93 protein-coding genes, 1 pseudogene and 2 riboswitches (2 of these 96 only partly in view) are annotated in these 115,343 nt (G+C 72.6%); of the genes and pseudogenes, 54 read left to right on the forward strand and 40 right to left on the reverse strand.

All coding sequences use genetic code 11. The features are described from left to right. The 6 genes from ACFYWG_RS01950 to ACFYWG_RS01975 form a co-directional block, all read left to right on the forward strand. Positions 1–25 carry the 3' portion of an AAWKG family protein gene (locus ACFYWG_RS01950; protein WP_389198684.1) on the forward strand. The gene continues 3,689 nt to the left of window position 1, outside the view, so 25 of the gene's 3,714 nt are visible here — the last part of the coding sequence; its start codon lies off the left edge, out of view; the stop codon is at positions 23–25. A gap of 160 nt (positions 26–185) precedes the next feature. After that, positions 186–638, forward strand: a complete 453-nt coding sequence (locus tag ACFYWG_RS01955; RefSeq protein ID WP_389198686.1) for a YbaB/EbfC family nucleoid-associated protein — start codon at positions 186–188, stop codon at positions 636–638. Between the two features lie 2 nt (positions 639–640). Then, entirely contained in the window at positions 641–1,018 is a 378-nt protein-coding gene (locus ACFYWG_RS01960) for a hypothetical protein (protein WP_376327698.1), read from the forward strand. A gap of 81 nt (positions 1,019–1,099) precedes the next feature. Next, positions 1,100–20,611, forward strand: a complete 19,512-nt coding sequence (locus ACFYWG_RS01965) for a hypothetical protein (protein ID WP_389198688.1) — start codon at positions 1,100–1,102, stop codon at positions 20,609–20,611. Between the two features lie 127 nt (positions 20,612–20,738). After that, positions 20,739–21,032 (forward strand): helix-turn-helix transcriptional regulator, encoded by a 294-nt coding sequence (locus ACFYWG_RS01970; protein WP_376327702.1) that lies wholly within the window; start codon positions 20,739–20,741, stop codon positions 21,030–21,032. Positions 21,033–21,306: 274 nt separating this feature from the next. Next, complete coding sequence (locus tag ACFYWG_RS01975) at positions 21,307–23,097, forward strand: S8 family serine peptidase (RefSeq protein ID WP_389199432.1); 1,791 nt, start codon at positions 21,307–21,309, stop codon at positions 23,095–23,097. Between the two features lie 159 nt (positions 23,098–23,256). Here ACFYWG_RS01975 and ACFYWG_RS01980 read toward each other — a convergent pair whose 3' ends face one another. The 4 genes from ACFYWG_RS01980 to ACFYWG_RS01995 form a co-directional block, all read right to left on the reverse strand. Beyond that, positions 23,257–24,696: a GH1 family beta-glucosidase gene (locus ACFYWG_RS01980; protein WP_385413707.1), complete on the reverse strand. Its 1,440-nt coding sequence runs from the start codon at positions 24,694–24,696 to the stop codon at positions 23,257–23,259. A 108-nt stretch (positions 24,697–24,804) separates the two neighbouring features. Then, on the reverse strand, positions 24,805–25,731 hold the full coding sequence (locus ACFYWG_RS01985; RefSeq protein WP_383511234.1) for a carbohydrate ABC transporter permease: 927 nt from the start codon (positions 25,729–25,731) through the stop codon (positions 24,805–24,807). Positions 25,732–25,743: 12 nt separating this feature from the next. Beyond that, positions 25,744–26,730, reverse strand: a complete 987-nt coding sequence (locus tag ACFYWG_RS01990) for a carbohydrate ABC transporter permease (RefSeq protein ID WP_383511238.1) — start codon at positions 26,728–26,730, stop codon at positions 25,744–25,746. An 88-nt stretch (positions 26,731–26,818) separates the two neighbouring features. After that, positions 26,819–28,129, reverse strand: coding sequence for an ABC transporter substrate-binding protein (locus tag ACFYWG_RS01995; RefSeq protein WP_376327708.1), 1,311 nt, complete (start codon positions 28,127–28,129; stop codon positions 26,819–26,821). A 327-nt stretch (positions 28,130–28,456) separates the two neighbouring features. Between ACFYWG_RS01995 and ACFYWG_RS02000 the strand changes: the two genes are divergently transcribed. Next, complete coding sequence (locus ACFYWG_RS02000) at positions 28,457–29,470, forward strand: LacI family DNA-binding transcriptional regulator (RefSeq protein WP_383511896.1); 1,014 nt, start codon at positions 28,457–28,459, stop codon at positions 29,468–29,470. Between the two features lie 345 nt (positions 29,471–29,815). Here ACFYWG_RS02000 and ACFYWG_RS02005 read toward each other — a convergent pair whose 3' ends face one another. The 3 genes from ACFYWG_RS02005 to ACFYWG_RS02015 all read right to left on the reverse strand — a co-directional run bounded on the left by ACFYWG_RS02005 (position 29,816) and on the right by ACFYWG_RS02015 (position 31,451). Next, positions 29,816–30,232: a YkvA family protein gene (locus tag ACFYWG_RS02005; protein ID WP_383511894.1), complete on the reverse strand. Its 417-nt coding sequence runs from the start codon at positions 30,230–30,232 to the stop codon at positions 29,816–29,818. After that, positions 30,229–30,864 carry a Chromate resistance protein ChrB gene (locus ACFYWG_RS02010; RefSeq protein ID WP_383686345.1) on the reverse strand — a complete coding sequence of 212 codons (636 nt, stop codon included), beginning with the start codon at positions 30,862–30,864 and terminating at the stop codon, positions 30,229–30,231. The genes ACFYWG_RS02005 and ACFYWG_RS02010 overlap by 4 nt, the downstream gene beginning before the upstream one ends. Positions 30,865–31,103: 239 nt before the next feature. After that, on the reverse strand, positions 31,104–31,451 hold the full coding sequence (locus ACFYWG_RS02015; RefSeq protein ID WP_389198694.1) for an STAS domain-containing protein: 348 nt from the start codon (positions 31,449–31,451) through the stop codon (positions 31,104–31,106). 344 nt (positions 31,452–31,795) lie between these two features. Here ACFYWG_RS02015 and ACFYWG_RS02020 point away from each other — a divergent pair, with 344 nt between their 5' ends. Next, entirely contained in the window at positions 31,796–32,371 is a 576-nt protein-coding gene (locus ACFYWG_RS02020; RefSeq protein ID WP_389198696.1) for an SMI1/KNR4 family protein, read from the forward strand. 299 nt (positions 32,372–32,670) lie between these two features. On the opposite strand, the gene ACFYWG_RS02025 is transcribed toward ACFYWG_RS02020, so the two are convergent. Next, positions 32,671–34,002, reverse strand: a complete 1,332-nt coding sequence (locus ACFYWG_RS02025) for an MFS transporter (protein WP_389198698.1) — start codon at positions 34,000–34,002, stop codon at positions 32,671–32,673. Between the two features lie 139 nt (positions 34,003–34,141). Here ACFYWG_RS02025 and ACFYWG_RS02030 point away from each other — a divergent pair, with 139 nt between their 5' ends. Next, positions 34,142–34,501 carry an ArsR/SmtB family transcription factor gene (locus tag ACFYWG_RS02030; RefSeq protein ID WP_389198700.1) on the forward strand — a complete coding sequence of 120 codons (360 nt, stop codon included), beginning with the start codon at positions 34,142–34,144 and terminating at the stop codon, positions 34,499–34,501. Positions 34,502–34,570: 69 nt separating this feature from the next. On the opposite strand, the gene ACFYWG_RS02035 is transcribed toward ACFYWG_RS02030, so the two are convergent. After that, positions 34,571–34,774 (reverse strand): cold-shock protein, encoded by a 204-nt coding sequence (locus ACFYWG_RS02035; protein WP_376327720.1) that lies wholly within the window; start codon positions 34,772–34,774, stop codon positions 34,571–34,573. 331 nt (positions 34,775–35,105) lie between these two features. On the opposite strand from ACFYWG_RS02035, the gene ACFYWG_RS02040 reads away from it, so the two are divergent. Continuing rightward, positions 35,106–37,088, forward strand: a complete 1,983-nt coding sequence (locus tag ACFYWG_RS02040; protein WP_385413727.1) for an amino acid transporter — start codon at positions 35,106–35,108, stop codon at positions 37,086–37,088. A gap of 343 nt (positions 37,089–37,431) precedes the next feature. On the opposite strand, the gene ACFYWG_RS02045 is transcribed toward ACFYWG_RS02040, so the two are convergent. Continuing rightward, entirely contained in the window at positions 37,432–38,043 is a 612-nt protein-coding gene (locus tag ACFYWG_RS02045; protein WP_383510163.1) for a flavodoxin family protein, read from the reverse strand. Between the two features lie 417 nt (positions 38,044–38,460). Here ACFYWG_RS02045 and ACFYWG_RS02050 point away from each other — a divergent pair, with 417 nt between their 5' ends. After that, positions 38,461–39,357 (forward strand): hypothetical protein, encoded by an 897-nt coding sequence (locus tag ACFYWG_RS02050; RefSeq protein ID WP_383510160.1) that lies wholly within the window; start codon positions 38,461–38,463, stop codon positions 39,355–39,357. A 117-nt stretch (positions 39,358–39,474) separates the two neighbouring features. On the opposite strand, the gene ACFYWG_RS02055 is transcribed toward ACFYWG_RS02050, so the two are convergent. Then, a complete protein-coding gene (locus ACFYWG_RS02055; RefSeq protein ID WP_389198705.1) occupies positions 39,475–40,437 on the reverse strand; it encodes an SDR family NAD(P)-dependent oxidoreductase in 963 nt (320 codons plus the stop codon). A 136-nt stretch (positions 40,438–40,573) separates the two neighbouring features. Between ACFYWG_RS02055 and ACFYWG_RS02060 the strand changes: the two genes are divergently transcribed. Then, positions 40,574–41,173: a TetR/AcrR family transcriptional regulator gene (locus ACFYWG_RS02060; protein WP_383510154.1), complete on the forward strand. Its 600-nt coding sequence runs from the start codon at positions 40,574–40,576 to the stop codon at positions 41,171–41,173. 119 nt (positions 41,174–41,292) lie between these two features. On the opposite strand, the gene ACFYWG_RS02065 is transcribed toward ACFYWG_RS02060, so the two are convergent. Together ACFYWG_RS02065 and ACFYWG_RS02070 are read right to left on the reverse strand one after the other, a co-directional pair. After that, positions 41,293–41,487 (reverse strand): antitoxin, encoded by a 195-nt coding sequence (locus tag ACFYWG_RS02065; protein ID WP_376327729.1) that lies wholly within the window; start codon positions 41,485–41,487, stop codon positions 41,293–41,295. Between the two features lie 158 nt (positions 41,488–41,645). Then, positions 41,646–42,842, reverse strand: a complete 1,197-nt coding sequence (locus ACFYWG_RS02070) for a cytochrome P450 (protein ID WP_389198707.1) — start codon at positions 42,840–42,842, stop codon at positions 41,646–41,648. A gap of 154 nt (positions 42,843–42,996) precedes the next feature. Between ACFYWG_RS02070 and ACFYWG_RS02075 the strand changes: the two genes are divergently transcribed. The 5 genes from ACFYWG_RS02075 to ACFYWG_RS02095 all read left to right on the forward strand — a co-directional run bounded on the left by ACFYWG_RS02075 (position 42,997) and on the right by ACFYWG_RS02095 (position 48,318). Further along, the gene (locus ACFYWG_RS02075; RefSeq protein ID WP_389198709.1) at positions 42,997–44,493 is read left to right on the forward strand and encodes an FAD-dependent oxidoreductase; all 1,497 of its coding nucleotides are present in this window, start codon (positions 42,997–42,999) and stop codon (positions 44,491–44,493) included. Positions 44,494–44,627: 134 nt separating this feature from the next. Further along, positions 44,628–45,311: an adenosylcobinamide amidohydrolase gene (locus ACFYWG_RS02080; protein WP_385413746.1), complete on the forward strand. Its 684-nt coding sequence runs from the start codon at positions 44,628–44,630 to the stop codon at positions 45,309–45,311. Positions 45,312–45,388: 77 nt separating this feature from the next. Beyond that, a complete protein-coding gene (locus ACFYWG_RS02085) occupies positions 45,389–45,898 on the forward strand; it encodes a GNAT family N-acetyltransferase (RefSeq protein WP_389198711.1) in 510 nt (169 codons plus the stop codon). A gap of 196 nt (positions 45,899–46,094) precedes the next feature. Continuing rightward, positions 46,095–47,198 carry a nitrous oxide reductase family maturation protein NosD gene (locus tag ACFYWG_RS02090; RefSeq protein WP_383510138.1) on the forward strand — a complete coding sequence of 368 codons (1,104 nt, stop codon included), beginning with the start codon at positions 46,095–46,097 and terminating at the stop codon, positions 47,196–47,198. Positions 47,199–47,289: 91 nt separating this feature from the next. Beyond that, positions 47,290–48,318 (forward strand): methyltransferase, encoded by a 1,029-nt coding sequence (locus tag ACFYWG_RS02095; protein WP_383510135.1) that lies wholly within the window; start codon positions 47,290–47,292, stop codon positions 48,316–48,318. A 115-nt stretch (positions 48,319–48,433) separates the two neighbouring features. Here ACFYWG_RS02095 and ACFYWG_RS02100 read toward each other — a convergent pair whose 3' ends face one another. The 8 genes from ACFYWG_RS02100 to ACFYWG_RS02135 all read right to left on the reverse strand — a co-directional run bounded on the left by ACFYWG_RS02100 (position 48,434) and on the right by ACFYWG_RS02135 (position 55,740). After that, positions 48,434–48,766: a TcmI family type II polyketide cyclase gene (locus ACFYWG_RS02100; protein ID WP_376327742.1), complete on the reverse strand. Its 333-nt coding sequence runs from the start codon at positions 48,764–48,766 to the stop codon at positions 48,434–48,436. A 20-nt stretch (positions 48,767–48,786) separates the two neighbouring features. Further along, a complete protein-coding gene (locus tag ACFYWG_RS02105; RefSeq protein ID WP_383499774.1) occupies positions 48,787–49,266 on the reverse strand; it encodes an SRPBCC family protein in 480 nt (159 codons plus the stop codon). Between the two features lies 1 nt (position 49,267). Further along, positions 49,268–49,522 (reverse strand): acyl carrier protein, encoded by a 255-nt coding sequence (locus tag ACFYWG_RS02110; protein WP_383499771.1) that lies wholly within the window; start codon positions 49,520–49,522, stop codon positions 49,268–49,270. 33 nt (positions 49,523–49,555) lie between these two features. Further along, entirely contained in the window at positions 49,556–50,809 is a 1,254-nt protein-coding gene (locus ACFYWG_RS02115; protein ID WP_383499768.1) for a ketosynthase chain-length factor, read from the reverse strand. Then, on the reverse strand, positions 50,806–52,074 hold the full coding sequence (locus tag ACFYWG_RS02120) for a beta-ketoacyl-[acyl-carrier-protein] synthase family protein (protein ID WP_383499765.1): 1,269 nt from the start codon (positions 52,072–52,074) through the stop codon (positions 50,806–50,808). The genes ACFYWG_RS02115 and ACFYWG_RS02120 overlap by 4 nt, the downstream gene beginning before the upstream one ends. Further along, the gene (locus ACFYWG_RS02125; protein ID WP_376327749.1) at positions 52,071–52,514 is read right to left on the reverse strand and encodes a cupin domain-containing protein; all 444 of its coding nucleotides are present in this window, start codon (positions 52,512–52,514) and stop codon (positions 52,071–52,073) included. Before ACFYWG_RS02125 ends, ACFYWG_RS02120 begins: the two co-directional genes overlap by 4 nt. A 67-nt stretch (positions 52,515–52,581) precedes the next feature. Beyond that, positions 52,582–53,745 (reverse strand): SchA/CurD-like domain-containing protein, encoded by a 1,164-nt coding sequence (locus ACFYWG_RS02130; protein ID WP_389198716.1) that lies wholly within the window; start codon positions 53,743–53,745, stop codon positions 52,582–52,584. Between the two features lie 336 nt (positions 53,746–54,081). After that, positions 54,082–55,740, reverse strand: a complete 1,659-nt coding sequence (locus tag ACFYWG_RS02135; RefSeq protein WP_389199434.1) for an FAD-dependent oxidoreductase — start codon at positions 55,738–55,740, stop codon at positions 54,082–54,084. A gap of 350 nt (positions 55,741–56,090) precedes the next feature. Here ACFYWG_RS02135 and ACFYWG_RS02140 point away from each other — a divergent pair, with 350 nt between their 5' ends. The 4 genes from ACFYWG_RS02140 (at position 56,091) to ACFYWG_RS02155 (ending at position 60,921) form a co-directional block, all read left to right on the forward strand. After that, positions 56,091–57,035 carry an RNA polymerase sigma-70 factor gene (locus tag ACFYWG_RS02140; RefSeq protein WP_383499758.1) on the forward strand — a complete coding sequence of 315 codons (945 nt, stop codon included), beginning with the start codon at positions 56,091–56,093 and terminating at the stop codon, positions 57,033–57,035. Positions 57,036–57,136: 101 nt separating this feature from the next. Beyond that, positions 57,137–58,339, forward strand: a complete 1,203-nt coding sequence (locus tag ACFYWG_RS02145; RefSeq protein WP_389198718.1) for an NAD(P)/FAD-dependent oxidoreductase — start codon at positions 57,137–57,139, stop codon at positions 58,337–58,339. A 390-nt stretch (positions 58,340–58,729) separates the two neighbouring features. After that, positions 58,730–59,419 (forward strand): polyprenyl diphosphate synthase, encoded by a 690-nt coding sequence (gene uppS, locus ACFYWG_RS02150; protein WP_376327930.1) that lies wholly within the window; start codon positions 58,730–58,732, stop codon positions 59,417–59,419. Positions 59,420–59,505: 86 nt separating this feature from the next. Beyond that, positions 59,506–60,921, forward strand: coding sequence for an oxygenase MpaB family protein (locus tag ACFYWG_RS02155; RefSeq protein ID WP_383499797.1), 1,416 nt, complete (start codon positions 59,506–59,508; stop codon positions 60,919–60,921). A 9-nt stretch (positions 60,922–60,930) separates the two neighbouring features. Here ACFYWG_RS02155 and ACFYWG_RS02160 read toward each other — a convergent pair whose 3' ends face one another. Further along, the gene (locus ACFYWG_RS02160; RefSeq protein ID WP_383499752.1) at positions 60,931–61,083 is read right to left on the reverse strand and encodes a hypothetical protein; all 153 of its coding nucleotides are present in this window, start codon (positions 61,081–61,083) and stop codon (positions 60,931–60,933) included. A gap of 437 nt (positions 61,084–61,520) precedes the next feature. Here ACFYWG_RS02160 and ACFYWG_RS02165 point away from each other — a divergent pair, with 437 nt between their 5' ends. Further along, on the forward strand, positions 61,521–61,895 hold the full coding sequence (locus ACFYWG_RS02165) for a response regulator transcription factor (protein WP_383499749.1): 375 nt from the start codon (positions 61,521–61,523) through the stop codon (positions 61,893–61,895). Positions 61,896–61,914: 19 nt separating this feature from the next. On the opposite strand, the gene ACFYWG_RS02170 is transcribed toward ACFYWG_RS02165, so the two are convergent. After that, the gene (locus ACFYWG_RS02170) at positions 61,915–63,156 is read right to left on the reverse strand and encodes an ATP-binding protein (RefSeq protein ID WP_389198721.1); all 1,242 of its coding nucleotides are present in this window, start codon (positions 63,154–63,156) and stop codon (positions 61,915–61,917) included. Between the two features lie 261 nt (positions 63,157–63,417). On the opposite strand from ACFYWG_RS02170, the gene ACFYWG_RS02175 reads away from it, so the two are divergent. The 3 genes from ACFYWG_RS02175 to ACFYWG_RS02185 all read left to right on the forward strand — a co-directional run bounded on the left by ACFYWG_RS02175 (position 63,418) and on the right by ACFYWG_RS02185 (position 66,524). Then, positions 63,418–64,494 (forward strand): HEAT repeat domain-containing protein, encoded by a 1,077-nt coding sequence (locus ACFYWG_RS02175; protein ID WP_389198723.1) that lies wholly within the window; start codon positions 63,418–63,420, stop codon positions 64,492–64,494. Then, positions 64,491–66,020, forward strand: coding sequence for a glycosyltransferase (locus ACFYWG_RS02180; RefSeq protein ID WP_389198725.1), 1,530 nt, complete (start codon positions 64,491–64,493; stop codon positions 66,018–66,020). The genes ACFYWG_RS02175 and ACFYWG_RS02180 overlap by 4 nt, the downstream gene beginning before the upstream one ends. A 69-nt stretch (positions 66,021–66,089) precedes the next feature. After that, positions 66,090–66,524, forward strand: a complete 435-nt coding sequence (locus ACFYWG_RS02185) for a VOC family protein (protein ID WP_389198727.1) — start codon at positions 66,090–66,092, stop codon at positions 66,522–66,524. Positions 66,525–66,734: 210 nt separating this feature from the next. On the opposite strand, the gene ACFYWG_RS02190 is transcribed toward ACFYWG_RS02185, so the two are convergent. The 5 genes from ACFYWG_RS02190 to ACFYWG_RS02210 all read right to left on the reverse strand — a co-directional run bounded on the left by ACFYWG_RS02190 (position 66,735) and on the right by ACFYWG_RS02210 (position 73,060). Beyond that, on the reverse strand, positions 66,735–68,168 hold the full coding sequence (locus ACFYWG_RS02190; protein ID WP_389198729.1) for a cellulose binding domain-containing protein: 1,434 nt from the start codon (positions 68,166–68,168) through the stop codon (positions 66,735–66,737). A 111-nt stretch (positions 68,169–68,279) separates the two neighbouring features. Beyond that, positions 68,280–69,779, reverse strand: a complete 1,500-nt coding sequence (locus ACFYWG_RS02195; protein WP_389198731.1) for a beta-N-acetylhexosaminidase — start codon at positions 69,777–69,779, stop codon at positions 68,280–68,282. Positions 69,780–69,850: 71 nt separating this feature from the next. Continuing rightward, positions 69,851–70,738 (reverse strand): carbohydrate ABC transporter permease, encoded by an 888-nt coding sequence (locus tag ACFYWG_RS02200; protein ID WP_383499728.1) that lies wholly within the window; start codon positions 70,736–70,738, stop codon positions 69,851–69,853. Then, positions 70,735–71,721 (reverse strand): carbohydrate ABC transporter permease, encoded by a 987-nt coding sequence (locus ACFYWG_RS02205; RefSeq protein ID WP_385413792.1) that lies wholly within the window; start codon positions 71,719–71,721, stop codon positions 70,735–70,737. Before ACFYWG_RS02205 ends, ACFYWG_RS02200 begins: the two co-directional genes overlap by 4 nt. An 85-nt stretch (positions 71,722–71,806) precedes the next feature. Continuing rightward, positions 71,807–73,060 (reverse strand): extracellular solute-binding protein, encoded by a 1,254-nt coding sequence (locus ACFYWG_RS02210; protein ID WP_389198734.1) that lies wholly within the window; start codon positions 73,058–73,060, stop codon positions 71,807–71,809. A 270-nt stretch (positions 73,061–73,330) separates the two neighbouring features. Here ACFYWG_RS02210 and ACFYWG_RS02215 point away from each other — a divergent pair, with 270 nt between their 5' ends. Both ACFYWG_RS02215 and ACFYWG_RS02220 read left to right on the forward strand, forming a co-directional pair. After that, positions 73,331–74,185, forward strand: coding sequence for a GntR family transcriptional regulator (locus ACFYWG_RS02215; protein WP_376327775.1), 855 nt, complete (start codon positions 73,331–73,333; stop codon positions 74,183–74,185). A 206-nt stretch (positions 74,186–74,391) separates the two neighbouring features. Next, a complete protein-coding gene (locus ACFYWG_RS02220) occupies positions 74,392–75,165 on the forward strand; it encodes a polysaccharide deacetylase family protein (RefSeq protein WP_389198736.1) in 774 nt (257 codons plus the stop codon). Between the two features lie 13 nt (positions 75,166–75,178). On the opposite strand, the gene ACFYWG_RS02225 is transcribed toward ACFYWG_RS02220, so the two are convergent. The 4 genes from ACFYWG_RS02225 to ACFYWG_RS02240 all read right to left on the reverse strand — a co-directional run bounded on the left by ACFYWG_RS02225 (position 75,179) and on the right by ACFYWG_RS02240 (position 77,991). Beyond that, entirely contained in the window at positions 75,179–75,781 is a 603-nt protein-coding gene (locus ACFYWG_RS02225; RefSeq protein WP_385413801.1) for a hypothetical protein, read from the reverse strand. Between the two features lie 226 nt (positions 75,782–76,007). Further along, on the reverse strand, positions 76,008–76,361 hold the full coding sequence (locus ACFYWG_RS02230) for a hypothetical protein (RefSeq protein ID WP_383499710.1): 354 nt from the start codon (positions 76,359–76,361) through the stop codon (positions 76,008–76,010). A gap of 99 nt (positions 76,362–76,460) precedes the next feature. Beyond that, complete coding sequence (locus tag ACFYWG_RS02235; RefSeq protein WP_389198739.1) at positions 76,461–76,979, reverse strand: GNAT family N-acetyltransferase; 519 nt, start codon at positions 76,977–76,979, stop codon at positions 76,461–76,463. A gap of 187 nt (positions 76,980–77,166) precedes the next feature. Next, complete coding sequence (locus ACFYWG_RS02240) at positions 77,167–77,991, reverse strand: FAD binding domain-containing protein (protein ID WP_389198741.1); 825 nt, start codon at positions 77,989–77,991, stop codon at positions 77,167–77,169. Positions 77,992–78,459: 468 nt separating this feature from the next. Between ACFYWG_RS02240 and ACFYWG_RS02245 the strand changes: the two genes are divergently transcribed. The 14 genes from ACFYWG_RS02245 (at position 78,460) to ACFYWG_RS02310 (ending at position 93,134) form a co-directional block, all read left to right on the forward strand. Continuing rightward, positions 78,460–79,170: a FadR/GntR family transcriptional regulator gene (locus tag ACFYWG_RS02245; protein ID WP_385413809.1), complete on the forward strand. Its 711-nt coding sequence runs from the start codon at positions 78,460–78,462 to the stop codon at positions 79,168–79,170. A gap of 269 nt (positions 79,171–79,439) precedes the next feature. Beyond that, complete coding sequence (locus ACFYWG_RS02250; protein ID WP_389198743.1) at positions 79,440–80,873, forward strand: hypothetical protein; 1,434 nt, start codon at positions 79,440–79,442, stop codon at positions 80,871–80,873. Then, the gene (locus ACFYWG_RS02255) at positions 80,870–82,729 is read left to right on the forward strand and encodes a GMC family oxidoreductase N-terminal domain-containing protein (RefSeq protein WP_389198746.1); all 1,860 of its coding nucleotides are present in this window, start codon (positions 80,870–80,872) and stop codon (positions 82,727–82,729) included. Before ACFYWG_RS02250 ends, ACFYWG_RS02255 begins: the two co-directional genes overlap by 4 nt. 149 nt (positions 82,730–82,878) lie before the next feature. After that, complete coding sequence (locus ACFYWG_RS02260) at positions 82,879–83,154, forward strand: SHOCT domain-containing protein (protein ID WP_389198748.1); 276 nt, start codon at positions 82,879–82,881, stop codon at positions 83,152–83,154. Between the two features lie 134 nt (positions 83,155–83,288). Continuing rightward, a complete protein-coding gene (locus tag ACFYWG_RS02265) occupies positions 83,289–84,119 on the forward strand; it encodes a hypothetical protein (RefSeq protein WP_383499692.1) in 831 nt (276 codons plus the stop codon). Between the two features lie 299 nt (positions 84,120–84,418). Further along, positions 84,419–85,591: an ATP-binding protein gene (locus tag ACFYWG_RS02270; protein WP_376327791.1), complete on the forward strand. Its 1,173-nt coding sequence runs from the start codon at positions 84,419–84,421 to the stop codon at positions 85,589–85,591. A 20-nt stretch (positions 85,592–85,611) separates the two neighbouring features. Next, positions 85,612–86,439: a roadblock/LC7 domain-containing protein gene (locus tag ACFYWG_RS02275; RefSeq protein ID WP_385414181.1), complete on the forward strand. Its 828-nt coding sequence runs from the start codon at positions 85,612–85,614 to the stop codon at positions 86,437–86,439. Then, positions 86,432–86,818 carry a DUF742 domain-containing protein gene (locus ACFYWG_RS02280; protein ID WP_376327793.1) on the forward strand — a complete coding sequence of 129 codons (387 nt, stop codon included), beginning with the start codon at positions 86,432–86,434 and terminating at the stop codon, positions 86,816–86,818. The genes ACFYWG_RS02275 and ACFYWG_RS02280 overlap by 8 nt, the downstream gene beginning before the upstream one ends. A 5-nt stretch (positions 86,819–86,823) precedes the next feature. After that, a complete protein-coding gene (locus ACFYWG_RS02285) occupies positions 86,824–87,384 on the forward strand; it encodes an ATP/GTP-binding protein (RefSeq protein WP_389198751.1) in 561 nt (186 codons plus the stop codon). Between the two features lie 11 nt (positions 87,385–87,395). Next, entirely contained in the window at positions 87,396–88,769 is a 1,374-nt protein-coding gene (locus tag ACFYWG_RS02290) for a cytochrome P450 (RefSeq protein ID WP_389198753.1), read from the forward strand. An 89-nt stretch (positions 88,770–88,858) separates the two neighbouring features. Continuing rightward, on the forward strand, positions 88,859–90,106 hold the full coding sequence (locus ACFYWG_RS02295) for a cytochrome P450 (protein ID WP_389198755.1): 1,248 nt from the start codon (positions 88,859–88,861) through the stop codon (positions 90,104–90,106). Then, complete coding sequence (locus tag ACFYWG_RS02300; protein ID WP_389198756.1) at positions 90,103–90,918, forward strand: enoyl-CoA hydratase/isomerase family protein; 816 nt, start codon at positions 90,103–90,105, stop codon at positions 90,916–90,918. Before ACFYWG_RS02295 ends, ACFYWG_RS02300 begins: the two co-directional genes overlap by 4 nt. 200 nt (positions 90,919–91,118) lie before the next feature. Next, positions 91,119–92,357 (forward strand): serine hydrolase domain-containing protein, encoded by a 1,239-nt coding sequence (locus tag ACFYWG_RS02305; protein ID WP_389198758.1) that lies wholly within the window; start codon positions 91,119–91,121, stop codon positions 92,355–92,357. Positions 92,358–92,906: 549 nt separating this feature from the next. Next, positions 92,907–93,134 carry a hypothetical protein gene (locus tag ACFYWG_RS02310; protein ID WP_389198760.1) on the forward strand — a complete coding sequence of 76 codons (228 nt, stop codon included), beginning with the start codon at positions 92,907–92,909 and terminating at the stop codon, positions 93,132–93,134. Positions 93,135–93,499: 365 nt separating this feature from the next. Here ACFYWG_RS02310 and ACFYWG_RS02315 read toward each other — a convergent pair whose 3' ends face one another. Beyond that, positions 93,500–93,826, reverse strand: a complete 327-nt coding sequence (locus ACFYWG_RS02315) for a hypothetical protein (RefSeq protein WP_376327936.1) — start codon at positions 93,824–93,826, stop codon at positions 93,500–93,502. 137 nt (positions 93,827–93,963) lie between these two features. Further along, a riboswitch (cobalamin riboswitch) is annotated at positions 93,964–94,090 on the reverse strand. Positions 94,091–94,290: 200 nt separating this feature from the next. After that, a riboswitch (cobalamin riboswitch) is annotated at positions 94,291–94,416 on the forward strand. A 50-nt stretch (positions 94,417–94,466) separates the two neighbouring features. Between ACFYWG_RS02315 and ACFYWG_RS02320 the strand changes: the two genes are divergently transcribed. The 4 genes and pseudogenes from ACFYWG_RS02320 to ACFYWG_RS02335 form a co-directional block, all read left to right on the forward strand. Continuing rightward, positions 94,467–95,507 carry an ABC transporter substrate-binding protein gene (locus tag ACFYWG_RS02320; RefSeq protein ID WP_389198762.1) on the forward strand — a complete coding sequence of 347 codons (1,041 nt, stop codon included), beginning with the start codon at positions 94,467–94,469 and terminating at the stop codon, positions 95,505–95,507. Then, positions 95,504–96,622 (forward strand): FecCD family ABC transporter permease, encoded by a 1,119-nt coding sequence (locus ACFYWG_RS02325; protein WP_389198764.1) that lies wholly within the window; start codon positions 95,504–95,506, stop codon positions 96,620–96,622. The genes ACFYWG_RS02320 and ACFYWG_RS02325 overlap by 4 nt, the downstream gene beginning before the upstream one ends. Next, positions 96,619–97,458, forward strand: a complete 840-nt coding sequence (locus ACFYWG_RS02330) for an ABC transporter ATP-binding protein (RefSeq protein WP_389198766.1) — start codon at positions 96,619–96,621, stop codon at positions 97,456–97,458. The genes ACFYWG_RS02325 and ACFYWG_RS02330 overlap by 4 nt, the downstream gene beginning before the upstream one ends. An 84-nt stretch (positions 97,459–97,542) precedes the next feature. Beyond that, a pseudogene (locus ACFYWG_RS02335) lies at positions 97,543–97,755 on the forward strand (DUF6368 family protein); the annotation flags it as partial. Between the two features lie 97 nt (positions 97,756–97,852). Here ACFYWG_RS02335 and ACFYWG_RS02340 read toward each other — a convergent pair. The 5 genes from ACFYWG_RS02340 to ACFYWG_RS02360 are packed head-to-tail and all read right to left on the reverse strand — an operon-like array spanning position 97,853 to position 102,532. Next, complete coding sequence (locus ACFYWG_RS02340) at positions 97,853–98,485, reverse strand: potassium-transporting ATPase subunit C (protein WP_389198768.1); 633 nt, start codon at positions 98,483–98,485, stop codon at positions 97,853–97,855. Between the two features lie 5 nt (positions 98,486–98,490). Next, positions 98,491–100,599 carry a potassium-transporting ATPase subunit KdpB gene (gene kdpB, locus ACFYWG_RS02345; protein ID WP_389198770.1) on the reverse strand — a complete coding sequence of 703 codons (2,109 nt, stop codon included), beginning with the start codon at positions 100,597–100,599 and terminating at the stop codon, positions 98,491–98,493. Beyond that, complete coding sequence (kdpA, locus tag ACFYWG_RS02350) at positions 100,596–102,272, reverse strand: potassium-transporting ATPase subunit KdpA (RefSeq protein WP_389198772.1); 1,677 nt, start codon at positions 102,270–102,272, stop codon at positions 100,596–100,598. The genes kdpB and kdpA overlap by 4 nt, the downstream gene beginning before the upstream one ends. Then, positions 102,273–102,362 carry a K(+)-transporting ATPase subunit F gene (kdpF, locus tag ACFYWG_RS02355; RefSeq protein ID WP_016434100.1) on the reverse strand — a complete coding sequence of 30 codons (90 nt, stop codon included), beginning with the start codon at positions 102,360–102,362 and terminating at the stop codon, positions 102,273–102,275. Further along, on the reverse strand, positions 102,359–102,532 hold the full coding sequence (locus tag ACFYWG_RS02360; protein WP_376327815.1) for a hypothetical protein: 174 nt from the start codon (positions 102,530–102,532) through the stop codon (positions 102,359–102,361). Before ACFYWG_RS02360 ends, kdpF begins: the two co-directional genes overlap by 4 nt. A gap of 60 nt (positions 102,533–102,592) precedes the next feature. Between ACFYWG_RS02360 and ACFYWG_RS02365 the strand changes: the two genes are divergently transcribed. Continuing rightward, a complete protein-coding gene (locus tag ACFYWG_RS02365; protein ID WP_389198774.1) occupies positions 102,593–103,063 on the forward strand; it encodes a TetR-like C-terminal domain-containing protein in 471 nt (156 codons plus the stop codon). Next, positions 103,060–103,320: a hypothetical protein gene (locus tag ACFYWG_RS02370; protein WP_389198776.1), complete on the forward strand. Its 261-nt coding sequence runs from the start codon at positions 103,060–103,062 to the stop codon at positions 103,318–103,320. Before ACFYWG_RS02365 ends, ACFYWG_RS02370 begins: the two co-directional genes overlap by 4 nt. Before the next feature lie 75 nt (positions 103,321–103,395). Here the strand turns inward: ACFYWG_RS02370 and ACFYWG_RS02375 are convergent, their stop codons facing one another. Continuing rightward, positions 103,396–105,273 (reverse strand): AMP-dependent synthetase/ligase, encoded by a 1,878-nt coding sequence (locus ACFYWG_RS02375; RefSeq protein ID WP_385413843.1) that lies wholly within the window; start codon positions 105,271–105,273, stop codon positions 103,396–103,398. Between the two features lie 424 nt (positions 105,274–105,697). Here ACFYWG_RS02375 and ACFYWG_RS02380 point away from each other — a divergent pair, with 424 nt between their 5' ends. From ACFYWG_RS02380 to ACFYWG_RS02410, 7 genes are all read left to right on the forward strand, one after another. Next, a complete protein-coding gene (locus ACFYWG_RS02380; RefSeq protein WP_389198778.1) occupies positions 105,698–107,686 on the forward strand; it encodes a protein-arginine deiminase domain-containing protein in 1,989 nt (662 codons plus the stop codon). Positions 107,687–107,975: 289 nt separating this feature from the next. Continuing rightward, positions 107,976–108,215: a hypothetical protein gene (locus tag ACFYWG_RS02385; RefSeq protein WP_383499648.1), complete on the forward strand. Its 240-nt coding sequence runs from the start codon at positions 107,976–107,978 to the stop codon at positions 108,213–108,215. A gap of 195 nt (positions 108,216–108,410) precedes the next feature. Beyond that, positions 108,411–108,857 (forward strand): DUF6325 family protein, encoded by a 447-nt coding sequence (locus tag ACFYWG_RS02390; RefSeq protein ID WP_376327825.1) that lies wholly within the window; start codon positions 108,411–108,413, stop codon positions 108,855–108,857. 74 nt (positions 108,858–108,931) lie between these two features. Beyond that, complete coding sequence (locus ACFYWG_RS02395) at positions 108,932–109,237, forward strand: SHOCT domain-containing protein (protein WP_376327827.1); 306 nt, start codon at positions 108,932–108,934, stop codon at positions 109,235–109,237. Positions 109,238–109,526: 289 nt separating this feature from the next. Then, positions 109,527–110,762: a chloride channel protein gene (locus ACFYWG_RS02400; protein WP_389199438.1), complete on the forward strand. Its 1,236-nt coding sequence runs from the start codon at positions 109,527–109,529 to the stop codon at positions 110,760–110,762. Between the two features lie 173 nt (positions 110,763–110,935). Beyond that, a complete protein-coding gene (locus ACFYWG_RS02405; protein WP_389198781.1) occupies positions 110,936–111,775 on the forward strand; it encodes an SDR family oxidoreductase in 840 nt (279 codons plus the stop codon). A 15-nt stretch (positions 111,776–111,790) separates the two neighbouring features. After that, positions 111,791–113,557: a cation:proton antiporter gene (locus ACFYWG_RS02410; protein WP_389198783.1), complete on the forward strand. Its 1,767-nt coding sequence runs from the start codon at positions 111,791–111,793 to the stop codon at positions 113,555–113,557. Positions 113,558–113,569: 12 nt separating this feature from the next. Here ACFYWG_RS02410 and ACFYWG_RS02415 read toward each other — a convergent pair whose 3' ends face one another. Then, positions 113,570–115,343, reverse strand: the 3' portion of a protein-coding gene (locus tag ACFYWG_RS02415) for a glycoside hydrolase family 15 protein (protein WP_383499638.1). Its footprint extends 65 nt past the window's final position; 1,774 of the gene's 1,839 nt are visible here — the last part of the coding sequence; its start codon lies off the right edge, out of view — the gene reads right to left on this strand; the stop codon is at positions 113,570–113,572.

The raw sequence follows: 115,343 nt of genomic DNA on the forward strand, positions 1-115,343 counted from the left end.
CACACCGGCCGTCATCGGCCGATGACCGGCGCCGAGCCGACGTGCTGCCGGAGGGGCCCGGTTTTGCACCGGCACCGCCACCGGGCAAGATCGTCGACACAGTCGAGACACCGGAGCGCCGAACGGGCACGCCGCCGCACACCCGGCCGCCCGCGCGGCACCCACGGAGGAAGGGAGGGGCGACCGTGACGGAACCGCTGGAGAAACGCCTCGAACAGGCGATGGCCGAACTGCACGCCGCCCAGGAGGCGTTGGCACGCACCGAACGCGAGCTGCGTGAGACGTCCTTCGCGGTCCTCTCCTCCGACCGCGCGGTCCGGGCGACCGTCGGACCGCAGGGCGAGCTGACCGGGATCGAGTTCCTGGAGAACAAGTACCGCGACATGTCGCCGCAGGAGCTGGCCGCGAGTGTGCTGGAAGCGGCGGGCGCGGCGCGTGTGCGGATGAACCGGCACGTGATGAAGGCGATGGCTCCCTTCACGGAGCCCAGCAGCAACCTGCCGGAGCTGAAGGGCTTCGAGGTCGACTGGGAGCGGATCTTCGGAACCGAGGTGCTGCGCGACGACGAGGAGCCGGCCCGCGGTGGCGAGCCGGGCCCCGCCTGGCGGGACGCACTCGACGAGGACGGGGAGGACTGAGCGTGGGACAGCGGTACTACGTCGACCCGCACCGCATCGAGGCCCTGGCCGGGCAGCTGGAGGAGATCGGCTCCCTCGCCCGGAGCATGACGGAGGAGTTCCTCGACGAGCTGGCGCCCACGGTGTCCTGGCCCGGCACGGACGGGGAGTTCGCCGAGAAGGCCAGGCCGCAGGAGCAGAAGGAGCGGCAGACGACCAAGGACACGATGATGTCCGTCCGGGACGCCCTGGTGGGCATCACCGACGCCACGGTCAGCCAGGTCCGGATGATGAAGGACACCCGCGACCGCAACATCGAGGACATCGAGCAGCGCAACAGCCGGATCGAGACCGACGGACTGGGCGGGGACGGAGGCCACGGCGGGCATGGACGCCGCTGACCTCGGCATCACCGGCCGCGGCCGCACCCCTGCGGGAACGGCCGGCGCGCGCCGCCCCCGCACCTGCCGGGGCGGCCGTCGATGAGCCTCCAGGCGTCACCCGAGGTCAACGCGATGATCTTCATCCTCACCGGGGAGAAGCTCATCGACGCCGACGAGGACCTCGCCTACGACAGCCGCAAGCCCTACTCCGGCCTGGGCCGCAAGCTCGACAGGCTCTCCTCGCTGATCGACAAGTCGATCCACGACATCGCCGAGTCCATGCCGGACGACCTGTCCAAGTCGTACGCCAAGGCGATGGGCCTGCTCATCGACGACGGCGGCAGGAACTACCTGCGCGAGTTCGCCGAACAGCTCGACAAGATCGCCGAGGGCCGGCGCAAGACCTCCATGGACATCATGGAGTCCAAGTGGCAGGTCATCGCCGAGGTCATCCGGCTGCTCATCGAGATCGCCCTCTACCTGGCGATGTCCTTCTTCACCGGAGGCGCCTCGGCCAGCCAGATCATGATGGCCAAGCTGCGCAGCCGGTTCATGATCCTCACCACGCTCAGCCACCTGCTGCAGCGGCTGCACCTCGCGCCGTCCCTGACGGAGGCCTTCGCCGAGGCGTTCACCACCTTCGCGGTGCGGCTGGCGATGATGAACTTCGCCCCCGACGGCCGCCGCCCTGACGGCTTCGACTGGAACGACATCCTCAAGTCGGCCGCGTTCGGGGCCGCGGCCGGTTTCCTCACCGGCGTCTTCGACGACTGGGCGCGGAGCATCGTCAGGAGCTACGACAACAACTTCCTCAAGAACGGCCCCGACCTCGACTTCAAGAACAACCCCGGCCTGCGCGACCGCCCGGACATCGACACCAGGTCGGGTCCGGGACCCCACCGGGACGACAGCCCGAACGACCGCCCCGGCCCTGGTCCGTCCCCGGACGGCCCGGCCCCGCACCGCGACCTTCCGACGACCTTCCGCAACGATCCGCTGTCCTTCCGCAACAACCTCGACCTGTGGCGCAACAACCAGCTCCTGCGCCACAACGCCGACCGGCCCGGCGCGCTGGCCGGTCACTACGGCCTGAAAGGTGCCGCCGACTTCCTCGCCGCCGGTTCCGGTGAGGCCCTCGCGGAGATCCTGATCAAGGGCGCGTTCGACGGCGACTGGTCCACGAGCTGGTCCACCTTCGTCGGCGCGGGCATCAGCAGCCAGGTCGAGGCCACGCTCACGGACACGGCGCTCAACAGCGGCGCGGAACTGCGCCACGCCATCGACAAGTTGCGGCTCGGACCGTCCACTGTGTCCGGCGGGGAGAGTACTTCCGGGGACCGCGACTCCGCGGGCTCCTCACGCTCCCGGAGCGGCGACGGCACGGACCGCACCGGTGACCGTTCGGGTGAGGGCGCGGGCGGTGCCGCCGATGTCCCTTCCTCGTCCACCGACTTCGCCGGAGGTTCACCACCGCCGTACAGCCTCTCAACCCCGCCGCCGCACACGATCTCGGACCCGCCGCCGTACACGATCGCGGACCCGCCGCCCTACGCCCCCGGCCCGCTGCCGGTGACGGCCGCGGAGAACGCGCTGTGGCAGCAGGTGCACAGCGGCGCGCCCGAGACCCGCGAGCAGGCACTGCGCGACCTCGCCGCCGTACGCGGCTCTCAGCCCCCGGGCAGCACCGAGATCGGGGTCCGCGACGCGCTGCACAGCGATCTGTCGCAGCGCCCGGAGGTGCGGGTGGTGCCCACCGGGAACAGCCCCGCCGCGCAGATCGACACCGACAGCGTCCGCCGCGCCCTCGACTCCTTCGGCGTACCGGTCACGGTGGGACCGCCCCTGACCGGTGACGCCCCGGGCCCGGCGGACGCGTCCGACAGCAGGTCGACCGGCGCCCGAGCGGACGCGGTCCGGGGGCAGGAGGCGACCGGCCCGGGTGGCGGCACCGGTTCCGCCGTCCCCGCCGCGCCCGGAACGAGCACGGGCGGCACCTCCGGCCCCGGCAGCCCCGGCGCCGGGCCGGGTGGCGTGCCGACGGGGGGCAGCTCGGCAGCACCACCGTCGTCCGTCTCCGCCCAGGGCGGCCTCCGTACGTCCGGCGGATCGCCTGATTCCCTCGGCGGGACGACCTCGCCGCACGCCACGCAGACGTCGGACGGAGACGCTCTCGACGAGCGGGGCGTCCGCGACGAGGCGGACGGTGCTGCCGAGGGGAAGCCCGACGCTGTCAGCGGCGTGACCGGCGACCCCACCCGGGCGGCGCCGCTCACCGTCGTCGTGTCGGACACGCCGCCTCCCGCACCGGGGTCGCCCGAGGCCGCCGCGCTTCTGGACGGGGCCGGCACCGACCGTGCCGTCGTCCTCGGGCCTCCGGCTCCGGCGAACGGGACGGGGAACTCCGTGCGCACCGCCGTCGAGCTGACCCGTGAAGGGCCCGGTCGGCCCGTCGATGTGCGGCCCCTCACCGGCCCGGCCACCACATCGCCGGACGACGTCACCACCGCGGCCGACTCCACGTTCCCCGGATCCGACGTGCTGCTCCCCCTCGCGGACGCCGTCGGCCCGCCCGCCCCCGCCGGCCGCGCCGCCCGGCCCGCCACCGAGAGCGGCACCTCCGTCGACGCCCCGGCCGCCGAGGACGGCAGCACGCTCCCGGCGTCACCGGACGACTCCCGGAAGGCGTCCCCGTTCAGCGAGAAGCCGGTCAGGACCGAGTCGGCTCCCTCGGCTCCCTCGACCGCGGACCCGTCCTCCACGAAGGTGCTGCCCGATGCGCCGCCCCCGGCCCGCGGCGACGTGCCGCGGTCGGAGACGCCTTCCACCGTTCCGCCCGCCGCCAAGCTCGCCACCCTGTCCCGGCCGTGGGCCGAACCGGCCACCGGACTGCACCTGGAGTCGGGCCACGGGAACACCTCCGCCGAAGGCACGGCCGACGGGGAAACCGGCGACGGGACCGGCACTCCGGCTCCGCCCGCACCGGCCCCCGCGTCTGCGCCCCCGTCCACACCGGCACCCCCGCCCGCGCCCGCATCCGTCACCTCGAACGTCCCGTCCCCGACGCCGTCCGCCGCGCCCCCGCGGCAGGGCCGCGTCGTCGTGCGGCCCGCGGACGGCACGGACGACGTCGGGCCCGGCCCGGCTCGTGACCGGGGGCAGCCGGCCGTGACGACGCTGACCGGCCACACCGTGCCGGTGGCCCAACTGCGGCACTGGGGGCCCGAATCCACCGGGCAGCAACAACCCGGCCGGGCCGTGCGGACGTTGACCATCTCGCAGAGCGTTGCGGAGGACGACACAGCCCACAGTGAGGGGCGCCGGGCGCTGCTCGGGCAGGACACGTACCGCGGGGTGCGCACCGTGTCCGGTCCGGGGACCGACGGCGTGCCCTCGGCACCGCCCAGGACCGTGTTCACCGGTCCGCCGGCCCCTCTGCCGGGCTCGGGTACGGACGTGGGCGCCGACTACTTCGCCGGTCACGGCACCTCCCGCACCGTCACGCTCGGCACCGACGGCACCGCGCACCCCAGCGTGAAGGTGAGCGGCGTGCAGTTCGGCGAGGTACTCAAGGCGTGGTCCGAGGACGGCGATCAGGACCGGCCGATCGTGCTGTTCTCCTGCGAGACCGGACGGCAGCCGGAGGTCGCGGGCCTGCCGGTCGCCCAGCACGTGGCGAACCGCACCGGGCGGCGGGTGCACGCGCCGACCACCGAGGTGGGTACGGCCCGGGACCGCGACGGCAACGTCCGTGCGGTGCTCACCGAAGGGCCGGACGGGCCCGGCAGCTGGCGGCTGTTCACCCCGGAGCCCGGGGGCGCCGACCTCGACGACCTGGCGCGTGTCGCCGGTCTGCACGCGGGCCCCGAGCCGGCGGACGCCTTCACCCGCGCCCGTACGCTCCAGCAGATCCGCACCCTGCGCGGCACGTTCGGCACCGATGCCGAACAGAACCCCGAGAACCACGAGTTGCTCGCGGGTCTCGCCCTCGCCGACAACCTGCGCTGGCTGAGTCCGAGCACCGCGGCCCGCTACGGCGACGGCCGGATGACCGCCGAGCTGCTGCGCCGCATGGTCACCGACTGGGTCAGCGCCGGGCACGGCACGGCCGGCCCGGCAGCCGGTCCCGGTCCCGGTCCCGGTCCTGAGCAGTATGCGGGCTTCCTGCGTGCCGCGGCCGCGCTGCGTCCCACCGCGGGCGCCGACGTCACGCTGGAGACCCTGCTGCCCCCTCCGCCCCCCGCACTCCCGCCAAGCACCATGGTGTCGCCGCAGGACGTGCGCGGGCTGACGTACGCACCCTCCGCGCAGGTCACGTGGTCGCTGTCCGACACTCCGCTGCCGCTCTCCGAGCTGGCCCTGAGCCCGGAGGACAGCGCGGAACTCGCCCGCCGCCGGCCCGACCTGGTCCCGGGGTCCGGCCGGCCGGACAGTCCCGTCGAGGATCTGGCCCTGCTCAGCAGGAGCAGCACCACGCCCGCCGGCCCGGAAACGGTGCACGCGGACGGCCGTGCCTTCACGCGGCTCGACACCCCGGGCGGCGGCAACTGCCTGTTCCGGGCGCTGCTCGACAGCGCCCGCAGCCAGGCGGTGCCCCCCGCGTGGGCCGCGCGGAACGTCGCCGGCCTGCGCGGACTGCTGCGCGACCGGATCCGGGGCACCGAACTGAGCACCGCGGCGGCGACGGCGATACCCGACCCCGTGTACGCCGTCGTCGACGACCTCCGGGTGCGGGCCCTCGCGGGCGCCCGCGACGCGGAGGAGAGCGCGCGGATCACCGGCGAGTGGAACCGGATCGCGCGGGAGGTCGTCACCGACGGCGATCCCGGCCGGTGGCGGCAGCTCCTCCGGGACAGCGACTACCCGCACCTCGCCGATGTGGCCCCCACGCCCGCCGAGGCGCGGCGGCTCGGCTCGGGCGCCCTGGTCGCCGCTGCCGCCGAGCGCCCCGGGCTGTGGGCGTCCCCCTTCGCCGACCTGCTCCCGGAGGCCCTGGCCCACACCCTGGACCTGGACCTGCGCCTCGTACGGCCGCATCCGCAGTCACCCGGCGGTGCGCTCATCACCTCGCTGCACCCCGGAGGCCGGGGCGGCACCCTGTACCTCGCCTACAACGGCACCGATCACTACGACGCCCTGGTCCCGGCGTCGGCCCCGCTCACCCCCGTGCCGGACCCGGTCGGCACGGAGGACACCGTCGCCGAGGGCTCCGTCACTCCGACTGCTCCCGCACCGGACTCCGTCGTCCAGGACCCCGCGACACAGGACCCGGCCGCACCGAACCCGGCGGCACAGGACTCGGACGCACCGGACCCGGCCGCACAGGACACGGACGTCGTCCCGGAGTCCGACACGGCCGACCGGGGCGACCCGGTGCCGCTGGAGACCCAGCTCGAACGGCACCGCCCGGCACGCGTGCTGACCGGGCAGGACGCGCCCGCACCGGGGCCCGCGCCGCGTACCGTCGACTTCGAGGACGGCAGCCGGCTGCCCACGGTCCTGATCAGCCCCGATGCCGACCCCGATGCCGACCCCGGGGACGGCACGCCGGGCGGCCGGGCGCCGCGCACGCCCTCGACCGGCCTCTTCACCGGCCCCGGCGTCATCACGCTGCGCTCGCCCGAGGCGGTCGCACAGGAGATCCTGGGAAGGTTGCCCAGGAGCGTGCAGGCCCGGTTCGACGGGACCGAGCTGCTGAGGATGCTGACGGACCATCCCGGCGCCTTCACCGCCCCGCGCGGTGCGCGGTTCGTGGGGCGGGAGAAGTCCGGCGTCGGACTCGAGATGACGGTCGAAGCCGTCCCGTACCACCGCTGGGAGCGCTTCGCCGACGTCGACGGCGGCACCACGCGCGTCGACACCATGCGGCGCGGCCAGGCGGGTACGGGCGGCGGGCGCAGCGTCGGTTTCGGGCGCCGGATCGCGGGTGCGCTGAGCATGGGCCCTCCGCTCAACTGGCTGCTGAAGATCGGTGTCTCACTGGGCTGGACCCGCCGGACCGACTACGCCCAGGGCACGCAGGCGTACAACCAGACCGAGTGGCGCGCGCACGAAGGCTCGCACCTGCACCTGGACGACGTGTACTACCGGGTGCGGGTGGACCGCGTCACCGAGGCGCCGAGGACCGAGACGCCGAAGGCGGACGCGCCGGTGGGTGGGGGCGGTCGGGTCGCAGGGTCCACGGCACCCGGCGACCCGGGCACCGTACGGCCCGGCTGGCGGCGCACGCCGGTGCACGCGGCGGACTTCGCCGTGCGGGACGGGCTGAGCTGGCGGCTGCCGGACGACCTCACCGTGCCGTTCCAGGGCCCTCGGCGCGCGCCCCGGACCCTCACCTTCCCGGACGGGACGGAGCCGCGGGTCACCGACATCACCGGCCTGCACCTGGTGGACCCGCCGGAGGACGTGGCGCTGGCCATCTCCGGTGCCAGACCCGGGAGTTCCGCCCACCGCACGGTCGTGTCGTACGTCCGGCCGACGCGGCTGCTCGGCCTGTTCGGGCGGATGGCGGGCCCGGTCACCGGGCCCGAGCTGACCCGGGGCAGCGGCCAGCACCCCTTGGGGCACCTGATCGTGGAGCGGTCGGTGCCGCACCGGGCCACTCTGGTCACCGAGTCGGTCAAGGCGGAGGTGCGCGACCTGACCCAGACCACCTACCAGAACGAACGCGGTCACGTCCGGGACACCCGCTTCGGCATCCAGGTCACCGCCGGGCCGAACCACACCCTCGTCGGCCCGGAGACGGACGTGCGCCTCCAGGGCGGTCCGCTGGTGCGCGCCGACCTCACCAGCGGGCGCGGCCACTACCTGGGTGCCGACGCGGCGCGGAAGACCACGGGGCGTGTTCGCAACCACCCCATGGCGCTGTACCGGGTCGAGCGCACCCTGATGGTCCGCAAGCCCGGCGAGCCGGCGTCCGCGGCACGTCCGGTCCGGGTGGTCAGCCTCGACTGGATGTCCACGCAGGACGCGCGGCGGCTCGCGGGCTGGGACAGCCGCACGCCCGGCCGGACGGGCCCGGACCCGGACGTCGAGCCGCCGGTGCCGTGGTACTTGACGCGTGAGGACCCGGTCCACCTCGGTGGCCAGGTCCGGGCCGAGGGCTTCCGCCCCGACCGGCCGCAGAGCGACCCGCTCCGGAGCGACGACCCGCTCCGGGGCGAGGACCGGACGCGCAGAGGCGGCGACCGGCCTCGGGACGACCGGCCGCGGAACGACCGCCCGCAGAACGACCGGCTTCGGAGCGACCGCCCGCAGAGCGATCGGCCCGGTGCTCAGGGCCGGATGCCGAACCCGGCCCCGCAGCCCGCGCCGCAGGACCCCCTGCGGGTCTTCACGGACGCCGTCCTCGACACCCTGCACCGGTCCTACCCGTCCCTGTTCGTCCCGCCGTTGATGCTGCGCCACCCGCGGCTGGCCAAGTTCTGGTACGGCGACGGGCGGATGCGGACCGCGCTGCACAACGACCGCCAGGTGCGGGAGGCGCTCAACCGGCCGAGTCTGGCGCAGAGTCTGGACGATCTGACCACCACCGGAGTGCCGGTCACCCTCACCGAGGACGGCAAGGTCCGGCGCGGCCACCACACCCTCGTCCTCCGGGCCCGGCTGAGCGACCGGCGGTTCGAGACCACCATGAGTGAACGCTCGCTGCGCAACGCGGTAGTCGGCACCGAGATCTCCGGCCAGGGGCAGCAGGCGTCCGTCACGCTCTCCGGCGGTGTGGAGCTGGGCATTTCACCGCGCGACCACGACAAGGTGCCCGAGGTCGGGCTGCCGCGCCAGACCGGCAACGTCACCCTCGGGGTCCGCTACGCCAAGACCGACCAGAAGGCCACCCGCACCACGGCCGCGGTCACGCACGACCACCTCACCTTCCAGAACGGCGCCGACCTGTACAGCTACCGGGTCGAGCTGGGCGCGACCTTCGAGGGGCATCGCCGTCCGCGGGGCTGGGCGCGGCTCGCCTCGGTGGGCCTGCTCGGCGCGGGCGTCTTCGTCAGCAAGGTCGAGGAGCGGCCGCTGTTCACCCGGGGGTCCGAGACCGTGGGCCGGGTGGAGCTGGCGGTGCCCGCCGCGCACGGCTCCGAACGGCACGCCCCCGCGGACCCACCGGCCGGCCGGACCCCCGTCCCGGATCCCGTGACCGCTCCGCGACGGCTCTCCTCCGCCGAGGCGGACCAGCTGCTGGACGGCACCCGTCCGCCGCACCGGGTCGACCCGTCCGACCGGCGGCTCACCGAGCGGCTGCTGAGCGCGCCGCACGTGGTGCTCAGCACCGAGGGCGGCCCGCAGCGCCAACGGCTGGTGCAGGACGTGGCGGATCGGGCCACGGGCTCGTCCTGGCACGTCGGCGCGCCCGGCGCACCCGTCCGCACCGCTCTGCGCCGGGCCGTGGCCAACCTCGGCCTGGCCGGTCAACTCGGGCAGTACCTCGGGCCGTTCGGCTCCCGCATCACCGGCCTGTCGGGCGCGGGTCCGCTCCAAACGCACTACCTCAAGGCCGCGATCCGCGGCGAGCTGTACAACCTGCGCGTCAAGAGCGACCCCAAGCCGGCCAGTCTGGAAGCCACCATCGGCAACGAGCAGCGGGTCGTCGGCAGCGCGAGCACCGTCTCGCACGCGACACTCGGCGTCCAGGGCGCGGACATGCCGCTCCAGCAGGGCCCCGGCCGCGAGGCCGTGACGGGCACCTACTCGACCGCCCTGCAGTACGCCTGGGGGCGGGGCCGCAGCGTCTCGCAGACCCTCACCCGGGGCCGCAACACCACCCTCACCTTCGCCGGGCGCATGTACCTGGTGGTCGCCGACGCCGCCGAGACCGTCGCGGTGCGGGACCGCTGGACGGCCGCGATGGGCATGGCGGGGACCCGCGCCGGGTCCCGGATCAGCGCGGCGGCCGGGCGCCTGTCGGAGCACCTCGGCCGCCGTCTCGCACCCCGCCGGGCCGCCGCCGCGCTGCATCGGGTCCGCGACGCGGTGATGTTCCACCTGCCGATGCAGGACGCCATCGAGGCGGGGCTCGCCCCGGACGGCCTGGGTGACGCCACCCCGCGCAACCTCGGCGGCGGCTACCGGGTGCCCGGCTTCCTGCGCGGCCGGCGTTTCCCCACCCACCCCAGCGGCCGGCTCGACGCGAGCCGTGCCGCGCACCGGCTGCTGCGGCAGCTGGAGAAGACGGGGATGCCTTCGCACGACCGGGAGCAGGTCCTGCAGCGTCTCTCGCCCGACTTCCTGCGCGCCCACCTGCACGAGCTGACCACCGACGGGATGACCCTGCCGGTCCGTCACCGCGCCTGGGCGCGGCCCCACCACCTGCCGGTCGGCGGCAGCCCGGCTCAGCTGCACTTCCGGCTCACCCCGGTCACCACGACGGTGGAGAGGCTGCGCACCGGGTTCGAGCTGGAGGACTACCGCACCATCGCCCGTGACGACGCCGTCGCCTCCTCCCAGGACCGCGGTGCCGACGTGACGCTCGGCGTCAGCGAGCGCGCGGCGGCCGGAAGCGGCGGTGTCCTCACGGCCAGTCCGTCGCTGCAGGGCACGGCCGCCAAGCAGCGGTCGAGTGTCCGGACCGAGACGAACGGCAGCACCGCGATGCCGAACATCGCCACCACGCAGGCGCACGCCGAGATCGTCACCGACTACGTGCTCACCGTGTCGATGACCGACGCGACCGGCGCACCGCTCGCCCCCCGGGTCGGTGCCTCGGTCGGCACCCTCCGCGAGATGCTCCCGGTCAGTCTGCTCACCCCGGACGGTGACGGCGCGGACGGCGCCGTGACCGAGCAGGACGTGCCCGAGCCGGAACGGGCGGTCCGGCTGCTCACCGCGGAGCAGGCCCGGCCCGAGGGCATCGCCGCATGGCGCACGTCCGGCGGCGATGCCCCGGGGCCCGCACACCCGGAGAAGCCGGGCTCCGGGACCCGCGGTGCGGACACGCAGAACTCGGACACCCAGGCCCCGGGCACCCGGTCCCAGGGCACCCCGACCTCGGGCACCCGGTCCTGGGGCACCCGGCTCCCGGAGACCGCCGACTCCGACGTCCTGCCCTTCGACGACCGGATCGGCTCCGGGATCCTCGCCGTGGACATCGTCGGCGCCGCCAACGTGCGGGACGGCCTCACGCTCGCCACCGCCCGCGCGGACGGTTTCGGCGACAGCGACCTCGGCCGCCGGCACACCGGCGCCATCCTCGCCGAGCGGGTGCGCATGGCCCGGCTCACCCCGCTCACGGGCCTCGGCACCGCCCCCGGCCAGGCGCAGCAGGAGGCGACGTCCCAGGGCGGTCTGACCGCCGGGTTCCGGGAGGCGCTCGGCCCGAACGGCTCGGTGCTGCCCAGGCAGTCCTCGGCCCGCCTCTTCGGGCAGTCCCACACCGCCGACTCACGCCTCTACGCGAAGATGCACCGCACCGGGGCCCGGCTGCTGGCGGTGGAGAACAAGCCGCGCATGGAGGCCATGCAGCGCCGGAAGACGTCCGACGCGCTCGAAGCCGGCATCACCGACAACGTCGAAGGCACGGTGGGCACCTCGCCCCTGGCGGGCAACAGCAACGCCGGCGTGACCAACCCCGGCGCGACCGTCCCGATCGGGGGCGCCAACGACAGCACCGCTCTCAAGGGCGCCACGGACACCACGCTCGGCACCCACCTCAAGGTCGTCACCGACCGCAGCATGCTCTTCGCGCTGCCGGTGAGCTGGCTGTCGGTCGCCGAGGTGCACCACCAGTTCACCGACAGCCGGCCCCTGCACGCCCTCGGCAAGGCCAGGCGCGGACCGCGCGCCGCGGAGGCCCGGACGACCGCCCTGGTCTGGCTGCGCGAGGACATCGCCCGGGACTACGGCCTCCTCGACGACACCACCTTCCCCGACGAGGCCGCCGCCGCCTGGGACGACCTGGCGAAGGCCACGGCCGACCTCGCCACGGCCGAGCAGCGCTACTACGACGCCCGGGCGCGCGCCCGCGACACCTGGCTGGACCTGACCCCGCAGGAGCAGAAGGAACTCGGGTCCCCCACCGCGGAGCCGGGAGCGGTGCCCGGCTCACCGGCCGTGCGGGCGTGGCAGGCCGCCCGCACGGAGGTCCGGCTGTGGGAGCAGCGCACGGACGCCGCCGCCGCGGACCACCACCGCCTGCACCTGGCCGCCACGCGTCTGACCGCCCACCACCGCGCCCCCTCCGCCGTCCCGGCAGCGGACCCGCGGCTGCGGTACACCGCGCCCGCGTGGCGCTCCGAAGCGCCCCAGCCGTACACCGTCACCGACTCCGGCGGCTCCGGCCCGCGCACCCTCACCTCTCCCGACGGTGCCACCGTGCGCGACATCCACGACGTGCCGCACGACGGAGCCTCGTTCTTCCACGCCCTGCTCGCCGTCGCCCAGGACCGGGGCAGGCTGCCCCACCTGCTCGGCACCGACCTCGCCGGGCGCTTCACGGCCGCCCCCGGCGACCCGGCCGTCACCGCCGAGGCCGTCGGCGCCGCCCGCGACCGGCTGGCCTGGGAACTGGGCGAGGACAGCAACGCGGACCTGCTCGAATCGCTCGCACCGGACGCGGCGGACACGTTCACGCGGGACGAACTCGACGCGGCGGGCGTCCGGCTCACCCCGGCCCAGCAGGCCGAGTTCGACGCCTTCGGTCGGCTTCCGCAGACCTACTGGCCGACGCCCGAGCAGCGGGTGGCGCTGGCCGTCACCGCCCTGGCCCGGCCGTTCGCGAGCGAACCCCGCCGGGACGCGGCCGCGTCCCCGGACGGCGACCCGGCCCGCCCGGAGCGTCGCGCCGGTGACCACGGTGGCGCCGACCTCCTGCCGGCCCTCGCCGCGCGGGTCATGGGCACCCCGCTGACCGTGGTCACCGGCGAGGGCCGCAGCCAGCTCTTCCTCCCGCACGGCGGCGACCCTGCCGCCGTGCGGCCGGCCACCGACCCGGTCCTCCTCGCCGCCGGAGGCTTCTTCCACGCCACGCTCCCCGCGGGGACCCCGGCGCCGGTCAGCACCCCGCTCCCGCCCCCCGGCGCCCCCACGACGGCCGCAGACGCCAGGGGCACGGGGACGACCGCGCACGGCACCGGTGTGTCCGGCCGGCAGCCCGCGCGCCGCAGTCACACCACCCCGCCCTGGATGCCCCCCACGGGCAGCAGCGGACCGCGCTACCGGCTCGACCGCAGCGGCGTCCTCACCGCACCCGACGGCGCCACCTACACGCAGGGCACGCCGGCCGGTCGCGGCAACGGCTTCTTCGCCGCGCTGTCCACCGCCCTGCGGGAGGCTGCCGCACAGCCCGGACTGCACCACCGCGAGGCGGCGCGCCTGCGCACCCGCGCCGGGGTCACGCCCGCGCAGTTGATGCGGCTGAACGGCCTTCCGGGCCGGGCGGCCGAACGCGACGCCCTCTTCGCGCCGCCGCCCTTCCGCATCCGGCCGGGCGCGCCCGCGCCGAGCCGGGAGGCCCTGGACGGGCATCTGCGCCGTCATCTCGCCGAGGCACCGTGGGGGCCGGAGGCCGACCGTGCGGTGGCCGAATGGGCCGCCGCCGCGACGGGGGCCACGGTCACCCTGGTCGAGGAGAACGGCACCGCGCACACCTACGCGGGTCCCTCCTCCGACGGCCCCCACCTGCGGCTGCGGCGCCGAGGCGGCGACTTCGTCCCCCTCCTGCCCCGCTCCCCGGCTCCCGCGCGCCCGCCCGGTGGCGAGCCGCCGCACCGTGCGGACGAGGACGAGGCGTACGAGCTGAGCACCCTGTCGGGCAACGACGCGGGCCCGGACGCCACCGCGCCCACGGGCACGCAGCCGGCCGCCCCGCAGCCGGTCCTGCGCCCCTTCAAGCTGGGCGCCTTCGAGTTCACCAACCTGAACCAGACGGACGACTACCTCGACAAGGCCGTCCGGATCATCGAACTGCTCGACGAACACGCCACCATCAAGGACTACATCGGCGACCGCACCGTCCGCATCACCCTGCACCTGCGCACCACCGAGACACCAGCCGACGTCGTCGACCGCGGCGACGACGGCGTCGACATCAACCTCGCCAGCTACTACTTCGAGAAGTACGACACCGGCTACATCATGGGCATGCTCGCCCACGAGATCGGCCTGCACCCCCTCGCCTCCCGCGACAGCAGCATCCCCGACGAAGAAGCCATGTTCCAGGGCGTCCCCCTGACCGTCCCCGGACTGAGCGACCTCAAGACCCCGCGCACCATGAACACCGAAGGCGCCGGCCAGGCCGACCACATCATGGCCGCCTTCCCCAGCAGCACCCGGCACCGCATCTACCGCGACATCGTCATCGACATGGCCCGGGTCCTCGCACACCGGGCACGGGTGGGCGTGCCGGGCGCCAAGTCGCAGGACGTCACGGACCTGTTCGACACGTATCTGATGGACCTCGCCTCCATCGCCGTCACCGGCGACCACCGGCTGAACGCGGTCAGGGAACCCAACTACACGGCCAGGGCGTACAACGCCTACAAGGACCTGCTCCGCGCCCAGTTGGGCGACGACGCGGCCCTTCGCGACCTGCTGCCGTCGAACAAGACCCTGTTCGGCGTCGCCCGGTCGTTCACCCAACTCGCCACCAGCATCGCGACGAACAACCGCGGTGACAGCATCCAGCAGCCCGCCGTCCCGGTGCACACCACGGTCCCGGACACCGGCGAGGCGCGCCCGCGCCTGCCCGGGAACCACCGCGACCCGGCGCCGCCGCCCCACTCCCCCGGCGCTCCGCAGGTACGGGGCACCCTCGACCGCCGGCCCCGGTTCGTCGTCCGCTCGGGCTTCGACGCACGGCGGTTCACCTACGACGGCGAGCCGGTCACCGACCTGACCGTGCGCGTCGCCCTGCGCGGCACCATGGAGCAGACGCAGCACGTCTTCGGGCAACTCCACAGTGGAGTCGAAGAGTTCCTCAACGCTCCCGGCTACCGACTGCCCAACGGCGACCTGCTGCACGTGACCGTGGAGCTCGTGGACGCCTCGGACGCGGGCACGGACACCGACGCCCCCGTCCCGCACCTGACCGTGGACCTGACGGGCCGGGACCGGGCGATGGACCAGGTCACCTGGTGGACCGATGCCGCTCCGGTGCAACTGGTGCACGAGCTCACCCACCAGCTCGGCCTGCGCGACGAGTACCGCGACGCGGGCACCCCGCACCGCCCCCACGTCCTCGGCAGCCTGCTCGGCGGTCTGGACGAGGCTCCCGAGGATTCCTCACTCGCCCCCGCCGGCCTGCGCGAGCGGCACCTGGCCCTCCTCGGCGCCCTCATCGGGGAGGTGACCCCGGCCGCGCGTCCGCACGACGGCGAACCGGCCGGCCGGGACTGGGCGGCGGCCCGCCGTGCGGCCACTCCGCAACCGCGTGAGTCCGTGTGGGTGGACCCGGTCTCGCTGCCCCGGTCCACCGGCAGCACCGCACGGGCGGACGTCGCCGCCCCCATGCCGCAGGACGCGGACCCGCAGCCCGCCGTCACCGGACCGGTCCCCTTCAAGCTGGGCGCCTTCGAGTTCACCAACCTGAACCAGACGGACGACTACCTCGACAAGGCCGTCCGGATCATCGAACTGCTCGACGAACACGCCACCATCAAGGACTACATCGGCGACCGCACCGTCCGCATCACCCTGCACCTGCGCACCACCGAGACACCAGCCGACGTCGTCGACCGCGGCGACGACGGCGTCGACATCAACCTCGCCAGCTACTACTTCGAGAAGTACGACACCGGCTACATCATGGGCATGCTCGCCCACGAGATCGGCCTGCACCCCCTCGCCTCCCGCAACGACCGGATCCCCGAGGAGGAGGAGCTCTATCGGGGCATGCCCCTGCTGGTACCGGGACTGGAGACCCTCAGGACCCCGCGCTTCATGAACACCGAGGGAGCCGGCCAGGAGGACCACGTCATGGCCGCCTTCCCGCACACCCTCCGCCACGGCATCTACCGGGACATCGTCCTGGAGATGGCCCGGGTGCTCGCACGGCGCGCACAGGTGGGCGTACCGGGAGCGAAGGCGAAGGACGTCACGGACCTGATCGACACGTACCTCATGGACCTCGCCTCCATCGCGGTGACGAACGACCATCGGGCGAAGGCGATCCTGGACCCCGGCTACACGGCCCGGGTCTACAACGCCTACAAGCAGCAACTGCTCCAGCACCTGCCGCAGAACAGCCCCGTCCGTCCTCTGCTGCCGGCGGACAAGGGCAGGTTCGGCGTCCTCGGTGACTTCGCCCAACTCGCCACCGCCGTCGGCACCAACAACCGGGGCGACAGCATCCAGCGGCCCGCGCAGCAGCCCCAGGCCCCGGTGCACGCCGCCGAGGAACGTCCGCGACTGCCTCACGCCGCCGGCGAGACGGCCCCCAGCGTCCCGCCGCGCATGCCGCAGACCTCCGGCCCCACGCCTCCGGCCCCGGCCCCGGTCCTCGTCCCCTTCACGTCGGGGAACTTCGAGTTCACCAACCTCAAGCACACGAACGAGAAGTACCGCGACAAGGCCACCCGCATCATCGAGCTGCTGCGCAGGCACACCACGATCCGGGACTACGTCGGTGACCGCACCGTCCGCATCACGCTTCACCTGCGCACGACCGAGACACCAGCCGACGTCGTCGACCGCGGCGACGACGGCGTCGACATCAACCTCGCCAGCTACTACTTCGAGAAGTACGACACCGGCTACATCATGGGCATGCTCGCCCACGAGATCGGCCTGCACCCCCTCGCCTCCCGCGACAGCAGCATCCCCGACGAAGAAGCCATGTTCCAGGGCGTCCCCCTGACCGTCCCCGGACTGAGCGACCTCAAGACCCCGCGCACCATGAACACCGAAGGCGCCGGCCAGGCCGACCACATCATGGCCGCCTTCCCCAGCAGCACCCGGCACCGCATCTACCGCGACATCGTCATCGACATGGCCGCCCTCCTCGCCGAGGACGCGCAGGCAGGGGAGGAAGGCGCCAGGGCCCAGGACGTCACGGACCTCGTCGACACCTACCTGATGGACCTCGCCACGATCGCCGTCACCAACGACCGGCGCAAGGACGCGGCCTGGGAGCCGCGTTACACGGCGAGGGTCTACAACGCCTACAAGGAGCAGTTCGCCGCGCGGCTCGCGGACGACAGCCCGGTACGGGGGATGCTGCCGCCCGACAAGAGCTGGTACAACGTCACCAACAACTTCCTCGGTCTCGGCGCCAGCTTCGCCTTCAACAACCAGGGCGACAGCATCCAGACTCCTCCGCCGGGACCGGCCACCGGCACCACGGGCGAGACCCGGCCCCGGCTTCCCGGCACCGGCCGCGACGTCACCGAGCCATCCCCTGGGTCTCCGCGGGCCCGCAGGCCACGGGACCGGCGCCCCCGGTTCGTCGTCCGCTCGGGCTTCGACGCACGGCGGTTCACCTACGACGGCGAGCCGGTCACCGACCTGACCGTGCGCGTCGCCCTGCGCGGTACGGCCGAGGAGAGGTCGCGGGTCCTGGAGCGCCTCCAGGCGGGTGTGCACGCGTTCCTCAACTCGCCCGGTCATCTCCTGCCCGGCGGTGACCGGCTGCACGTCACCGTGGAACCCGCCGATCCGGCCGACGAGGGCGCGAAGGCCCCCCACCTGACCGTGGACCTGGTCGGCCGGGACCGCGCCATGGACCAGAACACCTGGTGGGCGGATGCCGAACCCGTCCAGCTGGTGCACGAGCTCACCCACCAACTCGGCCTGCGCGACGAGTACCGCGACACCGACACCCCGCACCGCCCCCACATCCCCGGCAGCCTCCTCGGCGCCCTGGACGAGACCCCGGAGGACTCCTCCCTCCCCGCCGCCGGCCTCCGCGGCCGTCACCTCGCCCTGCTGCAGGCCCTGATCGGCGATGTGACGCCGGAGTCCCGGCAGGGTGAGGAGGACACCGATCGGACGTGGGCGGAGGCACGCACCGGCACCCCGCCGGTCCCGCGCACCTCCGTCTGGGTGGACCCGGTCTCCCTGCCCGGTGCGGATCCCACCACCGGGGGCACGCCCGCCACCGAGGTCCCGGCCCCCATGCCGCAGAGCGCGGCCCCGGCAGCGGCCGACACGCAGCCGGCCCTCACACCCTTCAGGTCGGGGACTTTCGAGTTCACCAACCTGAAGCACACGAACGAGAAGTACCGCGACAAGGCGGTCCGGATCATCGAACTGCTCGGTGACCACCCGACGATCCGGTCGTACGTCGGTGACCGCCCCGTGCGGATCACCCTGCACCTGCGCACGACCGAAACCCCGGCCGACGTGCGCAACCTCGGTGCCGAAGGCGTGCAGATCAACCTGGCCAGCTACTACTTCGAGAAGTACGGCATCGGCTACATCATGGGCATGCTCGCCCACGAGATCGGCCTGCACCCGCTCGCCTCCCGCAACGCGGAGATCGCCGAACAGGAGGAGGCGTACCGGGGCATGCCCCTGACCGTGCCGGGACTGACCGATCTGCGGCCCCCGCGCACGATGAACACCGACAGCGCGGGGCAGGCCGACCACATCATGGCCGCCTACCCGCGCACCCTCCGGTACGGCATCTACCGCGACATCGTGCTGGAGATGGCCGACCTGCTCGCCGAGGCCGCGCGCGCCGGCGTGGAGGGAGCCAGGCCGGGGGACGTCACCGACCTGATCGACACCTACCTGATGGACCTGGCCTCCATCGCGATCACCAGCGACTACCGGATGAACGCGGCGAGGGAACCCGGCAACACCGCCAAGGTCTACAACGCCTACAAGGCCCTGCTCGTCGAGCACATGGCACAGGACAGCCCGGCCCGTGCCCTGCTGCCGCCGGACAAGGGGATGTTCGGCGTGATCCGGGACTTCGCGCAGCTCGCCACGAGCATCGCGGCCAACAACCGCGGGGACAGCATCCAGCAGCCCGTCGGGCCGGAGGAGGCGCGCCCGCGGCTGCCGCAGGGTGACGGAGTCCGGCACTCGGTCGAGCGAGCTCCGCACCAGCCGGTTCCGATGGCGCCCCCGCCGAGCGGCCCGCGGGACGACCGGCCCCGCTTCGTGGTGCGTTCCGGCTTCGACGCGCGGCGGTTCGTCCATGACGGCGAGCCGGTCACCGACCTCACCGTCCGCGTCGCCCTGCGCGGCTCCGAGAAGCAGGGTTCCGAGGAGCAGGTGTCCCAGGTGTTCCACCGACTCCGCGGCGGGGTGGACGACTTCCTGAACACTCCCCCCTACCGCTTGCCGAACGGTGACCGGCTGCACGTCACCGTGGAACCCGCCGATCCGGCCGGCACGGGTGCGAAGGCCCCCCACCTGACCGTGGACCTGGTCGGCCGGGACCGCGCCATGGACCAGAACACCTGGTGGGCGGATGCCGAACCCGTCCAGCTGGTGCACGAGCTCACCCACCAACTCGGCCTGCGCGACGAGTACCGCGACACCGGCACCCCGCACCGCCCCCACATCCCCGGCAGCCTCCTCGGCGCCCTGCACGAGACCCCCGAAGACACCTCGCTGCCCACCGCCGGCCTCCGCGACCGGCACCTGCACCTGCTGGACGCCCTGATCGGTGAGGTCACTCCCGAGGCGAGCCGGGCAGCCGGCACGAGCTGGGAAGCGGCGCGGCTGGGCGCCACGCCCGCGCCCCGGGCCTCCGTCTGGATCGATCCGGTGTCCCTTCCCACGCCCCACGGGAAGCAGGACGACAGCGGAACGATCACCGGAGCCGATGGGGACAACGGGGCGCCGACCGCGGTTCCCGCCCGGATGATGACGGACACGGCACCCTCCGCCCCGCCCGTCGTCGTCCCGTTCACGTCGGGCGCCTTCGAGTTCACCAATCTGAAGCACACGGACCCGAGGTACCGGGACAAGGCGGTCCGGATCATCGAACTGCTCGGTGACCACCCGACGATCCGGTCGTACGTCGGTGACCGCCCCGTGCGGATCACCCTGCACCTGCGCACGACCGAAACCCCGGCCGACGTGCGCGACCTCGGTGCCGAAGGCGTGCAGATCAACCTGGCCAGCTACTACTTCGAGAAGTACGGCATCGGCTACATCATGGGCATGCTCGCCCACGAGATCGGCCTGCACCCGCTCGCCTCCCGCGACACGGGCATCCCCGACGAGGAGTCGATGTTCCAGGACATTCCGCTGCCGGTGCCGGGCCTGGCGGATCTGGCCGAGCCGCGCACGATGAACACCCGGGGCGCCGGACAGGCCGACCACGTCATGGCGGCCTTCCCCAGCAGCACCCGGCACCGCATCTACCGCGAGATCGTGGTCGAGATGGCCGAGATCCTCGCCCGGCAGGCGCAGTCGGGGGAAGAGGGCGTACGGGCCGCGGACGTGACGGACCTGTTCGACTGCTTCCTGATGGACCTCGCCTCCATCGCGGTCACGAACGACTACCGGATGAACGCGGCGAAGGAGCCCAACTACACGGCGAAGGTCTACAACGCCTACAAGGACATGCTGAGGACACGCCTGTCGGACAAGGCGCCCCTGCAGGCGCTCCTGCCGACGAACAAGACGCTCTTCGGCGTGATCAACGACTTCCGCCGGATCGGGACGTACCTGGCGATCAACAACCGGGGCGACAGCATCCAGGCGGCCCACGCCACCTGAGGGGCCGCACGACACGGTCGCGGACTCCCCGCCCCGTTCCGGTCGGTGCATCCGAGCGGAACGGTCCGGCGGAAGAGGGGAACGCCGGCCCCCGGGGGTGCCGCTGTCCCGGGTCGAGGAGGGTGCGGTGAGCAGGCGCGCGGGCTGGTCCTTCGTGACCACGCATGCCCGGGTTCTGGCAGCCGTCGCCGACATGCCCGCCGCGCGCATCCGGGACATCGCCCTCACCACCGGCATCACCGAGCGCGCCGCCCACCGCATCCTCGCCGATCTCGAGCGGGCCGGTTTCCTCACCCGGCGGCGCGTCGGGCGGCGCAATCACTACACCGTTCACCCGGAGCGGGGCCGGAGCCACCCGGCCGAGACCGGGCTGCCGGTGCCGGCGTTGCTCGCCCTCATCCGGCGCACGACCCGGCCGTAGGGAGCCGGCGGACGGGGCAGGGCGGCAGGGCGCCCCGGCGCCCGAGCAGCCGATGTCCGCCCCGCCTCCGGCCCGCGATCCGGAGCCGCGTCCCCTACTTGTCCCCTCGCGACGATCAATGCGCCGTAGGCCCTTCCCTTGTCATGCCCTCATCTGAAATCTTGCGTCGACCCATTCGACCCACGGCCCGGCCGGCACCACCCTTCGCCCCGGGCTCCCGGAGGATGCTGTGACAACCCCCCGCATATCACCGCGCCGTCTCAGACGGCCGCTGCTGTCCGTCGCCGCCGTGGGAGCGGCGCTCGCCCTCGCCACGCCCGCCGGTGCCGCCGGCACGGACACCGGCCTCCCGCCGGGGCCCGCCGCGGCCGGTGCCGGCTCCCGCGCCGAGTCCCGCACCGCCACCACCGCTCAGGCCGCCGCCGGCTGGGTCGCCGGGACCAGGTCGTATCTGGTCATCAGCGCTCCCGGCGACACCTCGGCCGCCCGCAACGCCGTCGCCGCCAACGGCGGTTCGGTGTTCGCGTCGTACGACGCGATCGGCGTCGTGGTCGCCCACTCCGCCTCGGCCGGCTTCGCCACCGCCCTGCGCTCCGCGGCGGGCGTGCAGAAGGTGGGCGCGACCCGCACCTCGGACGTCCCCGCCGACGCCTACTCCCCCACCCTGCCGACCGCTCCCTCGCAGTCGTCGACCACCCTGACCGAATCCGCCCGGTGGGACATGACGAGGATCAACGCCGACAAGGCGTGGGCCGTCAACCCCGGTTCGCCGTCCGTCAAGGTCGGTGTCCTGGACACCGGTGTGGACGACCGGCACCAGGACCTCGCGCCCAACTTCAACGCCGCCGACTCGGTCTCGTGCGCCTACGGCAAGGCCGACACCCGCTCCGGGGCCTGGCGTGACGTCGGCACCCACGGCACACACGTGGCGGGCACCATCGCCGCCGCGAAGAACGGCAAGGGCGTGGTCGGCGTCGCGCCGGGCGTGAGCATCGCCTCCGTGCGCATCGCGGAGCCGACCACCAGCATGTTCTTCGCCGAGAACACCGTCTGCGGCTTCATGTGGGCCGGTGACCACGGCTTCGACGTCACCAACAACAGCTATTACACCGACCCGTGGATGTTCAACTGCCCCGACGACCCGGACCAGGCGGCCATCATCGAGGGTGTGCGCCGGGCCCAGGAGTACGCGGAGGGCAAGGGCTCCCTCCAGGTCGCCGCGGCCGGCAACTCCAACTACGACCTGGCCGACAAGCGGTCGGACAACTCCAGCCCGAACGACTCGACCCCGGTCAACCGCACCATCACCAACGCCTGCGTCGACATCCCGACGGAGCTGCCGGGTGTCGTGACCGTCGCGGCGATGGGCAACGGGAACATCAAGGCGTCCTACTCCAACTACGGCCGGGACGTCATCGACGTCGCGGCGCCGGGCGGCGACGGGGCCTACGGCGTCTACTCCACCCTGCCGGGCGGCAAGTACGGCAACATGAACGGCACGTCGATGGCCTCGCCGCACGTCGCCGGCGTCGCCGCGCTGCTGAAGAGCACCGACCCGTCCGCCACCCCGGCGCAGCTGCGTGAGCGGCTGGGCACCCAGGCCACGGACACGGCGTGCCCGTCGGACAGCCGGTGCACCGGCACGACGGCGAAGAACGCCTTCTTCGGGGAGGGCCAGGTCGACGCGCTGAAGGCCGTCGGCGGGACGACGCCGCAGCCGGGCCGGTACTTCGAGAACACCGCCGACGTCGCCGTCGCGGACAACGCCACCGTGGAGTCGCCGATCGCGGTGACCGGGCTCGCGGGCAACGCCCCGGCCGCGCTGAAGGTCGGCGTGGACATCGAGCACACGTACCGCGGCGACCTGGTGGTGTCACTGGTCGCCCCCGACGGGACCGTCTACCTTCTGGAGGACTTCGCCGACGGTGACAGCGGGGACGACGTGGTGAAGACCTACACGGTCGACGCCTCCTCGGAGACCGCCTCCGGCACGTGGAAGCTCCGCGTCCGCGACATCGCGACCCGGGACACCGGACGCGTCGACGCCTGGAACCTGACCTTCTAGCCGGCGCCTCCCCGCGCCGTGGGCATCCGCCCCGCGGCGGGGCCGCCGCACCGTCCGGTGTCACGCGCGCCCCGCCCCCGGTTCCCGCGGTCGCGGGGAGCGGGGGCGGGGCGCCGGGTGCGGCCTCACGCGGGGACGGGTGCGTGCCGCACCGGTCCGTCAGACGCCGGGGAGCACTCCGGTGCGGGCCACCTCGGAGTACCAGCGGGCGCTGGCCTTGGGGATGCGGGTGCCGGTCGGGTAGTCGACGTACACCGCGCCGAACCGCTTGCTGTAACCGTGCGCCCACTCGAAGTTGTCCAGCAGCGACCACAGGAAGTAGCCGCGTACGTCCGAGCCGTCCAGGATCGCCTGGTGGACGGCGGCCAGGTGGCCGCGCAGGTAGGCGATCCGGGCGGGGTCGTTGACCCGGCCCTCGGGATCGGCGTAGTCGTCGAAGGCGGCGCCGTTCTCGGTGATGACCAGCGGCAGGCGCGGGAAGTCGGCGGTCAGCCGGCGCAGCAGGTCGTACAGGCCGCTGGGGTCGACGGCCCAGCCCATGGCGGTGGTGTCACCGGGCGGCTGGTGGAAGGCGACGCGGTCGGCACCCGGCCAGGGGCTGTGGGCGCTGTTGCCGTGTCCGTCGGAGGTGTGGGTGCCGCTGCCGTCGGCCTCGGACACCACGGTCGGCGTGTAGTAGTTGACGCCGAGGAAGTCCAGCGGCTGGTGGATCCGCGCGAGGTCGCCGTCCTGGACGAAGGACCAGTCGGTCAGTCCGGCGGTGTCCTTGAACAGGTCCTCGGGGTAGGCGCCGTTCAGCATCGGGCCGGTGAACACCCGGTTGGCGAGGGCGTCGATCCGGCGGACCGCGTCCGCGTCGCCGTCCGACCCGGTGAGCGGGCGGACGTGGTGGATGTTGAGGGTGACCGAGACCCGGGCGTCGGCGCGCAGGCGGTCGCGCAGCGCCTGGACGGCCAGGCCGTGGGCCAGGTTGAGGTGGTGCGCCGCGCGCAGGGCGGCGACCGGGTCGGTGCGGCCGGGGGCGTGGACACCGGAGCCGTAGCCGAGGAAGGCACTGCACCAGGGCTCGTTGAGCGTGGTCCAGGTCTTCACCCGGTCACCGAGGGCGTCCGCCGCGAAGGCCGCGTACTCGGCGAACCGTTCGGCCGTGGCCCGCTCGGGCCAGCCGCCGGCGTCCTCCAGCTCCTGCGGGAGGTCCCAGTGGTACAGGGTGGCGACGGGCTGGATGCCCTTGTCGAGCAGGTCGTCGGCGAGGCGCCGGTAGAAGTCCAGGCCCTTCTGCACGGCGGGCCCGCGGCCGGTGGGCTGGATCCGGGGCCAGGCGAGCGAGAAGCGGTAGGCGCCCAGGCCGAGTTCGGCCATGAGGGCGACGTCCTCGCGCCAGCGGTGGTAGTGGTCGGTGGCGGTGTCGCCCGTGTCGCCGTTGCGGACGCGGCCCGGGGTGCGGGCGTAGGTGTCCCAGATGGACGGCGTCCTGCCGTCCTCGGCGGCGGCTCCCTCGATCTGGTAGGAGGCGGTGGCGGAGCCCCAGAGGAAGCCCTTGGGGAAGGTGCGGGCGGCGTCCGGGGCGGACGCGGTCTGCTGTGCTGCGGTGACCACGTAAGTCCTTTCGAGGTGGTGGTGTGCGACGGGCGCGGGGAGCCGGGTGGTGGCGGCTCGATGCGCGAACCGGGCATGTGTGACAGTGGCTTGCCGTGGGGACGGCGGTCAGCCCTTGACGGCGCCCGCCATGATGCCGCTGACGATCTGGCGGCCGAAGACGATGAACATCGCCAGCAGCGGCAGTGTGCCGAGCAGGGCGCCGGCCATGATGAGCGACTGGTCGCGGACGTACCCCGCGCTGAGCTGGGTGAGGGCGACGGGGACCGTCGGGTTGGTCATGTCGAGGACCACGAAGGGCCAGAAGAAGTCGTTCCAGGCGTGCACGAACGTGATCATGAACAGGACGGCCATCGCGGGGCGGGCGACGGGCAGCACGATGCTCCAGAAGATGCGCAGCGAGTGCGCCCCGTCCACGCGTCCGGCCTCGACGAGTTCGTCGGGCAGGGCCTCGGAGAGGTACTGCCGCATGAAGAACACGCCCACCGCGCTCACCAGCGTGGGGAAGATGACGGCGGGCAGCTGCTGGGACCAGCCGAGCTCGGCCATCATCATGAACAGCGGTACGACGCCGAGCTGCGGCGGCACGAGCATGGTGCCGATGACCAGCATGAGCAGGGCGTTGCGCCCCTTGAACCGCAGTTTGGCGAAGGCGAATCCGGCGAGCGTCGCGAACAGCACCGTGGACAGGGCGATCACACCGGCCACGATGAGGCTGTTGATCATCGCTTGGCCCATCGCCGCCTCGTCCCAGGCGCGGGCGAGGTTGCTGAACAGGTTCGGGCCGGGCAGGAACGGCGGCGGGGTCTGGCTGACCCGGGTGTTGTCGGTCGAGGCGGCCACCATCGTCCAGTACAGCGGGAAGATGGACAGCACCGCCATGACGCCGAGCAGGACGTAGGTGAGGGGCCCGGCGTGGTGCTGGCGGCCCGCGCGCTGGCGCAGCAGCCGGCGGCCGCCCCGGCGGGCCGTCTTCTCGGGTGAGGCCGGGCCCGCGGTGGTGCCGGTCCGGGCCGGGAGACTGTGCAGGGTCATGGTGACTCCGGGTCAGGACGTACGGGAGCGGGCGCGCTGGATGACGCGCTGCACGAGGAAGACGAGCAGGAGCAGCAGGAACATGGCCCAGGCGACGGTCGCCGAGCGGCCCATCTGGTAGTTCTTCCAGCCCTCTTCGTACAGCAGCAGTCCCAGCGTCTGGTACTGGTTGTCCGCGCCGCCGCTCACACCGTTGGGCCCCTGCCCGAAGATCAGCGGCTCACCGAACAACTGGGTGGCGCCGATCGTGGAGAGCACGATGGTGAAGACGATCGTGGAGCGGATCCCCGGGATGGTGACGTGGGTGAACTGCTGCCACCGGGAGGCGCCGTCCAGCGAGGCGGCCTCGTAGCGGTCGGCGGGGATGGCCTGCATGGCGGCGAGGTAGAGCAGCGCGTTGTAACCCGTCCAGCGCCAGATCACGATGGTGGAGATGGCCACCTGGGCGGGCCACTTGTCGGCCTCCCAGTCCACGGGGTCCATGCCGACCGCACCGAGCGCCCAGTTGATCATGCCGAAGTCGCGCTCGAAGATCATGGTGAAGACGAGGGCGGCGGCGGCGACCGAGGTGGCGTAGGGCACCAGCGAGGCGACGCGGAAGAACAGCGAGCCGCGCATGCGGTAGTTGAGCAGGTGCGCCAGTCCGAGGGCCATCAGCAGCTGCGGCACGGTGGAGATGACGCCGATGGTGATCGTGTTCTGCAGCGCGTTCCAGAACCGGGAGTCTCCCCACAGCTCGACGTAGTTGTCGAACGCCACCCACTCCATCACGTCGAGGGTGGCCAGTTCGACGTCGTGCAGGGAGATCCACGACGTGTAGACGAGGGGGTAGAAGCTGAACGCGGCGAACACCACGAAGAACGGCGCGACGAAGACGTACGGGGCGCCCTTGATGTCGAGCCGGTGCAGGAGCGCGCCGCGCCGCCGGGCGGTGCCTTCTTCCGGGGGCGGCCCGGCGGGCTCGTCCCCGGTCAGGGCCTTGGTGGTGGAGATGGCCACCGGAGTTCCTTCCTGAGAGCGGATGAGGGAGCCGGCCGTCCGGGCCCGGCCGCGGCGGGGCGGGCCCGGACGGCCGCGGGGTCAGAGGTCAGCCGACCGCCTTCTCGATGCGCTCCGCGGTGGTCTCCCACGCCTTGTCCCGCGCCGTGCCCTGCTGCTCGATCAGCGTCAGGCCCTGGGAGAAGGTGTCCTTGATCGTGCCGTCCTTGCGGCCGAGGACCTGCTTGTCGGGGATCTCCTGGGCCGCGGCGCCGAAGATCTGCCCGATGGGCGCGCCGCTGAAGTACTCCGACTCGGCGTTCTTGACCTCGGGGCTGTCCAGCGCCTGGCGCGAGGACGGGATGTTGCCGATCTCCTTGAAGATGTGCGCCTGCTGCGCGGGGGCGGTCAGCCAGGCGACGAGCTTCTTGGCCTCCTCCTTGACCGGGCTCTGCTCGACGACACCCAGGAAGGACCCGCCCCAGTTGGCGCCCTTGGGGGCCTTGGCCACGTCCCACTTGCCCTTGTTCGCCGGTCCGGCCTTCTCGCTGATGTGGCTCAGCATCCAGGCGGGGCACACGGCCGTGGCGAAAGTGCCGTTGGCCAGACCCGGGTCCCAACCCGGCTGGAACTGGCGGAGCTTGGCCGTCAGGCCGTCCTCCGCCGCGTCGGCGGCAAGGCCCCAGGCGTCCTTGACGACCGGGTTGCTGTCGTAGATCAGCTCACCCTTCTCGTCGTAGAACTGCTCGGAGTTGCCGTAGATCATGGCGTTGAACAGGCCGCTGGCCGCGTCCATGTAGGCGACGCGGTCACCCTTGAAGTCCTTCTTGAAGGTGCGGCCGACCTCGACGTACTTCTTCCAGTCGCCCTCCCAGAGCTTCGCGACTTCCTCGCGGTCGGTGGGCAGGCCGGCCTTCTCGAAGTAGTCCTTGCGGTAGCAGACCGCCATCGGCCCGATGTCCGTGCCGAGGCCGAGCACCTTGCCGTCGGCGGTGCTGATCTGCGACTGCTTCCACGGCAGGAAGTGGTCGGTGCCCGACATGTCGCCGAAGTCGGCGAACTTGTCCGACTGGGTGTCGGTGATCTCCTTCGCCCGGCCGATCTCGATGCCCTGGATGTCCTTCAGGCCCTTGCCGGCGGCGAGCCGGGTCTGCAGGGCGGTGTAGTACGTCTGCTCGTCGCCGGCGATCTCGGCCTTGATGTCGACGTCGGGGTTCTCCTTCTCGTACTGCTCGAGAAGGCCCGTCTCCTTGAGGCCCATCACCCCGTACAGGCCCATGGTGATGGTGACCTTGCCGTTCTTCTTGCCGCCGCCGGTGGCGGAGTCGTCGCTGCCGCCGCAGCCGACCACGAGCGCCAGCGCGCCGGCGGTCGCGGCCGCCGCCACCGCCTTTCTGCGCAACGAACCGGAAGTGCTCATGGGTCTCCTCCTAGCGACGGCGCCGAACCGTCGACGGCGACGGATCCGCGCAGGCCACGGCAGAGCCGTGGGTGATGAGTTTTGGGATGCTTTGCAGGAGTGGGAACGTGCCCACTTCTGGGTGGGCACGTTCCCACCGGCGCAACGAAGACTCGTAGGAGCGGACCGATCTGTCAATGACTTGAACACGAACTCGTCGATTCGCCGGGGGGAGGTGCGGCCCGGACCCCATTGATCGGGCAGGGCCACAGCGACGGCCGGATCTGCAAGAATTGCGCAGGTCACCTCCGCGGCAGGGCCTGCCGCCGCGGCGCGAGGGGGGAGCACATGACCGGCAACCGCCGTCCCACGATCAAAACGGTCGCCGCCCGCGCCGGCGTGGGCCGCACGACGGTCTCCCGTGTCGTCAACGGCTCGGACCTGGTCAGTGCCGATGCGCGCGCCCGGGTACTCGCGGCGATCAAGGAACTGAACTACGTCCCCAACTCCGTCGCCCGGGGCCTGGTGACCAACCGCACCGACGCCGTGGCCCTGGTGATCCCCGAGTCCGAGAGCCGGCTCGGCTCGGAGCCGTTCTTCGCCGCGATCATCCGCGGCGTCAGCGGCGCCTGCGCGGAGAGCCGCACCCAGCTGCAGCTGATGCTCGTCCGCGACGAGGCGGAACGCGACCAGCTGACCGAGTCGGTGGCGACCCGCCGCGTGGACGGTGTGCTGCTGGTGTCCGTGCACTCCGGGGACCGGCTGCCGGGCATGCTGGAGGAGATGGGCCTGCCCACCGTCCTGGCCGGACGCCGGGACGCGGGTGAGCAGTTGAGCTACGTCAACGCCGACAACGCGGGCGGCGCCGCCGTCGCCGTGCGGCATCTGCTGGACCGCGGACGGCGCCGGGTGGCCACGATCACCGGTCCCCTGGACATGGACGTCGGCCGCAGCCGGCTCGCAGGCTGGCGCGACGCCCACCGCGAGGCAGGGGTCGCCCCGTCCGAGTTCCTCGTCGAGAAGGGCGACTTCACTGAGGAGGGGGGTGCTGTCGCCATGCGTTCGCTTCTTGAACGCGCCCCCGACCTGGACGCCGTCTTCGTGGCCTCCGACCTCATGGCGGTCGGCGCTCTGGCCGAACTGCGCCGCTGGAAGAGACGGGTGCCGGAGGACGTCGCGGTCGTCGGGTTCGAGGACTCCGTGCTCGCCCGTCACACCAACCCGCCACTGACGACGGTGCGTCAACCCGTGGAGGAACTGGGCCGGACGATGGCCCGCATCCTGACCGACATCACGCAGCACGGTGCGGACCGGCAGCAGATCACGCTGCCGACGGAACTGGTGGTGCGCGAGTCGTCCTGACGCCTCGACTCGTCCTGCAGGGCCTCGACTTCATGCCGTCCGCAGGTCCGCGCGACGGTCGGTCTGTGCCGCCTGAGCGCACACGGGCGCCGCGGACCGGCATACCGTCCTCCAAGGCCCCCGTGCGCTGCCGGGGTCGAGTCCGCGGTGCTCCACTTCTGCACCCCGCGGGACCCGGCAGCCATCGCCGCCGGCCGTCCAGTCCTCCTCGATGCCGGGGGCCGCTGGAACCAAGGGCCACCGTGATCACCGATAGCAGCGCCCCGCCCCTGGACCACGCCGCCGGCGCGGCGGTGCCGAACACGGCGACGGTCGCCTTCGGGGGCGTCCTGCGAGCCGTGTTCCTCAGGTGGGGGCGGCCGCCAGGCCGGCAAGGCGGCGTACGGCGGTGAGCCCGTCATCGGTGCCGGGCCAGTGCCGCGCCAGGGCTTCGGGCCCGGCGTGGCGGACGACGGAGCGCAGGACGGCGGCGACCATGATGGCGTCGTCCGCGTAGCCGAGGACGGGGACGAAGTCGGGCACGAGGTCGATCGGCATGGCCAGGTAGCCGAGCAGCAGCCACAGCCGGAGGCGCACGCCGCGCGGCAGGGCCTGGTCGCGGGCCAGGCGGTGGACGAGCCGCAGCAGGTCGGGCAGCAGCCGGATCGCCTCGGTCAGCAGGTTCCCGCGCGGGCGGACGACGGCGAGGGCTGCGAGGGCGAGCAGCCAGAGCAGCAGCAGCCCGCCGACCACGGCGAGAGCCGTGGACCACCAGATGTTCACGACCCGTGTCCTTCGCCGGTGACGGCGCGCAGCCGGACTCGGCCGCGCGCCGTGCTGCTGTCGTCGGTGTCGGCGGCGAGGGCAGCGGCCTCGAACGCCTTCATCGCGGTACGGGCACGCTCCAGCTCGGCGCGGACCTCGGAGCCGATCGGCGCGGCGAAGTAGTCACGGACCGCGATCTTGGCGACCCACGCCTCGAAGCGTGCCAGGTCCGCCTCGGACTCCTCGACCTCGGCGAAGGTGGTGCGGCCCTTGGCCGTCTCGGCTTCGATCTCGGCGAAGAACGCCGGGAGGCGTTCCAGGACCTCGGCGTACTCGGCGGTGACGGAGGCGCGGAATGCGCCGATCAGCTCGCCGCGTTCGACCGGGTCGGTCAGGGTCAGGTGCAGCAGGCGGGCGGTACCGCCCTCGGTGCGGACCTTCTCCACCAGTCTGCGCACGGCGCCCGCGACCGGTGGACGGTCGGGCAGCAGGCAGACCGACTGCTGCATGTACACCGCTCCGAGTCCGCGCAGCTTGCGCCACACATGCACCCGCAGGGAGTCGGCCGCCCCTGCGGTGCTCACCGCCACCATCAGCCAGGCGTCCTCGGCCCGCGCCGAGACCGGCTCGTTCACCTCGCCATCACTCACAGAGGAATGATACGCCCGTAACAATCGAGTCGACGACACCCGGCCGCCCTGCTCCCCGGGGGCCCACCTGAGGTCCTCGGTTTCGGGGTCACTAGTGGCACGCGGAGGGTGTTACGGATGTAACTGGAAACAGGCACTCCAGCAAGAGGCCGGGACCGCCGGTGCACTCTGGTGTAAGCCGTACGCATGACCGGGCGAACGCGCGCTGGTGGCTTGGTCCGGCCGGGCCGAGGGGGGGTTCAGGCGGTCGCGGGCCGGAAGCCGGGCGGAGGGACGTCGGGCAGCAGCCGGGACAGGTCGAAAGTGGCCGGGTCCGCGTCGGCGGCCCTGAGCAGCAGCCACAGCGGCTGGGGGCGCAGTCCCGTTACGGTGGTGCGGCAGTCGGGGCTGTTAGCGGTGGCGCGGAAGAGCAGGTGCAGGCCGGCGACGTCCATGAAGGCGGTGCCGGTCAGATCCCACTGCAGGTCCCTGATGTGCGGCGGCAGGGCGGCGGCCGCGGCGCGCAGTGGGGGCAGGGTGTCGAAGTCGATGTCCCCGTGGGCGGCGATCGTTGCGCTGGTCCCGTCGATGGTGGTGGTGATGTTCATGCAGGATGCCCCCTTTCCGGGGGTCGTGAGCCCATCGGCGACACCCCCTGTGGGGTGTGCGGCGAGGGCGGGGGCCGGGTGCCCGGGATGGGGGCAACGCCCGACTCAGCCCGAAGGACCGGGTGCCCGGTCAGTCTCGCTGTCTGTTCACCGTCGCACAGCAGCGCCGGGCACCACGACTGCTCACCCGGGGGAGGTCTTGTGAAGCCCAGCACAGCCCGACGGGCACCACCGGCCGGCCCAGCGTTCCTCACGACCTGCCTGGTAGGGGCACGGTGGTCTCCGCCACAGGCCGGACGGCATCAGTGGCGTTGATGTCAGACAGGTCTGGCACGCTGCACGCCATGACGGACGATCTGATCGGCACACAGAGACCGATGCGCCGCATCACAGAGCCGGAAGAGGCGATCGCGGCACTGGAACGTGCTGTGCCTGGACTGGCCGAGCACCGCCGATCAGAGCCCGCGGTCCTCGACTGGGCCTTGCTCGAAGACGGCCTGGGCACCGCGCTACCCGCCGACTACAAGCGCCTCGCCGAGTGGTACCCGACCTTCGCCCTCGGAGACTTCCTCCTCGTCGGCCTGCCTGAACCGGGCGGAGAGCACCACCAGCTCCGCGGTATCCGCTCCGACCTCGAAGGGGTCATCCACGCGTGGTGGCAGGCCGACATGTCCATCGGCCTGCGCCCCCATCCGGCAACGGGCGGCCTCCTGCCATGGGCGGAGTCCAACGAGGGCGACAAGTTCCTGTGGAGTACGACTGGGAACACCCCGCAGCAGTGGCTCGTCACCATCGCCTCTCGCAACGGCGGCTGGTGGCATTACGAGGGTGGTGCCGTCCAGTTCCTCGCCGAACTCTGCGACGGCTCGCTGGAATCCTGGGCGCTGCCCCCGCTCGACCCCGAAGTCACCCCCTGCTGAGCGATGTGCAGGCCGTCGTCAGCCAGACGGAAACGACGTCCAAGGTGCGCCTGAGGGTTCTTCGTCGGCCTCCCGGGCCGACGAAGAACCCGAGAGGCTGTCTGTCCAACCCCTCACCACACCGAGTCGCCCCCGATCGACCGTTTACCCACCTTTCCGGGTGATTGTTGGTCCGTGGCCACGTCGGTGTGCTCGACTGTCGCCTCCCTGCTGTGCGCGCCGGCGTCTTCTCAGGGATATCCCTTCAGGGCATGCCCCTGCTGGATGCCGCGGCCTTCAGACAGTCAGGGTGACTGTTCTCAGAGGTGAAGCCCGTCGGCCGGCAGGTGGTGGCTGTGCCGCCACCCTCCCGGTGTGCGCAGGGCGCCCACGACGTGCGGATGGCCGGCGTGCAGGTCGTTGTGCTCGTGCTCCACGGCGCCCGGCTCCCGGGACGGCCAGAGGCGTACGGCCAGGAGTGCGGCGGTGAGAGCCGTCAGGCCGAGGGCGATGACGGCAGTCTGCAGGCCGGCTACGGCTCCGAGCCAACCGGCCGTGGGATAGGTCAGCAGCCAGCAGCTGTGCGAGAGGGAGAACTGCGCGGCGAACACGGCGGTGCGCTTCTCGGGTGGTGCGGAGCGGCGAAGGAGGCGGCCGGTCGGAGTGAGCACCATCGAACTGGCGGCACCGAAGGCTGCCCAGATCGACAGGAGGGCGGGCCAGCGCCACGTGCCACTGCCGGTTGCGGTCAGGACGGCAAGTGCCGTGAAGAGGGGGGTGAGCAGCAGTGCGCTGCACAGCATCACCGTGCGGTCGGAGATCCGGTCGAGAGCGCGGGGAAGCAGGAGAGCGAGGGCCGTCGAGCCTGCGCCGTATGCGCCGAGGGCGAGTGACACGTCGGCCGTGCTGCGGTTGAGTTCGTCCCGGACGAGTACGACGGTGTTGACGGTGACCATGGCGCCCGCTGCTGCGACGGCGAGGTCGAGGGCCAGCAGGGCGCGCAAGCGGGGGGTGGCGAGGAACTGGCCTATGCCTGCGGTGGCTTTGGCGTGTGCGCCCGTGTCGTTCGGCTCCGGGCTTACGTGCTTGGGCAGCATGGCGGACAGGACGAGAGTCGCCGAGGCCAGGAAGCCTGCGACGGTTCCCAGGAACAGCCAGTTGTAGGTCATCAGCGACAGCAGCGCGGCGGCCAGGGCCGGGCTGAACAGGCTCTCGGTGTCGTAGGCGAGGCGAGAGAGCGACAGCGCCCGCGTGTAGTCGCGCTCATCGGGCAGGACGTCCGGGATGACGGCCTGGAACGTCGGTGTGAACAAGGCCGAGGCCGACTGCAGCAGGAAGATCAGGACGTAGACCTGCCATACCTGGGTCACGAACGGCAGAGTCAGGGCCACCGCGGCCCGGGTGAGGTCCGTGCCGACCATCAGTGTGCGGCGGGGCAGCCGGTCGGCGACCGCTCCGGCGGCAGGGGCGATGGCCACGTAGGCCACCATCTTGAGGGCGAGGGCGGTGCCGAGGACGGAGCCGGCGTCGGCGCCGGCGATGTCGTAGGCCAGCAGGCCGAGCGCGATGGTGGCCAAGCCGGTGCCGACCAGGGCGATCACCTGGGCGGTGAACAGGTGCCGGTAGGTGCGGTTGCGCAGGACGGACAGCATGCGGCAATCCCTGGGCAGGTCGGGGAGGCAGGCAACTGCCCTTCACTGTATCCATACGTGCGCACGCGCGCACATGTCGCGCGCGGAGGCTGGGCGCCGTGTGGCTGTGAGGGCGCGTCCAGGCCTCTACGCTGTGGGCATGGCTGCTCGCGAGTCCCTGCCGACTGCTCCGGGTGCGCATCTACGACCGCCCGACAGCGCACGTCTCGCAGAGGCGACCGCAGTGTTCGCGATGCTTGCCGACGCCACCCGCCTGCATCTGCTCTGGCTGATCGCGCAGGGCGAGTCCGACGTCGGGTCCCTGACCGAACGCTGCCAGGCATCCCGGACAGCGGTGAGCCAGCACCTGGCGAAGTTGCGGCTCGCGGGCCTGGTCGAGAGCCGGCGCGAAGGGCGGCACGTCTACTACAGCCTGCGCGACGGCCACCTTCGGCGGCTGGTGGTGGAGGCGCTCAGTCACGCGGACCACCGAGTGAGCGGACAGGCCCCGCACGACTGAGACGGCCGCCGCCGTGAGCGAGGCGGCTGCCGGGTGGGACAGCCACCTCGCTCTCCTTTGTGCAGCCGGTCAGCCTCGGACGATGTTCTGGGCCTGAGGGCCCTTCTGGCCCTGGCCGATGTCGAAGGTGACGTGTTCGCCTTCGGTCAGCTCGCGGAATCCACCGCCCTGGATCTCGGAGTAATGCGCGAAGACGTCGGGGCCTCCGCCGTCCTGCTCGATGAAGCCGAAGCCCTTTTCTGCGTTGAACCACTTCACGGTGCCGCTGGCCATACTGATCGATCCTTCGTCCATACCCGGGAGCAGCCCTCCGTCCGGGCATGCTCCGGCTCGGTGCACGCGCACCAGCCACAACCGTTGTACCCCGCGACGCCGCGCCCACCCGGCTGACGACACGACCACTCGTCCCGGGGGACCTGCGCGCGCTGCGGCGACAGCTTGCTTGTTCCAGCGAGTGATCGCCTGAGGCAACCCGCTGATCGAGGGCACCCCGGGTACTTAGTGGCGTGATCGCAAGGACGCATACTCGGTGATCGTTGCGGCGGCGTCCAGCGACGGCTTCCGCGACGCATCCGATGGACAGGCAGGGAAGGGCGTGGGGGACATGGGCAGTGCAGATCAGTCGGTGATACCGGAGGTGGTGGACAGCCCCGCTTTGCGGGCGCAGCCGACGGGCAAGGCGGCGCGATGGCTGTTGCGGCATCAGGTCCAGCCCGTGGGGCCGGCGGCCGGTGAGAGTCATGCCGAGCCCCATGCCTGGTGGAAGGTGATGTGCCTGACCGGCGTCGACTACTTCTCCAGCCTGGCCTACGTGCCGGCGATCGCCGCGCTGGCGGCGGGGGCGGTGTCGCCGCTGGCGACGCTGCTGATCGTGGCGTTGACGCTGCTGGGGATGCTGCCGATGTACCGCAAGGTGGCCAGACAGAGCCCGCACGGGGCCGGGTCGGTGGCGATGCTCGAAGACTTGTTGCCGTTCTGGTGGGGCAAGCTGTTCGTGCTGGTCCTGCTCGGGTTCGTCGCCACCTCCTGGATCATCACCATCACCCTGTCGACGGCGGATGCCTCGGTGCACGTCGTGGAGAACCCCTTCTTCCCCGCCGCGCTGCACGGGCACGAGGTCGCCTTGACCGTGGCGCTCCTGCTGGTTCTGGGTGGTGTCTTCCTGCTGGGGTTCAGCGAGGCCGTCAGCGTGGCCATCCCGCTGGTCGCCGTGTTCCTGGTGCTGAACGCCGTCGTCATCGCCATCGGCATGGCCCACGTGTTCACCACCGACGGCGCGCTGTCGGCCTGGACCGACGCGCTCGCCGACGGCGGGGGCGGCTTCGGTGACATTGCCGGCCCGGCACTGCTGGCTTTCCCGCTGCTGGTGCTGGGCCTGTCCGGTTTCGAGACCGGCGTGTCCATGATGCCGCTGATCGCGGCCAAGGGCACCGACGACGAACAGCGCCTGCGTGTGCGGATCCGCAACGCCCGCCGGCTGCTGACCACCGCTGCGCTGATCATGAGCGTCTACCTGCTGTCCGCCAGCTTCGTCACCACCGTGCTCATCCCCCACGACGAGTTCGAGCCGGGCGGCGCGGCCAACGGCCGCGCGCTGGCGTGGCTGGCCCACGAGCACGTCGGAGAAGCGTTCGGCACGGTCTACGACATCAGCACCATCCTCATTCTGTGGTTCGCCGGTGCGTCCGCGATGGCCGGATTGATCAACATCGTTCCCCGCTATCTGCCCGGATACGGCATGGCCCCCGAGTGGGGACGCGCCGTGCGCCCGGTCGTCCTCGTCTACACCGCGCTGTGCGTGGTGATCACCATCGGGTTCGATGCCGACGTCGATGCCCAGGCCGGTGCCTACGCCACCGGGATCCTGGCCATGATGGTCTCCGGGGCCTTCGCCGTGACCGTCTTCGTCGCCCGCAGCCGGCGGCGCGCGGCCACCGTAGGCTTCGGCCTGCTCACCGCCGTGCTCCTCTACGCCCTGGGCGCCAACATCATCGACAAGCCGGACGGCATCGCCATCTCAGGCTTCTTCATCCTCGGCATCGTCATCGTCTCGCTGATCTCCCGTGTCGCACGCACCACCGAGCTGCGCGCCGACCGCCTGGTCTTCGACGAGACCGCACGCCGGTTCATCGCCGACACCCTCGCCCACGACCGGTCCATCAACATCGTCGCCAACCGCCGCCAGGCCGGGGACGAAGCCGAATACGCCGCCAAGGAACGCGAGCAGCGCGGCACCAATCCGGTCCCCGGCTTCGCCGACGTGCTCTTCCTGGAGATCGACGTGGTCGACCCGTCCGACTTCAGCGAGACCCTCACCGTCCACGGCGTCGAAGTCGGCGGCCACCGCATCCTGCGCGCCCAGGCGCCGGCCGCGCCCAATGCCATCGCCGCGATCCTGCTCGCCCTGCGCGACGCCACCGGGGTGCGACCGCACTGCTACTTCGCCTGGGCCGAAGGAAGCCCGCTGAAGCACATGTTCCGCTACTTCCTCCTCGGCCGCGGCGACACCGCCCCCGTCACCCGCGAGATCATCCGCAGCCACGAACCCGACCCCGACCGCCGCCCCGGCATCCACGTCGGCGGCTGAAGTCGTGCCACCGCCCCGGCAAAGCACTTCGCCGGCGCCGGGGCAACGCCGGTGTGGAGCCAGGTGGCAGGTGGATCACTTGCGTGCGTCGGCGTGCCTGCTCGCCACTCGCGCCCATTCCTTGCACTCCTCGGCGAACACGAGGCCGCGGCGGCCTCCTCCCGCGAGGCCGCCCGCCGCACGACCAGCGCTCCGGAGCGCCGTCATCTCAGCGCCTGCGCCCATCGCCTGGAGTCCCGTGTGTAACGCTCCCCCGTGACAGTCGCCTCCCAGCGGCACGACCCGGGCCAGCCCTGCCAGCAAAAGCAGGGCGGCGCAGTGCGACCAGGCCCGTGCCGGACGATCACTGCGGTGGCGCCCCCACAGGGTGCGCGGCCAGGGCCCGTGCGGTGCCGTACAGGTTGGCCGCCATGGCCCGGCCGGTCTTGTGCGCCCACTCGTGGCCGCGGTCGTCGTCGAGGTAGTCCGGGCCCGGGCCGGGGCCGAGGTGCCAGTACGTCCACGACTGGCCCGGGATGGTGTAGCCGATGTCGCACAGCGCACCGTTGATCTCGCTGATCACGTGGTGGGCGCCGTCCTCGTTGCCGGTGACGACCACACCCGCGACCCGGTTGTAGGCGACGGGACGGCCCTCGTCGTCCCTCTCGGACAGCATCGCGTCCATCCGTTCCAGGACGCGCTGGGCCACCGACGAAGGCCGCCCCAGCCAGGTCGGGGACGCGATCACCAGGATCTGCGCCTGCAGCAGCTTGGCGTGGACGGCCGGCCACTGATCGCCCTCGGCCACCGCCTCACTCACCACAGCGGGGTGCAGGTCGAGATCGACAGCGCGAAGGTGCTCCACCTCCACACCCCCGTTGTCCTCAAGCCACTTCCCGACCACCTCGGCCAGCGCGGCGGTGTTGGAGGCATCGGGCGACTTCTTGAGCGTGCAGTTGATCACCAGTGCTTTCATGACAAGTGGCCTACCCCTCCCGGCCCCGGCCACGTCGGCGTGCCCTCACTCAGACGATCGCAAGTCCCCTGACCGGGCCATCGACAGCGACAGCGACAGCGACAGCGACAGCGACAGCGACAGCGACAGGGCGAGCAATCACCGGGCGCGGCCTGGCGGCCGGCCCGGCCGCCAGGCGGGCGCTGGACGACGGCGGGCGCGAGCGCGGCTCCGGAGTGGTGTGCTTGAACTGGCGTCGCCGCAGCCAGCGGCGTGCGGTTGCCGGGACGGCCCACGGCTCAGCGCGCAGGCAGCGCCTCGCCGAACCGGCACGGAAGCGCACCGAGGCAGGGACGATTCATGCCGCACAGGGCGAGAACCAGAACGGGAGGTTCCCGGAAGGAGCCCTCCCCTGAGCGCTCGCTGCTGGCGTCGGTCGTGAGCGATCCCGGGCACCTCCCCGAGGTCCTCGCCGACTTCGCGGTCCGCCGTGTCGGTCCGGCCGTGTCCGAATCCGTCGCCGCACTCCGGCGGAATCACCCCACCGCCACCGAGGCGGAGCTGCGGGCCCGGGTGATCACCCGCGGCCGCCGGGCCGTCGTGTCGGAGGGAGCCCTCGTGGGCGGCCCGTTCCTCGTGCTCATCCCCGTCGCGTTCTGCGCGGCGCTGCTCCGCCAGGCGCGTACGGTCCTGGAGTTGGCCGCGCTGGACGGCCGCGACCCCACGGCGGGCCCGCGCGCCGCCGAGCTCCTCGTACTCCAGGGCGTCTACGAGGACACCCGGCAGGCGCAGCACGCGCTCACCCGCACCGGAAGCGTCACCGGCGCACCCGCCCGCTGGAAGCGATGGGTGACCCTGTGGAACGTGACCCTGCGCATGGCCCGCCTGCTCGGGATCCTCACGCCGGACGACGGGAGTCGTGATGCGGACCGGTCCGTGGGCCGGGTGGGCCGGATCGCCGTTCAGGCTTGGCGGTGGTCACTCCTCTGCGTGGTCCTTCTGGTGGGGATGGTCGCTCCTCTCGTCTGGCTTCCGTACATGGCGGCGACCTACCACCGCGCCGACACCCGACTGGCAGAGCGCGCCCTCGCCTACTACTTCGCCGACACCCCGCAACGCCCCCGCCGGCGGACCCCCCGCCTCGAACCGGACGTCATCGCGGCCACGCTCCGCGCGGTCCTCTCGCTCCTCGTCCCGGTCGCCCTGATCGCCATGACCTTCCTGACCGGCCTGCGCATCGCCGACAGCCGCTGGCCGGTCCTGGGCATCACCCTGGCCGCCGCGTCCGCGACGGTCGGCGCCCTCTGGTACCGAGGACGCCACCGGCACAGTTGACAGGCTGTGGCAGCCGGTAGCCGGGCCGGTGAGGTAGACCGGGTCGCCGATTGCAAGGGCACTCGCTCGGGGTGTGGGTGTCTCGCGACAGTCCCTCCCCGTCGCACCCCCAGGCGGTCAGTCGTGCGTGCCCAGGGCTTCCCGGGACACCTGCCAGAGCCGGGCGGCCGCCTCCGGGTCGAGCGCGTGGTCCGCCACACCGTTGCGGGCGCCCAGCTCTCCGCGGACCGCCTCGTTGCAGTCCTCGAAGTAGCGGCCGCTGACACCGTCCAGCAGCGGCGAGGCGGCCAGCAGCACGGAGGTCGCCGCACCCTGCTCCGTCGTCTTCCAGCGCAGCTCCGCGCCCCCTGCCGCCCGGGCGCGGAGCCGGGCCAGTTCCGCCTCGGAGACGTGGCGCTGGAGGTTGGTGCGGATCCCGCCGGGCATCAGCGCGTTGACGGTGATGCCGTCCGCCGCCCAGCGCTGAGCGGCCTCGACCGCGAACAGGACGTTCGCCGTCTTCGACTGACCGTAGGCCGACCAGGGTTCGTAGGGGCGTTCGTGGAAGTGGATGTCCTCGAAGACGACGCCGGAGCGGTGGTGGGCGCTGGAGCTGACGGCCACGACGCGGGCCCCGCCGTCCCGGGCGAGGGCCGGGTGCAGGCCGGTGGCCAGGGCGAAGTGCCCGAGGTGGTTGGTGGCGAACTGGAGCTCCCAGCCCTCCGGCGTGCGCAGCTCCGGTGAGGCCATCACGCCGGCGTTGTTGACCAGGATGTGCAGGGGTCCGTCCCAGGCGGCGACGAACGCGGCGACCGAGGCCTGGTCGGCCAGGTCCAGGGCTGCGACGTGAATGTCCTTGTTGCCGGTGGTGGCGGTGACGTCCTGCGCGGTGCGCTGTCCGGCGCCGGTGTCCCGGACGGCGAGCGTGACCTGCGCACCCGCGGAGGCGAGGGCGCGTACGGTCTCGACGCCGATGCCGGAAGCGCCACCGGTGACGACGGCGCGGCGGCCGGTGAGGTCGACGCCCTCGACGACCTCTGCGGCGGTGCTCTCCGCTCCGAACGGCGTGGTGAGACGTGCGGGGGAAGTGCTGGAGTTCATGGTGGTTCCCGTCTGGCTGCATGCCTGATGAGGGCGCGAAGGCCGGCACGGCCGGTAGAGTAGAAACCGGAGGAGCCTCCGCATACCTGAAGACTAAGCGGAGGATGCTCCGTTTGCAACCAGAGGAGGACGAGTCGTGACCGCCGACCCCCGGCCGCTGCGCGCGGACGCGCGCCGCAACCGCGACCGACTGATCGAGGTGGCCGCACGGGCCTTCGCCCAGGACGGGACGAACGTGACGCTCGGAGCCGTGGCCAAGGAGGCGGGGGTGGGCATCGGCACGCTGTACCGCCACTTCGCCACCCGGGAGGAGCTCGTCGAGGCGGTCTACCGCACCGAGCTGGAGAAACTGTGCGCCTCCGCCTCGGAGCTCCTGCGCACCCAGGCGCCCGACGCCGCGCTGCGGGCCTGGATGGACGGCTTCGTCCGCTACATGACCACCAAGCGCGGGATGTCGGAGGCACTGCGCGCCCTGATCGCCGGCGGCGGCGATCCCTTCTCCCGGAGCAGGGCCATGCTCACCGCCGCGATCACGGAGCTGCTCGGCGCCGGGCGAGAGGCGGGCCTGGTGCGCGCCGACATCGAACCGGACGACGTGCTCTTCAGTCTCAGTGGCCTGTCCCTGGCGGCCACGACCCCCGAGCACCACGCGCGGATGGCGCGTCTGCTGGATCTCCTGATGGACGGGCTGCGCCGCCACGGCCCCCCGGCCACGGAGCCCACGAGCACCCGCTGAGCCGCCGCCCCTCCCCGCGCGGAGCGGCGGGAGCCGTCAGCCGGTCGTGCGGGCCGGAGCCGCACGCGTACCGCCGCCCCCGGCGCGATGCGCCGGGGGCGGCAGGACGAGGCGGCCGGTCAGTGTTCCGACGTCCCGCCGTCCCGGTAGGAGCGTCGCACCGTGTCCGCGGCCTTGTCGGTCCGGGCGTCGTACTTGTTGCCCGTCCGCTCGTCGACCATGCGCTCGGCGCCGCTGACGCCCTTGTCCGCCTGGTCGGGATGACCCTTGGCCATCTGCTTGGCCTTGTTCATCATGTCGCCCAGCTTGCCCATGGGGAGTACCTCCGGGGAGTGCGCGTACGTCGTACCCGGCGCAGGTACCCCTCCCGGCGTGGACGAATCACCGCAGTCGTCTCATACGAGCCTGCCTGTCATCCGCGGGCGCCGACCCGTGCGGCCAGGTCCGCCCGGGCCGTCACCCCCGGCGCCGGTCACCACGTGACCGGCAGCTCCACCGGGAAGCGGCGGATGGTGCGGGTGTCCCAGGTCAGCTCCTCGGCGGGGACCGCCAGGCGCAGGCCGGGCAGGCGGGTGAACAGCACCTCGACGGCGACTGTCAGTTCCGCGACGGCGAGGGTGCTGGCGACGCAGTGGTGGCCGCCCCAGCCGAACGTCATGTGCGGGTGGGGCGCCCGGTCGACGTCGATGACGTCGGGTGCCTCGAACACCTCCGGGTCCCGGTTGGCCGCCAGGTAGGAGACGTGGACGAAGTCACCCGCGCGGATCAGCGCACCCTCCAGCTTCACGTCCTCCAGTGCGACGCGCGGGATGCCGACGCCCTTGCGGAAGGGGATGTGCCGCAGGAGTTCGTCCAGCAGCCGGGGCAGCCGTCCGGAGCCGTCCTCGACCAGGGCGCGCAGATCGGGCCGGGTCAGCAGGGTGTAGGCGATGTTGCTGATCTGGCAGGTGGCCGTGTCGTTGCCGCTGAGGATGAGCGTCAGCGCCAGCACGGCCAGTTCGTCGTCGCTCAGCGGCTCCTCCCCCTGCTCGGACGCCGCCATGGTGCTGATGAGATCGCTGCCGCCGTCCTTGCGGCGTTCGGCGACGAGCGCGGTGAAGTAGGCGCGCAGCTGCTGCTTGGCCGCGACCGCCGCCTGCCTGGCCTCGGGCGCCGTGGTGAGCATCTGCTGCGTGAGGCGCAGCATGAGGGGACGGTCGGCGGCCGGTACGTCCAGCAGCGCGCAGATGGTGTGGTTGGGCAGCGGCTCGGACAGGCAGCGGGCCAGGTCCGCCGGCGGTCCGCTCTCGACCATCTCGTCCACGAGCCGGTGCGCCACCCTCTCGATGGCCGGCGTCATGCCCTTCACGCTGCTCTGGGTGAAGGCCCGGGCCGCGGCGTGGCGCAGCCGGGTGCTGCGCGGCGGGTCCATCACGTTGAGCGACTCCGGGGAGACGATCGGCTCGGGAGTCATCCGCGGGTAGTCGCGGCCGACGACGGCGGCCCGGCTGAAGCGCGGGTCGGTCGTCACCTGGCGGACCCCCTCGAAGCTGGTCACCAGCCACGCCTCGGCCTCGCCGTACGGCAGCCGGATGCGGGTGACCGGACCGTCCGCCATGAGCTGTGCGAGGGAGGGGTCGAAGGCCAGTCGTTCGCTGTGGTCGAAGGGGCAGGCGGGAGCGTGGGCCATGGGTACTCCTGAGGGCGTGCGGGGGTGCGGCCATGTGGGCGGAACCGGTCGGCGCGGGCCACGGCCGCCCTGCCCGAGGGGGACATCTCGCATAGTGCGGCAGAGCGCCGCTCCACGCACCCAGTGCCGCTCGAACGGCAGAAAGCAGGGAGACGTGCCCGATCCCACCCCCCAGTCACCCCGTCGGCCGGCCGTGGACGTGCTGGTCGTCGGTGCCGGACCGACCGGTCTCACCCTCGCCTGCGATCTGGCCAGGCGCGGTGTGCGCACCCACGTCATCGAAGCGGCCGCCCACCTTCCCGCGGGCTCGCGCGGGAAGAGCCTGCAGTCGCGCACGCTGGAGGTGTTCGACGACCTCGGCGTCGGCGACGCGGTGCATGCCGCCGGTTCCCTCTTCCCGCCCATGCAGACCTGGCACGACGGCGAGCGCCAAGGCGAGTGGCAGCTGATCGAGCCCGACCCGGACGCACCGGTGTCGCGCCATCCGCGCCCATGGCTGGTCCCGCAGTGGCGCACGCTGGAGATCCTGCGCGACCGGTTCCTGGAACTCGGCGGGACGCTGGAGTGCGGTGCGCGGCTGAGCGGCCTGACACAGTCGGACACGCAGGTGACGGCCGAGGTGACCCACTCCGACGGTGGACGGCGCCGGCTGGCGGCGCGCTATCTGGTGGGTGCCGACGGCGGCCACAGCACGGTGCGCGAGTCGTCGGGCATCGCCATGAAGGGCGACGACGGCGGGCTGCGCTCGGCGGTGGTGGCGGACGTACGCGTCCGGGGGCTGGACCGCGAGCACTGGCACATCTGGCCCGACCCGGCCGGTGAACTGCTGATGTGCCCCCTGCCCGGGACGGCGGACTTCCAGCTCAACGCGAAGATCACCGGGGAGGAGTTCGCCGCGACGCCCGAGACCGTGCGCGAGCTGGTCGCCGCCCGTACCCATCTGCCGCCGGACGCCGTGACGGACGTGGGATGGTTCTCGTTCTACCGGCCCCGCACCGCACTGGCCGAGCGCTTCCGGCAGGGGCGCGTGCTCCTGGCGGGGGACGCCGCTCACCTGCACCCGCCCGGCGGCGGCCAGGGACTGAACATCGGCGTGCAGGACGCCTACAACCTCGGCTGGAAGCTCGCCCTGGCCGTCGGTTCCCACACCCCTGACTCGCTGCTGGACAGCTACGAGGCGGAGCGGCGGGCGGCGGCGGCCGAGGTGCTGGAACTCAGCACACGGCTGTACCGGGCGGGCCGCCGGACCGAGGACGCCGGTGAACAGGCCCGCTACCGGGGGCGGGTCTGCCATCTGCTGTCGGTGCACTACCGCGACAGCGACCTGTCCACCGACACCCGCGAGGACGCTTCACCGACCGGTGTCCGGGCCGGCGACCGCGTCCCCGACCTGCCGTGCGTCACCGCCGACGGCCCCCACGACAGTCTCTTCGACCTGCTGCGGGGCCCGGAGTTCACCCTGCTCGCGGTGAACTGCCCGCTCCCCGAGGCGGCTTCACGCATCCGTGCCCACCGGGTGACCGGCGGCCCGCTCGCCGACGCGCTGGGCACCGGCCTGTTCCTGATCCGCCCGGACCACCACATCGCCCTGGCCACCGACGCTCCCGGACACCTCGAGCCCTACCTGACCCGGATGGGTCTGCGCCTGTGACGGCCTTGGGTCTGCGCCTGTGACGGCCTGACGGGCCGGCGGCGCCCCTCCGGCAGACGCCGGGTCCGCCCACCGGGCGCCGGGACGGCACGGCATACGATCGGCGGTAGCCGTCCTGCAAGGAGTGCCCGTCCGTGACCGCCGCCATCCCGCTGCCCCGCCCCGCCACCGATCTGCTGGCGGTGGAGCAGTTCAGCCGCGTCGAGGACGGCGAGCGGCTGCACGGTCTGCTGTGGCGGGCGGGCGACGGCTGGCGGATGGTCAGCAGCGCGGTCCTCGGCGGAGGCATCGGGACGCGGTCCTTCGTCCTCAACGCCCAGGTGGCGCACGGCTACCGGCGCACCGACCCCGCCCGGCACCTCGCGGAGCTCGCCCGGGCCGCCGGGGCCCGCGGGCCGGGTGTCGGGCTGATGACGGCGGCCGACGTCCGGGCCTACGGCCACGCCCGTGACGGCGGCGTGGAAGCGGTCGCCACGGCGGGGCTGGGGGTGCGCGGCTGGGCGGCGTCCCCGGCGGCGGGCCGTGACGAGGACACGCGGCCGGGCACGGTCAACGTCGTCGTCGCGCTCCCCGCGGCCCTGTCCGACGCCGCGCTGGTCAACGCCGTGGCCACGGCCACCGAGGCCAAGGTGCAGGCCCTGCTCGACGCGGGCTACGACTGCTCCGGGACCCCCACGGACGCCGTGTGCGTCGCCGCCCGCTCCCCGCTGGCCGGGGACGACGTCCACGCCTTCGCCGGTCCCCGCTCGCTGTGGGGCGCGCGCCTGGCCCGTGCCGTCCACCGCGCCGTACGCGACGCCGCCCCCGCCGGGCCGTGAGGCCCGAATCGGGTGGATCGGCCTGGGCCGTCCGGCGTACTGTCACGGCTCCGGTGGTGCCCAGACAGCAGGTGATCATGGAACTTCGTCCTTTCGCCCCTCCGCACGCCTCCGCGGTCGCGGGCTGGCCGACGTCGGCGGAGGAGGTCCTCATGTGGTGCGGGCGGCACGAGTTCCCCCTGTCCGTGCGGACGCTCTCCGGATGGCACGAGGATGACGACGTACGGCCGCACGTCCTGGTCGAGGGCGACACGCCTATCGCCTGCGGGGAGTTGTGGTTCGACGCCGAGGAGAACGAGGTGGAGCTGGCACGGCTCATCGTGGCACCCGGGATGCGGGGCGAAGGACTGGGCCGTCAGCTCGTGGCCGGGCTCCTCGCCCGGGCCGTCGAGGCCGGCTACGACGACGTCTTCCTGCGGGTGCACCCGGACAACGACCGGGCGCTCGGGTGCTACCTGGGCGCCGGCTTCGTACCGGTCGATCCGGCGCTCGCCGAGAGCTGGAACGCCGTCCAGCCGGTCCCCTACACCTGGCTGCGCAACGCTCGCGCGACGACGCCGGACGCACCTCAGGGCCTCACGGACTAGGTGTGTCGTCCCGGGACGTTGGTGACACGGCCCAGGGCCCGCGGCACGAGGCGGCCGGCACCGGGCGCACAGCGCGGGGAGCGCGGGCCGCCGGGCGCGGGTGCGGTCGCGGGCGGACGGCGAGGGCGCCTGGTGCCACGCCGCCGGATGGCCCATCGCGCCGGTTCTGGGGCATTGTCGCCCTAACCTGCGCGATATGAACAAATGCCATATCGCGTATCTGGCGTGCACGGCCGCGCTGCTCGGGACGAGCCTCGGTGCCGCTCCGTCGACCGCCGCCGCCCACACGGTCCGCCTGGTGAAGCCGGGCGACTCGATCCAGCGGGCGGTCGACGCCGCCCGGCCCGGTGACACCGTGCTGCTGGGGCACGGCGTCCACCACGGCAGCGTCGACGTGACCACGCCCGGGATCACGCTGCGCGGGATGGGGCGCGGCACTGTGCTCCGGCCGGAGGCGGCCACCGGTGCCTCCGGCACCGCGAAGGCCGCCAAAGCCGCCTCGGCCGCCTCCGGCACGTGTGCCGCGGCCGGCAACGGCATCTGCGTCACGGGCACCAAGGGCGACAGCGTCGAGGGTGTCACCATCTCCGCCCTGACGGTCACCGGCTTCCGCAAGACCGGCGTCCACGCCCGCTTCGCCGAGGCACTCACCGTGCGGAACGTCACCGCGGCCGGGAACGGGGTGTGGGGCATCGCCACGGAGCGCTCACCCCGCGGGGTGTTCCGCGGCAACACCGCCCGCGACAACGGCGACGCGGGCCTGTTCCTCGCCAACACGGTGACGGAGGAGGAGGGCGCCTCGGACGCCGGGGGCACGGTGGTGGAGCGCAACCGGCTGGAGGGCAACCGGATCGGCCTCACCGTCCGCCGGCTGCGCAACCTGACCGTCGCCGGCAACCGCCTCACGGGCAACTGCGCGGGCGTGTTCGTGGTGGGCGACGAGAACAAGCCCAAGGCCGGGCGGGTGACCGTGCTCGGCAACCGCATCGAGCGCAACAACAAGTCCTGCCCGAAGACCGCCCGGCTCGACGCCCTGCAGGGCTCCGGCATCGTCCTGACGGGCACCGACGAGAACCTGATCACGCAGAACGTGATCAGGGACAACGCCGGCTCGTCCCCGCTGTCGGGCGGCATCGTCGTGTTCAAGAGCTTCGTGGGCACGCCCAGCGAGCGGAACCGGATCAGCGACAACCTGCTCAGCGGCAACTCCCCGGCGGACCTGGTCAACACGGACCCGGGCGTGGGCAACACGTTCCAGGGCAACTCCTGCGCCTCCTCGCAGCCCGCCGGCCTGTGCTGACGGTTCGCCGCCGGCCCGCGCGCACCCGCGCTCACCCCACGCACGTCCGGACACCCCTGTGCTTCACGTGAATCGATCAGGAAGGCGGCACATGACGACCACTCAGCCCGCTCCTCCGCCGTCCATGCGGCTGCGGGAGCTCGTTTTCGGGGCGGCCTGTGCCGCCGCCCTGCGCGCGGCCGCCCGGCTGGGCGTGGCCGACGCCCTCGGCGACGCGCCGATGGCCGTGGAGGACCTCGCGGCGTCGGTGAAGACGGAACCCGCCCCGCTGCGGCGGCTCCTGCGCGCGCTGTCGTGCTACGGCGTGTTCAGCGAGCACCCGGACGGCACGTTCGCGCACACCGACGTCTCGCGGCTGCTGCGCGAGGACGATCCCGAGAGCCTGCGGGCCATCGCCCTGTGGTGCACCGAGCCGTGGACCTGGGACGTCTGGCCCAAGCTGGACGAGGCGGTGCGCACCGGCCGCAGCGTGGTGCAGGACCTGTACGGCAAGGAGTTCTTCCCCTACCTCAACGAGGACGCCCCGGAGTCCGCCGACGTCTTCAACCGCGCCATGACGACCTCCAGCGTGCAGTCGGCGCAGGACGTCGCCCGGTTCCTCGACCTGTCCGGGTGCGCGTCGGTCGCCGACATCGGGGGCGGCCAGGGGCACGTGGTGGCGAGCCTGCTGGACAAGTACCCCACCCTGGAAGGCACGCTGCTCGACCTTCCCCGGGTGGTGGAGAACGCGGTGCCGCGGCTCCTCCCGGGCGGGGACCTCGCGGACCGGGCACGCGTGGTGCCGGGCGACGTGCGCACGGCCGTCCCGGTGAAGGCCGACGTCTACGTCATCAAGAACGTCCTGGAGTGGGACGACGAGAGCACCGCGCGCACCCTGCGCAACGTCCGCGAGGCCGGGGGCGCGGGGACACGGGTTGTGGTCATCGAGAACCTCGTCGACGACACGCCCTCCATGCGCTTCAGCACCGCGATGGACCTGCTGCTGCTCCTCAACGTCGGCGGGGCCAAGCACACCACCCGGAGCATGGAGGACCGGCTGACCCGGGCGGGACTCGTCATCGACGACATCAGCCCGGTCAACCCGTATCTGCACGCGTTCGACTGCCACATCCCCGGCTGATCCGACCGCACGCCGGAGGGCTCCCGGTCACCCCCGGGCCTCCTCCGGCACCGCAGACACCGGTCGCCGGGTCCACGACGTCGTGGACCCGGCGACCGGTGAGGGCCGGCGGCGGTCAGCCGGCCGGCTCGCGCTCCCAGAGGTAGAAGCGCTGCGCCATGGCGTCCTTCGGGGACCGCCAGGTCGCGGGGTCGTACGCGCTGACATAGGCGGCCAGCCGGTCGCTGACGTCCCGGAACTCGGGGTGCCCGGCGACCTGGGCGATGGCCTGCCCGGGCTCGCGGTCCGACTCGATCAGGTGCATGTACACATCGCCGAACTGGAAGAGGCTGCGCCGGGTCACGCCGACGAGGTGCGGCAGCTCCCCGCGGTCGGACTCCGCGAACACCTTGGCGATGTCGGGCGCCGATCCCGGGGCCATCCGGGCGACGATCAGGGCTTGGTGCATGGGAGTGTCCTCCGTCCGGCTCAGCGGGTCAGACCGGGACTCTCACCGCGCTCCGCGGCGATCTTCTCGATGCGGTCGCGGATCAGGCCCATCTGCACCTTGGAGTTGCGGTTGATGTTGTCCGTCATCCAGGCGTCGTCGACCGGTGCGTCCGGCTTCATCGCGAAGTCCTGCGTCCACACCATCCGGGTCCCGCCCGGGACTTCCTCGTACTGCCAGTGGATGTCCATGTGGGCGAAGGGACCCGTCTCGACCCGGCGGGCGTCGACCGTGAGCGTGTCGCGGTTCGGCTCGCGTTCGGAGACCCAGCTCCACACGGTGCCGTTCTCGTCAGGGTGCATCGTGAGCCGGAAGGTCGTCCTGCGGCCCTCCCGGGACAGGATCTCGACGGAGGCGTACTCGCTGAACAACTGCGGCCAGTTCTCCAGGTCGTTGGTCACCTCCCACACCAGGTCCACGGGTGCGGCGATGGTGATCTCGTTCTGCGTGTGTCCGGCCATGTCACGCTCCTGCCAGAAGGGCGCCGTTGACGAGGTCGAGGAACTGCCGGGGCGACTTGGAGCGCTCCGCGTCGGTCGGCATCGGCGTGCCGTACCGGTTCTCCAGTTCGCCCACGATGCCCAGCAGGCCCAGCGAGTCGACTCCCATGGACTCGAAGAGCGCGCCGTCCTGGCGCAGTTCGGCCGGGCTGACGGTGGCGCCGGCGCACTTCTTCATGAGTTCGGACAGCTCTTCCACGGTGATGCGGTCACTCATGGCGTTTTCCTTCCTCTCCGGTTGCGCGGCGCCTCACGACGAGGCGCCGGTGGCGCCGTGCCGCAGCACCAGCGCCGAGTTCGACCCCATGAGCCCGCGGCTGAGGACCAGGGCCGTGCGCACCTCGGCGGTGCGGGCCCGGCCGGTCACGAGGTCGAGGTCGTAGCAGATGTCGAAGACGTTCGGCGTCGGCGGGATCACGCCGTGCTCCATGGAGAGCACCGCTGCCGCGACGTCCATCAGCGGTCCCGCGCAGTAGCCCCGGCCGATGCCGGTCTTCGGCGCGGTGACGGGCACCCGGGTGCCGTGGGCCCCCAGGGCGTCGGCGAGGGCGCGGGCCTCGGCGCGGTCGGCCGACGGTACGCCGAGGGCGTCCGCGAAGACCACGTCGATCTCCTCGGGGGCGCACTCGGCCTCGGCCAGGGCGCCGCGCACGGCCTGGGCGAGTCCTTCCGCGGAGTCCTCCCAGCGGGAGGCCCCGGTGAAGGTCGCGGCGTGCCCGGCCAGGTGGGCCCGCACCCGGGCGTCCCGGGCCCGGGCGGTCTCCTCGGCCTCGACGACGAGCATGGCGCCGCCTTCCGCGGGGACGAACCCGCAGGCCGAGGAGGTGAACGGGCGGTAGGCCCGGGCCGGGTCGTCGGCCGTGCTGAGTTCCTCGTAGCCGAGCTGGCAGACCACCGAGTAGGGCGCGATCGGTGCCTCCGTCGACCCGGCCACGATCACATCGGTGCCGCGGCGCACGGCCCGTGCCGCGTGGGCGAGGGCGTCCAGGCCGCCGGCCTCGTCGGCGGCGACCACCGAGCAGGGGCCCTTGAAGCCGCGGCGGATGGAGATCTGGCCGGTGCTGGCGGCGTAGAACCAGGCGATGGACTGGTACGGGCCGACGTAGCGGCTGCCCTTGCCCCACAGTTGCTGCAGTTCGCGCTGGCCGAACTCGCCGCCGCCGGAGCCGGCCGCGGTGACCACCCCGACGGAGAACGGGGCGTTGTCGGTCTCCGAGCGGGGCAACCGGGCGTCGTCCAGGGCGAGATCGGCCGCGCCCATGGCGAAGTGGGTGAACCGGTCGGTCTGGACGAGGAAGCGCTCCTCGATGGCCGCCGCGGGGTCGAAGTCGCGCACCTGTCCCGCCACCCGCAGCGGCAGGTGCTCGCAGCCCTCGCGGGTGACCCGGTCCAGGACGCTGATGCCCTCCCGGGTGGACTTCCAGAAGGTCTCCGTGCTGGATCCGTTGGGCGCGATCACACCGATTCCCGTGACGGCCGCGCGCCGCGGACGGGGTGCGTTCATCGTGTCCTCTCCCTCGGCCGGCTCATGACCACCGCGGACTGGAAGCCGCCGAACCCGCTGCCCACGGAGAGCACGCTGTCGAGCCTGCGCTCGCGGGCCACGCGCGGGACGTAGTCCAGGTCGCACTCGGGGTCGGGCGTCTCGTAGTTGGCGGTCGGCGGGACCACCTGGTGGGCCAGGGCCAGCACGCACGCGACGAGTTCGATCGCCCCGATGGCGCCCAGGGAGTGGCCCACCATCGACTTGATGGAGCTCATGGGCGTCTGGTAGGCGTGCGCGCCCAGCACCCGCTTCACCGCGGCGGTCTCGTGGCGGTCGTTCTGCTTGGTGCCCGAGCCGTGCGCGTTGACGTAGTCGACGGCGGTGGGGTCGAGCCGCGCGTGGTCGAGGGCGTCCTCGATCGCGCGGGCCATCTCCACGCCCTCGCTGGTCAGGCCGGTCATGTGGTAGGCGTTGCCGAACGTGGCGTAGCCGCCGAGCTCGCAGTACACGTGGGCGCCGCGGGCCCGGGCGTGCTCCAGCTCCTCCAGGACGAGGACGGCGCCGCCCTCGCCCATGACGAATCCGTCCCGGTCCGCGTCGAAGGGACGCGAGGCGTGGGCAGGGTCGTCGTTGTTCGGCGAGGTGGCCTTGATGGCGTCGAAGCAGGCCATGGTGATCGGGGAGATCGGCGAGTCCGAGGCGCCCGCGATGCAGACGTCGGCCCGGCCCTCCTCGACCGTGTGGAAGGCGTAGCCCACCGCGTCCAGCCCGGAGGTGCAGCCCGTGGAGACGGTCTGCACCGGCCCGCGCGCCCCGAACCGCTCCGCGACCGTCGCGGCCAGGGTGCTGGGCGAGAACGCGCGGTGCAGGTCCGCGCCGGCCTTGCGGTGGTCCACGTCCCAGCGTTCACCGCCGTGGCTGACCAGGACGTAGTCGTTCTCCAGCCGGGTGGTGCCGCCGACCGCCGTGCCCAGCGAGACGCCGACCCGCCACGGGTTCTCGGCGCCGACGTCGAGACCGGCGTCCCGGACCGCTTCGTTAGCCGCCACCAGGGCGAACTGGATGTAGCGGTCGGAGCGTTCGGCCTCGCGCGGGTCGAGTCCGTGGGCGGTGGGGTCGAAGTCGCACTCGGCGGCGATGCGCGACCGCAGACCCGCAGGGTCGAAGAACGTGATGCCGCGTGTCGCCGTGCGCCCGGCCGACAGCAGATCCCAGAAGGCGGGTACGCCGATACCGCCGGGCGCGACGATGCCTATACCGGTGACCGCCACGCGTCGGGTCATGACCGGACCTGGTCTCGTCCGGCCGCCTCCGCCCCCACCACCGCGGACTCGGCGCCGGTGTCCTCGGTGTCCACGTGGCCCAGCGGCGGGCTCGGGGCGAGGGGACCGAGGTGGAACACCAACCGGGCCTCCACGTTGCCGACGTTGCGGAAGCGGTGGCGCACGTTGATCGGGATGAGCAGCCCCTGCTCGGGCAGGAGCGGGTGTGGCTCTCCGTCGAGGTCGACCTCCAGCTGCCCGCACACCACGTACACGAACTCCTCCGAGTACGGGTGGTAGTGCTCACCGATGCGGTCACCGGGGTCGATGAGGGCCACGCCCATGAATCCGCTGGTGGCGCCCACCGCCGTCGGGGTGAGCATCGCGCGCAGGTCACCGCCTCGCCGGCGGTTGGGCTCGACGTCGTTCAGGCTCACGATCTTGGGACGGGATGTGATCACGCGTTCCTCCGTTGATGTGCTGCACCGGCGTGGGAGAGGCGGGCACCGCCTCTCCCCGGGTTGGCGGTCAGGCGTCGGGCGCCCGGCGGTCGGTGACGAACTCCATGCGCGCCAGCTCCAGCAGGCGCGCCGGGTCGGCGTCCGCGGACGCGTCGGCGGCGTCGTCGAGGAGCGTCGTCAGCTCGGCCGTGCGCGCCGGGTCGGACAGGCCGAGGATGCGGGCCGGGTCGGCGTCCTCCAGCGCACCGCGCATGTCGACCAGCCGTACGACGACGTCGTCGCGCTGGAAGATCGTGCTGCGCAGGACCGGGTTGCGCGGGTCGTCCGCCGCCGCCTCGTCGTGGTGGGCCAGCAGTTCGGCCAGCCGCATCCCGCACTCCGGGCGCGCCGGGTAGTACAGGGCGTGCCGCTCGGCCCGCTCGGCCCGCTCGGCCCGTTCGTCATGGTTTCCGGCGCTCACGTGGTGCACGGCCGGCAGCGCGGCCCGGGTGAAGAAGACCCGGGCGGACTCGGGGTCGTTGAGGTCCCTGTCCTGCTCCAGGTACGGGTTGATGGCCTCCTCGACGGCGCGCACCTCGGGCTGGCGGGCGACGTGGCGCAGTGCCGCCAGCAGGTCGCCGCGGACCTCGACGGCCCGCACGACCCGGTTGCCGTGCATGTACAGCGAGGTGCGGCACAGCCGGGTGGAGTCGTCGACCTTCGGCTCGGGCGAGGCGTACTCGGCGAGGATCTTGGCGACGACGTCCTCGCTGCCCGGCTTGACGGTGAAGGTCAGCGCGTGCCGGATGACACCGTCACCGATGCGCGGGGCCGCCTGCAGCCGCCGCTGCGCCGCGTCGGGGCCGTCCGCCGGACCGCCCGTCTCGCGGACGACGTGGAAGCGCAGCGATCGGGTGTCGCGGACGCAGTTGTGCAGCGGCCGCACCATCTGCACGTGCTCCTCGCTGTTGACCCAGGCGAGGAAGGGCGGGGCGCTCTCCCATTCGCTGGTGATGAGCCACTGGGAGGGGTTCTCGATCGACTGGCACAGCTGGTCGCTGACGTGCCCGGGGACGGACGCGACCTGGTTGCACAGCTGCTCGTAGGCTTCGAGGAACTCCTGCTGCGCGCCGTCGTTGACGTCGACCAGGAGGACGACTCGCAGCCGGGAGCCGTCGAACACGGACTGGGAGACATGGTGCGACGCCTGCCGCACCCGCGAACCTGCGGCCCGTTCGGACGTGGTGGTCATCCTGCGCACAGCTCCTTCACGGAGGGGAAAGTGGGCGCCGGTCGCATGAGGCGACGTCAGCGTTCCTCGATCCTGTGGCCGATTCCACGCATCGCGCGACTCGGGTGTAGTGCAGGAGTGATGCGGCGGGGGCGGACGGGGGGCATATGCCGGGGCGGACCTGCCGAACCGTGTTTCCGGGGGTGCGCGGCCCGTGCTCGCCCGCACAGGTGACGGCCGGGGCGGGGCACGGACGGTTGCCTTCTACATGTTTCCGGGGGCGGGCCCGCGTGGTTCCCGCGGAGCCGCGCGGCGGCCCGGCCGCGGTCGGCTGCCGGGCCGCTGCGTGGAAGGGCGTCAGCCGACGGCCAGTGCGGTCCGCAGGACGTCCCGCAGCACCGCCTCGGCGTCCGCCTCCGGTCCCTGGGACCGCCAGGCCACGAACCCGTCGGGCCGGACGAGGACGGCGCCGCCGGGCCCGGTGCCGTGCCGCTCCGCCCAGTCGGCGGAGTCCTCCGGGACCAGGTCGGCCGAGCCCGGAGTGCCCACCCGGTAGGACTCCAGCGGCAGGGACAGCTCGGCGGCCAGGCGGACGGCGGCGTCGTGCCACCCGTTCGGCTCGGCGGCGTCGCTGAGCAGCACCGGGGCGCGCTCGTAGAGGTCGAGGGTGGAGATCCGGTCGTCGCCGCGGCGCACCCACAGGTGGGGGGCCCGCGTGCCGGGTGCGCCGGTCAGGTCGAGGCCCTCGGGCACCACCGGGGCCTCGGGGTCGGCTCCGACGACGGCGCCCTGCGGGTAGCGGTAGCCGAGGGCGACGTTCAGGATGCCCCGCTGGGGGCCTGAGCCGCCCGCGCCGGGGGGCGGGGCGAAACCGGGGTGGCTGTGCTCGGCCGACCGGGCGGCGGCCCGGGCGCTGGTGGCCTCGGCGACGGGCCGGCGCTCGGCGTCGTAGGTGTCCAGCAGGTCCTCCCCGGCCCAGCCGTCGAGCACGGCGGCCAGCTTCCAGGCCAGGTTGTGGGCGTCCTGGATGCCGGTGTTGGAGCCGAAGGCACCGGTCGGGGACATCTCATGGGCCGAGTCGCCCGCCAGGAGGACACGGCCCGAGCGGTAGCTGCGGGCGACCCGCTGGGCGGCGTGCCAGGGCGCCTTGCCGGTGATCTCCACGTCGAGGTCGTCCACCCCGACGGCGCGGCGGATGTGCTCGGCGCACATCTCGTCCGTGAACTCGTCCAGGCTCTGCCCCTGCTCGGGGTGCCAGGGGGCGTGGAAGACCCAGTTCTCGCGGTTGTCCACCGGCAGCAGGGCGCCGTCGGCCTCCGGGTTCGTCAGGTAGCAGACGATGAAGTGGCGGTCGCCCACGACGTCGGCGAGCCGGCGGGAGCGGAAGGTGAGGCTGACGTTGTGGAACAGGTCGCCGGGTCCGCTCTGGGTGATCCCGAGCTGTTCGCGCACGGGGCTGCGCGGGCCGTCCGCGGCGACGAGGTAGTCGGCGCGGACGGTGGTGTGCTCGCCCGTCTCGCGGTTCTTGACCTGGGCCGTCACCCCGGCGGAGTCGCTCTCGAACGACATCAGCTCGGTGGAGAAGCGCAGGTCGCCGCCGTGGGCGCGGGCGTGGTCGAGCAGGACCGGCTCCAGGTCGTTCTGGCTGCACAGGCACCAGCCGCTGGGGCTGTAGCGGGCCAGACCGCCGCCCGGGTCGATGTCCCGGAAGAGCCACTCGCCGGCGTCGCCGACCAGCGTGGGGGTCTGGAGGATGCCGTGGTTGACGGCCAGGGTGGCGGCCGCGTCCCGGATCGCCTGCTCGACGCCCGCCACCCGGAACAGTTCCATCGTGCGGACGTTGTTGCCGCGGCCCCGGGGATGGATCGAGGTGCCCGCGTGACGCTCCACCAGCATGTGCGGCACGCCCAGCCGTCCCAGGAACAGGGACGTCGACAGGCCGACCAGGGAGCCGCCCACGATGAGGACCGGGACGTGGACGGTGTCGGGGCCCGTCCCTCCGGCTCGTTCGTTCATCACTCTCGCCTCCAGCGCATCGATGCCGCCGGCCAGGCCGGACACGGCGGCGATCCTCATGCATGCCCCGGGAAGCTGACGGTGCCTCAGGCTTCACCCGCCTGCTTCGTGCCCCCGGCGGAAGGGTCCCGGCCCGCGGTCCGGGACGCCCGACGGCCGTGGGGCGCTCCCGCCGCGGCGTACCGCGCCGGGTGCCGTACCCGAGCGCGCCGTCGACAGGACCACCGTCCGCGGCGCGGTCCGTCGCCGACTCCCCTCACCGGCGCGGCCCTTCGCACCGGCGCCCGGCGCCGGCCCGCCCGGCCGGGGGCCCGCGGCAGCCGGCGGGCGGGGCGGTTAGGATCCGGGCCATGGTGCTGACCGCGCACGACGTGGACCGTTTCGAGGCGTCCAGGCCCCGGCTGGAGGCCATCGCCTACCGCCTCCTCGGCTCGGCGAGCGAGGCCGAGGACGCCGTGCAGGAGACGTTCCTGCGGTGGCAGGCGGCCGACGTCGACCGCATCGAGGTGCCCGAGGCCTGGCTGACCAAGGTGCTGACCAATCTGTGCCTCAACCAGCTCACCTCGGCCCGCGCCCGGCGCGAGACCTACGTCGGCCAGTGGCTGCCCGAGCCGCTGCTCGCCGGGGACCCGATGCTCGGCCCGGCGGACACGGCCGAGCAGCGCGAATCGGTGTCGTACGCCGTCCTGGTGCTGCTGGAGCGGCTGTCGCCCAACGAGCGCGCGGTGTACGTGCTGCGCGAGGCCTTCGCCTACGCGCACCGGGAGATCGCCGAGATCCTCGACATCAGCGAGGCCGCCAGCCAGCAGATCCACCATCGGGCGAAGAAGCACGTGGCGGCGGGCAAGGCCCGCGCCGAGGTGGACGAGGCGGCGGCGCGGAAGATCATCGACGAGTTCCTGGCAGCCGCCACCAGCGGGCGCACCGAGCCGCTCGTCCGGCTCCTCACCGAGGACGCCGTCGCGGTCGGTGACGGCGGCGGGAAGGTCCCGGCCCGTGCCCGGGCCTTCGAGGGCGCCCGCGCGGTCGCCACGTTCATGCGGGGCCTGTTCAAGCCGAGCAAGGCCAAGCGCGACCTGGTGGGCGGCTCCCCCGACATCCACGCCGCGACCGCCAACGGCGGGCCCGCCCTGGTGGTGGTGGTCGACGGCCGGGTCGTCGGCGTCATGTGCCTGGAGATCGGCCCCGACGGCATCGCCGCGTTCCGCAGCCAGGTCAACCCCGACAAGCTGGAGCGCGCGACGCGACGGTGGGCCGCCGGCGAGCACGGAGAGCCCCTGCTCCGGGTCTTCTGACCCCCTCCACGCCAATGTGACGCGCATCACATGGCCTGCCTGTCAGGAAGCGGGACGCCGCCCGGTTCAAGAGGCGAACCCGCTGACGACAGGAGCAGGCCATGCAGCACCGCATCATCGTTCTCGGAGCCGGATACACCGGGGCGACCGCCGCCGGCCGCATCGCCAAGCGGCTGCACCGCGAGGACGTCGCCGTCACGCTGGTCGACGCCGAGCCCGACTTCGTCGAACGCGTCCGGATGCACCAGCTCGCCGTCGGCCGGGAGCTCACGCCCCGGCCCCTCGCCGAGATGTTCGCGGGCACCGGCGTGAGGCTGAAGCTCGCGCGGGTGACCGGCATCGACGCCGACGCCAGGAGGGTCACGGTGACCACCGGCGGCGGCACCGAGGACCTGGAGTACGACACCCTCGTCTACGCCCTGGGCAGCGGCTGGGACGACCAGGGTGTCCCCGGCGCCGCCGAGCACGCCCACCAGATCGCGAGCCGCCGCGGTGCGCTGCGGCTGCGCGAACGCCTGGCCGGCCTGGCAGCCGGGCAGCCCGTGGTCGTGGTCGGCGGCGGCCTCACCGGCGTGGAGGCCGCGACCGAGATCGCCGAGGCGCGCCCGGACCTGCACGTCGCCCTCGCCGCCCGCGGCGGGCTCGGCGACTGGCTGTCCGACAAGGGCAGCCGGCACCTGCGGCAGGTGTTCGCCCGGCTCGGCATCACGGTCCACGAGAACACGGAGGTCACCGCGGTCGGAGCCGACCGCGTCGTCACCGCCGACGGGACGGCCGTCCCCGCCGCGGTCACCGTCTGGACCACCGGATTCGCCGTCCACCCGATCGCCCGGGCCTCGGCCCTGCAAGTGGGCGAGACCGGCCAGATCGTCGTCGACGCGACGATGCGCTCCGTGTCCCACCCGGACGTCTACGCCATCGGTGACGCCGCCCTGGTGGCGGGCCCGGGCGGCAAGCCGCTGCGGATGTCCTGCGCCTCGGGCGTCCCCACCGCCTGGCAGGCCGCCGACGCCATCGCGGCCCGCCTGACCGGCGGGAAGCTCCCCGACGTTCCGCTGCGCTACTTCAACCAGTGCATCTCCCTGGGCCGCAAGCAGGGCCTGATCCAGTACGTCACCGCCGACGACCGCGCGGTCCGCCACGCGCTCACCGGCCGGCTCGCCGCGGCCTACAAGGAACTCGTCTGCAAGGGCGCGGCCTGGGGTGTCGCCCATCCGACCCTGGGCCTCCCGAGCCGCCGCCGCCGGATCGTCGCCGCGCCCACCCGCACGGCCCCGGTGACGGAGGCCGAGGCCACCGCCTGACCACCGGCAGCAGGAACAGGCGGGCGCCCCGGGGCCGGGGACGCCCGCTTCGGCCGCGTTCCGGCGCCCGGGCCCGGCCGCGCGGTCCGCGCCGCCCCGCCGGGCCGCCGCGGGTCCCCTCGCCTCGGACACCCGTACCAAGGGTGATTCCCACGCATATGCCGTCTCCGTCCATCTCACTGCTGCCACCCTGCCGTTGGTGATCCAATACCGGCGGGGGCCCGTCCGGCGCCGCCTCTCCACGGGGATGCGCCGGCCGGGGTGCTGAGAGGGCGGGGCGTGACAGCAGAGCGGTCCACGAATGATGTGCTCACCTCTCCCAGTGACACCTCGCGGGGCGCCGGGACCGCCTCCGAGCCGCGCCCGGTGCCGCGTCACGTCGCGTGCGTGATGGACGGCAACGGCCGCTGGGCGGCGCGGCGTTCACTCCCCCGGACCTCGGGTCACCGTGCCGCGGAGACGACGGTGATCGACGTCATCGAAGCGGCGCGGGCCGCCGGGGTCGGCTGGCTGAGCCTGTACGCGTTCTCCACGGAGAACTGGCGACGGCCCGACGCCGAGGTCGAGTTCCTCATGCACCTGGTCCGCCGCGTGGTGCGCAAACACGCCCCGCTGCTGCACGCGCGCGGCATCCGCTGCCGCTTCCTCGGTGTGACCGATCCCCGCATCCCTCCCGGACTGGCGCGGGACATACGCGATCTGACGACCCTGACCGCGGAGAACCGGCAGATGACCCTGACGGTCGCCTTCGACCACGGCGGCCGCAGGGACATCGTCGAGGCGGCGCGGTCGCTGATCCGCAGCGGGGTGCCGGCCGAGGCCGTCACCGAGCAGAGCTTCGCCGACCACCTGCCCTTCCCCGACACCCCGGACGTCGACCTGGTCATCCGCACCTCCGGCGAACAGCGCATCTCCAACTTCATGCTCTGGCAGGTCGCCTACGCCGAGTGGGTCTTCCCGCCGGTGCTGTGGCCCGACTTCCGCGCGCCCGACTTCCTCGAGTGCCTGCACACCTACCGGCAACGCGACCGCCGCTTCGGCGGCGTCCTGCCGCACCAGAACGGAGAGACCCGATCGTGACGACCGCAGACACCCCCCGCTCCACCCCTGCCGGCGCCGGAGCGGACCATGACGGGACCGGGGGCCACGAGACCGCGGAGGGGCCCCTGTTCGGCCCCGGCTCGCAGTTCCACACACTCTTCAATGACCCGCGCTGGGCGCTGGCCATGATCCGGGCGACGGTGCTGGAGGCGGCGCACCCGCAGATCGGCGCCGCTCTGATCGAGAACTCCACGTTCGTCGTCCACCCCTGGCGGCGACTGGGCAACACGTTCATGAGCCTGCGGCGGATGTTCGGAGCCGACGAGCACGTGCGGCAGCGGGAGGCGGCCCGGCTCAACCGCATGCACGCGCGGCTGCGCGGCACCGACGCACGGGAGCGGCCCTACGACGCGATGGACCCGGCCGTGCGGGCCTGGGTGGTGGCGACCATGTTCGAGAGCGCCGTCACGATGTGCCGCCTCAGCGGGCAACCGCTGGAGCAGCGGACCATGGAGCAGCTGTACGCCGAGTTCCAGGCGTTCCTGACCGCGATGGAGGGCGACGCCTCCCATCTGCCGCCCACGCTCGAGGCGTTCTGGCCCTACTACGACCGGGTGGTCGCGGAGGAGCTGGAGAACACCGAGGCGATGCGGATCATCCTGTACAAGCTGTTCGACCACCTCCCCGCCCCTCCGGTGCTGAACGGCTTCCCCGCGCTGTGGGCGACCGGCCGGGCCGTCGCCGGCCCCGTCATCGGGGCGATCACCGTGGCGTCCCTCCCGGAGCCGTTCCGGCGGCGGGCCGGCCTGCCGGAGATCGCCGGCGTCCAGACCCTGATGCAGGGCGCCTATCTGGCGGCCGGTCTGGCGCGGTTCCTGCCCGAGAGCTGGATCCAGGCCGAGAGCATCGCCGAGCTGGTGACGCTCTCCCCGGACAGCGACGACCCCCGTGCCCGGACGATCAGCGCCCTGCGGGACCGGATGAAGCGGGCCGGCGCGCTGCTCCGGCTCATCACCCCGCTCCCCGCGGACCCGGAGCCGGAGCCCGCCGCGGGCGGCACGGCGCAGCGCAGCGCGGAAGAGTTCTTCGCGGACGTCCTCGACCAGACCGGCGACGGCTACCTGGACTGGCCCGACCTGGCCGCCATGGCCCGGGAACTGTCCAGCCGCCTCGACCTCGACGAGCCCGAGGAGACCCGGCTCTACGACGCCTGTGCCGGCTGGTGGCGCGAACTGCAGGCGGCCCTCGACACCGACGGGGACGGCCGCGTCAGCGTCCGTGAGTACGGCGCGGCCGTCCCGTCCCTGGCCGGGCCGGCGCTGATCCGCGTCGCCGAGGTCCTCTTCGACGTCACCGACAAGGACGGCGACCAGCGCATCGACGCCGACGAGTACCGGGCGCTGTTCCGCACCGGGTTCCGGCGGGACACCGCCGACGCCGACGGTACGTACAGCCGCAGCGCGTTCGTCGGCGACTTCCTGTCCTTCATGGCCGGACGCCGGCGCACGACCGCCTACGACCCCCTCCTGGCCCAGGCGTGAGGGGCCGGGTCACTCGCCCTCCGCGGACAGGTGCGGCGCCGTGGTCTCCTGCGGCGGGGCGTCGGGAGAGGCGGAGGGCGGGAACAGGAAGCCCTCGAAGGCGTCCAGTGCGAACATCACGCCGAGCAGCACCAGGGGCGTGAGCAGTGCCAAGGCCATCATGACGCCTCCTGACAGCGGTGCCGCGTACGGCGTGACGCAGAAGGTCCAGGACCACCATGGGCCGAGCGGATGAAGATCGCACCCGCACCCGCAGCCGTGCCCGCACCCGCACCCGCACCCGCACCCGCACCCGGACGACACCGGCGGTCACGGTTCCGCCGGCTCGCAGGCCCCGGTGCGGATTCACCAGTGGGGGTGGGTTGGCGACTGGCGGGACGCCCGGCGGGCACGCACATCTCAGGCCGGCTGCGGCGGCCCTCATTCCGCTCCCCCGCGGCGCCGCCGCAGCCGTCCTCCTGCCGGACCTCCCGGCCGGGCGGCAGCGGTGCCCCTGCGGGATACTCGGAAGCCCCGGCGCGCGGCCGGGCGACGGGCGGCGGCTGCAGTCGCGTCCCGGCCGATCCGCGCGCCGCGTGTGCGCCGACAGGGAGGGTGCCGTGGCGACCATTCTGGTGGCGGACGACGACGAGGACGTCCGGGACGTCGTGTCCTTCAAGCTGGGCAGCGCCCACCACACCGTGCTGGCCGCGCAGGACGGCCCGGAGGCCCTGCGGATCGCCAGCAGCCGGAGCCTGGACCTGGCCGTGCTGGACGTCCGGATGCCGGGGCTCACCGGTGTCGAGGTGTGCCGGCGGCTGCGGCAGAACCCCGCGACGGCCGCGCTTCCGGTCATCCTGCTGACCGCCCAGTCGGAGGAGGGTGACGTGGAGGCCGGGTTCGCGGCCGGCGCGGACGACTACATCGCCAAGCCGTTCAGCCCGCGGGAGGTGGGCAGCCGGGTCCAGGCCGTCCTGGCCCGCGCGCGTTCCTGAACCGGCGCCGCCGGGGCACTCAGTCCCGCGTGCCCGGCGGGTAGGGCAGATGGCAGGTCACCGTCGTCCCCCCGCCGACGGCCGCGTCGACGGTCAGGGTGCCGCGGTGCGCCACCGCGATGCGCTGGCAGGTGGCGAGACCGATCCCGGAGCCGGGCGCTCCCGTGTCCAGCCGGACGAACGGCTCCAGCACGTGCCGGCGCTGCTCGGCCGGGATCCCCACCCCGTTGTCGGTGACGCGGAGGTTCCAGCCGTCGGCGTCGTTGGCGCAGCTCACCTCGATGCGGGCGGGCCGGTCGGGACGGCGGTACTTGGCCGCGTTGGCCAGGAGGTTCTGCAGCAGCCTGCGGATCTGGGTGCCGTCGCAGGGGACGACGGGCAGCATGCCCAGACACACGTGGGCCCGCGCCCCCGTCAGTTCCTCCCGCAGGTCCTCGACGGCCTCCTGGGCCACCACCTGCAGGTCGGTCTCGGCCAGGTGCAGCCGCCCTCCGGTGCGGGCCAGGGCCAGGGCGGCCTCGATGGTGCGGTTCATACGGGAGGTGGCCGCCTCGATACGGCCGACGAAGGCCGACGCCTTCGCGTCCCCGGCCACACCCGGCAACTCCGCGAGGAGGCCCGCGTGTCCGGTGATGCCGGTCAGCGGGTTCTTCAGGTCGTGGCTGACCTGCCCGGCGAACTGCTCCAGGGCCGTGTTGGAGCGCTCCAGCTCGGCCCGGACCTGGTCGGCGGCCAGCAGCGCGTGGTGCAGCAACTGCCGGTGCCGGTGCAGGTCCAGGACGTCCACGACCATGGACGCCAGATCGTCCAGTGCCCGGCGCTGCCGCTCGGTCAGCGACCGCACCTCCTGCGCGAACACGCACAGGGTGCCCAGCGTCTCGCCCTCCGGGGAGTGCAGCGGGGAGGCGGCGTAGAAGCGTACGGCGCCCGTGGGGGCGGTCACCCAGGGGTTGGCGGCGAACCGGGGGTCCCGGCGGGCGTCCGGCACCAGGACCTGGCCGGGTGAGGCGATGCTCACCGCGCACATGGAGTCCGAACGCGAGCACACCGTGGGGGCGATGCCGACCGCGGCGATCTGGTGCTGGCTGTCCGCGGAGATGATGTTCACGGCGGCCTGCGGCGCCTCGCACACCCGCGCGGTCAGCCGGACGATCACGTCCAGGTCCGGCGGTGCGGGCGCCCCGACGATGCCGTAGCGCTCCAGCACCGCGAGACGGCGGTGCTCGGCGGGGTCGTCGCCCGCCTCGACGAGTTCGGCCATCCTGCCCCCGACTCACACGTGTGCGGTTTCTGGCAGCTTCACCCGGCCCGCGGGGACGCGCAACGCCAGGCCGGCACGCTGCCCCTCGGCCGCCGTGCCGGTGCCACGCCGGCGGGGGCGCCCACCGCCTGCCGTACAGGGGCCGGTCATCCCTGCGGGGGACGTGCCGTGGCAAACGTACGAGGCGCTTTGGCCGCCGCACGGGCGCCGCCTCAGGCTGGCACGCGTGACCGACGAAGGGGGCGGACAGCGGTGCGTACGGTGGCACAGGCGGTTCTGCTGGTGTCCGTGGCCTGGGCGGCGCTCTGCCTGCTCCTGCTCTGCGTCACCCGGGTGGTGCGCAACCACCGGGAGCGCGCCCTGCGGGCCGCCGCGACGGCCACCCGGCACCTGGTCGTGGAGACCGCGGGGGGTGAGAGCCCGTCGGCCCGAGCGGCGCTGGCGGCCCTGGACCGGCGTTCCTGGCAGGCCGTGGAGCCTGCCGTCACCCGCTTGCTGAGCCGCGTCAAGGGAGGCGCGCACCGGACGCTCACCGATGTACTGGTGCAGCGCGGGACCGTCGACACGGCCCTGTCCCACGCCGCCCGGCCCCGGTCGATGCGGCGGGCCCGGGCCGCGACCCTGCTCGCCCTGACCGGCCCCAGCCTGCGCACGGACCCGGTCCGCGGGCCCGAGGCGCGGCGTGTCCTGCACGGCCTGCTGGCGCACCGCAGCGTCACGGTGCGCGAGACGGCGGTACGCGCCCTGGGGCGGCTCGGCGACTCCGCAAGCGCCGGTCTGCTGCTGACCACGCTGGAGACGTCCCGGCCCGTCGCGCCCGGCCTGGTCGGTGACGCGCTCGTCCGCATCGGACCGGCCGCCGTCGAGACACTGACGGCGGCGGCCGGAGGGCATGACGAGCAGCACCGCGCCCTGGCCGTGGAACTGCTCGGCCTGATCCGGGACCGCCGGGCGCTGCCCGCCCTGTCGGCGGCACTGGACGACCCGGCCCCCATGGTGCGGGCTGCGACCGCCGCGGCTCTGGGCCGGGTCGGCGAACCCGCGGCCGTCGCCGCGCTCACCCGGACCGTTCGCACCGACCCCTCCGACCGGGTCGTCGCGGCCGCCGCCGAAGCCCTCGGCCTGATCGGCGACGACCACGCCGTACCCGCCCTGAAGCGCACACTCCGGCACGGCACCTACCGCCCGGCCCACACCGCGGCCCGCGCCCTGCTCCGCCTGGACCGGCCCGGGCGGACGGCGCTGGCCGACGCCGCGCGCGGTTCCGGCCCCGCCGGGGCGCACGCCCGTGAAGCCCTCGCTTCCGCCCTCGACGACCGGGAAGGCCCCGACCGGTGAAGGACATCGTCGTCACCCTCGTCCACCTGAGCCAGTACCTGGTGATCGGCTACTTCCTCGCCCTGAACACCGTCTACCTGGTGCTGCTGGTCCTGGCCGGGCGCACCATCCCCCGGCTGGCCCGGCGCCGCCGGCTCACCGGCCTCGACGACCTCGCGACCAGCCCGCTCACCCCGCCGGTGTCGATCGTCACCGCCGCCTACAACGAAGAGCCGACCATCGTCGAGAGCGTGCGCGCCATGCTCGCCCTGCGTTACCCGCGCCACGAGGTGGTCCTGGTCGACGACGGCTCGCGCGACGGCACCTTCGACCGGCTCCGCGAGGCCTTCGGGCTCGTGCCGGTGGAACGCGTGCGCCCGCAGGAGGTCACGTCGAAGGAACCGGCCCGCGCGGTGTACGTCAGCACCCACTCGGTGCCCCTCACCGTCGTGCGCACCGAGAACTCGGGGAAGGCCGACTCCCTCAACGTCGGCATCGACCTGGCCTCCCACCCGCTGGTGTGCATGGTGGACGCCGACTCCCTGCTGGACGAGGACGCCTTGCTCACGCTCGCCCAGCCGTTCGTCGCCGACCCGTTGCACGTCGTCGCCGCAGGGGGCGTCATCCGTCCCGTCAACGACAGCGTCGTACGCCACGGTCAGGTCGTCGAGCCCCGCATCCCCCGGGGCTGGCTGCCGCGCATCCAGGTCGTCGAGTATCTGCGGGCGTTCCTCATGGGCCGCACCGGCTGGGCCCGTCTGCACGGCCTGCTCATCATCTCCGGGGCCTTCGGCCTGTACCGCCGCGACGTCCTGGTCGAGGTGGGCGGCATGAACGCCGAATCCCTCGGGGAGGACTTCGAACTCGTCGTTCGGCTGCACCGGCACCTGCGCGACAACCGCCGCCCCTACCGCATCGAGTTCATCCCCGAGCCGGTCTGCTGGACGGAGGTCCCCGACAGCGGGCGGGTCCTGGCCCGGCAGCGCAGGCGCTGGCACCGCGGCCTGTACGAGACGCTGCTGCGGCACCGGTGCATGCTGCTGCGTCCCCGCTACGGGGTCATCGGCATGGTGGCCTACCCCTACTTCGTGCTGTTCGAGCTGTTCGCCCCGCTGCTCGAGGTGTGGGGCCTGATCACGGTCTGCGTCGGTTTCGGGTTCGGTCTGATCTCCCCGTACCTGGCACTGCTGTTCCTGCTGGCGGCCTTCGGCTACGCCGTGCTCCTCTCGCTGCTCGCCCTGCTTCTGGACGAACTCGGTCTGCACCGCTACCGCCGTCTCGGGGACCTGGCCGCGGTGGCGGCCGCCACCGTCGTCGAGAACCTCGGCTACCGGCAGCTCACGGCCTTGTGGCGGCTGCAGGGATGGTGGGCCTCGCTGCGCAACGGGACACCGGTGTGGGGCGAGATGACGCGCAGCGGCTTCGCCGGGACCACGCCGCTCGACCACGGAAGCCACGCCACGGTGCCGGAGACGACGGCCGGACAGGCCCCGTCCGGGGCACCGTTGCCTGCGGCGGCGCCCCAGGACCGGGGCACGTCGCACTGAGCCGGGCGTGGCGGGGGCGCGACGGAAAACGGCGGGCTGAGCGGCGAAGTCCCCTGCTATGGTGCGCCGATGCCGACGATCAGGAAGTTCCAGGTCACCTTCGACTGCGCGGATCCGGAGCGGGTCGCCCGCTTCTGGTGCGAGGTGCTGGGTTACGTGGCACCGCCACCGCCGGAGGGCTTCACCACCTGGGCCGACTACGAGGACTCCCTGCCCCCGCAGAAGCGGGGTGCCTGGTTCGCGTGCAGCGATCCCTCGGGCGAGGGGCCGCGTCTGTACTTCCAGCGGGTCCCCGAGGGCAAGGTGGTCAAGAACCGCGTGCACCTCGACGTACGCGTGGGCACGGGCCTCGTGGGCGAGGAGCGGCTGTCCACCCTGCAGGCGGAGTCCGAGCGGCTGACCGCGCTCGGGGCGACGCAGGTGCAGGTGCTGTTCGCCGACGAGGAGAACGAGTCGTGCATCGTGATGCAGGACATCGAGGGCAACGAGTTCTGCCTGGACTGAGACCGGGGGCCGGGGTGCCTCCGGGTGTGTCGAGGGAGCCGCGGTGTTCGCATCCGTCCACGAGTGCCACGGGGCTCAGGCACTCGTGGACGGACGCTTGCGTTGGGATGTCGAGTCGACGTGTGCGGTCTGCGCCCGAGGCTGCCTGCCGGTCGTGAATGGTTCGAGTGACGGCGGGCAGCCCTGGGGTGGGTGACGGGTGCTGCCCGGTTAGGGGTTGGGGACGGTGTCCTCGAACGTCGTGCCGGCTGTGCGGTACGCGGTGATCTTCGCCGTGACCTGGGCCGGTGTGAGCACCTGGTCCTTGACGTGCAGGACGTAGTCGATCTGCTCGTCGTAGGCGCGCGGAGTGGTGCTCGTCTGGCCCGCCAGGTCGATCAGCCACTGGTTGAAGTTGATCGACATGGGGCGTTCGGGCAGGTAGGCCGCGTCATGCGTGCCGAACAGCTGCCCGTCCACGTAGTACTTGATGCTGCTGTTGTCGATGGTGAGCACCAGGTCGTGCCAGCCGGCGTGGCTCTGCCGCGACTCGGTGTGCTGGTTGACGGCCTGCCAGGGGTCGGGGTTGTAGGTCTCCCAGGACGTGGTGTAGAGGATGTTGGAGGGCTCGCCCCAGCCGCCGTTGGGCAGGTACTCGAAGTCGTACTCGGCGTAGTCGTCGGCCATCGGCGCCTTGAGGTCGTTGATGGTGAAGAACGTCTGGACCAGGTGGTCGCCGTCGGGGCCGGAGACCGGCGCGTCGGAGAACCTGACGCGGGCGGCGTACGTGCCGTTCTTGAACTTGGTGGCCTTGGTGAGGACTTCGGTGTGCTTGGTGCTGGCGGCCGTTCCCGCGGTCGACGTGCGCAGGTTCATCACCGAGTTGCCGCCGGAGACCGCGAAGGTCACGTTCTCGGGGGCCCAGGTGGCACCCGGCACGCCGGGGCCGCCGGCGTTGGCCCGGACGTTCCAGCCGTTCGCGGAGATCTTCGGGTCGCTGGAGCCGGCGTAGTCGAAGTCGTCGAACAGAGTCTGCCCCCCGGCCGGGGGGTCGGTGGGCGGATCGGTCGGCGGATCGGTCGGGCCGTTGCCCTCGGGCGCCGTGCCCCACACCGTGCTGCCCGAGACCTGGGCGGTGACCTTCGGCCAGTCGGCGTACGTGGTGCGGGCGGCGCTGAAGGAGTAGTCGTCGCTCTGCTTGAGCGGCTGCCAGTCCGTGCGGTGGAAGCGCAGTTGCATGTCCCCGGTGTCGGCGCCCGGCGCGAGGCTGCCGGCGCCGGCGGTGAAGCCGATGTCGAGGTAGCGGTCGGCGGTGGCGGTGGGGTGTGCGAGGGTGCCGAAGGTGCCGGTGATGTGGGCGCAGCCCTTGACCGCCCAGGAGCAGGCGAAGCGGTAGCCGGCCCCGGCCGAGTCGGCTTTGAAGTAGTAGCGCACCTTGACGGTGGAGAGCTGGACGGGGGCGGTCCCGGTGTTCCTGACCTTCAGCCAGGGTTCGGACTGGTCGGCCGTGGCGGAGCCGGCGCCGGTGCGGTACTGGACGGTGACGCTCTCGCCGGCGGCGCCGGCCGTGCCGGTGAGGACGGTGAGCGGGGTGGTTGCGGTGGCCAGGGCCACGGCGGCGGCTGCGGCGATGCGCCACCGCTGGGGAGTGGTGCGCCGTTGCATGCTGTTTCCTTCCGGGTGGGGGTGGGTCGTCCCGCCGCGCGGGGCGGCCGGACGCGCACGGACGGTGCTGTGCTGCGGTGCCGGGGTGGTGCCGTGGCGCCGTCGTGCGGTTCAGGGGTGGCGGCCGACTCCCAGCGCGTCGAGGCGGGCGGTGTGGCCGGCCAGGCGGGCGCTGAAGTCGGCCCAGGTGGTCGGCCCCGTCCAGCCGGCGTCGGCCAGGGCGCACAGCCGGGGGAAGGTGAGGTACTCGATGCGCGCGGGGGTCGCGGCGTACTCGGTCCACAGGTGCGCCTGCGTGCCGAGGACGCGGGCGGCTGTGTGCGGGGACGCGGGCGCCGGTACGGGGTCGTGGCCGTGGACGTCCTGGAGTCTCACCACGCCGCCGGGCTGGCCGGGCGGTTCGTCGGGGCCGGGGCTCTGCGGATGGTCGAGGTAGGTCGCGCGGTGGTAGGAGTTGATCACGTCGTGGCCGCGCCGGGCGGCGCGCAGGGCGTGTGCGGGGTCGCGCCAGGCCATCGCGGTGAAGCCGGCGGGCAGATCGGTGCCGCTCTCCATCCAGGCGACCGGGTGCCGTCCCTGCCGGGTGAGGAAGGTGCCGACGCGGTCGAGGAACCAGCCGTGCAGCGCGGCCGGCCGGCTCAGTCCCTCGCTCCGGGCGCGGCTCGCGGCCGCCGGGCTGCGCTCCCATTCGGTGGTGGGGCACTCGTCGCCGCCGATGTGGAGGTGGGGCGAGGGGAAGACGTCCATGACTTCCCCTAACACGGTCCGGCAGAAGTCGAGGACCTCTTCGTGGACCCCGAGGATCGTGTCGCACACCCCCCACCGGGTCCAGACGTCCAGGGTGCGCTCGGGCCGGTTGCCGAGGTGCGGGTAGGCGGCCAGGGCGGCGCGGGAGTGGCCGGGCATCTCGATCTCCGGCATGACCGTGATGCCGCGGGCCGCCGCGTGGGCGACGAGGCGGGTGAGCTCGGCCCGGGTGTAGGCGCCGCCGTGGGGTGTGTCGTCGTGGCGGTCGCCGTCCGGTCCGAGCGCCGACCGGCGGCGGTGTCCTCCGATCTCGGTGAGCTTGGGGTAGGCGGAGACGGGCATGCGCCAGCCCTGGTCGTCGGTCAGGTGCAGGTGGAAGACGTTGATCTTGTGCAGGGCCAGCAGGTCGACGTAGCGCAGCAGGTACGGCAGGGGCTGGAAGTGGCGGGCCACGTCGAGCATGGCTCCGCGCCAGGGCAGCCGGGGGACGTCGGTGATGTCGGCGCAGGGCACGGTCCAGCGCACACCGGGTCGGGGGCCGGTGGCGAGGGCCTGCGCGGGGAGCAGTTGGCGGAGGGTCTGCACGCCGCGCAGGAGACCGGTGACGCTGCGGGCGCGCAGGAGCACCGAGTGGGGTCCGATCGTCAGCCCGTAGCCTTCGCTGCCCAGGCCGGTCAGGGCCGTGTCGAGGGCGAGGACGACGGGGCCGTCGGCGGCCGGGGGCAGCGGCAGTCCGGTGGCGGGCGCGAGGAGGGCGCGCAGGAGGTCGGCGGCGGGCTCGGCGCCCGCGGTGACGCGCATGCGGGTGCCGGCGTCGAAGGTGAACTGGCCCGTCTTGATGCGGGCTTTGGTGGGTCGGGGCACGAGCGTGGTCCGCGGCGAGGACGGGGTCACGGCTGTCTCCGGAGGGGTCGCGGCTGAGTGGGGGTGCGGGCTCAGCCCTTGACGGCGCCGGCGGCGAAGCCGGCGGTCACGTGGCGTTGGAGGAGGAGGAAGACGGCGAGGGCGGGAAGCGCGAAGAGGGTGGAGGCGGCCATGGTGGCGCCCCAGTCGGTGCCGAAGACGTTCTGGAACGAGGACAGCCAGACCGGCAGGGTGCGGCTGTCCTGCTGCTTGATGATCAGGAAGTTGGCGTAGGCGAACTCGTTCCAGGCGGTGATGTAGCCGAACAGCGAGGTGGCCATCAGCCCGGGTGCGAGGAGGGGGAAGGTGATGTGGCGGAAGGCGTGCCGGCGGGTGCAGCCGTCGACCTGCGCCGCCTCCTCCAGCTCCGGCGGGATCGCGGCGATGAAGCCGCGCAGCACCACGATGGTGAACGGCAGCGTCATCATGAAGTAGACCAGCGTGAGGGTGGGCAGCCGGTCGAGCATGCCGGTGTCGCGGGAGATGATGTACACGGGGATGATCAGCGCCTCCCACGGTGCCATCTGGGCGATGAACACCAGCAGCATGAACGGGCGCCGGCCGCGCCAGCGCATGCGGGCCACCGCGTACGAGGCCCCGAGCGCGACGACCAGCGCGAGCAGGACGGCACCGGCGGTCACCAGGAGGCTGTTGCGCCAGAACAGTGCGAAGCCGTCCGCCGCCACCGCCGTACGGAAGTGCTGCAAGGTCCAGGTGTGCGGCAGGAGTCGCGGTGTGCCGGACTGGATGTCGCGGTGGGGTGTGAACGCCGTGGTGATCATCCAGTACAGGGGGAAGACGCACACGGCGATCGTCAGGCAGGCGGCGGAGTTCAGCAGCAGGCGCCGGCGGGCCCGGGGGCGTGGTCCTGCTCCGGCGCCGCGACGTGCGGGGGCGGGGGTCGGGGATCCGGCACTCATGGGGTGTCGCCCTCCTGGCGGAACAACTGGCGGAAGTAGAGGACGAGTACGCCGGCCATCAGCAGGACGGTGACCATGGAGGCCGCGGAGCCGACGTCGTAGCGCTGGCTCGACAGGGCGGTGTGGACGGCGTAGACGGGCAGGATGGTGGTGGCGTCACCCGGTCCGCCGTTGGTCATGACCCAGATCTGGACGAACGCCTTGAAGGTCCAGATGACTTCGAGGGACAGGACCAGCATGAAGATCGGCCGGATCAGGGGGAGCGTCACGGCGCGGAAGACGCGCGCGGCCGAGGCGCCGTCGATGCGGGCCGCTTCGTACAGTTCCGCGGGGACGGTCGTCAGGGCCGAGTAGAGGGTGACGGCGGCGAACGGGACGGACTGCCAGACGATCAGCAGCACCAGGATGGTGAAGGCGGCCGGACCGTGGGCGAACCAGGGGTAGCGGTCGAACGAGGAGAAGCCGAGCTGTTGCAGGACCCCGTTGACGATGCCGAACTCGGAGTGGAAGAGCCACTGGAAGACGGTGGTGGCGGCGATGACGGGCATCGCCCAGGCGAGGACGAGCGCGCTGAGCACGGCCGTGCGCCACAGGCGGCCCAGCCGCTCGACGAGCAGGGCGACCAGGACGGCCAGCACCATGATCAGGACGACGTTCGCCGCCATGAAGACGAAGGTGCGGCGTACGGCCTGCCAGAAGCGCTCGTCCGCCAGCAGCGTCCGGTAGTTCCGCAGACCCACGAACTCGGCCTTCCCGCTGATGAGTTGACGCAGCTGGAAGTCCTGCAGCGAGATCAGTACGGCGCGGGCGAGGGGGTGGAGCAGGAGGTACAGCATGCCCAGGACCGTGGGGGCCGCGAGGAGGTAGGGCCATGGGCCGGCCCGGCCGGCCCGCGGTGCGCCGCCGCGTCGCGGTTTCGCGGGGGGCCGCGCCGGTGGGCGGCTCGGGGCGGGTGGCGCACTGGAGTCGCGGACGACCGACACGGTGTCGCCTCCTTGGTTGTCGTCAGTGGCCTGTACGGCGGGACCGCGCCGATGGGCGGTGCCGGGGCTGCCTGCCGGTGGGCCTTCAGGAGCCGTTCATGGCGGCGGTGATGGACGCGGAGGCACGGGCCGCCTCCGCCCGGGCGTCGCCGCCGGTCAGGACCGCTGTCATGTAGTCCTTGAGGGGGTTCTTCGCCTCGACGGCGGCCCAGCCGGGGGTGTTGGGTGTCGCCCGGCCGACGGCGGCGCCCGCCGCCATGGCGGCGGCACCCGGGTCGGAGGCGACCGCGTCGGCCAGGGTCGCCTTGTTCGGCACGTAGCTCATGGCCGCGGCGAGCTTGCGCTGCCAGGTGTCGCCGGTCAGTTCCTCGACGAAGGTGAAGGCGGCCTCCGGCTTGCCCGACGCGGCCGGGATGACCAGGTCGGAGCCGCCGATGAACACCGAGCCGGGCCGCGCGGCCGTCTTCCCCGGGACGGGGAAGAAGCCGAGTTTGCCTTCCAGTTCGGGATTGTTCTCCCTCACCACGTTGGCTCCGCCGGGCGTGGAGATGATCTGCGCCACCTGGCCCTTGGCCATGACCTCGGCCTGGGGCGGCTCCGCCTCGTCGGAGTCCTTCGGGCCCTTCCCGAGAGCCTGAAGCCTCTTGTAGAAGTCCATGCCGCGCAGCGCCTGCGGTGTGTCGAGGGTGCCCCGCCAGCTGCCGCCCGACCGCGCGGCCAGGTCGCCGCCCTCGTCCCAGATGAACCCGGCCAGCGCGTACCACATCTGCCCCGGCAGATAGATGCCCTGCGTGCTTCCCGAGTCGAGCTTCTCGGTGGCGGCGATCCACTGGTCCCGGGTCCGGATGGAGTCCGCGTCGACGCCGGCCTTCTCGAACAGGTCGGTACGGTAGATCACGACCCGGTTGGCGGCGTAGTACGGGATGCCGTACTGCTTGCCCTCGAACGCACCCGGCTCGGCCAGCCCTTTGAGCCAGTCCCCGCCGCCGAGTTCGTCGACCTTGTCACTGAGGTCGAGCAGGCCCCCGCTCCGGGCGTACCGGGCGACCTGCGTGTTGCCCGTCTCGATGACGTCCGGGGCGTCGTTGCTGGCGAGAGCGGCCGTGACCTTCTCCCCGATGCCGTCCCACTCCTGTATCTGCACCTTGACGTCGATGTCGGGGTGGGCGGCCTCGAAGCCCGCGACGAACTGCTTCTGGAACTGCGCCGAGACGCTGTCCCGCATGAGCCAGACGTCGATCGTCGTGGCGCCGTCGGCGGAGTCGCCGGACGATCCGGAGCCGTCGCCGCAGGCGCCGGCACCCGAGACGATCATCAGTGCGGTCAGTCCTGCAAGCATGCGGTGCTTCACAGTTCACCTCTGGAGGTAAGGCGCCAAGGAACCTGACCAGTTGAGCCACTGGACAGGTGACCTCTCGTTGGTCGATGAAAATGGCATAGACCAATAGGGGCGTCAATCCCCCGCGCCTGCCTCACTTTTCGCTCCGGTCGGCACGCAGATCGCCCGGGAGCGGGGCACCCCGTGCTTGACCAGCAGGCGTCGAGTGGTAAAGAGTCCACGGAGCGGGTCGGGGATTCTTCGCGTACGGCGGGGCGGGAGCGGTCGGGCATGGGCGCTGACGGGTCGGGGGCGGTACTCAAGCGGGAGCGGGTGCGGGACCACATCCTGCAGCTCATCGAGTCCCTGCACCCCGGGGACGCGATCCCCTCCGAGCGGTCCCTGTGCGCCGCGCTCAAGGTCTCCCGCCCGACGCTCCGCGCGGCGGTCGACGAACTCGTCGCGGCGGGGCTCCTGGTGCGCGAGCACGGGCGCGGCATGTTCGTGGCACCGGAGAAGATCACGCAGGAGCTCGTCGCGGACTCCCGGGGCATGGTCCTGCCCCAGGCGTCCGGCGCCTGGTCGAGCCGTCTGCTGGAGTTCGCCACCATCACGGCGGGCGCCCGGGTGGGCCGCAAACTGCACCTGTCCCCCGCCGCCGAGATCGTCTACGCGGCGCGGCTGAGACTGGTCGACGGTGCCCCGATGGCCATCGAGCACCTGCACATCCCGGCGCAACTGGTACCCGCCCTCAGCGCACGGGAGTTGGAGACGGGCGACCTCTACGAGCACCTGCGCGAACGGCACCGGGTGCAGGTCAGCGACGCCACGCAGACGATCGAGCCCACGGTGGTCAGCCAGGCGGAGGCCAGACTGCTGGGTGTGCCCGAACTGTCGCCGGCGCTGCTCTTCGAGCGCCACACCAGCGACACGCGGGGCCGGCCCGTGGAGTACGTCCACTCGATCTACCGCGGGGACCGCTACCGCATCGTCTCCCGCCTGAGCCTGAACGCCGCGCCGGAGCGGCGGCAGGCGTCACCCGGCCCGGGGGTGACTCCGGGCGTCGCACCGAGCGGCGCGGGACGGTGGGAGCCCAGCCTCTCCACCGGCCCCGGGACGGACGGGGAGGCAGGCGGGGGCGGGTGACGAGCAGGAACGGCCCTTGCCGGCACCTGGACTTCGCCGCCTGCTCGCCGGGATGCCCGCATCGCCCGGGCCGGTTGTCCGGGATCCTCCGCGGAATCGTCCGGAATCCGTAACGGGCGGATCCCGCGGCCGTCGGGCGTCGTCCTGTCAGATGGTCGCGAGGCGGCCGGGGACCGGACGAGGAACTGCGTGGGAGCGGGGCGGACATGGCGCGGCACGGCGGCGGGCGGGGCTGGTACGGCAAGGTCATCGGCGCGGCACTGGGGGTGACGGTGCTGGCCACCGGCGCGTCGGTGTGGACCGCACAGGCCGGCGCCACGGACACGCCGGCACCAAAGGCGACCGCGTCCGCTTCCCCCGGCGGCGACGTCGAGCCGGTCGCGGTCACCATCGCGCACGCGTCGGAGAAGGGGGCCCGCGGCGTCAACATCACGATCGACGACGGCCCCGACCCCGTGTGGACCCCTCAAGTCCTCGACGTGCTGCGGCAGTACGGGGTCAAGGCCACGTTCTGCATGGTGGGCACCCAGGCCCAGGCGCATCCCGGCCTCGTCAAGAAGGTGGTCGCGGCCGGACACCGGCTGTGCGACCACTCCGTCTCGCACGACACCGCCATGGACAAGAACTCCCGGACCTACCAGTCACAGCAGATCCTCGACGCCGAGCGCATGATCACCAAGGCGTCGGGAGGTGTCCGGCCGATGTACTACCGGGCGCCCGGTGGGGCGTTCACGCCGTACAGCCGCAAGCTCGCCGCGTCACGGGGAATGCGGCCGCTGGGCTGGAACGTCGACACCAAGGACTTCGAACGCCCAGGCGCCGACGCCATCGTGGCCACGGTCCAGCGGGAGCTGGCCAACGGACCGACGCTCCTCTTCCACGACGCGGGCGGCGACCGCTCCCAGACTGTCGAGGCCCTGCGCCGCATCCTCCCCTGGCTCAAAGAACAGGGCTACTCGTGCGGTTTCCCTGTGCGCTGACGGCCGGGTCCGGTCAGCCGTTCACCGGCCACTCCAGGGGCTTCTTGTAGAAGCCCTGGAACAGTTCGACGGCGCTCGCCTTCTGACCGGCGGGGATGAGGAACGCCTTGCAGATCTTCTGTGACTGTCCGGGGCTCAGGGTCTTGTCCTGAGGCGCCGGGCAGTCGGGCCACTTCGCCTCCCCCAGCAGCACGATGAGCGCCCTGGTGCGCTTGCCCTTGTCCGTCCGGACGATCAGGTCGTCGTCCATGTCACCGGACTCCATGGGCTTGCCGCTGACGTGCTTCAGGGTGGTCCAGACGTAGACCGGCACCTGGGGCTCGTCGTCCTTGTCCTTCTTGAGGCCGGAGGCGGCCATGTCGGCCTTCGTGCCGGTCTCCACCTTCGTCGGGGTCAGCGTGTACGTCGACCCCTTGTACTTCTGGGCCGTGCTCTCCTGGATCGGGCTCGACTCACCGAGGCGGAACGTGGCCCCGGCCTTCGCCGACTCGGACTTCCCCTTGCCGGGCCGGGACTTGCCGTCGGCGGACTCGCCCCCGCCTCCGCAGGCGGTGAGGGTGAGCGCCAGCGCGGCGACGGTTGCGGCCAGAGAGGTACGGGGGGTGCGCAGGTGCATGGGAGTGCGGTGTTGCCTTTCGGTCCGTCAGCGGCGGTCGCGGCGATCAGGTGGCCCCGGGCCCGCGACGACGTACGTCGGACCTGCCTTCCGTGATCCACATGAGGCTATCAGTGGCCGTCTGCGGCCTTGCCGAGTGGGCGAACGGCTCGCTCGCCTCCGTGACCCCGCCTGTCTGTCCGCCGATCAGCGGCAGCACCTGCGCCGTCGAGGAGGGCGCCCCGAGTCAGCGGAACGTGTGGACCACCTGGATGTCACCGACGATGTGGGCGTTGAAGTCGTCCAGTTCCTCGGCCGGCACCCACAGTTCGAGGATCGTCCGTCCGCCCGCCTGGCGCACGGGGTAGCGGCTGAGGAACTGTGCGTCGACCTCGAAGCGCGTGACGAATCCCGCGCCGTCGTGTTTCACGTTCCAGTCCCGTGCGATCCGGATCGCGTAATCCTCGTTCAGCACCGGGTAGAAGATCGGCTGCTCGGGCAGACGCGGAGGCCAGGCGCGCCAGTTCAGCCGCCGGACCAGCTCCAGTTCCTCGGGGCCGGTCGGGCGCCAGAGGATCGTCGTCGGTCGCGGGCTGGTCATGGGGTCATCCTGGGAGGTGAACGGCGTCGGGCTTCGGAAGCCGGACGCTACCCCTGCTCGGACCCGCGCGGCCAGGGAGTTTCGTCCCGGTGGCGACGGTCAGCCGCCGAGCGTGAGCTGCCAGCGCCTCTCGCCGTCGTGCCAGGCGTCCGTCGGCGCGAGGCCGGCCGCCGTGGCGACGGCGGCGGACGCCCGGTGGTCCGGGTGGATGTGGGCGACGACCGTGCGCACGGGCTGTTCACGGAGCCAGGAGAGCAACCCGCCGGCCGCTTCGCGGGCGATGCCCCTTCCCTGCCACGGCGTTCCCACCACCCAGGCGATCTCGGCGGTGAGCCCGTCACCCGACGGGCCGACCGTCGCCTGGACCGTACCCGTCAGGCAGGACTCGGTACGCAGGCGCAGCACCCAGTTCAGCCAGGACACAGCCGGGTCGAGGGAGCCCGCGATCATGCGCTCGTACCGGGAGCGCAGGGTGTGCGGGGTGTCGGGGGTGCCACCGGTGAACTCGTGCAGGCCGGGGTCGGACAGCACGAGGGCCATCTCCTCGGCGTGCTCGACGCGCAGCGGCAGCAGGTCGACTCGCTCGGTACTGATCGGCCGGGCAACGAGGGTGCTCACCGTGACCTTCCTGCCGGGTGGGACGGCAGGAGGTTGCCGCTCGGGGGCGTGTCGGGTCCGTCCTGCCCGGTCGTGTCACGCGTACCCTACGTCCTCCCTGTCAGGACGGCGTCCTGCCCTTGCCTCCGCTGCCGGGCCCCTGCCGCAGGGCGCGTCTCGTCGGGCTGCCGGCGATCCGGCCTTGCGCTCAACCCGACCGCCGCGGTTCGTCGCCCGTCCTCCCCTCGGCCGAAGCGGCCGCCATCAGTGCGGCGACCTGCTCGTCGATCAGGCCCCAGGCGCCGGGAAGGTCCGCGAGAGGCGTCTCGCGCAACTGGTCCGCGGGGTGGGCGGTGCCGGGGACGAGGTTCGCGGTCGCGGTCAGGACGTCGTACCCGTCGCGCACGGCGACGCGGAGGCGATGCCCGGTGCCGGCGTCGGTGCGGGGACTGGTGCCGTGACCGGCGTCGGTGCGGGGACCGGTGCCGTGACCGGCGTCGGGATCGGTGCCGGCGTGCAGGGCCGTGGCGACCACCAGAGGCGGGGCGCCGCCGGCCGCAGCGGGCAGCTTGCGGTAGGCGCTGGCGACCGGCGTGCTCCAGCGCAGGCCGAGCAGCACCGGGCGTTTGGCCGTCACCTCGGCGAGATCCGTCTCGTAGACGCCGTGCGGAGCCAGTACGATCGCCCGGGCTTCCAGGACCAGGGCCGCGGGCAGCAGGCAACGCAGGGTGCTGCCCGCTATGTTGCCGCCGACGGTCGCCGCGCGGCGCACCGCGCCCGTGCCCACCCCGGCGGCCGCGACGCGCAGAACGTACGGGACCTCCTCGCCGATACGGCTCAGGACGACCGCACCGCCCAGTTCCTCCGGACCCATGGCATTGGCCTGCGGCACCTCACGCAAGGACACGGCCTGTCCGGGGAAGCCGTCGCGCTGCCAGGTCGCCCAGACGAGGGTGGCTCCGCCGACCGGCACCGCACCCTCAGCCACGTGCTCCCGCGCCTCCGCCACCGTCTTCGGCAGATGTACCAGCATCTTCCGTCACGCCGCCCTTCTGGAACGCGGACCGACACTCTTCGGCCACTTGTCCGTCGTCACGGCGCATAGTGGCCGCAGCGGAGGGGGCGCATCCAGGGCTCACACGCGCGCTGCCCGCTCCACGGAGATCGACCGGCGTCCGACGCGCGGGGCGGCGCGCTCCCGCTGCCGGTTCGGGCGCACCGGCGCAGGGGCGCACGTCCGGCCCCCGTGCTGAGTGGCGCGCCGCCCGCCCGGCCGTATGCCACTGGGCGGAACGGAACACCGGTGGCACCCGGTAGAGCCGTCCTTGTTCCCGGTGGCTGTGGACATGCGATGCGTAAGGCCTTGAGGCCGGCCGCGCGGTGCTGCTCCGGCTCCCGCTTGACGGTCGTAAGTCGGCGCTGGTCCACTGCCTGCGAAGATCCGACATCCGGTCCGCCGCCCCACCGGCGGCAACGCGGACCGAACCGAGGGAGCGCGCCCATGCCGAGCGAAGCGATCGTGCGCCAGTCCGTCGTCGACGTACTGGAGGAGCGCCTGCGCACGGGCATCCTGGACGGCACCCTCCCACCCGGCTCCCTCCTCCCGCCGGAGCGCGAACTCGCCGCCTCCTACGGCGTCACCCGCACCACCCTGAAGCACGCCCTGTCCCGGCTGGAGCAGGCCGGTCTGCTCCGCACGCGCCACGGCGTGGGCACGCGCGTGCTGGACTTCCTACGGTCCGGCGGCGTCGACCTGCTGCCCCTGCTGGTGGGGCAGGACGGGCGGTGGCTGTCGGACGTGTTCGAGGCGCGGCGCGCCATCGGCGGGGTCATCGCGCGCAAGGCCGCCGCGCAGTGCGGGACCGCGCAGGGTGTCCGGCTGCGTGCGGCGGCCGACGCGGTCGCCGGCGCGCCGGACCCGGCCGCGGCACAGCTCGCCGAGGCGGACGTGCACCGGGAGCTGGCCCGCGCCACCGGCAACCGCGTCTACCTGCTGCTGACGAACACCCTGCTCAACGCCTACCTTCCCGTCCGTCACGTGATGAGCACCCCGTTCGCGGACCCCGCGGCCGCCGCGGACCGCATCCGGCAGGTGGTGGAGCCGGTGGTGAACGGCGAGGTGGAGGAGGCCGGGCGCGCGGCGGAGGACTACTTCCGGCGGACCGCCGAGGAGATGACCGCGGATCTGAAGAGGCACGCGCGACGGCGGTGAGGGCGCTGCCTCCGCGTCCCTCATTCACAAACCGCTTGCGGCGCTGAGGGGTTGACCTCCGGGGCGGGGGCTGGTTCTCTGCCCTGAGTGGCTGAGCCACTGAGCCACCAGACCGGACGACGAGGAGGGTGCCGCAGATGGCAGCACGCCGGGGAGCGCGCTTCGTGGAGACCATGCAGGGGACCCTGCGGCCGGAACCGGCAGAAGGCGGGGCACCGGACACGGCAGAAGGCGGAGCATCGGACCCGGCAGGGAGCGGGGCGCAGCCCGTGAGGCTCGACCTGTCGGTGACCACACGCGGCGCGTTCCGCCCGTTCGGCTCCACGACGGCTCGCCTGACAGGCCGCGTTCGCCTCGGGGACTGGGCCGACGACCCTCACGCCTCCGGCAGCATGCTGATCGCCCCGCTGTCCCGGGGCCGGATCGCCTACCGCGTGCGCTTCACGGCCCGCGACGGCCGCCCTTACGTCCTGGAGGGGCACAAGTCCCCGGTGTGGCGCAGTCCGCTGCGCTCCATGACCACCCTGCCGATCCGGCTGCGACCCGCCGAAGCGGCCGAAGGGCGGGAGTCCTCTGCCCTGCCCGGCGTGGAGGGCTTCTCCCCGGCGGCCGACGAGAGGCGCTCCTCCCCCGGCGTCCGCGGCGCCGGCCTCCTACGGTTCCGGCTGCGCACATTTCCGGCGTTCGCGGCGAGTTGGCGCTTCCCCGCGGCCGGCCCGCCCTGCTTCCGGTCCCCCACCGCCGACACCCTGACCGCGGCCCGACCGGACCGTCTCAACGTCTGGTACAGCACCTTCACCGACCCGGACACCGGAACCGGCTACTGGCTCCACCACGAACTGGTCCGCCCGGTCGAGGGCGCTCCCTACACGCACGGCTGGGCGGCGGTGTACGCACCGGACGCGCCCCCCGTCATCGACCGTTTCGGCCCGCACCCCCTGGCGGTGGAACCCCCGGTGCCCGGCGGCTCCGTCCCGGCGCAGCCGGCCGGCTTCCACTCCCCGGCCGCCGTCGCCACCGCACGCCAACTGCGCGGGAGCACCGACCGGTTGGCCTGGGACCTCGAGGTGGCGGCGGACGCCGCGCCCCTGCACACCTTTCCCCGGCTGGCGTGGAGACGCAGGCTGCTGCCCGCCGTGCACGTCGTCAACCGGCCGCGGGCGCGCTACTCCGGGACCGTCCGCCTCGACGGTCAGGCACTGCCGCTGGCGGGCGCGCCGGGCGCCGACGCCCGCATCGCCGGCCGCGGCAACGCCCACCGCTGGGCCTGGCTGCACGCCGACCTGGACGACGACACCGTGCTGGAGGTGGTGACGGCCGTCTCCGGCCTGCCCGTGCTGCGGCACCTTCCGCCCCTGGTGTTCCTGCGGTTGCGCAGCGGAGGACGGGACTGGCCGGAGGGAGACTGGCGCAGTCCGCTGGGCGTGCTGGGCGTCGGACGGTTCCGGGGCCGGCCGCAGTTGCCGACCTGGACCGTCGCGGGCCGCGCGGGAGGACGCCGTATCGCGGTGCGGGTGCACCTGCCGGAGGACAGGCGGACCGCGGTGGGCTACACCGATCCGGACGGCGGCAGGGCGACCTGCCACAACAGCGAGCGGGCCGACGTCCAGGTCCGCCTGGAGCGGTTGCGCCGAGGCCGCTGGCGCACCGAGCGGGTCTGGGACCTGCGGGGCACCGCGCACGCCGAAGTGGGGCTGCGGTGACGGCGGCCGGCGGCCGCGCGCTGTCGGCGGTGCTGCTGGACATCGGCGGGGACGGTCCGGAGTGGGAGCGGCAGGTGTCCGAACGCCTGCGGCGCTTCGTGTCCTGCCTGCCGCCCCACGTCCGTACGGGTCTGCACGCGGCGGACGTCGCACTCGACGGCTTCTCCGTGCTGACCACGGGGCGGCGCGCCCACCGGCTGCCGCCGGGCGCCAGGGCCCGGCTCCTGCGGCGGCTGGTCCGGCTGCCGGGCTTCGAAGCCCTGCTCGACAACGTGAAGATCCCCTTGCTGCTGGCCGCGGGGGCGAGCCGGCACGGCACCCGGGCCGTCCGCCCTCTCGTCCGGGCCGATCCTCCGCTGGACCTGTGCCCGTCGTCCGAGTGGCCGGCGGTGTCCCATGTCGACGCGGTGGTGATCGGGTCCGGTGCGGGCGGTGCCGTGGCGGCGCTGACCCTGGCCTCCTCCGGACGTTCGGTCGTGGTCCTGGAGGAGGGGCGGCACTTCTCGACGCAGGAGCTCGCCTCGCGCCCGCCGCTGGACCGGTTCGCCGACGCCTACCGTGACGGCGGCGCCACCCTCGCCTGGGGTCTGCCGCCCGTGCTGCTCCCGCTCGGCAGGGCCGTCGGCGGCACCACCCTGGTCAACTCGGGCACCTGCTTCCGCACACCCGACGACGTGCTGCGGCGATGGCACCGGACCCACGGTGTCGCCTGCGCGGACCCCGCCGCCTTCGGCCGTCATCTGGACCACGTGGAGAGCCTTCTCGGGGTGGGCGTCCCCGATCCGTCCGTCCTCGGCCGCAACGGCGGTCTGGCGCTGGCCGGTTCCGAGCGGCTGGGCTGGTCCGCGGCTCCCCTGCGCCGCAACGCCACCGGTTGCGGGGGCTGTTGCGAGTGCGTCGCCGGGTGCCCGAGCGGTGCCAAGCAGGCGGTGCAGCTGTCCGTGCTGCCCGCGGCCTGCGCGGCGGGGGCGCGCATCGTCACCCGTGCCCGGGCCACCCGGGTCCTCACCGAGCGGCGGGCCGGGGCGCGCCGTGCCGTCGGGGTCGAGGCGCACCGTCCGGACGGCACGGCCTTCACGGTCGGCGCGGATCTCGTGGTGGTGGCGGCGGGGGCCCTGCACACCCCTGCTCTGCTGCGGCGCTCGGGGCTCGCCGGGCACCCCCGGCTGGGCCGGAACCTGGCGATCCACCCGGCCGTCAGTGTCGCCGGGCGGTTCGCGGAGCCCGTCACCGGTCCGGGCGCGGGTCCCAATGTCCTGCAGAGCGTCGGGGTCGACGAGTGGCACCGCGACGGCATCCTCATCGAGGCGACGGCGGCACCGCCCGGCATGACCTCGTTCGTCCTCCCGCACCTCGGCGCCGAGCTGAAGCGCGAGCTGGAGGGGGCGGGACATCTCGGCCTGCTCGGCGCGATGGTCTCGGACCGGCCCTCCGGGCGCGTACGCGGAGCACACCGCCCCGTCGCCTCGTACGCCCTGCACGCCGAGGACGGTGACCGCCTGCTGCGGTCCCTGGTCCACATGGGGCGCATCCTCTTCGCCGCGGGCGCCCGCGAGGTGCTCACCGGCATCCCGTCCCACCCGTCGGTCACGTCCCCGGGCGCCCTGGAGGACCTGGTGCGGCGCACCGGCCGCCGCCGGCTGCACCTGTCGGCGTTCCACCCCACGGGCACGGCGGCCCTGGGGGCGGACGGCGGGCGCGCCCCCGTCCGCCCCGACGGAAGGCTGCGCGGGACGGAAGGGGTCCTGGTCGCCGACGCCTGCCTGCTGCCGACGTCCCCGGGCGTGAACCCGCAGGTCACCATCATGGCGCTGGCCCACGCGGTGGCGGAGCACGCCGTCGGGCGGGAGGCGTAGCCCCTACGGGAGGCGCTCCGCGCCCCTCCGCCTGCTCCCCACGGGGTATGCGGGGTGCCGCCGGCCGTACGACGCCCCGGCACCCCGTGCGGGACCACTCTCGGAAGCGACGCACCGACAGCGTGCCGAGCGATCGAGGAGTGAGCGACATGCAGACCCTGGCGACCTTCGCGGACGGCGGGCCCGGCCCGTGGATCCTGCTCTTTCCGGTGATGTGGGCCCTGGTCATCGGCAGCGGCGTCGCGCTGCTGCGCCGCACCCCGCGGGGCGGCGGCGCGCGGCGCCGGCAGGGCACGGTGGGCGCGGACTCGCCCATCGCCGTGCTCGGCCACCGTTTCGCCTCCGGGGAGATCGACGAGGACGAGTACTGGCGCCGCCTGTCCGTGCTGGACGAGGAGTTCGGCCGCAAGGGGGGTGCGGGCTGAGTCCAGCGGAGGACGTCGGCGACGCGGCGGCGGCGGATCGCCCGGTGGGCCGCACCTCCCGTCGGCGACGGGCCACGGGCGGGGGCGTGATCCGCACGGCATAGGGTGCACGGCAGCAGCGAAGGAGAAGCCCGATGCCCGACGGTCCCCGCATCCTGTTCGTCACCGACCTCGCCTACCGGGCCCAGGGGCGCGGCCGCTACTGCGACGAGGACATCTTCCTGACCTCCCGCCTCCGCCGGGAGTTCCCCCTCGCTCTGTGCCACCCGCTGGACGCGGCCGCGCTGATGGACGCCTTCGACGCCGTCGTCGTCCGCAACAGCGGCCCCGTCCTGCGGTACCGGGAGCAGTGGGCCGCCTTCCGGGAACAGGCGGTGGCGCGCGGCGTCCGGGTCTACAACCCGCTCTCCGGCCGGGGGGACATGGCGGGCAAGCAGTACCTGCTCGACCTGACCCTCTCGGGGCACCCCGTCATCCCCACCGTCGACCACCCGCGGGACCTGCACCTGCTGCCCGAGGCGGAGCTGTATGCGGTCAAGCCGAAGCTGGGCGCGGACTCCATCGGGCTCACCTTCGTCCCGCGGGCGGATCTGGACGGCCTCACCGGCGGCGACGTACTGATCCAGCCCCGGGTCGACTTCCGGTACGAGGTGTCCTTCTACTACGTGGACGACACCTTCCAGTACGCGCTCCACGCCCCCGACCCCGGCCGGCGCTGGGAGCTGGAACCCTACGAGCCCACCGGGGCCGATCTGGCGTTCGCGCGCCGGTTCATCGACTGGAACACCCTCGACCACGGGATCCAGCGTGTGGACGCGTGCCGCGCGCCGGACGGCGGTCTGCTGCTGGTGGAGCTGGAGGACCTCAACCCGTACCTCTCCCTGGACCTGGTCCCCGACCGCACGCGCGAAGCGTTCGTGGCGAGCATGGCCGGGTCCCTGCGCCGGTTCGTGAGCGCCGGCTGAGGGGGCGTCAGACGGTCACCGCCGGTCACGGCCCCGGCCGGACACCCGCGGTCCGCTCGGCGTTCAACGTCCCTTGTTAAATACTGGCGTTGAACGTGTGAAGTCCGGAGGAGCGGCTTCCAGACGTCCCGGCCGACGGTGATAGCATTCCGCCGTCTGCGACCTTGATCCACTTTTGCTCAGGGCCCCGAACCCGAACGCGCGCTGAGCTCCCCCTGGTGCACTGCCCCGGACGGGTTGCGGATCCTTGCGAGGCGTACCTGTCGACGCCTGCATGCCACGCGCGGTGAAAGGTTTCCATGACTCAAGACGTGCTTCTTTGGTGCCTGGTTGCGATAGCGGTGATATCCCTCGCCGCCGTCGTGGCGCTCGTGCTCCGCAGCAGAGGCGTACTGAGGAGGAAGAAGGAGTCCGAGGACGAGCTGCAGGCGAAGCTGCAGTACAGCCAGATCGAACTGGCGCGGGTCCGCGGCGAGTTGGCCCAGCTGCGCAACGAGCAGGACAGCGTCATCCGCGAGGCGGAGACGACCGCCGAGGAGAACACCAAGGCGGTCCTCAAGGGCGCCGCCCGCTTCCTGCAGAGCCTCGCCGCCGAGCAGACGACACTGCTGGACCGGGTCCAGCGCGAGTACGGCGGCCATCCGGTCCTCAGCGACCTGATGGACATCACCCACGCCAACGCCCAGATGGCCCGCAAGGCCCAGGGCATCGCGGTCATGTGCGGTGCGCCCCTCGGCCGCCGCAACCAGCCGGCCAGCGTCTACGACGTCGTGCGCAGCGCCCAGAGCCAGATCCGCAACTTCCAGCGCGTGGAGATCATGCAGCCGAGCGGCATCGCGCTGAAGGCCTCCGCCGTGGCGCCGGTCGCCCTGGCGGTGGCCGAACTCCTCGACAACGCTGCCAGTTTCTCGCAGGCGGACGCCCCCATCGAGGTCACCTTCCGCCAGGTCCAGCAGAACCTCTGCATCATCATCGACGACGCCGGCGTCGGCATGGGTGACGAGGAGCGGCAGCGGGCGACCGCGCTGCTCTCGGGTGACGACCTGCCCCGCCTGGCGCAGCTGGGCACCCAGCCGAAGTTCGGCTTCCCCGTGATCGGCCTGATCGCCCGGCAGTACGGCTTCAAGGTCGACGTCACCGGCGTGTCCCGATATGGCGGCGTACGGGCCGTCGTCCTGCTGCCCGAGGAGCTGTGGACCATGGAGGAAACCCCGTCGGCCCCCGACACAGCGCCCGTGAGCAGCATCCGGCCCATGGAGACGCGCAATCCGGCGCGCACCGCCAACGGCCTGCCCAAGCGCGGGCCGCGTGTGGCGTCGATCGGCGACTCGCCCTCGGCGGACCAGCCGGCCCGGCGCAGTGTCCGGCGCCGCGGCACCGGGAGCCTGGGCGCGCTGCAGCGCGGCGCCCAGACCGGACGCGATGTGGCTTCCCTCGACGCCCCCATGTCTGAAGGGTCCGACAACGCATGAGTACGACCGACCTGTCGTGGATGGTCCAGGACATCGTGACCAACGTGCCCAAGGCACGGCACGCCGTGGTGCTCTCCGCGGACGGCATGCCGCGCGGCTCCACGGACGGTCTGACCGCCGCTGACGTGGGCACGGTCTCGGCCGCCATGGCCGGGATGCAGTCCCTCAGCCGGGCCACGGCGCACTTCGCGGGCGCCTCGCAGACCCGCGAGTGGATCCAGACCGTCATCGAGTTCCAGCACGGCTGGGTGTTCCTGATCGGTGCCGGCCAGGGGGCCTATCTGGCCGCCGCGGCGGAGCCGGACGTGGACATGGAGCAGCTGTCGTTCCGCATGAACCGGCTGGTGGCCCGGCTGGGCAGCAACCTCACGGCCCCGCCGCGGGTGATCCCCGCCGACCCGGCCGCGGCCGGCGGGGGCGCCCAGGCCTCGCATCAGCGGGCAGGCCGGGCCGTCGCGGTGCTGGACCAGCTGGACAAGGTGGTGGCCTCGGTGCCGGGCGCCCTGCACGCGCTGCTGCTCGGCGCGGACGGGCTGCCCCGCGGTGCGAGCGCGGGGATCGACCGGGACCTCGCGGACACCATCTCGGCGGCCATGACCGGTATCCACGCCTACAGCCGGGCCACGGCGCCCTTCGCGGGCGGGGCGCGGGACGACGAGTGGAGCCAGACGGTCATCGAGTTCCAGCACGGCTGGGTCTTCCTGATCGCGGCGGGCGAGGGTGCCTTCCTCGCGGCGGCCGCCGAACACGACTGTGACATCGAGGAGTTCACTGTCCGGCTGAGTGACGCGATGCCCCCGCAGGCCGCGTCTCGCACCGGGTGGGGAGAAGGGGTCGGCGATGCATGAGGACCCGTCCGAGGAACTGGAGCTGACGGCACCGTTAGTCCCCTTCTTCGTCATGGCGAAGGGGCGGGTGCTGCCCCGGGAGAGCGAGTACGAGCACACCACGATGATCTCCGTCCGGGACCCGGCCGCCGCCACGGTGCGCACCCTGGCTCCGGAAGCACGTGTGGTGATGGACCTGCTCGCCGACGGATACCTGTCGGTCGCCGAGGTCGCCGCCCACACGCAGCTGCCCCTGGGCATCGTGCGCATCCTGCTGGCCCAGATGGCCGAGGACGGGCTGATCCATGTGCGCAATCCGGTGCCACATGCCGAGCGCCATGACCCCGCCCTGCTCACCGCCGTGCTCCATGGCCTGGAGCGAATACGAACCGGAGCGTAAGTCGCGTGTATCTGGATCCCAAGGTCTCCCGCTCCGTGAAGGTCCTGGTCGTGGGCCACTTCGCGGTGGGGAAGACCACCTACATCGGCAGCGTCTCCGAGATCGAGCCGCTGCAGACCGAGGAGGAGATCACCGAGGCCAGCGAGGGCTTCGACGATCTCTCCGAGACGCCGGACAAGACGACCACGACCGTCGCGATGGACTTCGGCCGTCTGACGCTCAGCGACGACCTGGTGCTCTACATCTTCGGTACACCGGGGCAGGAGCGGTTCAAGCAGATGTGGGAGGGCCTGTCCCGGGGAGCGCTGGGGGCGCTCGTCCTGGTCGACCCGGAGCGGCTGGAGGAGACCTTCCCCATCCTCGACCTGGTCGAGGACTTCGGCCTGCCCTACGTCGTCGGGGTCAACACCTTCGACGGCCGGTCCCGCTTCCCGCTCTCCGAGGTGTGCGAGGCACTCGACCTCTCCGACAACACGCCGGTCATCGACTGCGACGTGCGCGACCAGGACTCCTCGATGGAGGCCCTCATCACCCTCGTGAAGCACCTCTTGTCCTCACTCGGCTAGGAGCCACCACCATGCAACAGCCCCTCGAGACGTCCGGCACGCCCGCCGGTCACCCGGCATCAGGCAACGTGCCCCTGTACGGCCCCGACTTCGGCTCCGACCCCGAGCGCACCTACGACCGGCTGCGTGCGTCGGGGCACAGCGCCCCGGTCGACATCGCCCCGGGCGTCGAGGTCGAGCTGGTGACGAGCTACGACGCGAGCCTGTACATCCTGCAGAACCCGAACCTCTTCGTCCGCGACTCCCGCCGCTGGAACGCCCTCGCCGAGGGGCGGATCCCGGAGGACAGCCCTGCCCTGCCCATGATGGGCTACCGTCCGAACGCCCTGTTCAGCGACGGTGCCGCACACGCCCGGCTGCGCCAGGCGGTCACGGAGAGTCTCGCCACCGTGGACCAGGGCCGGCTCATCCGCCTGACCCAGCAGTCGGCGGACTACCTGATCAGCCGGTTCAGCTCGGAGCCGCTCGGGCAGGCCGAGTTGATGGCCGCGTACGCCCAGCCGCTGCCGCTGCTGATCTTCGGTGACCTGTTCGGCTGCCCGCCGGAGCTCGGTGACCGGGTCATCGCCGGCATCACCGGCATCTTCCAGGGCACCCCGGGCGCCGACGGGATCCTGGCCGGTGCGCTCGGGGAACTGATCGCCCTGAAGCGCCGGCAGCCCGGCGAGGACCTGACCACCAAGCTGATGGTGCACTCCGCCCGGCTGAGCGACGAGGAGGTGCTGCATCAGCTCGTGACCCTGCTGTCGGGCGGCACCGCGCCGCTGGCGGCGGCGATCGGCACCAGCGTGGCCCTGTACCTCAGTGACGACTGGCCCACGGGCCTGCCGGCGGAGGACGCGGTGGTGAAGACGCTGTGGAACTACGCCCCGATCGCCAACTACGCCGCGCACTACCCGACGCAGGACGTCGAGTTGGGCGAGCGCACCCTGCGGACGGGCGACCCGGTGCTGATCTCCTTCGCGGCGGCCAACAACGACCCGAAGCTCACCGCGCACCGCGAGCAGCTCAGCCCCAAGGCGCACCTGGCCTTCGGCGCCGGGCCGCACGCCTGCCCGGCCAAGGACCCGGCGTTCATGATCACTGCCACGGCCGTGGAGTCCCTGCTCAACCGGCTGCCCGACGTCGAGATGCGCGTGCCCTTCAAGGAGCTGGCCTGGGTGCCCGCCCCGTGGAGCCGCACGCTGGTGACCGTCCCCATCCGGTACAGCCCGCGCACCGTGCCCCAGGCCGCCAACTCCCGCTACACGCAGCCTTCCACGGCTCAAACCGCGCCCTCGTCCGTGGGCGTCCACCAGCCGCACGCGACGCACCGGCCGGCCCACGCCGCGCGCCCGAAAGGCGGGCTGTTCAGCCGTTTCCGTGCCTGGATGAATGGCGAGTGACGCAAGTAACCATATGAGAATACGGTGTTACTGTATGGCTCATGTGACGGTCGGGTACGGATAGCGGCTGGCAGAAAGGAGCCGCTATCGTGGGAAGCGTCACGACCCCGTCCACGGACCGTCGGGCCACCATCTCTCTGTTCTCCCGTCTCAGGACGGCCGACGGACAGGCCGACCCCTTCCCCTTCTACGAAGAGCTCAGGGCGCGCGGCGCGGTCAGCCCCGCGCCCTGGGGCGGTTTACTCGTCACCGGCTACTCCACCTGCGAGCAGATACTGCGCGGCGGCAACTGGCTGGAACCGGACACCCGGTGGCGGGAGCAGCAAGGTGCGCGCACCCGCTGGAGTGCCCCCTCGGCGCGGGAGATCAGCCGGACCCTGCCCGCGCTCAATCCGCCGGAACACACCCGGGTGCGCCGGTCGGCGGGCACCTTCGACCGCGGCACCGTCGAGCGCATCGGCAGCCGGGTGACCCGTGTCGTCGACCGGCTGCTGGGCACCTTGTACGAGCGAATACAGGCAGGAGAGGCCGACTTCGCGGCGCTGGTGAGCGAGGAGCTGCCCGTCGCCACGATAGGCGACTGGCTCGGGCTGCCCAGCGCCGACTGGGCCCGCCTGCGGGAACTGACCCACGAGCAGGTCTTCACGCAGGAACTGCTGCCGAACGCCAGCCAGTTGGCCCGCTCCGACGCGGCCATGGCCGAACTGCGCTCCTACTTCCTCGACTTGGTGCGCGACCGGCGCAGACGTCCCGGCGACGACCCGGTGTCCCGCTGGACGGACACCTGGGACCAGCTCGAGCCCGACCAGGACAAGGCCGACGAAGCGGTCTACTTCCTCGCCCTGTTCGTCCTGCTGGCGGCGCTGGAGACCACCTCGACGCTGCTGTCGACGATGGCACTGCGGCTGGTCGAGGACCCCGACCGCTGGACGCGGCTCACGCACCAGCCGGACCTCGTGCCCTCCTTCGTCGAGGAATCCCTCCGCCACGACCCTCCCACCCACGTCATCAGCCGCGTCGCCGCCCAGGACACCTTCCTGGCGGGCACCGAGGTGGCGGCCGGGGAGATGGTCCACCTCATGGTCGGGGCGGCCCACCGCGACCCGGAACGGTTCCCCGGGCCCGACCTGTTCGACATGCAGCGCAACCCCTCGCACCTGGCCTTCAGCTGGGGCATCCACTACTGCCTCGGGGCGCCCCTGGCCCGCCTGGAGGCCCAGACCCTGCTCCGCCACACGATCACCCGTCTGCCGAGACTCACCCTGGTGCGCCGCCCCGCGTACGCACCCCGGGTGGCGTTCAGGCGCCTGCTGAATCTGGATGTAGCACTGGCATGAACCCGCCTCGCACCCCCACCGCCGTCTCCGCCACCGCCCCCGAGCCGGCGCCCCCGCTCGACACACCCCTCGGCCCCGCTCCCCTGGTCCTCACCCGCACCGGTGCCGTCCTCCAGGTCCAGCTCAACCCCGACGCGCAGGACGACGTCCTGGGCACGGCGGTGCTGGACGCCCTCCTCGCCGTCCTCGACGGCCTGCACGACCAGCCCGACATCAGCGTGCTGGTGCTCTCCTCCCTGGGCGGCGACTTCTGCCTGGGTGCCGACCGGCAGGAGTTCCGGGACAGTCTGGCCGCCGACCCCGGCGGGTCCGCGCTGCGGCGCATCGCGGACAAGGCGCAGCGCCTGTGCCAGGCCCTGGAGAACACCCATGTCGTCACCATCGCCCGGCTCCACGGCAAGGTCGTCGGCGCGGGTCTCGCCCTCGCCGCGTACTGCGACCTCCGCGCGGGTGCTGACACCTGTCAGTTCCGGATGCCCGAAGTCGGCCTCGGACTGGCACCCGCCTGGGGCGGCGCCATGGGCCGCCTGATCGCGGAGGCGGGAGCGGCCCGCATACGCGAACTCATGCTCACCTGCGAGACGTTCGACGCCCACACGGCCCACCGCCTGGGCCTCCTTCACAAGATCGCTCCCCTCGACTCCCTGGACGACACGGTCACCGCCTGGACCAAGCCCCTGGCGCGGCGCTCCCCGCAGGCCCTCGTCCTGACCAGGCGCATGCTGGCCAGCTACGCCAAGGCCGCCCGCACCGCCGACCCGTCCCTGCTGGACTCCCACCTCCTGGCCGCCCAGCTGACCCAGCCCCGCTGACGCGCACCCGGCGCGCCCGGCCCTTCTCGTACGCACCGGCGCAGGCCCGCCGTACGAGGGGGCCGTCGCGCCCGCACGAGCGAACCGCGCCCGCCCGGGAGCACGCCGTGCGGCCGGATGGAGCAAGTCCGCCGAGCAGGCGGGCACCGTCCCGGCCGATGCTGAGGATGCCCCTGACCACCGAGTCTCCCAGGATCCTCATGCCACTCCTGCCCGTTCCCAGACCGGGAACACCCGCCCGTTCCGGTGCCGGACTCCCCTCCCGCCGCCACCGCCTGTTCCTCGTCACCCTGCTCGGCGCCTCCTTCCTCGGCGGTATGCTCCTCGCCCCGACGGCGGGCGCAACCCCCGGCTCCGGCAGCTCCGGCGGCAGTGGTGAGCGCGCCCTGCAACGGCAGCTCGAGGAACTGGTGACCACACCCGGAGGACCGCCCGGTGTGATCGTCGTCCTGAAACGGGACGGGACTCCGCGCGTCCTGCGCGCGGGCGTCGCCGACCTGGAGACCGGCCGCCCGATCGAGCCCACCGACCACATGCGGATCGCGAGCACCGCCAAGGCGTTCAGCGGAGCGGTGGCGCTGCGCCTGGTGGCGGACGGGGCGCTCCGGCTCGACAGCACCATCGGCCGCACCCTGCCCCAGCTGCCGCGTGCCTGGCGGTCGGTCACGCTGCGGCAGCTGCTGAACCACACCAGCGGACTGCCCGACTACACCGAGGACCCCGAGTTCGCGGAGCTGCTGGTGGCGGACCCGCGCCGCACCTTCGACCCCCGCCGCCTGCTGGACTTCGTGGCGGACGAGCCGCTGCGCTTCCGCCCCGGCACGCAGTACCGGTACTCCAACTCCGACAACATCGCGGTGGCGCTGATGGCGGAGGCCGTGACCCGCACGCCGTACGAGGAGCTGCTGTCGGAGATCGTCTACCGGCCGCTCGGCCTGCGCGACACCAGTCTCCCCATGGGCTACGAGATGCCCGAGCCCTACATGCACGGTTACGCCGTCGAACCGCCCGAGCCGCCGGAGGACGTCAGCGAGCTGATCAGCGCGTCCGGCGTGTGGGCCTCGGGCGGCATCATCTCCACCCCGCGGGACATGACGCGCTTCATCCGCGCCTACGCCGCCGGTCGCCTGACGTCGCCGGAGGTGCTGCGCGAGCAGCGCCGGTGGGTCGAGGGCGCCTCGGAACCGGCCGGGCCGGGCCGCAACAAGGCGGGACTCGCCATCTTCCGCTACGAGACCCGCTGCGGAGTCGTCCTGGGGCACACCGGCAACTTCCCCGGCTACACCCAGTTGATCGCCGCGACCCCGGACGGCCGCAAGTCCCTCACGTTCTCGCTCACCACGCAGGTGAACAAGACGCTGAACCCGGATCTGCTCCAGCAGCTGCGCACCGTCCAGGAGAACGCGGTCTGCGCCCTGCTGGGCAAACGCCCCGCCTGAGGCGACACTTCGCTTCGGACCGGGCAGCGCACCCCGCGGCCGCCGGCCCCTGAAGGGGACGGTCTCCGGCCGCGGGCCGCTGGTCGTGGTTCGGCTACTTCAGAACCGTCGCAATCATCGCGGCGACGATCGCTGCCCATGCGAGCAGGGCCACCGCGGTATGCACACCACTGCTCCGCGAGGCCGGACGGGGCCTCGGCCGTCCCACCTCGCGGCAGACGCAGTGGTCCCGAGGAAGTCGCGACAGGTCCAGCCAGTAGGCACCGAGCAGGCGGGTGTCCGGTCGGGTGTATGAGTCGTCCTCCATGCCGGGGGCAACGACAGGCCGCCGGGGAGGGCACGGCGACGTCAACGGCGCGCCCGACGGAGCGACAAACTGATAGGCACGGCAAAGGGCTATTGAACCGAACGATAGAAATTCACCACCGGACCGTGACACGGCAATGACCGTCCAGTTGTGCCCATGCATCTGTCGCTCCTGACGATGCACCGAGTCACCTCGTAAGTCACGGAGAATTTATGCTGAACGCCACGGTGTGGACCTTTGTCGTGAGTGCTTCTGTCTGCACCATCGGGTCCGTGTTCCTGTCCGATCCCCACCGGCGACTGCACCACACGGACGCGGCGGAACTGCGCCGCCGCCGGCTCCTCGTCGAGGTGCTGCGGAGCAACATGCGTCCGCAGCGCTGCGCACCGCCGCCGTCCCGCACCGCGGACGAAGCCGCGGAGCCGGCGGCGAGCGCCGCTCCCCCTCAGCGACCTGCGACGACTCCCTGAGGCGGTCGTCGCGTCAGGTCGGGACAGCATCTCGTCCGGGCTGCCGCACGGGAGCCGGCAGCCGGCCGCGATCATCGTGACAACGTACGTATCACCGATGGCGTCACCCGTTCGCCTCAGCACCCATCTGCCGGCTCCGGCGTTAGGGTGCATATGACACGGGCAGGAGCGGCCACCCTGTCCTCCGCGCTTGAACACCAGATCATTTCAGCCGGTGCATTTCACTCGACCACGACGTGCCTCGAATTCACAGCGCGTCGAAAAACACTCGGACATCCAGAACCAATTCCCCATTCACGCTTTCCTGAGGCCCCGTGAAGAATGGCCGCCGGTCGGCCTGGGCAGCGGGAAATCACCGGACCCCTCTAGAGAGCCCGGTTGCGGCCGTGCGGAGTGAAGGCGTACAGGTCCAGGATGTCCGGCCGGGGAGCGATGCCCGGCCCGCCGGCGCGTACCCACTCCACGATGTCCTCCGTGGCGGCCGGGTCGTTGACCAGGCCCAGCCACACCGGGCGGGCCCCTGCCGCCCGGCCCGCCGACGAGGGCTGCACGACGATGACGTTGGCCTGATCGCACACGTCCAGGCAGTCGGACACCCGCACGGGCATCTCGGCCCGCAGGCGCGCCGTCTGTTCGGCGTGGTCGACGCCGGTCACCTTCGGGCTTCCGCAGCAGCAGTCCCGGCAGACCACGACCCGGCACGGGACGGCGCGGGCGCGTCGTCCGGTCGTCCCCCTGCCGAGGCCCTCGTTGTCAGTTGCTTCGGGCACGCCGAACCACCTCTCTCCGGGGAGATCCGCCCCGGGGTTCTTCGAGGAGGCGACGACGTGAGTCTCCTGGCTCCCGGGTCGCAGCTCGTCCCGGCCTTCCCGCCCCCTCACGGGGGCAGTGGCCCGCACGGGATCCGCTCGCCGGTCACAGTGGCGGGACCGCGCCGGATTCACACCGGCTTCCTCGGACCGCCGTCGCCCTGTCGCCGTTCATCATCGCATCAGCCGATCGCCCGCACTGCGCGGCAACCGGCCCTGATGCGGGCGGTGGTGAGCGGGCCGACGGCCCCGGCGGTGGCGCGAGGGGCGCGCACGTCACCGGGGGCGCCCTTTCGATCCGTGCGCGGCGGGCCGTAGGATCGCCGGGTCATCGCCGCGACGGGAACATCAGGAAGCCGGTGCGAATCCGGCACGGTCCCGCCACTGTGACCGGGGAGTGCACCCTCCGACACGCCACTGCGCGCCGCGCGGGAAGGCCGAGGGAGAGCGTCGATCCGGGAGTCAGGACACTGGCCTGTCGCGGGCCCGATCCGAGGAGCGCGGACTCCCCAGGAGGCTTCACGTGTACGACGGCATGTCCCGTCCCCCGCTGTCCACCCCTGCCCGCAGGCGCCGCGCCCGGCGCGCCGCGGCGGTCGCATGCGCCCTGTCGGCCCTCCTGTCGACCGCCGGCTGCGGATCGTCGCGGAGCAGCGGGCAGGGCGCCGAGCCCGCGGGCTCACCGGCCGGTTTCCCGGTCACCGTCGACAACTGCGGTGTGCGGACGACGTACGAGAGGCCGCCCGCCCGTGCCGTCACCATCCACCAGCACCCGGCGGAACTCCTGCTCTCCCTCGGTCTGAAGGACCGCATGGTGGGGACCGCCTTCCCCGACTCGGCCGTGCTGCCGCACCTGCGGAAGGACTACGCGTCGATCCCCGAACTGGCCGAGAAGGAACCGTCGTTCGAGACGGTCCTGGAGGCCGAGCCGGACCTCGTCTACGGCGGGTACGGCAGTGCCTTCGCCGAGAGCGAGGGCCGTTCCCGCAAGGCGTTCAGCGACTCCGGCATCGACACCCACCTGAACCGCGAGTACTGCGGCAAGACCAGGGTGACGATGCAGGACACGTACGCCGAAGTCCGCACCGTCGGGCGGATCTTCGGCGTGAGCGACCGCGCGGACGAGCTCGTGTCGGACCTCCGGGCGCGGGTCGGCAGGGCCGCCTCGGCCGTCGAGGGTGCGCGCGAGGTGTCCGTCTTCGTGTACGACAGCGGTGACAAGGCGGCGTTCACCGCGGGCGGCAAGAGCCTGGGCACGGAGCTGATCCGGCTGGCCGGCGGCAAGAACGTCTTCGCGGACCTGGACGACGTCTTCGGCGACGTCTCCTGGGAGCAGGTCGTCGAGCGGAAGCCCGAAGTCATCGCCGTCTACGACTACGCGGGCGCCGGGAGCATCGAGCAGAAGAAGAAGTTCCTGCTGTCGCAGCCCGCCCTCCGGGACGTCCCGGCGGTCAGGAACAAGCGGTTCGTGGTGCTGCCGCTGACGGCCACCCTCGTCGGTGTGCGGTCCGCGTACGCGGTGGAGGACCTGGCCCGCGGCATCCACCCCGAGAGCTTCCGGTGACCGCCCCGGTCACCGACACCGGCACGGGACGGACGGCACACGAGCAGCCACAGGACGACGGGCGGGCGGCCCGGCCCCGTCTCGCCGTCGCCCTCGTCGTCCTGGCCGTCGCGCTGGTGCTGTCGATCACGGCCGGCCTGGCCGTCGGTTCGGTGCGCGTGCCTCCGGGCCAGGTGTGGGGCATCGTCACGCACGCGCTGGGCGCCGGCTGGGCCGAGCCGGACTGGTCGCCCGCACGGGAGGCCATCGTCCTGGACGTGCGGGCCCCCCGCGTGCTGCTCGGGGCGGTGGCCGGCGCCGGACTCGCGGTGGTGGGCGCGGCCCTGCAGGCTTTGATCCGCAACCCGCTCGCGGAGCCGTACCTGCTCGGTGTCTCCTCCGGGGCGTCGCTGGGTGCCGTGGTGGTGATCGTGTTCGGGGTGACGCTGCTCGGGCCGGTGTCGCTGTCGGCCGCCGCCTTCGCGGGCGCGCTCGGCGCGCTGCTGCTCGTCTACACCTGCGCGCGCACCGGTGGGCGGATCACCTCGTCACGGCTGGTGATGTCCGGCGTGGCCGTCGCCGCCGTGCTCAGCGCCGTGCTGAATCTGCTGCTGCTCACCACCGACCGGGGCAACGAAGCCCGCGCGGTCCTCGCCTGGACCCTCGGCGGCCTGGGCGGCGTCCGCTGGGGCACGCTGTGGCTGCCCGGCCTCGCCCTGCTGCTGGGGGTCACCGTGCTCCTGGTCCAGGCGCGGAACCTCAACCTCCTGCTGGCCGGGGAGGAGGCGGCCGTGACGATGGGGCTGGACGTGGCCCGGTTCCGGGCCCGGATGTTCGTGCTGCTCTCCCTCGTCACCGGTGTGCTGGTCGCGGCCTGCGGGCCGATCGGCTTCGTCGGTCTGATGCTGCCGCACATCGTGCGCCTGTTCGTGGGCGGTGACCACCGCCGTGTCCTGCCGACGGCGGCCCTGGGCGGCGCGGTCTTCCTCGTCTGGGCCGACATCGCCGCCCGCACCGTCGCCGCGCCGATGGAGATACCTGTCGGCGTGCTGACGGCACTGTGCGGCGGGCCGTTCTTCCTGTGGCTGATGCGCCGGGACGCCGGGCGGGCAACCCGGCAGGGGGCGGCGGCGTGACCGGGGCAGGACTCACCGTCGACGGCGTCACCCTCACGGCCGGGGCGCACCGTCTCGTCGGGGACGTCTCCCTGCACGCCCGGCCGGGCGAGGTCATCGGCCTGGTCGGACCGAACGGCAGCGGCAAGTCCAGTCTGCTGCGCGCGGTCTACCGCGTGCTGCGTCCGCAGGCCGGCCGGATCCTGGCCGACGGCGCGGACGTCTGGTCGCTGCCCGTGCGGCGGGTGGCGCGGACCGTGGCGGCAGTCGTGCAGGAGCCGGGAGCGGACCTCGATCTCACCGTGTACGAGGTCGTGGCCATGGGCCGTGCTCCGCACAAGCGGCTGTTCGACGGGGACACCCCTGCGGACGCCGGCCTGATCCGGTCGGCGCTCACCGCCGTGGACGCCGCCGAGCTGGCCGACCGCCCGTTCGGCCGGTTGTCCGGCGGTGAACGCCAGCGTGTGCTGATCGCCCGCGCGCTGGCCCAGCAGCCGTCGCTCCTGGTCCTGGACGAGCCCACCAACCACCTGGACATCCGCCACCAGTTGGACATCCTCGGGGTGTTGCGGCGGCTGCCCGCGACGGTGCTCGTCGCTCTGCACGACCTCAACCTGGCGGCGTACCACTGCGACCGCCTCTACGTCCTGCACGCCGGTGAGGTCGCCGCCTCGGGCCCGCCGTCCGAGGTACTCACGTCCCGGCTGCTGGCCGAGGTCTACGGGGTGTCGAGCGAGGTCACCGTCCACGCCCGAACAGGCGCCCCGCACGTGACGTTCCTCCCCGACCAGGACGACACACGGGACCCGGCCTCGCCGGGAGACGCGTCAGGACCGGCGGAGGCCCGTCGTCCCTAGGCCGGGCCCGGGCCGGCCGGTGGCTCGTCGCGGCCGCGCCGCTCAGGGGCAGGCTGCCGTCTCACTCCACCATGCTGCAACCGTGCGATCGACCATGTCGCCACGGCGCTCCTGACCGCCGCCGTCAGGGACGTCGTCGGGGGTGTCGCTGCCGTCGAACTTCTGGACGGCCAGGCAGCGGTGGTGGCCGGGCTGCCGGGGCTGCGCGGTGTGACGGACGACGGCTCGACCGCTGCGGGGTCGGCCGAGTTCCTGCGCGCGTGGGCCGGGCATCCCGGCTTCCGGTTGGTCGAGTAGCCCGGCGCCTTCCGCCATCGCCGCGGCTTCCGGCGGAGCCGGCGGCGGGCTGGTGCCCGGGGCGCCGGCGTCCGTCAGGCGGTGGTCGTGGCGGAGTTCATCCCCTCCGCGCCAGGTCGTCGAGCGCGATGTTGAGTTGCAGGACGTTGACGCGTGGCTCGCCCATGAAGCCGAGGGTCCGGGCCCGGGTGTGTGCGCGTACCAGGTCCTGCACCTGCGCGACCGGCAGGTCGTTGCGCTGGGCGACCCGGTGGACCTGGAGTTCGGCGTAGGCCGGGGAGATGTCCGGGTCGAGGCCGGAGCCGGAGGAGGTGACCGCGTCGGCGGGGACCTGCGCGGGCCGGACGGTGTAGCCCGGCACGGAGTTGTCCGCGACGACCTCGGCCTTGGCCCGCTCGACCTGCGCGACGAGCTCCTTGTTGTCCGCTGCCAGGTTCGTGGCACCGGAGAGGATCAGCCTGTACTGCGTGTTGAGCGAGTTCTCGCCCAGGCCGTTCGCCGGGCGCGGCTGGAAGTGGTCGAGGCTGTAGCCCTGTTGCCCGATGAGGGACGAGCCCACCACCCTGCCGTCCGACCTGATCTCGGACCCGTTCGCCTGGTGGGGGAACAGCCCCTGGGCGATGCCCGTGACGACCAGCGGGTAGACGACGCCGGTGACCAGGGTGAGCACGAGCAGGGCACGCAGGCCCGCTCCGAGCAACCGGGCGGTGTTCACGAGGGAGTTGTTCATGGCTCTCAGCCGATTCCGGGGACGAGGGAGAGGAGCAGGTCGACGAGCTTGATGCCGAGGAAGGGAGCGACCAGTCCGCCGAGTCCGTAGACGGCGAGGTTGCGGCGGAGCATCCGGTCGGCGCTCATCGGGCGGTACCGCACGCCCTTGAGGGACAGCGGCACCAGCGCGACGATGATCAGCGCGTTGAAGACGACGGCCGACAGGATCGCGGAGTCGGGCGAGGACAGCCGCATGATGTTGAGCTTGTCGAGGCCGGGGTGGACCGACGCGAAGAGCGCGGGGATGATCGCGAAGTACTTGGCGACGTCGTTGGCTATCGAGAACGTCGTCAACGAGCCTCGTGTAATGAGGAGTTGCTTGCCGATCTCGACGATCTCGATGAGTTTGGTGGGGTCGGAGTCGAGGTCGACCATGTTGCCGGCCTCCTTGGCGGCCGACGTGCCCGAGTTCATCGCGACGCCGACGTCCGCCTGGGCCAGCGCGGGGGCGTCGTTGGTGCCGTCGCCGGTCATGGCGACCAGCTTGCCGCCCGCCTGCTCGCGCTTGATGAGCGCCATCTTGTCCTCGGGAGTGGCCTCGGCGAGGAAGTCGTCGACCCCGGCCTCCTCGGCGATGGCCTTCGCCGTCAGGGGGTTGTCGCCCGTGATCATGACGGTCCTGATGCCCATGCGGCGCAGTTCGGCGAACCGCTCGCGCATGCCGTCCTTCACGACGTCCTTGAGGTGGATGACGCCGAGCACCCGGGCGCCGTCGGCGTCCTCGACCGCGACGAGCAGCGGGGTGCCGCCGGCCTGCGCGATCCGGTCGGCGATCCCGGCGGCGTCCGGGGCGATCGTCCCGCCCCGCTGCTCGACCCAGGCGAGGACCGAGGCCGTCGCGCCCTTGCGGATCTTCCGCCCGTCGGCGTCGACGCCCGACATCCGGGTCTGGGCCGTGAACGGGATCCAGGAGGCACCGGTGAGTGCACGCTCGCGCAGGCCGTATCGCTCCTTGGCCAGGACGACCACGGAGCGGCCCTCCGGAGTCTCGTCCGCCAGCGACGACAGCTGGGCGGCATCGGCGAGTTCGGCTGCGCCGACGCCGTCCACCGGCTCGAAGGCGGCGGCCCGGCGGTTGCCGAGGGTGATGGTGCCCGTCTTGTCGAGCAGCAGCGTGGAGACGTCGCCGGCGGCCTCCACCGCACGGCCGGACATGGCCAGCACGTTGCGCTGGACCAGCCGGTCCATTCCGGCGATGCCGATGGCGGACAGCAGCGCGCCGATCGTGGTGGGGATCAGGCAGACCAGCAGGGCCACCAGCACGACGAGGCTCAGGCGGGTGCCGGCGTGGGCGGCGAAGAACGGCAGGGTGGCGCAGGCCAGCAGGAAGACGATCGTCAGCGAGGCGAGCAGGATGTTCAGGGCGATCTCGTTGGGCGTCTTCTGCCGTGCCGCTCCCTCGACCAGGCCGATCATCCGGTCGATGAAGGTCTCCCCCGGCCTGGTCGTGATGCGGACGACGATCCGGTCGGACAGCACCTTCGTACCGCCGGTGACGGCGGAGCGGTCGCCGCCCGACTCGCGGATCACCGGGGCGGACTCGCCCGTGATGGCCGACTCGTCGACGGAGGCGACGCCCTCGACCACGTCTCCGTCCCCGGGGATGACGTCCCCGGCCTCGCAGACGACCAGGTCGCCGATCCGCAGGTCGGTGCCGGGTACGCGCGTGCCGTCCACCCTGCGGGCGACGCTGTCGGTCTTGGCCTTGCGCAGGGTGTCGGCCTGCGCCTTGCCGCGGCCCTCGGCGACGGCCTCGGCCAGGTTGGCGAAGACCACGGTCAGCCACAGCCACGCGCTGATCGTCCAGCCGAACCAGTCGCCCGGGTCGGTGACGGACACGACCGTGGTGAGCACGGACCCGATCCAGACGACGAACATGACGGGCGACTTGACCATCACGCGCGGGTCGAGCTTGCGGAAGGCGTCCGGCAGTGACCTGATCAGCTGCCCGGGCGTGAAGAGGCCGGCGCCCACGCGGCCGTGCGGGGAGGTGTGCCCCGTCGACGTGTCCGGGCGGGGTGTGAGGGTGGGAGTGGACATGGAGTCCTCGTGGGGTTCGGTACGGGTGGTCATGACGCCAGTCCCTCCGCGAGCGGGCCGAGGGCGAGGGCCGGGAAGTACGTCAGACCGGTGATGATCAGGACCGCGCCCACCAACAGGCCGGAGAACAGCGGCTTCTCGGTGCGCAGGGTGCCTGCGGTCACCGGGACCGGCCGCTGCACCGCCAGGGAGCCGGCCAGGGCGAGCACGAAGACCATGGGCAGGAAGCGGCCCAGCAGCATGGCGAGTCCGGTCGTGGTGTTGAACCAGTCGGTGTCGGCGTTCAGGCCCCCGAAGGCCGAGCCGTTGTTGTTCGCGGCGGAGGTGAAGGCGTACAGCACTTCGGAGAAGCCGTGCGCGCCGGGGTTCAGCAGGGAGTGGGGCGGCGTCGGCAGGGCCACGGAGGCGGCCGTGAAGACGAGCACCAGGGCCGGGGTGACCAGGATGTAGCAGGCGGCGAGTTTCATCTCCCGCGCGCCGATCTTCTTGCCCAGGTACTCGGGTGTGCGTCCGACCATGAGGCCGGCGATGAACACCGCGATGACCGCCAGGACGAGCATGCCGTACAGACCGGAGCCGGTGCCGCCGGGCGCGATCTCGCCCAGCATCATGCCGAGCAGGGTGAGGCCGCCGCCGAGGCCGGTGAAGGAGGAGTGGAAGGAGTCCACCGCGCCGGTCGAGGTCAGGGTGGTGGACACCGCGAAGATCGACGAGGAGCCGACGCCGAAGCGGACCTCCTTGCCCTCCAGGGCACCCCCGGCGGCCTGGAGCGCGGGGCCGTGGTGGGTGAACTCGCTCCACATCATCAGCGCGACGAAGCCCAGCCAGAGGGTGGACATCGTGGCGAGGATCGCGTACCCCTGCCGCACCGACCCGACCATGACGCCGAACGTGCGGGTCAGCGAGAAGGGGATCACCAGGATGAGGAAGATCTCGAAGAGGTTGGTGAAGGGCGTCGGATTCTCGTAGGGGTGCGCGGAGTTGGCGTTGAAGTAGCCACCGCCGTTGGTGCCCAGTTCCTTGATCGCCTCCTGTGAGGCCACGGCACCGCCGTTCCACTGCTGGTGGCCGCCCATGAACTGACCGACCTCGTGGATGCCGGAGAAGTTCTGTATCGCGCCGCACGCCACCAGCACCACGGCGGCGACCGCGGCGGCCGGCACCAGGATGCGCACGGTGCCGCGCACCACGTCCGCCCAGAAATTGCCCAGTTCGCCGGTGCGGAGCCGGCGGTGGGAGGAGGCGAAGCCCCGCACGAGGGCCACCGCCACGGCCATGCCGACCGCCGCCGACAGGAAGTTCTGCACGGCGAGGCCGGCGGTCTGCACGACGTGCCCCATGGTCTGCTCGCCGTAGTACGACTGCCAGTTGGTGTTCGTCACGAACGACACGGCCGTGTTGAACGACTGGGCCGGGCCGACCGAGGCGAAGCCGAGCGAGCCGGGCAGGACGCCCTGCAGGCGCTGGAGCAGGTAGAGGAAGAGGACCCCGACGACCGAGAAGGCGAGGACACCGCGCAGGTACGCCGGCCACCTCATCCCGGTGTCCGGGTCGGCGCCGATGCCCTTGTAGATCCACCTCTCCACCCGCAGGTGTCTCGTCGAGGTGTAGACCCGGGCCATGTAGGTGCCGGCGGGGACGTGCACGAGCGCCAGTGCGGCCACCAGGGCCAGCAACTGGAGGACGCCGGCGAGGACGGGACTCATCTAGAACCTCTCCGGGAAGATCAGGGCGAGGACGAGATAGCCCAGCAGGGCGACGGCCACGACCAGGCCGACGATGTTCTCGGCGGTCACAGCCTGGTCACCCCCTTGGCGACGAGGGCCACCAGCGCGAACCCCGCGAGCACGGCGACGACGAAGGCCAGATCGGCCATCGCGAACTCCTGAGTGAAGGTCGACGGAAACGGACCAGAACAGGGAAACGCCCCGATGGCCGGATCGGGCCGGTCGTTGACGCCTCCCATACGGGGCCGGTCCCGGCCTTGACGCGGCCTTGACGGCACGGGTGATCAGCGTGGTGACCAGTGCGGACGTTGCACGGGCATCCGAGGCGCGGATGCTACCGCCGCTGGTCCGGCAAGCCGGAACTGGTCTACGAGGCGGTTTTCACCTCATCGGACACGGCGGACCTGCCGGACACCGGGACGCTGGACGGTGACGTGACCGTCGTGGTGCAGTCGTTGGTCGAGGAGTTCTCCACACCGGCGGCCGCGTCGGCCCTGCCCGGCCTGCTGGCCGACTTCGCCGCCACTCCGGAACTGCGCGCGACGATCCGCTCCCGGTTCCTCCAGCCGGCCAAGGAACGGCTCGTCACCGTGTTCGACCACCGGGCGGAGCAGCGCGGTGAGACCGGCGCGGACCTGCCGGTCGACCTTGTCCTGGACACCTTGGCCGGAGCCGTCCTCTTCCACCTGGGCGTCATCGGTGAACACCCCGCCCCGGATCTGGCACGCCGTATCGCCGGGGTCGTCACCAAAGGGATCGAGGCCCGGTGAACGGCTGGCTGCTCACCGCGGGCGGCATCGCGGTCGTCACCACCGGCATCCACGCCACGGCCGGCGGCCGGTCGGTCGTCCGCCCGCTCCTGCGCAGCACGGTGGCCGCCGAGCCCAAGCGCACCCTGCACGTCGTCTGGCACATGGTCACCGCGGACCTGCTGCTCGGCTCCCTGGTGCTTCGGCTCCCGCAGTGGATGCTGTTGCTCCCGGTCGCGGTCCTCGCCTTCGTCGGCAGCAATCGCGGTGGGACGTAAGTCCGCGTCCCGACCGGTGCCACGAGAGCGGGCCGCTGTCCGGTACGGGGCTGCGTACCGGACAGCGGTCGGGCCTCAGGCTTCGCGGGCGCCTTCGTACATGGCCTCGACCAGGCCGGCGTATGCGCGCTCGACGACGGGGCGCTTGACCTTCAGGCTCGGGGTCAGCTCGCCGTGCTCGATGTCCAGATCGCGGGGCAGGACGGTGAACTTCTTGATCGTCTGCCAGCGCTGGAGGTCGGCGTTGAGCCGCTGGACGAAGCCGTCGATGAGCGCGTGGACCTCCGGGGAGACGACGACCTCGCCGTACGGGCGGCCGCCGAGGCCGTTGGCGGCGGCCCAGGGCATGATCACGCTCTCGTCGAGGGCGATCAGGGCGGTGCAGTAGTTGCGGTCGTTGCCGATGACCAGGATGTGGCTCGCGAAGGGGCAGACGGCTTTGAAGCGGCCTTCGATCTCGGTGGGGGCCACGTACTTGCCGCCGGAGGTCTTGAAGAGGTCCTTCTTGCGGTCGGTGATCCGGACGTAGCCGTCCTTGTCGATCTCGCCGATGTCCCCGGTGCGCAACCAGCCGTCGGACTCCAGGACTTCAGCCGTCTTGTCCGGGAGGTTGTGGTAGCCGCGCATGATGCCCGGGCCGCGCAGGAGGATCTCGCCGTCCTCGGCGATGCGGACCTCGGTGCCGGGCAGCGCCTTGCCGACGGTGCCCACCCGGCTGTCGTCGGCCGGGTTGACGGTGCAGGCCGCGCTGGTCTCCGTGAGCCCGTAGCCCTCCAGCACGGGGACGCCGGCACCGGCGAAGAAGTAACCGATGTCGGGCGCGAGCGCGGCGCTGCCCGAGGCGCTGCCGCGCAGCCGGCCGCCGAAGGCCGCGCGGATCTTGCCGTAGACCAGCTTGTCGGCGACGGCGTGCTGGACCGTGAGGGACAGCGGCACCGTGCGGCGGCCGGTCGCGGTCATCTGCTCCTGGGCGGTCCTGGCGTGGTCGCGGGCGACCTTCGCCGCCCACCGGAAGATCCTGTACTTGGCTCCGCCTTCGGCGCGCGCCTTGGCGGCGATGCCGTTGTAGACCTTCTCGAAGATGCGGGGCGCCGAGGCCATGATGGTGGGCCGGACGACCGGCAGGTTCGTGATGATGCGGTCGATCCGGCCGTCCACGGCCATGACGTGACCGGACTGCACCTGGCCGGCGATCAGGGCCTTGCCGAACACATGGGACAGCGGCAGCCACAGGAACTGCACGTCGTCCGGGAGCACGAGGCCCGTCGACTCCTGGGCGACGCCCTGGTACGACCAGCAGTCGTGCACCAGCCGCACACCCTTCGGGCGGCCGGTCGTGCCGGAGGTGTAGATCAGGGTGGCCAGTTGCTCCGGGCCGATGCCCTGAACCGTCGTCTCGACCGCGCCGGGGTCCTTCGCGAGATACGCGGTGCCGCGCCGCTCCAGCTCGGCGAGGGTGAGCACCTCCAGCCCCTCGGCCCCGGCCGCATCCGGTGCGGTGTCGAAGAGGACCACGTACTCCAGGTCCGGCAGTTCGCCCTTGTGTGCGGCGACCTTGGCCAATTGCTCGGCGTCCTCGACGAAGATCACGCGACTGCCGGAGTCGGCCAGGATGTACGCCGTCTCCTCGCCGTTGGTGCTGGGGTAGACGGCCGTCGCCGCCGCCCCCGCGCACATGACGCCCATGTCGGCGAGGATCCACTCGATCCGCGTCGACGAGGAGATCGCCACCCGCTCCTCGCTTCGCAGGCCCAGGGCGAGCAAACCGGCCGCGATCGCCTTCACCCGCTGAGCCGTCTGCGCCCACGTCAGCGAACGCCATTCCTCACCGCCACCGTCGACCTCCGCGGGGTACCGGTACGCCTCCCGATCGGGGGTGGCCCCGACCCGTGACAGGAACAGGTGCGCCACGGAATGCGGGCGGCTTTCGAGAAGGTACTGCGCGGAACTCATATCGGCCTCCGGGCCCGAGGGCACCCATCACAGATTGGTTGACTGGCAGGTAACTTGGGGGGCAGGGCCGAGGCTAGGGCGTAAATCTCCGGCTGTGTAGAGGCGTTGGATCACGAATTCGCTTCCCTGTCCTGCGGTCCTTCGGCCGCACCAGGAGGGGAGAACCAGGTGTGAAGGCATCGCCCGATCCTGGTTCCGCGTCCCGGGATCTCGCCGGTGTGCTCCGCGAGAATCGCTGACGTCCCTGGCGCGATCCGCCGGACTCAGGGTCGACACCAGCTGACAGACCAGGGCACGGGCCCGGCGGCCGCGGTGACCGACCGGGCCGGGCGGCTCGTCCCGGTGAAATCGCACCGCGCAGTGAACGCACGGCCACCGTCTCTCCTCTTGCAGGGCGCAACCTGCCAACCGAGAGGAATGAGCTGTGCGTTCACGTACGCGTATACGCCCGCGCCTGTATCCGGCCGGGTCCGTCGTGCTGGCCCTCGCCGCCGCGGGATCCGTGCTGGCCGGCCCGGCCGGCGGCTCCGCGTTCGCGGCCGACGCGGGCGGACGGGCCGACCTCCGGGCGGACGTCGACCGCGACGGCAAGGTCGATGTCACCGGCGGCAGCGACACCCGGGGCGAGAACGGCTGGACCGTCGAGCGGGGAGCCGTGTTCCTGCCCAACATCGACGACGACTCCAAGCGGTGCCGGGTCAGCGGGCCGGGTGGCGACCCGCTGACCGACGCCCAGTTGGCCGCGTGCAACGACGGCACCGACACCAAGGTCAACGGCAGCGAGGACGCCGCCGACCTCGCCCGGGTCAGGTCCGTGCCGATGCCCGGCCTCGCCTCCGGCGCCAAGGGCACCCTGAAGATCAGCACGGGCGCCCGGCACACCCACCTCTTCCTCAAGCGCTCCGGCAGATGGGTGCCGGTCACCCCCGCCACCACGTTGACGGCCGCCGAGTTGCGCTCCGGTGCGGAGTTCGGCGTCGAGGCCACCGACGTCGTCCGGGACAAGGCGAAGTGGGACGGCCGCGCGGTGATCCGGCTGACGGTGACGTCGGGGCGGAGATCGACCTCCGACGCCGTCACACTGCGCGTCGCACCCCTGCTGACGCAGCATCACCTCCAGGAAACGCAGCAGGTGATGGTCTCCAAGGTGCAGGGCGACGGGCCGGACAGCCGGCTTCAGCGCCAGTTCGTCGCCGAATTCGCGAAGGAGGTCGAGAAGGCCGGTGTCACCACTCCGCTGATCACCTTCGAGAAGTACGCAGACCGCTGGGCACAGGACTTCGTCGAACCGGCGTACGTCAGCATGACCGGGCCGGACGGCCGGCGGCACGCGATGCGCGTCATGCTGCGCTCGGCACAGCCCGACCGGGACGCCGGCCGGGAGCTGTTCGAGAGGCTCCGCGGCCAGGACATCGGCGTGGTGCAGGTGACCGACCGGGCGGAGCCCGTCGACTGGTCGCTCGACTCCATGGGCAACCTGGAGACGATCCCGCCCTACGCGCACGGTGGGCGCGCCTTCCCCGCCGGGCGGATCATCATGGGCGAGCGCAAGGACATCGGGGCCCGCCCGTCGAAGGTGATGCGGACGATGCTCGCGTCGCAGGGCATGCAGGACCCCCTGCTGCTCGACACCTCGTGGCTGGGGGTCGGCCATGTCGACGAGTTCGTGCAGTTCCTGCCCGCCGACACCCCGCGCGGCTGGCGCATCGGGGTGGCCGACCCGAAGGCGGGACTGCGGCTGCTGCGCGATGCCGAACGGGACGGCCACGGCCGGACGAAGATGTTCTCCGTCCCGGGCCGCAGCGGCAGCCCGGCGCCGAAGGAGACCATCAGCCAGGCGCTCGCCTCCCGTCACCTGGTGGCCGACAACGAGATGGCGGCCCGGCGCATCGCGGCGAACCTGGACATCCTCAAGCGCGAGACGGGGGTCACGGACGCGGAGATCGTGCGCGTTCCCGCGCTGTACACGCGTGACTCGGAGGCCGAGACCGCCGGCGGCCGGGAGATCCCCGTACCCCGGCTGACCCGTATGGGGGCCGGATCCGACCTGGTGAACGGCCTCGGGAAGCACGGCCAGCAGAAGTGGCTGACCGAGAACCCGTCGGCCGTGCGCGGGGCCGCCGCGGCGACGGTCACGACCAGCGCGTACGTCCCCGGCGCGGTCAACGGCGTGCTGCTGGCCCGCGACCGCTACCTCGCGCCGCGCCAGTGGGGCCCCGTCATCGGCGGCAAGGACGTGTTCACGGAGGCCGTCACGGCCGTCTACCGGCGAGCCGGCCTGAAGGTGTCCTACATCGACGACTGGTACACGTACCACCTCGGGATGGGCGAGGTGCACTGCGGCACCAACACCCTGCGCGACACGTCCGCCGCATGGTGGATGCGCCCGGCCGGGTCCGCGAACGGGGCGTAGCCGGCGGGGCGTAGCCGACGGGGCGTTCCCGCCCGGCGACAGCCCGGGTCCCGCGCGGCCCGGCAGCGGTCGCCGGGGGCCGGGCAGGCACGACAGGCACGGCAGACCCGGCAGACCCGGCAGACACGGCAGACACGGCAGGCACGGCGCACCCGGCGCAGCGGCGCACCCGGTTGGTGGCATTGCGTTCCGTTTGTCGGAACGTTGCTCGTTCTCCACTCGGTGACGGCCATCCTTCGGGTCTCGCCGGGCACCCGGATGACACGCCGCGTCCGGGAGGAAAAGGCCCATGCTGATCGTCGCCGTTCTGTTGCTGCCCGGGCTCGCCCTGCTCCTGACGGGCATGAGCGCGCTCGAGGACCGGCTCCTGCGCCAGGCGGAACCCGGCGCCGCCCGGCATGCCCGGCCCCGCCGGCTGCGTCTCGTCCACGGCGGCAGGGCGACCGCGGCCCGCGCGGAGGGCGGAGCCGGCGCGACCCGCGCGTCCGTGCCGGCCCGTCACGCCGCATCACGCGGCAGGGCGGCCTGACGAGCGCTCGGGCGGTCGGGCAGCTCGGCACCCGCCGGGCGGGGCCCGCTCCGCCCGGGCGGGGGGAGCCGGTCCGCGCCCTCGGACGTGCACGGGCCCGGGCCGAGTGCTGCAATGGCTTGAGGAGCGTTTCCCCGCCGGGGATCCGGGGTCCGGGGAGCCGGCCGAGGCCGTACCCACCTCGAAGGAGTGGCCATGCAGCAGGACATCGAGGACATGGGGCCCGTGGACTACCTGGTGGTCGAGTTCCCCGGCAGCCGGATGACCGGTGAGGGACTGCCCCTGCTTGTCGACCTGGTGGAACGCGGCATCATCCGCATCCTCGACCTCGTCTTCGTGCGCAAGGACGCCGACGGGTCGGTCGGCGCGGTCGAGCTGCGGGAGATGGGCGACGAGACCGAGCTGACCGTGTTCGAGGGGGCCTCCTCGGGACTGCTGGACCAGGGCGACCTGGACGAGGCGGGCGCCGCGCTGGAGCCGGGGAACTCGGCCGCCGTCGTGGTGTACGAGAACCTGTGGGCGGCGCCGCTGGCCCGTGCGCTGCGCCGCGGCGGGGCGCAGGTGGTGGCCAGTGGACGCATCCCGGTGGACGCCCTGCTGGCCACGCTCGACGCCGTCGAGGCGACGGCACCGGGCGGCTGAGCCGCGGCCGTCCCTTCACCCTTGCGCGTGCGCCCCGGCGCCGCGACCCGCACCGCGATCGGGAGACGAGTGACATGCCAGGACTTCTGCGAGGTATCGCCCGCACCGCCGTGATCTCGGGTACGGCGACGGCGGTGTCCAACCGGGTCTCGCGGCGGCAGGCCGGCAGATGGGCCGAGCAGGACCGGGCCCGCGCGGTCGGCTACCAGGAGCCCGCCTACCGGCCCGCCCCGCCGGAACCCGCCGAGCCCGCCCAGCCGCAGACGGACGACGACATGACGGCGAGGATCGGCCAGCTGAAGCAACTGGCCGATCTCAAGGCCCAGGGCATCCTGACCGAGGAGGAGTTCGCGGACCAGAAGCGCCGGCTCCTCGGCTGATCCGGAGGGCGACGGCGTGGTCCACGAGCCGGAACACCCGACCGGTCCGGGCGGCGCGAGCCGGCCGGATCACCCCTCTCCGCAGGGCGCCGCGCGATCCGGGCACCCGGCGGCTCCCGACGGCGGCGATCCGCCGGAGCACCCGACCGGCGCGGGCGGTGGTGCGCAGCCCGAGGAGGCCGAGCGGCTGCGGGAGTTGCTGCGCACCCCGGCCTACCGCAGGGGGCTCGTCTTCTCGTCCTTCATCGGCGTCCCTGTCGCGCTGGCCGCCTTCTGGTTCCTGGCGGGGATGCACGAACTCGAGCACCAGCTGTGGGACGAACTGCCCCATGAGCTGGGCTGGGACACCCCTCCGTGGTGGTGGCCGCTGCCGCTGCTCACCTTCGCGGGCCTCGTGGTCGGCCTCGTGGTCCGGCACTTGAAGGGCGCCGGAGGTCATCTTCCGGCCGGCGGTCTGCACGCCGGCGGCATGAGTCCCGCGGCCCTGCCGGGCGTGCTGCTCGCGGCGCTGGCCAGCCTGCCCTTCGGGGCGGTCCTCGGCCCCGAGGCTCCGCTCATCGCGCTCGGCGGCGGGCTGGCCCTGCTCTTCGCCCGTCTGGCCCGTGCCCCGGCGTCACCGGAGAGCTCGGCGCTCCTGGGGGCGGCCGGTGCCGCGGCCGCCCTGCCGGCGATCTTCGGGGACCCCGTGATCGGCGCGGTCATCCTCATCGAGGTGGCCGGGGTGGGCGGACCACGGCTGTTCGCCGTCATGCTCCCGGCACTGCTGGCCAGCGGGATCGGCTCGCTGGTCTTCACCGGGTTCGGCCGGTGGACCGGCCTGTCCACGGGCAGCCTGTCCCTGGATCTCGGGGTGCCCTCGCCGCGCCTGGACGCCGGGGACGTGGTGTGGTCCGTCCTCATGGCCGTCGCGATCGCCGTCGTGCTGCACTTCGTGCTGGACGGCGGCCGGATGACGGCCGCGTTCATCGCGCGCGGTCCCGTCGCCCGTACGACGGTGTGCGCCCTGGCGGCCGGGGTGTGCGCCGCGGTGTACACGCTGGCGGTCGACCGCTCCCCCGCCGACGTGGCCTCCTCGGGCGAGGCGACGCTGGCCCGCATCGCCCAGGATCCCCACGCGTGGGGTGTGGGGGCCCTGGTCGCGGTGCTGGTGTGCAAGGCGGTGGCCTACACGCTCTGCCTGGGGAGCCTGCGGGGCGGTCCCGTCTTCCCCGCGCTGTTCCTCGGGGCCGCCCTGGGTGTGCTGCTGGCGCCCCTGCCCGGGCTGGGGATCGTGCCCGGCATGGCGGCGGGCATGGCCGCGGCGTCCGCGGCGACCCTGCGTCTGCCGGTGAGCAGTGTGGTGCTGGTCGTCCTGATCATGGGCGGCGCCGGAATGACGCCGGTGGTGATTCTCGCGGCCGTGACCGCCTTCGTCACCGTCCAGCTGCTGCCGGTGGGCCACCCCGTGCCGGTCCTCGGCAGGTCCGCCGAGCCGTCGCCGGACGCCCCGGCGGGGACGCCGCAGGACCGTCCCGTGAGCACGTGAACCCGACAGCCGTGCGGGCACCCCGGCGGGCCACCTGCCTGCGGGCGAACCTGCTCCCTCGGTCGGCCCAACCCCGCCCCGTACGGCGCGCCGCCGCCGGGCCGCGGTGATTGTGTGACCCTGCCCCGACCCCGCGGCCCGGGCCCCGGCCGGCAGTGGAGGAGACACTCATCGTGCGATCGACCGAGGACACGCCACCCGACGTGGTCCCCGCCCAGTTGCTGAAGGGCCAGAAGGCCCTGGTCACCGGTGCCAACTCGGGCATCGGCAAGGCGACGGCCATCGCCCTGGGCCGGGCGGGGGCCGACGTGGTCGTGAACTATGTGACCGGCCCGGAGGAAGCCGACGAGGTGGTCGCGCGGATCGAGTCGTTCGGGGTGCGGGCTGCGGCCCACCGGGCGGACGTCTCCGCGGAGGACCAGGTCGTCGGCATGATGGGGTGGATGGTCGAGGAGTTCGGCACCATCGACGTCCTCGTCGCCAACGCGGGGATGCAGCGTGACGCCCCGCTGACGGAGATGACGCTCGCCCAGTGGCAGAAGGTCCTGGACGTGAACCTCACCGGTCAGTTCCTGTGTGCCCGGGAGGCGAGCAAGGAGTTCGTGCGGCGCGGTGTCGTCCCGGAGGTGTCGCGCTCCGCGGGCAAGATCATCTGTATGAGCTCCGTGCACCAGGTCATCCCCTGGTCCGGGCACGTCAACTACGCGGCCTCCAAGGGAGGCGTGCAGATGATGATGGCGACCCTCGCCCAGGAGCTCGCGCCGAAGAAGATCCGCGTCAACGCCATCGCGCCGGGCGCCGTCCGGACACCCATCAACCGCGACGCCTGGGACACCCCCGAGGCCGAGGAGGACCTGCTGCGGCTGATCCCCTACGACCGCGTCGGCGACCCGGACGACATCGCCCACGCGGCCGTCAGCCTGGCCTCGGACCTGATGGACTACGTCGTCGGCACCACGCTGTACGTGGACGGCGGGATGACCCTCTTCCCCGGCTTCGCCACCGGCGGCTGACCCGGTGGGTGCACGGTGAGCGAGGACGAGATCCTGCTGGGCATCGCGCTCACCGTGGTGCTGGCCGTCGGCTCCCAGATCCTGGCCTCCCGGCTGCGCGTCCCGGCCCTGATCGTGCTCCTGCCGGCCGGGTTCGTCGCCGGGACCCTCACCGACGTGGTGCACCCGGACAAGCTGGTCGGCCAGGACTTCCCGGCCCTGGTGTCGCTGTCCGTCGCGCTCATCCTCTACGACGCCGGACTGGGCCTGGACCTGCGGCTGCTGAAAGGCGCCACCCGCAAGGCCGTCGTCCGTCTCCTCGTGTTCCAGGTCCTGCTGACCTGGGGAGCGGTCATGGCCGTGGGGCCGGCCCTGTTCGGCGTCCCCGCCGCGGTGGCCAGCATGATCGGGGTGATCCTCGTGGTGTCCGGGCCGACCGTCGTCGGCCCGCTCCTGGAACACGTGCGGCCGTCGGAGAAGGTGCGGCGCGTCCTGATGTGGGAGGGGTCCCTGATCGACGCGGTCGGGGGCATCCTCGGGGCCGTCGTGTTCCACTCCCTCGTCTCCGGTGGCCTGCAACCGGGGCACTTCCGGTTCGGTGCCTTCTTCGGCGGCATCGCGGTCGGACTCGCGGGCGGTGCCGTGGGGGCCGCGCTGCTGTGGCTGGCGCTGCGGCTGCTCCGGCTCGGCGAGACGCTCGGCACGCTCACCCAGCTGGCGGTCGTGGTGCTGGTGGCGGCCGGCTGCGACGCCGTGTACGACGACACCGGGCTCATCGCGGCGATCGTCACGGGTCTGGTCGCGGCGAACGTGCCCGGCTTCGAGATGCCCGCGCGGCGGCCGTTCTTCGAGACGCTGGTGCAGCTCATCATCGGCCTGCTGTTCGTGTCGATCTCGGCGACCGTCACGCCCGAGAGCCTGCGTCCGGTCCTGCTGCCCTCGCTGGTGCTGGTCGCGGTCCTGATCGTGGTCGTCCGGCCCCTCGTCGCCCTGCTGTCCACCCTCGGGACGGACCTCGCGCGCGGCGAACGCGCCTTCCTGGGCTGGATGGCCCCGCGCGGGATCGTCGCCGCCTCCACCGCCACCACCTTCGCCGGGGCGCTCACCGCCGCCGGCCTCCAGGACGCCGGCACCATCCTGCCGATCACCTTCCTGGTCATCGTCGGGACGGTCGTGGTCTACGGACTCACCGCACGGCCGGTGGCCCGCCGGCTGGACGTCGTGGCGACGCCCAGGGCCCGCCCGCTGCTGCTCGGCGGTGACCCCTGGGTCGTCGACCTCGCCCACGCCCTGCGCACGGCCGGTGTCGACGTGCTGATGTGGGCGGCCTCGGAGCAGCAGCGGGCCCGGATCGAGGCCGCGGGTGTCGAACCGGCCGCCGAGGAACTGCTGGCCGCGGCCACCGACCCGGAAGCCCGGCTGGAGGGCGTCACCTCGGTCTTCCTGCTGACGGACGACGACGACTTCAACGCGCTCCTCTCGGTCGTGCTGCGGGACAGCGTCGACGGCCCGGTCTACCGGATCGGCCCACCGCCCGGCGCCCCCGGCGTGGTCGCCCCCTATGCCCCCGGGGAGACCCTGTTCAGCCGCGAGCTGGTCCGGCACACCGTGGCCTCGCGGCACGGCAGCGGCGCCCGCTTCCGTGTGCAGCCGGCATCGGCCCCGCTCCCGCCGGGCCACGAGACGCTGTTCGCCGTACGGCGGGACGGCCGCCTGGACCCGGCCACCGAGGGCGGCACCCTCACCGCCGGACCGGGCGACACGCTCGTGCTCCTGGAACCCGCCCCGGCACCGGCCGGCTGAACCCGCTGCCTGCTAGGCCCGGTTGAGGGCGGCATCCAGGGTGATGGCCGCGTCGATCAGCGCCAGGTGGGTGAACGCCTGGGGGAAGTTGCCGAGTTGGCGGCCCTGCGGGTCGATCTCCTCGGCGTACAGGCCGAGGTGGTTGGCGTACCCCATCATCTTCTCGAACACCAGGCGCGCCTTGTCCGGGCGGCCCGCGCGGGCCAGCGCGTCCACGTACATGAAGGTGCACAGCGAGAAGGTGCCTTCCGAGCCGCGCAGGCCGTCGGGGGACGCCTCGGGGTTGTAGCGGTAGACCAGGCTGTCGCTGACCAGTTCCTCCTCCATGGCCCTCAGGGTGGAGGTCCACAGCGGGTCGTCGGGCGTGATGAACCCGACGGTCGCCATGCGCAGCAGCGAGGAGTCGAGGACGTCGCTGCCGAAGTGCTGCACGAACGCCTGCCGTTGCTCGTTCCAGCCCTTCGCCATGACCTGCTCGTAGCAGGCGTCCCGGGCCGCGCGCCACCGTTGGACGTCGGCCGGTCTGCCGTTGGACTCGGCGAGCCGCAGCGCGCGGTCGAAGGCCACCCAGGACATCACGCGCCCGTACGTGAAGTTCTCGCGGCCGCCGCGGGTCTCCCAGATGCCCTCCTCCGCCTGGTCCCAGTGGTCGACCAGCCAGTCCAGGTCCGTCAGCAGGGCGTTCCAGCCGTGGTGGCCCACCTGCAGGCCGTGCCGGTGCGCGAAGGAGATGCTGTCGAGGGCCTCGCCGTAGATGTCCAGTTGCAGCTGGGTGGCGGCGCCGTTGCCGATCCGCACCGGCGCCGAGCCGGCGTAGCCCTCCCAGTGGTCCAGCGTCACCTCGGGCAGGTCCCACGCGCCGTCCACCGCGTACATGATGTTCAGCGGCCCGTTGTCGCTGTCCCGTCCGGCGCGCTCCTTGACCCGGTCGCCGAGCCACTGGATGAATGCTCCGGCCTCCTCGGTGAAACCCAGTCCGAGCAGGGCGTACACCGAGAAGGACGCGTCGCGGATCCAGGTGAACCGGTAGTCCCAGTTGCGCTCGCCGCCCAGTTGCTCGGGGAGCGCGGCCGTCGGGGCGGCCACCACGGCGCCGGAGGGCGCGTACGTCATCAGTTTCAGTGTGATCGCCGAGCGCTCCACGGTCTCGCGCCAGCGCCCCGTGTAGCGCGACTGCCGCAGCCAGCCGCGCCAGAACGCGACCGTGTCGTCGAAGAGCCGCCCGTACTCGGCCAGCCGCATCTCCCTGGGCGGGCCGTCGGCACCCCACTCCAGGACCATCCCGCGCTCCAGGCCCGCTTCCAGGGTGAGGGTGAAGTGGAGGGCCTCCCGGCGGTCGGTGAGGACGTCGAGGAGTTCATCGTCGTCCGGTTCGCGGACGGGGTGCACGGTCAGGCGCGACCCGCGCTCCCCCGCGAACACCGCCCCGTGCCCACCGATGTGCAGCCGGTGGGGTTCGCGGCCGTAGTCGAAGCGGGGATCCACCTGGATCTCGAAGGTCATCCGGCCGCGCACGCAGCGGATCATCCGCACCAGCCGGTGGCGTTCCGTGACGGAGGTGCCGGTGACGGGCATGAAGTCGATCACTTCGCCGGCTCCGGCCTCGGTCATGAACCGGGTGACCAGGATCGCCGTGTCGGGCAGGTAGAGCTGTTTGGTGGCGTAGGAGCGGTGCCGGGGCCGGATGGTGCAGTGCCCGCCCTTGGTCCGGTCCAGGAGGGCGCCGAAGACGCTCGGCGAGTCGAACCTCGGGACGCAGAACCAGTCGACGCTGCCGTCGGTGGTG

Origin of the sequence: Streptomyces sp. NPDC003456 (assembly GCF_042878735.1) — a bacterium.
In the GTDB taxonomy this organism is placed as follows: domain Bacteria; phylum Actinomycetota; class Actinomycetes; order Streptomycetales; family Streptomycetaceae; genus Streptomyces.

Bases quoted from the DNA above. Each gene is read 5' to 3' on its own strand.
- ACFYWG_RS01965 (WP_389198688.1), top strand. From the start codon at position 1,100: ATGAGCCTCCAGGCGTCACCCGAGGTCAACGCGATGATCTTCATCCTC.
- ACFYWG_RS01985 (WP_383511234.1), bottom strand. From the start codon at position 25,731: ATGACCCTGCACAGTCTCCCGGCCCGGACCGGCACCACCGCGGGCCCG.
- ACFYWG_RS01995 (WP_376327708.1), bottom strand. From the start codon at position 28,129: ATGAGCACTTCCGGTTCGTTGCGCAGAAAGGCGGTGGCGGCGGCCGCG.
- ACFYWG_RS02000 (WP_383511896.1), top strand. From the start codon at position 28,457: ATGACCGGCAACCGCCGTCCCACGATCAAAACGGTCGCCGCCCGCGCC.
- ACFYWG_RS02015 (WP_389198694.1), bottom strand. From the start codon at position 31,451: ATGAACATCACCACCACCATCGACGGGACCAGCGCAACGATCGCCGCC.
- ACFYWG_RS02020 (WP_389198696.1), top strand. From the start codon at position 31,796: ATGACGGACGATCTGATCGGCACACAGAGACCGATGCGCCGCATCACA.
- ACFYWG_RS02025 (WP_389198698.1), bottom strand. From the start codon at position 34,002: ATGCTGTCCGTCCTGCGCAACCGCACCTACCGGCACCTGTTCACCGCC.
- ACFYWG_RS02030 (WP_389198700.1), top strand. From the start codon at position 34,142: ATGGCTGCTCGCGAGTCCCTGCCGACTGCTCCGGGTGCGCATCTACGA.
- ACFYWG_RS02035 (WP_376327720.1), bottom strand. From the start codon at position 34,774: ATGGCCAGCGGCACCGTGAAGTGGTTCAACGCAGAAAAGGGCTTCGGC.
- ACFYWG_RS02040 (WP_385413727.1), top strand. From the start codon at position 35,106: ATGGGCAGTGCAGATCAGTCGGTGATACCGGAGGTGGTGGACAGCCCC.
- ACFYWG_RS02045 (WP_383510163.1), bottom strand. From the start codon at position 38,043: ATGAAAGCACTGGTGATCAACTGCACGCTCAAGAAGTCGCCCGATGCC.
- ACFYWG_RS02055 (WP_389198705.1), bottom strand. From the start codon at position 40,437: ATGAACTCCAGCACTTCCCCCGCACGTCTCACCACGCCGTTCGGAGCG.
- ACFYWG_RS02065 (WP_376327729.1), bottom strand. From the start codon at position 41,487: ATGGGCAAGCTGGGCGACATGATGAACAAGGCCAAGCAGATGGCCAAG.
- ACFYWG_RS02070 (WP_389198707.1), bottom strand. From the start codon at position 42,842: ATGGCCCACGCTCCCGCCTGCCCCTTCGACCACAGCGAACGACTGGCC.
- ACFYWG_RS02085 (WP_389198711.1), top strand. From the start codon at position 45,389: ATGGAACTTCGTCCTTTCGCCCCTCCGCACGCCTCCGCGGTCGCGGGC.
- ACFYWG_RS02090 (WP_383510138.1), top strand. From the start codon at position 46,095: ATGAACAAATGCCATATCGCGTATCTGGCGTGCACGGCCGCGCTGCTC.
- ACFYWG_RS02095 (WP_383510135.1), top strand. From the start codon at position 47,290: ATGACGACCACTCAGCCCGCTCCTCCGCCGTCCATGCGGCTGCGGGAG.
- ACFYWG_RS02100 (WP_376327742.1), bottom strand. From the start codon at position 48,766: ATGCACCAAGCCCTGATCGTCGCCCGGATGGCCCCGGGATCGGCGCCC.
- ACFYWG_RS02105 (WP_383499774.1), bottom strand. From the start codon at position 49,266: ATGGCCGGACACACGCAGAACGAGATCACCATCGCCGCACCCGTGGAC.
- ACFYWG_RS02110 (WP_383499771.1), bottom strand. From the start codon at position 49,522: ATGAGTGACCGCATCACCGTGGAAGAGCTGTCCGAACTCATGAAGAAG.
- ACFYWG_RS02115 (WP_383499768.1), bottom strand. From the start codon at position 50,809: ATGAACGCACCCCGTCCGCGGCGCGCGGCCGTCACGGGAATCGGTGTG.
- ACFYWG_RS02120 (WP_383499765.1), bottom strand. From the start codon at position 52,074: ATGACCCGACGCGTGGCGGTCACCGGTATAGGCATCGTCGCGCCCGGC.
- ACFYWG_RS02130 (WP_389198716.1), bottom strand. From the start codon at position 53,745: ATGACCACCACGTCCGAACGGGCCGCAGGTTCGCGGGTGCGGCAGGCG.
- ACFYWG_RS02135 (WP_389199434.1), bottom strand. From the start codon at position 55,740: ATGAACGAACGAGCCGGAGGGACGGGCCCCGACACCGTCCACGTCCCG.
- ACFYWG_RS02140 (WP_383499758.1), top strand. From the start codon at position 56,091: ATGGTGCTGACCGCGCACGACGTGGACCGTTTCGAGGCGTCCAGGCCC.
- ACFYWG_RS02145 (WP_389198718.1), top strand. From the start codon at position 57,137: ATGCAGCACCGCATCATCGTTCTCGGAGCCGGATACACCGGGGCGACC.
- uppS (WP_376327930.1), top strand. From the start codon at position 58,730: ATGGACGGCAACGGCCGCTGGGCGGCGCGGCGTTCACTCCCCCGGACC.
- ACFYWG_RS02160 (WP_383499752.1), bottom strand. From the start codon at position 61,083: ATGATGGCCTTGGCACTGCTCACGCCCCTGGTGCTGCTCGGCGTGATG.
- ACFYWG_RS02170 (WP_389198721.1), bottom strand. From the start codon at position 63,156: ATGGCCGAACTCGTCGAGGCGGGCGACGACCCCGCCGAGCACCGCCGT.
- ACFYWG_RS02185 (WP_389198727.1), top strand. From the start codon at position 66,090: ATGCCGACGATCAGGAAGTTCCAGGTCACCTTCGACTGCGCGGATCCG.
- ACFYWG_RS02190 (WP_389198729.1), bottom strand. From the start codon at position 68,168: ATGCAACGGCGCACCACTCCCCAGCGGTGGCGCATCGCCGCAGCCGCC.
- ACFYWG_RS02200 (WP_383499728.1), bottom strand. From the start codon at position 70,738: ATGAGTGCCGGATCCCCGACCCCCGCCCCCGCACGTCGCGGCGCCGGA.
- ACFYWG_RS02210 (WP_389198734.1), bottom strand. From the start codon at position 73,060: ATGCTTGCAGGACTGACCGCACTGATGATCGTCTCGGGTGCCGGCGCC.
- ACFYWG_RS02215 (WP_376327775.1), top strand. From the start codon at position 73,331: ATGGGCGCTGACGGGTCGGGGGCGGTACTCAAGCGGGAGCGGGTGCGG.
- ACFYWG_RS02220 (WP_389198736.1), top strand. From the start codon at position 74,392: ATGGCGCGGCACGGCGGCGGGCGGGGCTGGTACGGCAAGGTCATCGGC.
- ACFYWG_RS02225 (WP_385413801.1), bottom strand. From the start codon at position 75,781: ATGCACCTGCGCACCCCCCGTACCTCTCTGGCCGCAACCGTCGCCGCG.
- ACFYWG_RS02230 (WP_383499710.1), bottom strand. From the start codon at position 76,361: ATGACCAGCCCGCGACCGACGACGATCCTCTGGCGCCCGACCGGCCCC.
- ACFYWG_RS02240 (WP_389198741.1), bottom strand. From the start codon at position 77,991: ATGCTGGTACATCTGCCGAAGACGGTGGCGGAGGCGCGGGAGCACGTG.
- ACFYWG_RS02245 (WP_385413809.1), top strand. From the start codon at position 78,460: ATGCCGAGCGAAGCGATCGTGCGCCAGTCCGTCGTCGACGTACTGGAG.
- ACFYWG_RS02260 (WP_389198748.1), top strand. From the start codon at position 82,879: ATGCAGACCCTGGCGACCTTCGCGGACGGCGGGCCCGGCCCGTGGATC.
- ACFYWG_RS02265 (WP_383499692.1), top strand. From the start codon at position 83,289: ATGCCCGACGGTCCCCGCATCCTGTTCGTCACCGACCTCGCCTACCGG.
- ACFYWG_RS02270 (WP_376327791.1), top strand. From the start codon at position 84,419: ATGACTCAAGACGTGCTTCTTTGGTGCCTGGTTGCGATAGCGGTGATA.
- ACFYWG_RS02275 (WP_385414181.1), top strand. From the start codon at position 85,612: ATGGTCCAGGACATCGTGACCAACGTGCCCAAGGCACGGCACGCCGTG.
- ACFYWG_RS02280 (WP_376327793.1), top strand. From the start codon at position 86,432: ATGCATGAGGACCCGTCCGAGGAACTGGAGCTGACGGCACCGTTAGTC.
- ACFYWG_RS02290 (WP_389198753.1), top strand. From the start codon at position 87,396: ATGCAACAGCCCCTCGAGACGTCCGGCACGCCCGCCGGTCACCCGGCA.
- ACFYWG_RS02300 (WP_389198756.1), top strand. From the start codon at position 90,103: ATGAACCCGCCTCGCACCCCCACCGCCGTCTCCGCCACCGCCCCCGAG.
- ACFYWG_RS02305 (WP_389198758.1), top strand. From the start codon at position 91,119: ATGCCACTCCTGCCCGTTCCCAGACCGGGAACACCCGCCCGTTCCGGT.
- ACFYWG_RS02340 (WP_389198768.1), bottom strand. From the start codon at position 98,485: ATGAACAACTCCCTCGTGAACACCGCCCGGTTGCTCGGAGCGGGCCTG.
- kdpB (WP_389198770.1), bottom strand. From the start codon at position 100,599: ATGACCACCCGTACCGAACCCCACGAGGACTCCATGTCCACTCCCACC.
- kdpA (WP_389198772.1), bottom strand. From the start codon at position 102,272: ATGAGTCCCGTCCTCGCCGGCGTCCTCCAGTTGCTGGCCCTGGTGGCC.
- ACFYWG_RS02360 (WP_376327815.1), bottom strand. From the start codon at position 102,532: ATGGGAGGCGTCAACGACCGGCCCGATCCGGCCATCGGGGCGTTTCCC.
- ACFYWG_RS02375 (WP_385413843.1), bottom strand. From the start codon at position 105,273: ATGAGTTCCGCGCAGTACCTTCTCGAAAGCCGCCCGCATTCCGTGGCG.
- ACFYWG_RS02385 (WP_383499648.1), top strand. From the start codon at position 107,976: ATGCTGATCGTCGCCGTTCTGTTGCTGCCCGGGCTCGCCCTGCTCCTG.
- ACFYWG_RS02390 (WP_376327825.1), top strand. From the start codon at position 108,411: ATGCAGCAGGACATCGAGGACATGGGGCCCGTGGACTACCTGGTGGTC.
- ACFYWG_RS02395 (WP_376327827.1), top strand. From the start codon at position 108,932: ATGCCAGGACTTCTGCGAGGTATCGCCCGCACCGCCGTGATCTCGGGT.
- ACFYWG_RS02400 (WP_389199438.1), top strand. From the start codon at position 109,527: ATGCACGAACTCGAGCACCAGCTGTGGGACGAACTGCCCCATGAGCTG.